The sequence below is a fragment of the Rubritalea profundi genome (assembly GCF_002954445.1).
GTDB lineage: Bacteria > Verrucomicrobiota > Verrucomicrobiia > Verrucomicrobiales > Akkermansiaceae > Rubritalea > Rubritalea profundi.
In genome coordinates this window covers 3,092,437-3,199,195 of record NZ_MQWA01000001.1, presented here as the reverse complement: position 1 = coordinate 3,199,195, position 106,759 = coordinate 3,092,437, and the positions used below count along the sequence as shown (strand labels likewise).

At 51.8% G+C, this 106,759-nt stretch carries 67 protein-coding genes and 3 pseudogenes; 52 read left to right on the top strand and 18 right to left on the bottom strand.

Going from position 1 to position 106,759, the window contains the following annotated elements:
- Positions 1–516 precede the first annotated feature (516 nt).
- Together BSZ32_RS20395 and BSZ32_RS13965 are read left to right on the top strand one after the other, a co-directional pair.
- Complete coding sequence (locus BSZ32_RS20395) at positions 517–798, top strand: GIY-YIG nuclease family protein (protein WP_105043984.1); 282 nt, start codon at positions 517–519, stop codon at positions 796–798.
- Positions 799–828: 30 nt separating this feature from the next.
- Positions 829–1,356 (top strand): tyrosine-type recombinase/integrase, encoded by a 528-nt coding sequence (locus tag BSZ32_RS13965; RefSeq protein WP_165788859.1) that lies wholly within the window; start codon positions 829–831, stop codon positions 1,354–1,356.
- Between the two features lie 503 nt (positions 1,357–1,859).
- On the opposite strand, the gene BSZ32_RS13960 is transcribed toward BSZ32_RS13965, so the two are convergent.
- The 6 genes from BSZ32_RS13960 to BSZ32_RS13935 form a co-directional block, all read right to left on the bottom strand.
- Positions 1,860–2,963, bottom strand: a complete 1,104-nt coding sequence (locus BSZ32_RS13960; protein ID WP_105043983.1) for an aminopeptidase — start codon at positions 2,961–2,963, stop codon at positions 1,860–1,862.
- A 92-nt stretch (positions 2,964–3,055) separates the two neighbouring features.
- Positions 3,056–4,516, bottom strand: coding sequence for a DUF7133 domain-containing protein (locus BSZ32_RS13955; RefSeq protein WP_206018858.1), 1,461 nt, complete (start codon positions 4,514–4,516; stop codon positions 3,056–3,058).
- 23 nt (positions 4,517–4,539) lie between these two features.
- The gene (locus tag BSZ32_RS13950; RefSeq protein WP_206018857.1) at positions 4,540–7,167 is read right to left on the bottom strand and encodes a c-type cytochrome; all 2,628 of its coding nucleotides are present in this window, start codon (positions 7,165–7,167) and stop codon (positions 4,540–4,542) included.
- Between the two features lie 131 nt (positions 7,168–7,298).
- On the bottom strand, positions 7,299–8,072 hold the full coding sequence (locus BSZ32_RS13945; protein WP_206018856.1) for a hypothetical protein: 774 nt from the start codon (positions 8,070–8,072) through the stop codon (positions 7,299–7,301).
- A 90-nt stretch (positions 8,073–8,162) separates the two neighbouring features.
- Positions 8,163–9,578: a C1 family peptidase gene (locus tag BSZ32_RS13940; protein ID WP_105043979.1), complete on the bottom strand. Its 1,416-nt coding sequence runs from the start codon at positions 9,576–9,578 to the stop codon at positions 8,163–8,165.
- Between the two features lie 136 nt (positions 9,579–9,714).
- Positions 9,715–13,059, bottom strand: coding sequence for a 3-keto-alpha-glucoside-1,2-lyase-like domain-containing protein (locus BSZ32_RS13935; RefSeq protein ID WP_105043978.1), 3,345 nt, complete (start codon positions 13,057–13,059; stop codon positions 9,715–9,717).
- Positions 13,060–13,351: 292 nt separating this feature from the next.
- On the opposite strand from BSZ32_RS13935, the gene BSZ32_RS13930 reads away from it, so the two are divergent.
- The gene (locus BSZ32_RS13930) at positions 13,352–14,092 is read left to right on the top strand and encodes a 3-keto-disaccharide hydrolase (RefSeq protein WP_105043977.1); all 741 of its coding nucleotides are present in this window, start codon (positions 13,352–13,354) and stop codon (positions 14,090–14,092) included.
- Between the two features lie 374 nt (positions 14,093–14,466).
- On the opposite strand, the pseudogene BSZ32_RS13920 reads toward BSZ32_RS13930, so the two are convergent.
- Together BSZ32_RS13920 and BSZ32_RS13915 are read right to left on the bottom strand one after the other, a co-directional pair.
- Positions 14,467–15,965, bottom strand: a pseudogene (locus BSZ32_RS13920) (FAD-dependent oxidoreductase).
- A gap of 161 nt (positions 15,966–16,126) precedes the next feature.
- Entirely contained in the window at positions 16,127–17,794 is a 1,668-nt protein-coding gene (locus BSZ32_RS13915) for a sialate O-acetylesterase (RefSeq protein ID WP_105043974.1), read from the bottom strand.
- A gap of 509 nt (positions 17,795–18,303) precedes the next feature.
- On the opposite strand from BSZ32_RS13915, the gene BSZ32_RS13910 reads away from it, so the two are divergent.
- Complete coding sequence (locus BSZ32_RS13910) at positions 18,304–19,296, top strand: sialate O-acetylesterase (protein ID WP_165788858.1); 993 nt, start codon at positions 18,304–18,306, stop codon at positions 19,294–19,296.
- Between the two features lie 993 nt (positions 19,297–20,289).
- On the opposite strand, the gene BSZ32_RS13905 is transcribed toward BSZ32_RS13910, so the two are convergent.
- Together BSZ32_RS13905 and BSZ32_RS13900 are read right to left on the bottom strand one after the other, a co-directional pair.
- Positions 20,290–23,493, bottom strand: a complete 3,204-nt coding sequence (locus tag BSZ32_RS13905; RefSeq protein ID WP_206018855.1) for a DUF6288 domain-containing protein — start codon at positions 23,491–23,493, stop codon at positions 20,290–20,292.
- 277 nt (positions 23,494–23,770) lie between these two features.
- Complete coding sequence (locus tag BSZ32_RS13900; protein WP_105043971.1) at positions 23,771–24,463, bottom strand: 3-keto-disaccharide hydrolase; 693 nt, start codon at positions 24,461–24,463, stop codon at positions 23,771–23,773.
- Between the two features lie 245 nt (positions 24,464–24,708).
- Here BSZ32_RS13900 and BSZ32_RS13895 point away from each other — a divergent pair, with 245 nt between their 5' ends.
- The 22 genes from BSZ32_RS13895 (at position 24,709) to BSZ32_RS13795 (ending at position 58,815) form a co-directional block, all read left to right on the top strand.
- Entirely contained in the window at positions 24,709–26,034 is a 1,326-nt protein-coding gene (locus tag BSZ32_RS13895) for a sialate O-acetylesterase (RefSeq protein WP_105043970.1), read from the top strand.
- A gap of 17 nt (positions 26,035–26,051) precedes the next feature.
- On the top strand, positions 26,052–27,914 hold the full coding sequence (locus BSZ32_RS13890) for a right-handed parallel beta-helix repeat-containing protein (protein ID WP_105043969.1): 1,863 nt from the start codon (positions 26,052–26,054) through the stop codon (positions 27,912–27,914).
- Between the two features lie 178 nt (positions 27,915–28,092).
- On the top strand, positions 28,093–28,881 hold the full coding sequence (locus BSZ32_RS13885) for a YdjY domain-containing protein (protein ID WP_105043968.1): 789 nt from the start codon (positions 28,093–28,095) through the stop codon (positions 28,879–28,881).
- A 74-nt stretch (positions 28,882–28,955) separates the two neighbouring features.
- Entirely contained in the window at positions 28,956–29,696 is a 741-nt protein-coding gene (locus BSZ32_RS13880; protein WP_129589769.1) for a HEAT repeat domain-containing protein, read from the top strand.
- Positions 29,696–30,715 carry a hypothetical protein gene (locus BSZ32_RS13875; protein ID WP_105043966.1) on the top strand — a complete coding sequence of 340 codons (1,020 nt, stop codon included), beginning with the start codon at positions 29,696–29,698 and terminating at the stop codon, positions 30,713–30,715. The genes BSZ32_RS13880 and BSZ32_RS13875 overlap by 1 nt, the downstream gene beginning before the upstream one ends.
- 48 nt (positions 30,716–30,763) lie before the next feature.
- Positions 30,764–31,303 carry a hypothetical protein gene (locus BSZ32_RS13870; protein WP_105043965.1) on the top strand — a complete coding sequence of 180 codons (540 nt, stop codon included), beginning with the start codon at positions 30,764–30,766 and terminating at the stop codon, positions 31,301–31,303.
- A gap of 27 nt (positions 31,304–31,330) precedes the next feature.
- A complete protein-coding gene (locus tag BSZ32_RS18960; RefSeq protein WP_165788857.1) occupies positions 31,331–31,759 on the top strand; it encodes a spermidine synthase family protein in 429 nt (142 codons plus the stop codon).
- Positions 31,678–33,996: a spermidine synthase gene (locus BSZ32_RS13865; RefSeq protein ID WP_338066243.1), complete on the top strand. Its 2,319-nt coding sequence runs from the start codon at positions 31,678–31,680 to the stop codon at positions 33,994–33,996. Before BSZ32_RS18960 ends, BSZ32_RS13865 begins: the two co-directional genes overlap by 82 nt.
- A 139-nt stretch (positions 33,997–34,135) precedes the next feature.
- Entirely contained in the window at positions 34,136–36,910 is a 2,775-nt protein-coding gene (locus tag BSZ32_RS13860; protein WP_105043963.1) for a DUF1588 domain-containing protein, read from the top strand.
- A 35-nt stretch (positions 36,911–36,945) separates the two neighbouring features.
- Entirely contained in the window at positions 36,946–38,346 is a 1,401-nt protein-coding gene (locus BSZ32_RS13855; RefSeq protein WP_105043962.1) for a DUF1552 domain-containing protein, read from the top strand.
- Between the two features lie 437 nt (positions 38,347–38,783).
- Positions 38,784–40,295 carry a sulfatase family protein gene (locus BSZ32_RS13850; RefSeq protein WP_105043961.1) on the top strand — a complete coding sequence of 504 codons (1,512 nt, stop codon included), beginning with the start codon at positions 38,784–38,786 and terminating at the stop codon, positions 40,293–40,295.
- Positions 40,296–40,374: 79 nt separating this feature from the next.
- Positions 40,375–41,244, top strand: a complete 870-nt coding sequence (locus tag BSZ32_RS13845; RefSeq protein ID WP_105043960.1) for an alpha/beta hydrolase — start codon at positions 40,375–40,377, stop codon at positions 41,242–41,244.
- A gap of 33 nt (positions 41,245–41,277) precedes the next feature.
- A complete protein-coding gene (locus tag BSZ32_RS13840) occupies positions 41,278–42,879 on the top strand; it encodes an alkaline phosphatase D family protein (protein WP_105043959.1) in 1,602 nt (533 codons plus the stop codon).
- A gap of 91 nt (positions 42,880–42,970) precedes the next feature.
- Entirely contained in the window at positions 42,971–44,398 is a 1,428-nt protein-coding gene (locus tag BSZ32_RS13835) for a sulfatase (protein ID WP_105043958.1), read from the top strand.
- Between the two features lie 8 nt (positions 44,399–44,406).
- Complete coding sequence (locus tag BSZ32_RS13830; protein ID WP_105043957.1) at positions 44,407–45,909, top strand: sulfatase family protein; 1,503 nt, start codon at positions 44,407–44,409, stop codon at positions 45,907–45,909.
- A 185-nt stretch (positions 45,910–46,094) separates the two neighbouring features.
- A complete protein-coding gene (locus BSZ32_RS13825; RefSeq protein ID WP_105043956.1) occupies positions 46,095–46,952 on the top strand; it encodes a metallophosphoesterase in 858 nt (285 codons plus the stop codon).
- 163 nt (positions 46,953–47,115) lie between these two features.
- On the top strand, positions 47,116–50,067 hold the full coding sequence (locus BSZ32_RS13820; RefSeq protein WP_105043955.1) for a hypothetical protein: 2,952 nt from the start codon (positions 47,116–47,118) through the stop codon (positions 50,065–50,067).
- A 32-nt stretch (positions 50,068–50,099) separates the two neighbouring features.
- Positions 50,100–52,799, top strand: coding sequence for a c-type cytochrome (locus tag BSZ32_RS13815; protein ID WP_105043954.1), 2,700 nt, complete (start codon positions 50,100–50,102; stop codon positions 52,797–52,799).
- Between the two features lie 31 nt (positions 52,800–52,830).
- Entirely contained in the window at positions 52,831–54,309 is a 1,479-nt protein-coding gene (locus BSZ32_RS13810; RefSeq protein WP_105043953.1) for a sialate O-acetylesterase, read from the top strand.
- A gap of 300 nt (positions 54,310–54,609) precedes the next feature.
- Positions 54,610–55,491: a sialate O-acetylesterase gene (locus tag BSZ32_RS13805; RefSeq protein ID WP_105043952.1), complete on the top strand. Its 882-nt coding sequence runs from the start codon at positions 54,610–54,612 to the stop codon at positions 55,489–55,491.
- 670 nt (positions 55,492–56,161) lie between these two features.
- Positions 56,162–56,779 carry an RNA polymerase sigma factor gene (locus BSZ32_RS13800; protein ID WP_105043951.1) on the top strand — a complete coding sequence of 206 codons (618 nt, stop codon included), beginning with the start codon at positions 56,162–56,164 and terminating at the stop codon, positions 56,777–56,779.
- Positions 56,776–58,815: a serine/threonine protein kinase gene (locus BSZ32_RS13795; protein ID WP_105043950.1), complete on the top strand. Its 2,040-nt coding sequence runs from the start codon at positions 56,776–56,778 to the stop codon at positions 58,813–58,815. The genes BSZ32_RS13800 and BSZ32_RS13795 overlap by 4 nt, the downstream gene beginning before the upstream one ends.
- Before the next feature lie 442 nt (positions 58,816–59,257).
- Here the strand turns inward: BSZ32_RS13795 and BSZ32_RS13785 are convergent, their stop codons facing one another.
- Complete coding sequence (locus BSZ32_RS13785) at positions 59,258–59,521, bottom strand: HigA family addiction module antitoxin (protein ID WP_165788855.1); 264 nt, start codon at positions 59,519–59,521, stop codon at positions 59,258–59,260.
- A 25-nt stretch (positions 59,522–59,546) separates the two neighbouring features.
- Positions 59,547–59,855, bottom strand: coding sequence for a type II toxin-antitoxin system RelE/ParE family toxin (locus tag BSZ32_RS13780; RefSeq protein WP_105043947.1), 309 nt, complete (start codon positions 59,853–59,855; stop codon positions 59,547–59,549).
- Positions 59,856–60,299: 444 nt separating this feature from the next.
- Between BSZ32_RS13780 and BSZ32_RS13775 the strand changes: the two genes are divergently transcribed.
- The 13 genes from BSZ32_RS13775 (at position 60,300) to BSZ32_RS13715 (ending at position 82,497) form a co-directional block, all read left to right on the top strand.
- A complete protein-coding gene (locus BSZ32_RS13775; protein WP_105043946.1) occupies positions 60,300–61,517 on the top strand; it encodes a RimK family alpha-L-glutamate ligase in 1,218 nt (405 codons plus the stop codon).
- Complete coding sequence (locus tag BSZ32_RS13770; protein ID WP_105043945.1) at positions 61,514–62,650, top strand: succinylglutamate desuccinylase/aspartoacylase family protein; 1,137 nt, start codon at positions 61,514–61,516, stop codon at positions 62,648–62,650. The genes BSZ32_RS13775 and BSZ32_RS13770 overlap by 4 nt, the downstream gene beginning before the upstream one ends.
- Positions 62,647–63,081, top strand: coding sequence for an ATP-dependent zinc protease family protein (locus BSZ32_RS13765; protein WP_105043944.1), 435 nt, complete (start codon positions 62,647–62,649; stop codon positions 63,079–63,081). Before BSZ32_RS13770 ends, BSZ32_RS13765 begins: the two co-directional genes overlap by 4 nt.
- A gap of 609 nt (positions 63,082–63,690) precedes the next feature.
- Entirely contained in the window at positions 63,691–63,894 is a 204-nt protein-coding gene (locus BSZ32_RS13760; protein ID WP_105043943.1) for a hypothetical protein, read from the top strand.
- Positions 63,895–64,090: 196 nt separating this feature from the next.
- Positions 64,091–65,098, top strand: a complete 1,008-nt coding sequence (locus BSZ32_RS13755; RefSeq protein ID WP_105044859.1) for an AAA family ATPase — start codon at positions 64,091–64,093, stop codon at positions 65,096–65,098.
- A gap of 48 nt (positions 65,099–65,146) precedes the next feature.
- Complete coding sequence (locus tag BSZ32_RS13750) at positions 65,147–66,073, top strand: DUF58 domain-containing protein (RefSeq protein ID WP_105043942.1); 927 nt, start codon at positions 65,147–65,149, stop codon at positions 66,071–66,073.
- Position 66,074: 1 nt separating this feature from the next.
- Positions 66,075–70,628 carry a BatA domain-containing protein gene (locus tag BSZ32_RS13745; protein WP_105043941.1) on the top strand — a complete coding sequence of 1,518 codons (4,554 nt, stop codon included), beginning with the start codon at positions 66,075–66,077 and terminating at the stop codon, positions 70,626–70,628.
- Entirely contained in the window at positions 70,625–75,127 is a 4,503-nt protein-coding gene (locus BSZ32_RS13740; RefSeq protein ID WP_105043940.1) for a hypothetical protein, read from the top strand. The genes BSZ32_RS13745 and BSZ32_RS13740 overlap by 4 nt, the downstream gene beginning before the upstream one ends.
- Position 75,128: 1 nt before the next feature.
- A complete protein-coding gene (locus BSZ32_RS13735; protein ID WP_105043939.1) occupies positions 75,129–76,229 on the top strand; it encodes a prenyltransferase/squalene oxidase repeat-containing protein in 1,101 nt (366 codons plus the stop codon).
- A gap of 17 nt (positions 76,230–76,246) precedes the next feature.
- Positions 76,247–76,993: a sialate O-acetylesterase gene (locus BSZ32_RS13730; RefSeq protein WP_105043938.1), complete on the top strand. Its 747-nt coding sequence runs from the start codon at positions 76,247–76,249 to the stop codon at positions 76,991–76,993.
- A gap of 41 nt (positions 76,994–77,034) precedes the next feature.
- A complete protein-coding gene (locus tag BSZ32_RS13725) occupies positions 77,035–79,668 on the top strand; it encodes a TlpA family protein disulfide reductase (protein WP_105043937.1) in 2,634 nt (877 codons plus the stop codon).
- 166 nt (positions 79,669–79,834) lie between these two features.
- Entirely contained in the window at positions 79,835–80,968 is a 1,134-nt protein-coding gene (locus BSZ32_RS13720) for a TlpA family protein disulfide reductase (RefSeq protein WP_105043936.1), read from the top strand.
- On the top strand, positions 80,893–82,497 hold the full coding sequence (locus BSZ32_RS13715; RefSeq protein WP_129589767.1) for a hypothetical protein: 1,605 nt from the start codon (positions 80,893–80,895) through the stop codon (positions 82,495–82,497). The genes BSZ32_RS13720 and BSZ32_RS13715 overlap by 76 nt, the downstream gene beginning before the upstream one ends.
- A 32-nt stretch (positions 82,498–82,529) precedes the next feature.
- On the opposite strand, the pseudogene BSZ32_RS13710 reads toward BSZ32_RS13715, so the two are convergent.
- A pseudogene (locus tag BSZ32_RS13710) lies at positions 82,530–83,771 on the bottom strand (DUF1501 domain-containing protein); the annotation flags it as partial.
- Between the two features lie 27 nt (positions 83,772–83,798).
- On the opposite strand from BSZ32_RS13710, the gene BSZ32_RS13705 reads away from it, so the two are divergent.
- Together BSZ32_RS13705 and BSZ32_RS13700 are read left to right on the top strand one after the other, a co-directional pair.
- A complete protein-coding gene (locus BSZ32_RS13705; protein WP_105043933.1) occupies positions 83,799–84,164 on the top strand; it encodes a substrate-binding domain-containing protein in 366 nt (121 codons plus the stop codon).
- Positions 84,165–84,905: 741 nt separating this feature from the next.
- Positions 84,906–85,292: a GntR family transcriptional regulator gene (locus BSZ32_RS13700; protein WP_105043932.1), complete on the top strand. Its 387-nt coding sequence runs from the start codon at positions 84,906–84,908 to the stop codon at positions 85,290–85,292.
- Between the two features lie 352 nt (positions 85,293–85,644).
- Here BSZ32_RS13700 and BSZ32_RS13690 read toward each other — a convergent pair whose 3' ends face one another.
- Positions 85,645–86,334, bottom strand: a complete 690-nt coding sequence (locus BSZ32_RS13690; protein ID WP_105043930.1) for a hypothetical protein — start codon at positions 86,332–86,334, stop codon at positions 85,645–85,647.
- Positions 86,335–86,358: 24 nt separating this feature from the next.
- On the bottom strand, positions 86,359–90,030 hold the full coding sequence (locus BSZ32_RS13685) for a hypothetical protein (protein ID WP_129589765.1): 3,672 nt from the start codon (positions 90,028–90,030) through the stop codon (positions 86,359–86,361).
- A 1,092-nt stretch (positions 90,031–91,122) separates the two neighbouring features.
- Here BSZ32_RS13685 and BSZ32_RS13675 point away from each other — a divergent pair.
- Positions 91,123–93,546, top strand: a complete 2,424-nt coding sequence (locus tag BSZ32_RS13675) for a glycoside hydrolase family 2 TIM barrel-domain containing protein (RefSeq protein WP_105043927.1) — start codon at positions 91,123–91,125, stop codon at positions 93,544–93,546.
- Positions 93,547–94,045: 499 nt separating this feature from the next.
- Here the strand turns inward: BSZ32_RS13675 and BSZ32_RS13670 are convergent, their stop codons facing one another.
- Positions 94,046–95,230 carry a substrate-binding domain-containing protein gene (locus BSZ32_RS13670; RefSeq protein ID WP_105043926.1) on the bottom strand — a complete coding sequence of 395 codons (1,185 nt, stop codon included), beginning with the start codon at positions 95,228–95,230 and terminating at the stop codon, positions 94,046–94,048.
- A gap of 211 nt (positions 95,231–95,441) precedes the next feature.
- Here BSZ32_RS13670 and BSZ32_RS13665 point away from each other — a divergent pair, with 211 nt between their 5' ends.
- From BSZ32_RS13665 to BSZ32_RS13625, 10 genes and pseudogenes are all read left to right on the top strand, one after another.
- Positions 95,442–96,623 carry a sialate O-acetylesterase gene (locus BSZ32_RS13665; protein WP_206018854.1) on the top strand — a complete coding sequence of 394 codons (1,182 nt, stop codon included), beginning with the start codon at positions 95,442–95,444 and terminating at the stop codon, positions 96,621–96,623.
- A 210-nt stretch (positions 96,624–96,833) separates the two neighbouring features.
- Positions 96,834–97,178: a DUF6288 domain-containing protein gene (locus BSZ32_RS13660; RefSeq protein ID WP_105043925.1), complete on the top strand. Its 345-nt coding sequence runs from the start codon at positions 96,834–96,836 to the stop codon at positions 97,176–97,178.
- A gap of 164 nt (positions 97,179–97,342) precedes the next feature.
- A pseudogene (locus tag BSZ32_RS20390) lies at positions 97,343–98,051 on the top strand (sulfatase-like hydrolase/transferase); the annotation flags it as partial.
- A 26-nt stretch (positions 98,052–98,077) separates the two neighbouring features.
- Positions 98,078–98,200 carry a hypothetical protein gene (locus BSZ32_RS20160; protein WP_276308440.1) on the top strand — a complete coding sequence of 41 codons (123 nt, stop codon included), beginning with the start codon at positions 98,078–98,080 and terminating at the stop codon, positions 98,198–98,200.
- 1,029 nt (positions 98,201–99,229) lie between these two features.
- Complete coding sequence (locus BSZ32_RS13650) at positions 99,230–100,093, top strand: alpha/beta hydrolase (RefSeq protein ID WP_105043924.1); 864 nt, start codon at positions 99,230–99,232, stop codon at positions 100,091–100,093.
- A 196-nt stretch (positions 100,094–100,289) separates the two neighbouring features.
- Positions 100,290–101,288 carry a sialate O-acetylesterase gene (locus BSZ32_RS13645; RefSeq protein WP_206018853.1) on the top strand — a complete coding sequence of 333 codons (999 nt, stop codon included), beginning with the start codon at positions 100,290–100,292 and terminating at the stop codon, positions 101,286–101,288.
- A gap of 467 nt (positions 101,289–101,755) precedes the next feature.
- Complete coding sequence (locus BSZ32_RS13640; RefSeq protein ID WP_105043923.1) at positions 101,756–102,292, top strand: sigma-70 family RNA polymerase sigma factor; 537 nt, start codon at positions 101,756–101,758, stop codon at positions 102,290–102,292.
- Complete coding sequence (locus BSZ32_RS13635) at positions 102,289–104,280, top strand: Ig-like domain-containing protein (protein WP_105043922.1); 1,992 nt, start codon at positions 102,289–102,291, stop codon at positions 104,278–104,280. The genes BSZ32_RS13640 and BSZ32_RS13635 overlap by 4 nt, the downstream gene beginning before the upstream one ends.
- Entirely contained in the window at positions 104,210–104,659 is a 450-nt protein-coding gene (locus tag BSZ32_RS13630) for a hypothetical protein (RefSeq protein ID WP_425500430.1), read from the top strand. The genes BSZ32_RS13635 and BSZ32_RS13630 overlap by 71 nt, the downstream gene beginning before the upstream one ends.
- Positions 104,660–105,019: 360 nt before the next feature.
- A complete protein-coding gene (locus tag BSZ32_RS13625; protein ID WP_165788854.1) occupies positions 105,020–105,706 on the top strand; it encodes a PEP-CTERM sorting domain-containing protein in 687 nt (228 codons plus the stop codon).
- On the opposite strand, the gene BSZ32_RS18480 is transcribed toward BSZ32_RS13625, so the two are convergent.
- Both BSZ32_RS18480 and BSZ32_RS18475 read right to left on the bottom strand, forming a co-directional pair.
- Positions 105,684–106,094 carry a hypothetical protein gene (locus BSZ32_RS18480; protein WP_206018852.1) on the bottom strand — a complete coding sequence of 137 codons (411 nt, stop codon included), beginning with the start codon at positions 106,092–106,094 and terminating at the stop codon, positions 105,684–105,686. The genes BSZ32_RS13625 and BSZ32_RS18480 overlap by 23 nt on opposite strands.
- A gap of 110 nt (positions 106,095–106,204) precedes the next feature.
- Positions 106,205–106,489 (bottom strand): hypothetical protein, encoded by a 285-nt coding sequence (locus BSZ32_RS18475; RefSeq protein WP_129589761.1) that lies wholly within the window; start codon positions 106,487–106,489, stop codon positions 106,205–106,207.
- Between the last annotated feature and the right edge of the window lie 270 nt (positions 106,490–106,759).

Sequence of the window (106,759 nt, the reverse complement as noted above, 5' to 3'; positions counted from 1 at the left end):
GATATCAGCAGTTTGATCATTTCGGAATTTAGTCGGCAAAGCATTGAACTGTCTAGGATTTTTTTAGAATGAGTGTGTATATCAGAAATTTTTGAGCAGGTTCTGATGGGATGAGTCCCCTTGCTGATATCATGTGTTCAAATCAGCACTAAAAAGAGAGATGAATAGGAGAAGCTTCCGAGATGTGTTCACCAGAACACTCTATGATTGACATTCTGACTTGATGTGGTTTATATGTTTTATGAGTGCTATTAAATCGCGCTGTTGTTGGCGAAAGGATCTCTCGGAGTTCCGTGGGCTTACGGATCGAGAACGGACTGGATTTTTACTGGTTCTGGAATGGTTTGAGAATTTTCGCCTGCGCAATGAACTAGAAGCGGGGCGGGATGCGGCGAAGGTGTTCTGGAGATCTGAGGTGGTGCGGGAAGATCGCCCTAGGGAACCATGGTCGCGTATAACGGCTTTGCCGCACGCGATCTAGATTTTAAAATTTAACGATTTCATGAGATTTTTATAATGTGTTATGTTTATGTTTTGCAGTCAGAAAAGGATAGAGGCTTGTATATAGGTTTTACTGCTAATTTAAGAAGGCGTCTGGCTGAACATCAGCAGGGTGTATCCATCTCAACAAAATCGAGGCGTCCATGGAGGTTGATTTATTATGAAGCTTATTTAGAGAAGTTGGATGCTGAGGGAAGGGAGAAATTTCTGAAGAGTGGAGCTGGTCGGACTTTCCTAAAGAAGCAATTAAGGAATCACTTTGAACTATTTCCTCTAACACCACGTGACCTCACGTAAAACAGCGATGCTGTACGTGGAGGTTTTTACGTGGTTGATGTGGATCGCGGTATGCTAACGGTGAGGGTGGGCAAGGGCGATAAGGATAGATGCACGGTACTTCCCAAAAGCTTGTGTAAAGAGATCGCGGAGCAGATAGAACGCGCGCGTGAAGTCTGGACGAGTGACCGAGAGGCGCAGCTGGCTGGTGTTTATATGCCGGGCGCACTGGCGCGAAAATTCCGTAAAGCCGCAGAAACGTTCGAGTGGTTTTGGTTGTTTCCGGCGCGTCAGACGTCGGTGGATCCTGAGAGTGACATACGCAGAAGGCATCATCTGCATGGTCAAGTTTATAATAAGGCGATCAAACGTGCAGCTGTGGCGGCGAACATTGAAAAGCGAGTGACTAGCCATGCTTTACGGCATTCGTTTGCTACGCATTTATTGGAAAACGGAGCTGATTTACGAACGATCCAAGTAATCCTAGGACATGAGGACATCACGACGACTGAGATTTATCTGCATGTCGCGATAGGCTCAAATGGGCTGGGGGTGGTGAGTCCGCTGGATGGGCTTTAGGGGCTGGTGAATGGTGAATTAGGAGGTTTAGCTTTCATTCGTCTTTTTCGCGGTAGAGAACGCTTCATCTGATAGGCCTGGGAGAAAGAGGCTGGAAGCGCTCTTCTACGTGACTGATGCTGACCTATGAGACAGACCAAATGAGACTATAAGCACTGTGATTCAGCAGCTTCGATGGATTATTTTGAGCGACCGAGACGGTCGCGCTACGTGCAGAGACCGTCACACTTCAGCCTTATCATTCGTGCGATTAGTGTGATTGGTGGTAGAGCAGTTTCATTGTGCTGGCCCTTTAGCGCCTTTCGTCTTTTTCGCGGTAGAGATCGCTTCATCGTGCTGGCTATTCGTATGGAGCCCCACCGCCCTCGTCAAGCCGAGCCAGCCACAGAGCGGTGTCGAGCCACACGCAGTCCAGAGGGGTGTCGCGGTGGTCCAATTAAGAATTTCAGCTAGGTGGGAGGATGTGCTGCCGAGCTGGGGCTTGGCGCTCCCAGGTGGGTGAGTTATTTGTAATTCAACTTTGCGAGTGATTTTGGTAGGAAAATTCCATCTTTGCGGATCAATTTACCATCAAAGTAGATTTCCCCACCACCGTAGTCCTTGCGTTGAATGCTGACCAGATCCCAGTGAACTTGGGAGCGGTTACCGTTGTCGGCGTCTTCATAGGCTTGGCCTGGGGTAAAGTGAAATGAGCCTGCAATTTTTTCGTCAAACAGGATATCGCGCATCGGTTCCATGATTTCCGGATGAAATCCGAGGGCAAACTCGCCGATGTAGCGAGCACCAGGATCCGCATCTAGGATGCTGTTCAGTTCCTTAGTCATGGCTCCGGCGTCTGCTTTGACGATTTTACCTTTTTTAAACTCTAGTCGAACGTTGTCGAAGGGAATTCCTTGGTAGAGGCTGGGCACGTTGTAGGTGATATAGCCCTCGGCGCTGTCCTTGACGGGTGAGGTGAACACCTCGCCGTCGGGGACGTTATAGTTGCCGCCGGAAGTGAGAGCTGGAATTCCTTTCATTGAAAATCGAAGATCCGTGCCGGGCCCTTTGATATGCACCTGGTCAGTTTTATTCATCAAGCGGCTGAGCGCGTTCATCGCTGGGATCAGGCTCTTATAGTCCAGCAGGCAGGCGCGGAAATAGAAATCCTCGAATGCCTCAGTGCTCATTCCGGCTTGTTGAGCCATGGACGGATGCGGCCAGCGCAGCACGCACCACTTGGTTTTTTTCACTCGGTGATCCAGCACCCCGCGCATGTGAGTCATGAGGGTCTTCATCTTGGAGGTCGGCACATCACTGTTTTCACAGATATTACTTGAGCCACGGATGGCTATGTAGGCGTCCATGTCCTTCATTTCGGCGAGCTGATGCTTGGCAACCATCTTGTATTGCTCATCGGTGCTGCCCATAGCGAGCTCACGACCAATCTGGCCGTGCTCGATCCTGACCACGGGGATGGCTTTTTTGGCGCGGATCTCACGGATCAAGGCGATGCCTATTTCATCCGGCACATCGAAGAGGTGAAGCATCACCTTCTCACCTTTTTTAACTGCGGTGGAATAATGAACTAGCTGACGGGCGAGCTGGGCGATTCTTGGATCTTGCATGCCGCAAAACTTACGGGTACGGAGCCAATAGTCAAGAGCCCGCACTCGCCAAATGGCATCAAGCTATTCAATCAGCGGATAGCCGTTCTAACCTATTTTTTCGGAATCTCATTGACGGTATAATATGCTTTGGTGTGCAGTAGTGGTTTTCCGTCCTTGGATTTCAGTGAATCGAGATTGAAATCGTGGATATGACCTTCGATGATTTCATCGAGCTGCAGCATGACTGAAAGGCCGTCTGCGGAAGGTTCTGCTTTGGTGACCTTACGCGTTGTTTGATCTACTTCCGGACTACCGTAACCACCACGGAAAATGTGGGTGTAGGTGGTAATATTATAAACGTCCGGGTTAGCTGCGACTACTTTATCAATCGGTTTGGTAAAGGTGAATAGGAAGCCTGTCTTCTTGATATTGATTTCCTTGACCTCGAAGGGAACCTTGCCATTCCAATCGATACGCTGGATAGCATAGGGTTCCGTGCCGCGGACTGGCCACTGCCTACTGGTGGTAAAACCACCGGCCATCAGCTGACCTTTGGGAGTGAATTCGACATTCATGATGCCGGTGGAGAGTCCCTCACGGAAAGGATAGCATGCACCCTGCCAGACACCGTTTATCTTTTCGGTGGTTGCCCGCATGATGAGGCTCAAGGTGTAGTCGCCGAGGAATATCTGATTTTCGAAGGGGCCGAATTTGCCGCCGGTCTGGTTTAAGTTGAAGCCAGATATCGAGCGTCCCATTTTGATGTATGGAAAACGAATCGCCGGAGGCACGAGTTCCTTGATCCTGTTTTTTTCCAGCTGAAATCGCGAAGGTGAGTCAGGCGTTACCTTGGGTGTGTCCATGCCGGGGACAAACGGGTACCAGTTGTAGCTTGCCGGATGCCCAAGAAAGCCGCCCGGCTTGAGGTGTTTCAGCGAGCAACAACCATTCCATGGCCCCTGGCTCTCGATGCAGAACATCGCGCCCTCGGCATTCGGGCCAACGCCTCCAGGGCTACGCAAACCACTGCAAACGGGTATCATTTTGCCATCGGGTGTAATCTTGACCGCCCAACCGCGGAATAGGTTGTGGGAATTGTAGGAACCGCTCAAGCCGAGAGCCACCCAGATGTTTCCATCTGGATCGTGTTTTGAGCCAAAGGCGAACTCGTGACCTTCCGCGTATCCCCAGTTATTACTCAGGGTATCGTAGCGGTCCGCCACGCCGTCGCCATCGGAGTCGGAAATTTTGGTAACTTCGCCAAACTGGGTGGTGGTCATGGCATTATCCTTCCATGAAAGACCGAAGATTTCATCCTGCCCAGTGGCGAACAGCTTATACTCCGGCGCCGGCGGGGAATCAAAAGCACCTTTGACTAAATAGATATCGCCCTTGCGGGTACCCACTGCCAAGCGCCCATCTGGGAGCATGTCAAAGCTGCCGGGTCTCATGGGAATATTCTGTGGGATCGGTATGTTGACGATGGGATAATATTTTGCCTCCTCCTCGGCGGTGCCCCACATTTTGCCGAGCTCCTCGGCGGACAGGAAGGACGTGAGAGCAACAGACAACAGTGTCAGTCTAGTGAGTGAATTTACCATTGGTATTCGAGAGTGAGAGTTAATTTCCCTTTGGATACTTTGAGAGGAATCAGCACATCTCCAGCATCTCCCTTACGGACAATTGCTTTTTGTCCACTGGTGATGCGAACCTGTAACTTGCCCATTGTGAAGTCACTTTCCGACTGCGCTGTGATCCCCTTGCCTGCTAGGATGCGGAAATAGAACGGTTCTTGGTCATCTGAAGATTCGAAGTTTAGCGTGCGCTTGAACCGCGCTTTTCCTTTTTCCTCTTCGACGGCTTCAAAGAAATCCTCCACCATAATGTCCCCATACTCATACAGGAAAGTCGGCCTCCGCAGTTTATCTAAACGGTATCCACGGTACTGGTAGCCATGGTCTTGAGGGAACAGGTAGTTTGTCTTCGCCTTGTATGGCCAATGCGCATCCAGCGACTTGAGACGGTGAAACGGAATCCCCTTGGGGAAGGTAATCTGCTCCTTACCGCTAACCTTGAAAGAACCGAGGCTCACATTCGCGAAGGTCCCCTTCCAAAGAAGCCGCAAAGCCATTTCCTCGGAATCGAACGCCAGATTGAGTCGCTCGGGATAGCCTACACCAATCGCACGGAAGCCTGCTTCTGTCCCGCGTCCACGCACCATCTCAGCCTTATCGAATACACGCAGCTGATCAGATTGACGTGAAAGCCCCTCGGGCTTTTTCGCCCGTGGACCATCTTCTAGATATTTCCAAAGTGCTTCGATTTGCTGAGCAGAATCGCCTTTAAGTACATCGGGACGGATCGACTTCCCACCTGGCCAGAAGCTGGGCATAATGCCCGTGGTGTGGAAACGTGACGGGTTTCTCATGAAAATATGAAACCAATTTTTTTGCACCCGATCGGTGACATTAACAAGATCAAGCGCCCCCGCACCTAGCGGGTTTTTGCCATTGAAGTCGTGGCAGGCTATGCAGCTGAAACCTTTGGTTCCAATCATGTTGTAGCCAGCATTTTTTGATTCTTGGATGTTAGTAATTTTCGGGAAAGTGACATTTTCCAAGGTATCGACTTTGCCGAAGAGCTCGATTAAGTGCTCTACGTTTTCAGCTCCATACTGAGGCATTTTGGTATGGATATAATCCCGTTGGGTTTTCCCGTGGAGCATGACTTCCCGCATCCATTCTGGAGTGATTTTCGCTCCAACATGTGACAGGTTAGGAGGAAGGCGTCCCTGTTCACCAAGCTCAGGGTGCGTTCCGGTGAAGTAGGGATTTCGCTTTGTATCGATCCCGCCAAGCCCATCTCTGTCGTGACAAGCGATACAATTGAAAGTGGTGAGAGTCTTGTTTATCTTTTCCCGGTCGTTGAGTTTTCTTTTCTCAGCGACAGGTAAAAACTTGTTCATCAGCTCGAGTTGCTTGGTGCCAAGTCCGTAGTGAGGGTGTTTCCCAACCGAGTCGCTGATGCAACCTTTCCCTGCCGAAAGCTGGGCAAAGGGTGTGCTATATATTGGCTGAATTTTAAGGTCGGTATGGCAGCTCGCACATCCCAAATTGGCAAAATATTCACGTCCACGCTTGGCTAGCACGGCATCTACTTTGGGTGCTACAAACTCTGGAATCGGTTGCTTTGAAACAGACAACATCGACGAAGCAATCGGAGTGCGCTTCCTACCGGGACCCTCCAATTCTAGGGAAAACTTTTTATCGTCTCCAGTGTGGTAATACGACACCTTGAGCTTCTGCCAGCCTTGTTTCAGATCCAGAGTGGTTTTCAACTCCGTGGGAGCACGCAGTTGGCTAGGTTCCAAAGAGAGCAGTTGCTTACCATTGATCGCTAGAGTGCCGCCATTGAGCGTTAGATAAAAAGTATAACTTCCGGCTTTGGGGATTTTTAACCAGCCATCATACTCGACGGCATATTGGCGTTTTATTTTACCAAGGGTTTTTAGGTTAAAGTCATCGACATGACCCGCTCTGATCGCCTTGACGCCGTCGGTTCCGATACCTTCCCAAATACTTCCCTGATAGAGGGTGTAATTAAGGTGACCCGGCATCTGGGTGTCACGCAACAAGTAGTTGGAAATGGCCTCGAGTTCCTTTGCTGGCAACTTGAGATCGGGCATCCGTCCGGATGGACGGACGGCATGTGGATTCATTAGAAATTTGACTAAACTCTTGCCGCTATATTTCTTGTGCAGCGCACCGAGCGGGACGGACGTATCCTGCATCAGCTCCACCCCTTCCGCATCGCGAGGCGAATGACAAGCGATACAACCACGCATATGGAATAGCCGTTCCCCTTCTGTGGCAGCTACTACATCCGGGAGTTGGGGTGCAAAATCGTTTTTCTCCAACGACAGCAAGAAATGGGTGATAGATTTGGCAATCTCAGATTTTTCATTCTGGTCCTTACTAGCGAGGACATCCGGCATGGTGGTTCCGGGCTTGATTTTGTGTGGATTGCGGATGAATTCCTCCAAGTAGTTTGGATGAATGCGCGAGCCAACTCCTGTGAGCCGCGGTGCTTTTTTTGATCGGCCGGCAAATACCGCATCACTCTGGTGGCATGCCACGCAGTTGAGTTCCTCCACCATGACCATGGCTTTGAGCTCCGGATTGAGCTTGCTCGAAGAGAGTCCAGAAACAATGGGTTCTGCCATTGCAGCAGGTGCCATTACTAAGGCCAAAAAGACTCCAATATTTTGTTTTAAAGATTGCCTCACAGAATGTTAGGTTACGTTAGATTCGCTGTATTGCCAAAGCGGAAAAAAGGTAGAAGCGAGTTTTACCTCTATTTGAGAGGACCCCATATCTGCACCATCAGATCGTGAAGCAAGGGATCGTGCAGCTGGAGCTCAGCTCTCACAAAGGGATAGAAATCGTTGCGGTAAAAGTAAGCTTCAACTCCCTCGGCAAAATATTCTTTATGATCCGTTGCGGCATAAGCGCGCACCTTTTTTCCAGTGTAGAGTAGCACCTCGTCGTAAAGCTTTGCTTTCATCGCCTTGTTGTAGGCCTCTTTGATGCGTGGCTCTTCGAAACCGAGTATCTGGTCATGATAACCATGCGCTAGCTCGTGCAGTATGACGGCTGGCTGCTTGATCATTTGGCTTCGACTTAAGAGATCTGAAGCATGAGCGATATGCACTTTTTTTACCAATCGAGCATCATGGCCATTATCAGTCAGCCATTTTTCACCTGGATGGTATTGCATGCCGGTAAGCTCAGGATGTGAATGTTCAACCCAGATCCCTACCTGCCGTAAGCCTTTCAGTTGCTCGCCTGTGACGAGAATCGAAATTCTTTGCAAATGATTTGCCAACATTGTTAGAGCCTTAGATCCTTCCTCAGCATATTCCCCTTCTAGCAACTTCGGTTCGATATGAACCGTCCAGCCCTCAATATTCTTTACAACAGGATCAAATTTGACGGCCTTGGTTGCTTCTTTGTTGGCAATTGTTTGTTGCTTACCACTAGTTTCATGCGCCACGGCAGAAGCCAGTGTGGCACATATGGCTACAGAACAAACAAGTAACTTGCTGGCGACGGATCTATTATTTCTCATCACTCGATGTGACTTTATGCAATTCATTGCCTAGATATAATCGCCTCCACCCACAGGTCACTAAGAAAATTCGATAACGCAGTAGAACGATCACATACTCCTCATCGACGGATACCATGCTGGCAGTTCGCGCGGAGCGTCTTCGAAACATGCTAGGGTCTCGGCTGGAACGTGACGTTTGTGCACAATGATGGTGTAAACGTGCTCATCGAACCAATCGTTGTGCAAGGTCCACGCACCCTTATCCCCCTTGTCTTCACCCCAGCTGTTTTCTACAAGCCATTTACGGGGTTCTCCATTCTTGTCCAGATCCACTCCCATCAGAGCCATAGCGTGCCCCACTATTCCGGAATGAAAACGAATTCTATCTTCCTTACTGACTGCCAAGTCGAGCTCGAACAGTGCCTCGTAATCATAGAGCTGATGCTCCATAATACCATGCTGCATCGAGTGATCAAATTTCATATCAACCGCGAACCACAACGGCTCGTTGGCGAAGATCGAAGCTGCCGCAATTTTCTTCATCGAACTTGGTGCAACGTTCACGTAATGCATGTCCCCTTTTCCGACGATGTTTTGGGTTCGGCCTAAACTGTAATGCTTATTCAGCTCGTTTTTGGCGTCGTGATAGAGGCAAACATACTCACTCAATGGAAGCCCAACGTATTTCTTGTAGAACGACTGCGGAGTGTAATGCTCTAGAGTAGTTAGATTCTGATCATCGGCCACACAAGCTTCTCCCTTAGTGTCTCCACTGCTCGCGTCTTGATTGCTTTTGCTACGCTTATAACGCCATTCAAAATCGGTAGGTGGTTCGCCGAGGTTGATGACAAGAAATCTGTAAACATCTTTGAGTGCCGTGTTCTTTTCCTCGCGCAGGGAATCCTCATCGCAACCTTGTTCGTGCTTTTCCAGAATACGTGATGCCCAAACCGTGAGTAATCGCTCGAGAATGTGATTGAAGGTCGCGGTATGCTCACTGCTGTAGGTCTCAGGCATCACTGAAACAGGAATCACCCCATATTTTTCGACAAGGCTCGCCGCAAAGTTCCACCAACCTCCATCTTCTAAGGTCATCTTGTTCACCATTTCCCAGTCGCGATCCAGGAAATCGGTATCGCGCAATTCGATGATCGACTCAAGGTAGACGTTAGCCTTTTCCAGCTTGTCCCAGAACTGTAGATAAACGGTCGAAAACTGAAACCCTTCCATGCCGTAATCACGGATCACCTGAGGTCGCATCACATTGAGTGCCGCGAACATCCAGCAACGTCCGGACTGCTGCTGGTTCATGATTCCTTTTGACTTAATCCGATGACTAAAGTGGCCGTCATCGCCTCTCATCACATTCCGATTCAGCGCTAAGGAATTAATAGCATTGTTCGTCACTGCGTTGTGACAAGCCTGGTCACTCGCGTCCATGGTGTATCCTTCACGTAATTCTGTGAGAAATCCGGACGTAAGGTTGCCGGAAGCGACCGAGGGTAATAATTGGGAGTGTGGCATTATAGTGTTGTTGTTAGGTATTAGATGTTAGCGCTTCAGAAGTAGCGTATTTTTTATCATAGGAGGTGGTGCAGCCCCCCCTAACAGGACAACTGGCATCAAGTATTTACTCTGGATGGTACTTTGATAGTGCGTCCTATTGAGTAGGGATTTTGTGCAGCGTGTAGTACGCCTTGGCGAAATACTTGCCGTGTTTTTTACCAAATGCAGTATTCACTAGATTGAGCTTATAGACACGTGAACTGTCCGAGCTCTTTTCCTTTTTAACTTGGAAATTATCCAAGGTGATAGAACAAACCGTTTTGGCATCGTTCCACGAGCTCTTCAATACCTTCTCTTCACGTACATCCTGTTTGGGTGAACCGTATTCGTTGCTGTTCATGTAATACCAAGATGCGCATCCAATATTTTCGGTTTCATCCACACCTGACTGAGGCTGTGTGAAATGAACATCAAAACCCTTGTTAGTGACTTTGACAGTCTTGATAGCATCCACTGGAACTTTAGGATCATAGACAATGCGTTGCAGGGCATACGTGTTACCACCGCGTGAGCGCCAGCCACGTCCTGTCTGGCCTATCCAAAGGCTGGAGTCTGCTGGGTTGAATCTCAGTCGCATAGCACCTGACTTCAATCCCTCGGCAAAAGGAATTGCCACTGCCTGCTCCTGACCATCAACCACTTCAGAATCGACGCGGTAAATATTCGACTGCAACTGGTCGCCCAAGAACATCTGCCCTTGGAAAGGACCGAAAGCAATCTTGTCGGTCAAAAACTCAGGTGATCCAGGCGCATTCATCACCTCACCATGAGGTAACAGAAGGATAGGTAATTCACGAGTATCCTTAACGGCATCCCACTTGACCTCAGGGCTATCCACGTTCATTCCGGGGATGTCGATCAGGCCGTTGGGGTTTCCATAAAAAAGACCCTTCTTGACCTTGAACATCTTTGAGGTACCGACGTATTCGCCTTGGTTCTCGGTATAGACGATCTCGTTTTTAGGTGACAAAGCCAGACCTGCTGGGCTACGGAAACCGCTGGCAAATATCTCAGTATTCCCCTTATCGTCAGAACTCAGCATCCATCCACGGAGGCCACCGACAGTGCCCATCCAACGGCCATTGGCCTTATACATGCCAGCAACCTCGTTACCTAGGTTCAGACTGAACAGGTATTTACCGTTCTGTTTAATCGGCCCGTGAAGGTACTCATGGTAGTCACCATTGAAGCGGAACTTGTCCGTGATGTTTTCGCGTTGCTCCGCCCAGTGATCGCCATCGCTGTCGATCAAGCGAGTAAGACCCGCCTTTTCACCGATCACGATATCTTTTTCAGAGTTCACTACTAGTCCGATGGACTCGTAAGTTCCTTCGGCGAATAGGTGCCATTTCCCATCGACAACTTTCCAAACACCGGCAGTACGGGTAGAAACGTATGCCTCGCCTTTATAAAACTCGATGCCTAGAGCCTCGAACACCAATTCGCGGTCAAAGGGGTCTGTAGGTGGCGTGCCATCTTCAACACGGTATCCTGGGGGCAGGTTCAACTTTTTCTTGGGATCCTTCCACACTGACTCTTTCCACACCAATTCCTGAGGAGCGTAGGACTCGGTGGCTTGTATATCAGAAGTGTATAGATCACCCTCTAGTTTCGGCAATGTCGCACTGAATGTGGCTGACTGATGGTCGCCAGCTGGGACAGTCCACTTTCCGCCAGAAATCTTTCCGTGCGAAACTTTCACATTTTTGAGTTTCTCTTCTGGGATGACGAAGACCTGTTCGCTTTTGAGATCGAAATTGAATTTCGCATCAAGCTGCAAGGCCTTGCTAATGTTCACCTCAAGAGCAACCTTATTGTCCCCGACCATGTATTTGAAGGTGGGAACTTTTTGCTTTGGTGTGTCCACCCCGAGGAATTTGGCTGGAAAGCCACCAACCACTGCGAGGAAGTCAGACTTATCTGCCAAAAATTCAGCTGACTGCTTTTCGTCGAACAAGCGTGCTGGTGAAGCAAACGTCAGGTCAACCAATTTACCTTTCGCATCGTAGGGTTGGAATAAGTTTTCAACACCGTAATCTCTGGACTTGTGTCCTTGATCTGCGCCACCTTTACCTCGGCCGACTTGATCATTTTTACGCATGAATGGTCCGTCCCAAATCTGAGCGACCGCCATATTGCGTGGGTCAAATGTGTAGCTAATATCACCGGGAAGACCGACTTGGTAGGCACGGGCTGACACACTCTCGCCCATATCAACACGCTCAAGTCGTGGGAAATCCTTGACCCATTTGGATATCGGGTCTTTTTCCAACTCATACTTAGGATTGGGTTTATCTATCCAAGCAACAGAAGGACCGGCATCCTTCTTCACATTTAGTGTGCGAAGGTAACTGTAGAGCGCATCCACCTCACCATCGTTCAGCAGCTTGAAGCTATACACCGGCATCACAGGTAGATGGGGTGTGCCATCAGCCTTGAGTGTCAATGCCTCCTGAGGTCTGCGTAGGGAAAATTTAAGATATTCAATATCCGCGGGAAGCGTCTTCTTGTGTCCCTCGTCAACCTCGAGCACTTTGACATCCCTGCCCTTGAGAGTGAATAAACCATGGAAAGATGGACCAGTCTTGATTTCACCTTTCACTGTGCTGTGACACACCATGCAACCTTTGTTATCGAATAACTCTTTTCCATACGCAATCGAGTTGATGAGTGGACGTCCTTTGCTGTTTAATGGTGCAGCTTCGGCCCCTTCAAGAGGTTTTTCGCCACTTGTGCTGAGTTCTAGCTTTTTCAGCTCAATTTTGCGAATCGCGATGGGGCCGTGATCGCCTTGGATGTAGAGGGCTTCAGCAGCAGCACTCTCGTCACCAAATTTTGACGAGCGAGTGGGTCCCTTGGATACCTGATTTTCTTGAACCAATTGTCCGTTGACGAGGACTTTGATAAACTTAGCATGGTGGGTCTTGCTACCATCCTTGGCAAATCGAGGCGCACGGAAAACCACTTCCATCGTCTGCCACTCACCAGGAGCTTTCGCCGCATTGACTTTCGGTGCCACACCTTCGAATCCCTTTGGATTACGATCGTCATCCCAGCGCTGGTAGAGTCCGCCCAGATCCGCCGGACCAAATTTCTTCCGACCAAAGCTATCAAGAATCTGAATCTCATAACGGCCCATGAAGTAGACACCTGAATTCGATCCCTTGGGAACCATGAATTCCAGCTTCATCTGTACATCTTGAAATTTCTCCTGTGTGCGCAAAAAATCCGCTTTCTCAGTCTTTCCAGCCTCTGACATATTGGAAATTAAGTTCTCACCTTTGCGAACCACGGTTAGATTTTTAGCCGAGTGCCTGACCTCACCAAAATGCCCCCATTTTCCCTGTGGTTCAAATTGCTGCTTCAGCTCTTTTGCGTCTAGGGCTCCAATACCGAGTATTACGGCTAGGACTGGATTAATCAATTGCTTCAATTTCATAAAAAAATTTCTCTTCGAATTTTGGGCTCGATAGCATCCACACGTATGGTTGAGGCTTCCGGATATTATGAATCCTTCGTGCGTGTGTGCGCGTAAAACATGGCTAAAACTCCTCCCGATGTCAACAGCTCTCTTCTGCGCCACCTACCCCAGTATGCAAGTAGGATATCGTGACGGAAACACTTGCAAGAAAGGAGGGTAGTGCGCAAATTACTTGGGTGCACAGTTTGTGCTGTCGCAGGGACTTCTCCGAGTTCAAATTAACCAATTTACACTAGCCCAAATTCAAATCATGACGACCACATTCCACTCCCTAGGTGAGCTCCGCCACTCAAGCCCTACTCTTCTGCTTTCTTTCGGGCTCTTCCTCCTCCCTCTTTTGTCCTCCGCGGCCGATCCTGGCGTTGGCACCACCAAAGGACTCCTCGACACCCCGCGCCCCAAGGACGCCGTTGAACTAGTCGGGAAAACCGGGCACATTCTCGTCGCCGAATCGAAATTCAAGAACCAATGGACCTTCAAAGACGGCGTTCTCACCGCCTCGCCCAAGTGGGACAGCTTGGTCACTCCGGAGAGCTACCAAGACTTTCGGATGCATGTGGAATTCAATGTCAACGAGGTCCCCAATGCCGACCCCGAGGCTAATGGTAACTCCGGAGTCTACATCCAACAACGCTATGAGTTGCAGATTCTCAATTCCCACGGAGTGTCCGCCGAAGACTACAAGGCCAGTTACGCCGGCAGTCTCTACAAACAGAAGAAGCCAGACAAGTTAGTCTCCAAACCCGCGGGCGAATGGCAGACCTACGACATCGTCTTTCGCGCAGCCCGCTTCGACGGTGATAAGAAAACGGAAAACGCCCGCATCACCGTGCGCCAGAACGGCGAACTCATCCACGACGACTACGCCTTGACCAACAAGACCGGTGCTGGAAAGAAGGAAGGCTCGCAGCCCTTGCCTATCAAATTACAGGGACACGAAAATCAGGTCCGCTTCCGCAACATCTGGATCCAACGCTTGAAGCTAGACTAGCCAGCCCTCCACAAAAAATAATTGCTAGCAGCTAATACCAATTGAACAGTCATCTTAGCGGAATGATGTTTTTCAAGGTTGAGTGAAACAGTCAGCGGAGCTGAGATAGAAGGGACGCCGAATGATTGCATTCTAGCGGCGTTACGCGTCGGTCACATAGCCCGCTATGTTCCTTCCTTGTGCCTTGCTACAATGCAATCATTGACGTCATTCAGCCAATCTGACTGTTGAAATGGTGTAAGATGCTGTTCTGTGCCGTCGATATTTTCGGCGGTCACAATAAAACCGGCCGCTTCACGCGGCTACCCAGCCACCGCTCATCTCCACGGTAGCCACAACAATCATTTAGGGCTTCGCGGCGGAAGCCACGGCCACTAAGGCAGGCGCTGGTCGTCTTTGACCAACTGGCTGCGGAGAGTTTTGTAGGGGACTGCTTGCACGCTGGAATTCGCATCGATAGCTAGACTGGCTGCAGTACTGGCGCTTTGTCCAAGTACCATAAAGACGGGTTCCATCCGGATCGATCCGAAGGCGATGTGGGTGGATGAAAGTGCCCACGGGACGAGGAGATTCACACACTCTTCCTCATCTGGCACGATGGATCGATAGGAAACACCATAGGGTTTCCCTCCAATGTGTGTCTGGATATCTCCCTCATTCCTAACCATTCCGTTGTGTACGAAGCGTTGAGTATTATGTGAGTCGAGCGTGTAAGCGCCCATACCTACTGGATCCTCCACTAGAATCTTGTTCTTGCAATGAGCCTCAGTCATCACGAGGCTAGACTTCATCCGCCGAGCCTCGCGGACGTAAAGGTTGTAGGGCCAGTGGCCGTTGTCAACGAACTCGTCCTTTGGTAACCCCCAAGATGCGTACATCTTGCGGATTTTTTCTGGAGCACGCGGATGATGCTGTAGAGTCCAGACCAGTCCGAGTTGCCAGTCGCGGTGTCTCGCGGCGAGTGCCTCGCGCTCCTTGTGATCAAGCGTAGACCAGTCCCAGCCCTTGCCATAATTCTCTCCAATGAAATCGGTAGATATGCCGCCGGTGTTGTTGGAATCCGTTTTTTTGTTAGGCATGGGAGAGGTTTTGAAAAAACCCCATTTCTGACCGGCCTCGATCGAGCGGAAAAGCAGTTCGTAATTTTTTCGTCGTATCCGTCTGGTTTTTTTATAGCCACGCGGTTGTCCTCTGTATTGGTGAGAACCATACGGTAACAGTAGGCTTGAAGATTTTTATCGCCGTCGCCTTTTGCTCCTGCCATATTCGGATTAATCCCCGGCAGCAGGCCGCTCTTGGCATCGCCCTTCACCATATAGTGATCGATCCCTTTCCGCAGCTGGTTCTGTTTTGATGGCCCCGTGATACCGTTACCAGTCTCGCCACAGAGCGCATTGGGCTCGCGGCCGATCATGAACGAAACACCAGCACCGGGGAGCAGGTCACCTTCGTAAGAAGCATCGATAAACATTTTACCTTCCACGCTTGAGCCATCCTCAAGCATAATCTTGGAAATTCGCTTGCCGGTCTTCTGCACACCATCTTTAAGATCGAGGCGACCTTGAATCACTATGACTCCAGTCTCCTTGACCATTTGGTCAAAGATAGCCTCGGCAACCTTGGGTTCGAAAACTGACGCGAGTTTCGTCGCTGAATTGAATGCTTTGGTTCCTTGTCCCTTGTCTCCAAATTCAGAACGTTTTTGCTGTTTCCAGGCAACATCGTTTTCATAATGCTTGTATATTTTGTGGTAAAACTCCCGGGATAATCCACCGAGGATCGCCGGATTGCCAATATCGGTCCACCCCAGTCCGCTGCTTGTCAGCCCACCAAGGTGTCCGTATTGCGACACAAGAATAACTTTTTTGCCCATTCGGGCAGCCTAGACGGCGGCGGTGACACCACCTGAGGCGTCGCCGTAGACAACCACGTCTGCCTGATGAGTTTCGGCCGCCGTGGCGGAAGTCACCGCGACGCACACACTAAGAATGGGAAGGGCTATCGCCCTGACAAGTTGACGACCGAGGAAGCTCATTATTTTTTGATGGCGGAATTGATAGTTGGTTCGCCGCCAGCCATCAGGTTAGCGAGGCTGCGGCCCATCGCATCACCCATCAGGATGAAGCACTTGGCGCTGCCATGATAGTGGAAGCCCTTGTTGCTGGTGGCACGGCTCCGGACCATCGCTGCTTTTTCATACTCGGGTGAGCCTTTTTCAAAGGAGCTCATCACCTGTTTCAGAAGATCAAGTTCCATAGGGAAATAGGGTGCGGTGTTCACGACATCAACAGTTCCAGCGAGCTCGGGCATTTGTGAGGCTTGGAGCATTCCCTTGTTGGCTCCTCCTGTGAATGCCTGAGCTTTAAAGCCGGCCATCCCCAGAGTGCCACAAACGACGGGCATGTTCGGAGTCTTTACTTTTTTACGGAAGTCTTTGATCAACTGAGCAAATAGCTCACCGTAGGCCGGGTTGTCTTTATCACTGTATCCTTGGAACCAGACTAGGCCGGCGACTTCGAAGCCCACTTTCGGGTCGTAGTCGGGGTAGTATTTACCAGGGTCGGCGAGAACTTTGTCGACCTGCGGCAGCACCTGGCTCCAGCACCAGGATAGTTTACCTTTTTTGGTAGGTGCCGGGCGGGGTGTGTACTCGTTGCCTGCTTTTTTCGCAATTGCGCCCATCTTTATATTCCATGCCTCGCGGCTGGCTTTTTCGATCGGAGTTTCCACGCCATCGAGCGATGGTGTCCGCCATGCGTCGGCGATGGAAGTGTTTCCCCATGAGCATTTGACCAGTAAAATGGGAGCATCGACTTGACGTTCGAGGGCGATTCCTACGCCGTACTCAGGTCCGATGGTTGTGATGTCACCGCCGTAACCTACGCTGAGTGGCCCCTGGGTGCTGCGGTCGATACCGGATGTTCCCTCCGAGCCACCGATCGCGCCGTGGCCGAAGATGCGGGTGCGTTTGGCGATCGGTAGACCTAGGTGTTTCTGCGCTAGTCCGGCGTAGATTGCGCGGTTCTTTTCAGCGTCTGGCCCTTGATCTTTCGGGTTGATTTTAGCCTCCTTTACGGCGGCGTTGAATGCGTCGAAATCTGCGTCGGTCGCACCCTTGAGATAGTTCTCGTTGGCCTGTTTGACGGCTGCGGCATTCACCTTATCGCGTAAGATCAACTCGTTGTAGGCGTCATCGCACGTAAACTTGTTCTCCTTGGAGTCGAGGATGTCTTTAATGCGTTTGTAGATCCCCTCTTCCTCGGCTTTCTGGTCGAGGAATGCATAGACATTGCTACGGCCAGGCTCGGGTTTTTCGCCCCATTCTTTTTTCCATTCGACGCCATTGGCTTCCCTGACGCGTTGGCGCCACTTCATGCGTGAGTCTCTACGCGCTTGGACTAGGTCCAGCACCTCTTGCTTTTTCGGACCTTGATAGTAGCGAGCGCCGCTCCAGTAGAAATTCCAATCGAAGTAGCGGGTTTCAAGCACGGTGGCTTCGCGCGGTGGCACGTATTGCGGCTGGGTCATGTACCAGGCGGTCGGCACGGCGGCCAAGCCAACCATATTCGACTGACCGAAACAGAAGACAATCTGGAGTTTTTCCTTTTTGATTTTCTCTGCGGCGGCGGTGGCTGTAAATGTCGTGCAGGCCGCAACTAGAGCTACGGCGGGTACGACGCGAGATAGAATGCTATTTTTCATATGGGTGATGGATTGCTTTTTAACGATGGAAAGAAGCGAAGACAAGTGAGTTTTTCTTAGATTGGGGTGAATTTTCAAGGAGTGGTCCCTCAATACAATCAATTAGGCGGAGGCGATCAACTATTCGCCTTTCTCGGCGTTATAGTGTTCAGCGAGGGCCATCAACGCTGACAATGTGGATTCCATCCATGTTTTGTCCCCGCGATGTGGGAATTCAAGTGTGCTGTCATAGTGATGTTTGAGCCCTTCCCTGTCGAGAAGCTCGTGTGTTTGCCCGGTCTGCTTGCCCCAGAGCTTCTTGCCGCCTGTTTAGGAATCAAGAGATCGGGACCGTTCTTTGCGAGTTGATCATCGGTCCCGCAAAGGTTCTCCATGCCATAGTGAAACTTGGTGGATGTCTCGAGGTTTTGAATTGCCTCATCCTCCCCAATGGAGATAGATTAATGGCGTTGGACTCAGCGCTCACGAGTCATTACCCAAAAAGTAAATTTCTAGCAGTAATTATAACGATGAAAGCACCAACCAGATTCACTCGTTCATTTGTCATTGCCACTTTGGCGCTGCTCCCTTTCGCTGCCGTTGCAAAGCCCGTTCCAGCCAACGGGAAGCTCAAAGTCTTCATCCTTTCCGGCCAGTCGAACATGGTCGGTTTCGGTCAACTCAAGGGCACTCCTGAGACAATGGAGACCTACGTGAAAAGCAAGCCCCAGGAATACGGCCATCTGGTCACCAAGGATGGAAATCCAGTCGTCCGGGACGATGTTTGGATCGTCAATATCTCGGATTTAGCCAAGCCGAAGAAGGGGCCTCTCACCGTGGGCTACGGAGCGAGTGAAGGACACATTGGCCCCGAATATGGTTTCGGATTCGCGGTAGGTGATCGTTATGAGGATCCAGTTCTGCTGATCAAATCCTCATGGGGCGGTAGATCTTTGAAACATAATTTCCTATCCCCGAGTTCGGCAGAGTATCCTAAACCGAAAAAGGATGGAGACATGGGTTTCCATTATGCAGAGGTTCTCAGACACGTGAAGGAGATCACTGGTGACGTGAAAAAGTATTATCCAGATTACTCTGGCAAGGGATTTGAGATTGTTGGCTTCGGTTGGCATCAGGGCTGGAACGATAGAATCGATCAGTCAGCGGTGGATGCCTACGAGAGCAACCTAGTGAACTTCGTCAACGATATCAGGAAGGATCTCGGCATCGAGAAACTGCCGTTCGTGATCGCTAATACAGGTATGGGTGGATGGGACATTCCAGCCCGTTATAAAGCGAAAGTTGAGAAGCTGATGGTAGCTCAACTCGCTCTGGCAGATGCCAAGAAATATCCGGACTTCAAAGGCAACGTCGCCGGGGTCGAGACACGCGATTTCCAAAGAAGCCGCGAGGAATCTCCATCCAAGCAGGACTATCACTGGATGAGAAACTGGGAGACTTACTATCTGATTGGAAAATCCATGGCCGAGGCGATGGCTGGACTCCTGTCCAGTGACAATTAATTCTACCCGCAGGGCTGGATCGGTGAAGGGCTCAGAGCCCAAAGGCACGGACTTAAGCGCTTTTCTTGTAGTGGACTCTATGTTGTGTGGATGGAGAAGCCTGCTTTTCGGGCCAACACTGCTAGAGCAGCTCGATACCTTCGGCATCGTAATTTTACGGATATGGATACCCCCAGACATCGCTGTGCGCTGACTGGGGGCTATAGAGTTCTTCACTTCCCGTGAAGTGGCTAACCCCAGCACCATAATGGTTGCTATAATGGTGCGCGCCATGTCTTGGGGTTTCTACATCATGGGGAGCATAATACTTAATACCACTTAGAGTTTGAAAAGAGACTAATGCTGGAGTGATTTCTTGAGAAATCAAGGCTCGACGAAGGAGTGGTGCGGGCACCATGACTGAGGAGAAACGCTGATTTATCAAGAAAGCGCCCAGCGCTCACTCGTTCAGCGAAGCGCATTTCCCTAAAAGCCCAAAATACAACATTTGTCTCTTTTGATTCACTAAGTGGTATAACACGTAAAACGTAACACCACGATGCGATGACAGGGATTCCTTAAACATCAGAGCTAGTTCTCAATTCCACAAATGTTGATGCGCGTCAGTGTATGTCTATCAAAGGGCGGAATGTCACTTCTAACACAAAAATCACCGCCAACACCCCCTTAAGTCCGCGACATTCGACTCAGAGTAGTTCCGACAATCTAACCGATCAAATGGTATCATTTGCGGCGACGAAGGATCAGAGGAATTCCGCCGAAACCGATAAGGGCCGCGGTGGTGATTCCAGTTGCAAGTCGAGTGACGGTGATGGATTTCATGAGACCCATCAAATGATGGGCTCTTATACCACTTCACACTCCACGATAATTTTAAGCTGTGCTCCTGCCCAGCGTACAAGAGCGCTTTAGGCGTCTCTGTGTAGTAGCCAGTAGGTGGTAGCAAGTAGCTAGCATGGAAAACCCCTACTTTCTACTTTCTACTTTCTACTCTTACTCCTTCGGCTTTGGAGCCGCAGGCAATTCTGGCAATTTCATCTGCTCGAACCAGAAGCTCTTGTAGCTTTTGATTTGTTCTGAGCGATGTCCCCAGCGCAGGAAGCCGTTGCAGGCGAGGAGAAGCTTGCCGTCCTCAAAATACTTGCGGGCGTCGTCGGTGATAGTTACTCCCCATGGTTTGCTAGAGTTGCGACCGCTACCACCAGGGATGGTTGCCCAGCCCTTTCTGGCGTTCTTCAAGTGCTCACCGTCTAGCCAGACGTCGGTGCCGCCACCGGCGTTGTAGTGGGAGCGTCCTCCGACGAGCATGCGGTAGGCATAGCCCTCGCGCAGTGGTGGTAGTTCGATCTTGGCACGCATCAAAAGAGCTTCCTTATCCCAGAAGGTATTTGGTTCGTCGTCGCAGCCGCAGAAGTAGTGATCGCCATTGCACTCGCCGAGAGAGGCGAGTTTTCCGCCATTGTTTGCGAAGGGTGCAAAGCCAGTTTTCCAGCCGGCTTTCTTTGGATCGAACTCGGGTTTAAACCAGTTTTCATTGCCAGCAGGCAGGGTGACTTCGCGGAAGCGGTGGCCACTTTCCCAGAGTTTTTTCTCCTTCGGGTCAAAGGTGTGGTACTGCCACTCGATCTTGTCGCGAGCTGGGCCGTGGAGCTTCCAGTCATAGTCGTGATTACCCGCCTTTTTGTAGAGAGCGACCAATCCATCAATGGCTCGTCCTGGTTGGCGGGTGATCAGTTCTTTGTCGAGGGCCCTTCGGTTCTTCTCGATGTATTCCGGGATCAGCTGGTCCTTGATGATAGGGACGAATGCCTGCTTGAGTTCTGGACCGAACTGCGAGCCATCGGAGCCGAGGAAGAGTTTTGGGTGTGGTAGTGAAACCTTAGGGTCACGTTTCTTGGCGATACGGTAGAGGTAGTCATAGCCACCTGGCACAGTGATCATATCCTTGGCGATCGCGCCGAGCATGAGTTCGATGTTTTTCGTCAAGTCCTGACCACCTGGCTCGGCGAGCTCGGTGGGGAAGTTGACGTAGGATTCGCCGAGTGTGGCCATGGCGAACTTGCGGACTTCTGGGTCAGCGTCCTGGAGTGTGCGGACGATGCCGGCGATCGGCTGGAGGTCACCAAGTCGCTGAGTGGACTGAACGATTTTTCCGATCTTTGGCAGGATTTGCTTGTAGAGCTTTTTGTCTGTAGCAACGGGAGTGAGTGCGTGCATGGCAGCAGCGCGCATCCACCAGTCGTCGTGGTCGAGCCATGAGATGAGGCGTGGGACATGTGGAGCTACTAGCTCGGGACGTGCGAGGCCGATTGCTTTGAATGCACTTTCGAGCACCCACCAGGCTTCGTCTTTGTCGTTGATCATTTCAGCGACGAGGGCGAACACTTCATCGGTAAGCTGATCTTTAGGTAGAGCTTTGCCTTTGCCCATGCCGATGATGCAGGTGACACCAGTGAGGCGTGCGCGGGGGTCCTTTGATTTGAGCAGCGGCACTACTAGGTGGTAGCGGCCGTGTTTGTTAATAGCGCGGGCCGATGCCGTGCGGAGGGCTTGGTCGAAGTGATAGGCGTACATCAGCAGGGTGTCATCGCTGACCTTGGGGTCGTTTAGGCGGCCTAGGATGGGCATGGATGCGTCAGTGCGCAGGCGTTCCTTTGAAGTGTCCTGACGTTTGCCGGGCTTGTATTCGCCGGGCACCATTGAGAGAAAAATCTCATCCGCTTTATTGCCCCATGGGCGATCTGGGATGGCGTAGGTGTGGGAGTACTTTGAGCGTGGAGCACCATAAAGGCGCAGGTGCTTGCGTGGTAGGGTGTAGATGAGTGGGATGAAGTTGGCGAAGCCGCGGCCTTCTAGGCCAGTCTTGTCGTAACTGACATTCCATCCGCTGACCCAGCCAAATACGCCATCGTGCGTGCGGCCTAGTTCGTACATCCAGCGGCGCTCGTCCATGAAGGACTGATACTCGGCAGGGCGCTTGTCGCGCACGACACCCATTGCGGGGCCGCGCCAGTATTCACCGATGCCTCCACCGGTGTGTCCGTGGAAGAGCCATGAGGTGGAGTAAAATGCTTTTGTGCCGCTGACGTTGCGAGCTTTGGCGTAGATTGATTTTTCGCCGTCTGGGTGGAGGTTGGCGGCTGCTTGCATGGTGAAGGCTAAGCCTTCGGTCTTACCGTTGCCGGCAAATCCTCCCTCGGGAAGGTGGTCACCGTAGGCGACGTCGCCGTGGCCGGCGAAGCGGTAGATGTGGTGGAGTGAGCTCTGTAGGGTGTGCTCGTCGACTTTGACGCCGCACTCTTTCGCCATCAGCAGAAAAGTCACTGCGTGTAGGCCGGCGGCATTGAGGTGACCGCCGCCCATGTAGGCGTAGCTGGCGCCACCGCGGCCCATCCATGAGCCATTGTAGATTGTCCGCTTGAGGTAGTCGGCGAGTTTCTCAATGGTCGGCAGGATTGATTTGTCGCCAGTACGCAGGTAGTATTCGCACAATCCGGTGCCGCTGTAACCAGCGAACCATGGGTAGCTGGAGATCTCTTCTTTGTCCTTGTATTTTTCGACGATTTTCTTGATCCAGCCGCGAACGACGTCGAGGTCTTTTTCTTCGCCAGTGGAAAGCAGGAACATCAGAGCTCCATCTACTCCGATCTTGACGGATTCTTTATTTGCAGCGAGAGCGTCGGCACAGGCACGGACGATTTTGTCAGACTTCTTGCAGTCGACCGGCCAAGTCTTGCTGTAGGCACCGAGCGCTGGAATCTTTACAACGACTTCTTTGGCAGCGGATTTGGGGTCATCTTTGACCATCATTTTCATGATGCCGCCCTTAGCTTCAGCTTCGGTGATCATGTTGCCGAGGAGCACACGTGGATCGATGTCCTTGAGAGTTTTTCCATTGATGGTTTCAATGATTTGTCCCTTCTTGAGTTTGCCACAGGCCTCGGCTGGTGAGCCCTTTTCGACGCCGGTGATGTGCATGGTGAAATTTGGTTTACGCAGCTCTAGTCCGATGCCTACTGGGCCGAAGCGCTTGATGATATAGCGCGCAGCAGCTGGGTCTGGATACATGTGAAACTGGGGTGTTTCCTTGTAGTAGTCTTCGGCAGTAGCGAGGGTGGTGGTCGCGAGCATAGCTATCACCGATGCCAGACATAATTGCCATAATTTGATTCTTTTCACTACCTTTGCCATTTTCATAATTGTTTGTGTTCGGTGGATACGTGGTGTGCACGCCCAATATTTTGAAGCTATTTCGCACCATATACCCCCCGTGTCTAGCCCAATATTTTAAGGATGGGAACTGGCGATCATACTTGGGGAGGGTTGCTGTTTCTCGAGGTTCGGTTATTACCTTTGAGCAATTGCATCATTGGTTGGGTAGGTAACCTTGAACGGCACCTTCTTTCCCACCGTCGACTTTCATGATGTTGTCTGCCGAACGACAGGGGGATTCCTCCAGCCTAGACGAGCTCGTCTAATCGAGTTCCTTGATCCGCACATTTCTGTACCAGACGCGTTTGGCTTCGTCTTGGAAGCCGATGAAGCCTTTGGCTGGGCGGTCTTTGAGGTCGGTTTTACTGATATCGAGGTCCTGGATTTGCTCGCCATTGAGGGTTACTTTGAGTCGGTTACCGTTGAGGTAAATGATGTATTCATTCCATTCGCCAGCGGGTTTGACCATATTTTTTGATGGCCCGCGAGTTTCGATGATGCCGCCGCAATCGTGGCTGCCGGGCTTTTTCAATCCATGGGTGTCGAGGATCTGCAATTCGAAGCCGGTGGTGACGGGAAGCAGAGGATTGGCAATTCTCATGAAGACTCCAGAGTTGCCTCGCTTCTCGAATTTGAAATCGAGTTTGAGGACGAAGTTGCCGTACTTGCGCTTGGTCATGATGTAGTCGGCAAAGCGTTTCCACCCATGTTCACCCTTACGGGGTTTGATAGTGACTATGTTGCCTGGTTCGACCACCCAATTGCCTGTCGTTTTCCATCCAGTCAAATCCTTGCCATTGAACAGCGGGGTGAATTCCGAGTCCTTGTGCTTGGTGTAATCTGACTGGTCGGCAGCTTTGGTCTCAACTGGCTCGGCTTGGAGTTTGGTGGCGATGCCGAAACTCGACATCAAGGTGAGACAGAGGCAATGCGATAGAATGGATTTTGTGATCATGAGTCAGGAAGTCAAAGATGGTTTGTTATTTAATCAGGGTTTGTTCAACACTATTACTAGGGCAGCGAACGGATTATTTCAGCAACTTTCGGCCGTGCGGTTGGGGGATGATCAATCAAACGGTCGGGGGTAGTTCCTTGAGTTTATTACGGCGTTTTTTCCTCGTCGTATTTGCTGGGGCGTTTCATCTTGAGCTATCTTTGACATCCCCATTTTTGAAGTTGGGTGAAGATGCTTTTTAGGCTATGGCGTTGGCCGTGAAAACGATTATTGCACTCTTCCTCATCCTCGCCCCGTATTCTCTGGCCGAAGTCGTATTGCCCAGCATCATTTCCGATCACATGATTCTGCAGAATGGTGCCGAGATCTCCATCTGGGGAACCGCGGACAAAGGCGAGCAAGTCACCGTCGAATTTGCCGGCCAACGCCAGAAAACCACCACCGACGCCAAGGGGAATTGGAATGCCAAACTCACCCCGCTGAAAGCATCGTCCAAAGCTCAAAATCTTACCGTCACCGGCAAGAACAAAATTGTCGTTGAAGACGTACTCGTTGGTGAATCCTGGTTGGCGTCCGGGCAATCGAATATGGTGACGGGAATGAAACAGTGCCCCGGCAATGAACGCGCGGTCTATCAATCCCAGAAAAATAACAATCGGGTGCGGGCCTTTGTCAACGACCGCTGGGTCCTCTGCTCCGAGCAGGTGCTTAGCTCGTCCGCTGTCGCCTTTTTCTTCGCTCTGAAACTCGAACAAAACCTGGACGTGCCGGTCGGCTATATCATCATCGCCCAACTAGGCTCACGCATCGAGCCATTCATCCCGGAAAAAGAACACAAGGCCGCCGGGATCGAACGTAAGGGATCGAGTATCCACAACGCCCGCATCGTGCCGATTGCCCCCTACGCGATCAAGGGCGTGATCTGGTATCAAGGTGAATCCAACCGTGGATCGACGGATTACTTTGAATCGATCAAAGCCCTCAGTGCCGGATGGGCCAGGGAGTTCCGTCGTACTAACATCCCGCTGCACATGGTCCAGGTCGCTCCCTTCGATTACTCGCGGAAAGGTGTCCCTAGCTCGCTTCTTTGCGAGACCGTCTGGGCCGCCCAGTACCGCGCGGCCAGGGAGGTCCTTGGCGTCAGCGTGATCTCGATTCACGATACCAACATCAACGTCAAAAAAATCCACCCGCGGCACAAACAACCGGTCGGTGAACGACTCGCTGCGATGGCGCTCAAAGCCCAATACGGAAAAGACGTCGTCACCTCCGGACCGGTTTTCGCCTCCGCCACCCGCAATCGGGACAAGGTGATGGTTGGTTTTTCCGATATCGACCAGGGGTTGACCACCAAGGACGGCAAGGCCCCGACCTGTTTCGAGCTCTCCGCCGACGGTAAGGAATTTGTCGCCGCAATCGCTACCATCCAAGGGAAACAAGTCAGTGTTCACTCCGACAAAATCCCGGCACCAAAATTCGTCCGCATGGGTTGGTTCGACACCGCGACACCCACCCTGGGCGACAAAAATGGCTGGCCTGCAGCTATTTTCTCATCGCAGGAGGTTCATTAAATTCAAACAATAGAATCATGAAATTATCATCAGTATTCGCGGGCCTTGCTACGATGGCACTGGCTACCGCATCGGTCCTTAGCTCCGACGCCCTGTATCCACCCAAGGAAAACCGTAAACCTTCGCCGGGGAACACCAGCTACTTCATTGACCCAATCAAGGGGGATGACAAGCAATCCGGGCTGAAGCAGAACCTCGCGTGGCGCAGTTTTAGTCGGATCAACCAATTGGTGTTAGCTCCGGGTGACCAGGTGAAAATTACAGCACCTGGGTCGTTTGACCAAACGTTGATGATTGTGGGAAGCGGGACCGCCGACTCACCGGTGGAAGTCAGCTTCGCGTCGGGGCGGTACGATTTTCATACAAAGAATCTATGTCGGCGGAAATTTAACATCTCAAATACCAACGCTTCGCCTGAGGCGGATAAGCTGATTGCCATTTTTCTCCAAGACACCAAACACATCAACGTTGCCGGCCCTGGGGCGGACATCATTTGTCGCGGCAAAATGATGGAGGTCTGCATCGACCGATGTGAAAACGTGACGGTCTCCGGGTTGAGTTTTGATTATCAACACCCGACGGTCACTGAGTATAAAATCGTTGTCGTGGGGGATGGCTATGTCGATCTTCAAATCCACAAGGATTCCCAATACGCGATCGATGGTGGCAAACTCACGTGGAAAGGCGAGGGGTGGAGCTTTGTGGGCGGGCTGGGTCAGGAATTGAATCTGGAAACCAACGAGGTGCGCCGTCGGCGTGACCCACTCAATGGCCTGACAATGAAGGAGCTCAAGCCCTTCCTGGTGCGCGCCAGCGGAAAACACAAGATGAAGGCGGGCCACATCTATCAGATCCGCGAACCCTTCCGTGATTACGCCGCCGTCTTCACCCGGCGCAGCAAGGATATCACTTGGAAAGACGTCCACTTCCGCTTCCTTCACGGCATGGGATTGGTGAACCAGTTTTCTGAAAACCTGACATTTGATGGCGTTAAGATCGCACCGGACCCGGCGAGTGGAAGGACGACCGCCGCCTGGGCCGATGGCATCCAGGTCTCCGGCTGTAAGGGGAAACTTCTCGTGAAAGACTGTGTTTTTTCAGGTGCCCACGATGATGCCATCAACATCCACGGCACCCACCTGCGGCTGACCGAGAAGGTGTCCGATCGGCAGATCAAGGTGAAATTTATCCACAATCAGACCTACGGGTTTATGGCATTCAACGCCGGCGACGACGTCGAGTTTATCAGGTGGGACTCGCTCAAACCCTACAGCGCAAACAAGGTGAAGGATGCCAAGTTGCTAAACCCAAAGGAAATGCTACTCACACTGGAAAAACCCTTCCCCGCCGACTTCAAGGAAAAGGATGTCTTGGAAAATGTTACCTGGACCCCGGAGGTCGAGATCCGCGGCTGCATCATCTCGCGTATCCCGACACGTGGATTCCTGATCACGACACGCCGCAAAGTTCTAGTCGAGGACAACACCTTCAACGTTACCCATATGAGCGCCATCCTGCTCGAAGACGACGCCAGAGGGTGGTTCGAGTCTGGCTGCGTGCGCGATATGACGATCCGCAATAACCGCTTTATCCGCTGCGCTGAGCCCGTCGTCAATATCAACCCGCAGAATGGTAAGCCTAACAATGCCGTCCACCAGAACATCCGGATCGAAGGAAATCATTTTGTGCTGCGTGGTAAAACAAGCGTCAAAGGCCATAGCTCCACTGGGCTGACCGTCACCGGCAATACCACTTACTCAGAACCCATCGGGGATGACGCCTCGTCCATCAAAATTATCGACTGCGAGGATGTTAAGATCAGTAACAATCGTTACCTGCCACTCCAGCAATGGACCGAGAAAACGGGGGGAGCCTATTAGTAAGTGCGATGTGTCGATCATCTCTATGGACGGAGGTAGAGTCCTAGCAGTGTACGACAAGAATATCCAAAGAAATCCTCAACCCAAAAATAGGGACTCAGGGACTCCTCTTTCCTAGGAGAAAAAAACTGAGCTGGCAGTCCGCGAATCCATCGGATACTTTCCGCCAAGAATTCTTATGCGTCATCAACTGAAACAAAACTTGCTTGGGCTAAGTCTCTGGGCTGCGGCCATCATGGTCGCATCCGGTGAACCCGCGTCACCTGCTCCTGAGAATGCTAAAAAGCCACCGTTTGAGGTCACCCCAACGGAGATCAAGATGCCCGGCGTTACCATTGATCGGGCCACACGCGAGGTCAGCATAGCAGGAGAGGTCTGCCTACAGTCGGGAATTCTGGAATACGTTGTCTGTATGCCCAACACCTTTGAACACGAGGCTATTTTCACGACCTCAGCCAAACCCGAACTAGTGCACGCAGCACTCCTACTTTCAGGGCTAAAGCCCACGCCACAGCTCCGCGGAATGACCGAGATCTGGTGGGATAAGGCGATGCAGCAGGAAGCATCACGGGTCAAAATCGAGGTGGAATGGAAACATGAAGGAGTCCTAAAGCGAGTCAACCTCACATCCATGCTCCAAGGTCGCCAGACGAGCACAGTGGCCACGCAAAAGCAGGACAGTGAACCGCAAATTAAGGATGCCTGGATTTTCGCTGGCTCGTTTCTCCATTTGAACAAGGAAAGTGGCGAGCAATTTTATGCCGCCAACCGTAGCGGCATCCTAGTGGGAATCTGGCCCGACCCCAGCACCGTCATTCAGTATGGTCTGCCAAGCGGCAACCCCCGCGATGGCGAACATGTTGGAATAGAAATCTTCGAGGAGAATGTCCCGCAAGTGGGCACCAAGGTGAAATTGGTATTTTCACGGAAAGCTGCACCAGCCAAGAAAGCAGATACCACAAAATAGAACTGCATTCAGCAGGGTGCCGCTAAAATTCCACATTCCTCAACACATATCACACAACCCGAGAAACATTTAATATGAAACGAAAATTAACAATGACAGTAGCCTGTCGGTATTTATTAGGTGCCGCGATGGCTGCCCTTGCGACTACCAGTCTGATGGCAGACAGCTATTATAAAGGGGATCCTCAGTTCCATCAGTGGCCAGATGCTAAGGCCTCGCGCTTCCAGATCAGCCGCATTGGGCCCATCGGTCTCAGCCTAGAGCTTATCCAACCCGCCTTCACCATGCGCATCAGCGCCGTCGAGCCAGGAATTCGTTCCGCAGCAGCGCGCTCGATCAACAATCAGCAACGCTACCATCTCATCATGCCACTGCTGAAGTCCCAGGACCCACGCGGCCGTCACTCTGGAGTCACCTGTCTCACCGGCATGTTCAAAGGAAAAGGCATACCCAACGACAAAATCACCGATGAAATGTTCGCAATCATCGCAAAAATGATCAACGACCCAGAAGAATCATGGTGGGTCATCGAAGGTGCTCTCAATGCTTTTGGTCGCGCTAGACCAGAATTGATCGCGCCTCACCTCAAGAAGCTATCACTTTGGCTCAAAAATGATGACTGGTGGTTGCGCAAGGCCTCCATGGTCGCACTCACCCCAGTCTCCACAGACAAGCGATTCTACAAACAGATCCTGCCGATCATTGGCAAAATGATCTCAAGCAATGAGCGCGCTGTGGCGCTTCACCCGTCGGAGGAATTGTTAAATAACTCCAATCAGCCGATCCAGAAGTACAACAATTCGCCGTCAAGGTGATGGGAGATGCCTACGTGAATTTCCCAAACAAGCTAGCCGCACCCGGTGGTCAAGATCTCTCGGACGGAGTAACATACCTCCTCGACGGCATCGCCACTAACCTATCGAACACCCCAGGTGGCTTTGATAAGCTGTTCGAGGTCGGTCAGAAGCGCTTCCCCGAAGACACCCTGCCCCACTTAGACATCTTCATGAAGGCGGACTCTAATAAGTTTGGCCCAGAAGTGAAAAAAGCATTCGTGCCACTCATCAAGAACCAATTGATCCCTGAATACACCAAGGCAAATAAAGCTAAACTCACTGCCGAGATCTCTAAGCACTCGCCGAACCGCACGGTGGATGGCCTCGTAGATCTCTACAGCCGAGCTGGTGTCGATGATTACGACTGGAAACTGTACGGCCCGAAAAGGACCGAGATCAAGTGGTCTTACCACAGCTTTGACCCGAATGACGGCAAGCTCTGGGAGAATGGATGGAGCTACCGCAAAGTCGATTGGCCAAAGGGCATGGAGAACTGGTTCACCGCCGACTTTAACCCGAAAAAGGCTGGCTGGAAAACTGGCCACGCACCTTTCGGATCTACCGCTGGAAAACTCGAATTCAAAGGCCGCTGCAGCCACAGCTACTGCGATTGTGCCTCACCGCTTAAGACTCTCTGGGAAAAGGAAGTCCTGATGATGCGCGCCGAGCTCAAGCTCCCACCGCTGAAGGACGGCCATGCTTATCGAATCTTGGTAGGCGGCCGCAGCCACGTCAAAGCCGGTGACGGATCAAACGTCTGGATCGATGGAAAGTACATGGCAAACAGACGCAAGACCGATCCCTCCATGACTGGTGTTGGCAAGCGTCAGGGTGGAAAGCCATGGGGGAGAATCATTGAAGACGATTTCCGCACCGAATTCGCCGATGGCAAAATCATCCTTTCATGCACTGGATATATGAACTTCGCCGGTGGCAGCAAAGCCAACCGCCAAAGTTTCTGGATTGAGGAAATGAAACTTCCTCCAGTCGAGAAGTAGTCGGCCAAAACAACGATCAGTTCTAAGAACACATCAAGCACAAGAATTATGACCACCGCACATCAATCAAAAAAATCTCAAAGTCCATCAGCGGACTTTCTCCGCGTCATGTCGCAGAGAACTGGGAGATTGCTGAGCGGTGCCATAAAATCTGGCACTCAGTTTTTTCGAAATTGCTCGCTAGCTGCAGCATTCACCGCCGCCGCTACGCCCAGCCTAATAGCGGCAGACTACCTCAAGAAGTCTAGCTACTACACCGAGGCGCCGCAGTTCCACACATGGCCCGACCCGGCGGCAGCCCGTTACAAAATCAGCCGCATTGGCCCCATCGGCCTCAGTCTGGAGTTGATCCAGCCGGCTTTCACCAGGCGCATCAGCGCCGTCGAACCCGGCTCACCCGCTGCCGCGACAGGCCAGCTCAAAAAGAGCCAAATCATTCAAATCATTCAAATCATCCAAAGCATCCAAAGCATCAACGGCAAGTGCGTGCTCGCCGTCTCCGGCTTCCTCAATTATGCGGGAGGTAAGAAAGCGAACCGCCAAAGCTTTTGGTTTGAGGAGATGAAACTGCCTGAATCTGTAAAATAATTCATTTTATCTTCACCACTTTAACACATGGATAATCAGTTAGAAAAAACTAACAACGGAACCAAACTCGCTCTGGCTCTCGTTTTTCTCTCCGGATTCGCAGCCTTGATCTATCAGGTACTGTGGATGAAACAGCTCGGTCTGTTGTTCGGCAATACGTCCCACGCCGCAAGCGCCACCCTAGCCTCATTTTTTGCCGGACTGGCTGCAGGTAGCTGGTATCTCGGTCGGCGTGTCTCCACCAGCAAGAACCCAATGCGGACTTACGCGTGGCTGGAATGCGGCATCGCTGTCACCGCCCTGCTTTACTTTGCTATTCTGGGTGTCTACCAAATGGTGTATCCAGCCATCTTCCAGAGTGTCGGATCCAACGGATGGCTCTTGCTCATCAAGTTCGCTCTCTCGCTACTACTCGTTTTCCCGCCCGCCTTTTGCATGGGTGGCACCATCCGGTGATGGGACAGTTCATGATTCGGGACCGGGAAGCATTCGGCAGAATCTCCGCCATGATGTACGGCATCAACACCCTCGGCGCCGCCCTCGGTGCCGCCCTCGCCGGATTCTATTTACCCCTCTGGCTCGGATTCAACGCCACCTGCGTACTGGCAATTGTGCTATCACTTGCAGTCGCCCTCGCCGCCTTCAAGTTGTCGCTCCGCCCTCTCCCAAAAACCATTCAATCCAACGCCTCACCCGAACCCAAAACTGAGATCGCCGAGGCTCCCCCTCTACCGACGACGCGTCAGGAACGACGGGCGCAGGAAAGGCTAGAAAAAAGTCGCCAAGAAAAACGCCCACAGAACGAGCCATCCTCTATCACCTCCGATTCACCACCGACCGCCGGACGCAAAGCTATTATGGCCCTGTGCTTCCTTTCTGGATTCGGCGTGCTCGCGCTCGAGGTGTTGTGGACCCGAATGTTCTCTCAGGTGTTAGAAAACTCAGTCTACACTTTCGCAACCATTCTCGTGATCGTGCTGGTCTGCCTCGCGCTGGGCGCGCTGGTCAGTTCAGGCCTCGCCCGTTTGAAGGCATCACCGCTGGTTGTTCTCACTTTGTTAGTTCTGGCTGGAGCAGGAGCACTCATTGCCACACCTCATGTCTTCATGTATCTCACCGACGAGATGCAAATCGTCACCTCCACTGGGAGTTGGTCGAGCTATATCCTGCTCATTTTCCGAACGGCGGCACTGACCATCGCTCCCTCCGCGCTCATTCTTGGCACAATCTTCCCTTACTTGATGAAGACCGAGGAAGCTCACATGAAATCACCGGGCCAGTCGCTTGGACGCCTCGCCACTATCAATACCATCGGTGCCATCCTAGGAGCTCTACTTTGCGGCTTCCTGCTGCTCGACGGGCTAGGCATTTGGCGTAGCATGCAGATAATAACCCTACTTTACCTCGTGGCCGCACTTTGCCTGCCGCTCGGCTGGAACCTCCGCAGCTTGGTTACCAAGGCTGTCTGCCTTGTCGTCCTGTTAGTAAATATGTTCGCGCTAGACCCAGCGAGCCTTCCCATTATTAGCACCGACCCCTTAGCACGTGAGGAAAAAGTAATCGAAATCTGGGAAGCCAGCGACTGCACAGTGGCTGTCACCGAGAGCCAAGTCGGCACCTCCATCAAGATTAACTCGCACTACAGCCTCGGCTCCACCGGCGCCTACATGCAAGAAAAACTCCAGGCCGATCTACCGCTGATGATTTACCCTGAGACCGAGAGCCTCTTCTTCCTGGGCGTCGGTACCGGAATATCCGCTGGAGGCGCCCTCGACCCGAGCCACAAAAACGTCAAAAAAGTCGTCGCCTGCGAGCTCGTGCCGGAGGTGATCACCGCCTCGAAAAAATACATGACCGACTTCCACGGCTTCGACTGCACTGGCGGACTCTTCAATGACCCACGGGCCACCGTATTGGTCGAGGACGGCCGTCACTACCTGATGGCCACTAACGAAAAATTCGACATCGTCAATGCCGACCTCTTCGTCCCCTTCCGCTCCGGCGCAGGCAGCCTCTATACTAAGGAACACTTCGAGAGCTCGAAAAAACGGCTCACACCAGACGGCGTCTTCGTTCAGTGGTTACCGCTCTATCAACTTACTGAAAACGAGTTCTCCATCATCGCCCGCACCATGATCGAGGTCTTCGATCAGGTGTCGATGTGGCGCCACAACTTCCAACCGGGCGATGAGATCGTCGCACTCATTGGTCACCAAAAAGGACAAACCCTGCCCGCCAGTGACATCGACAGCTGGGCCGACAAACTCTACGCTATATCTGGCAAAGACCCGAGCGACCTGATGCGTTTGAACCTCCCACTCGACCCACAGACCATCCTCTTTTTCTACGGTGGAAACCTCACCGCAGCCCGGGAACTCTTCGAGGACTACCCGCTAAACACCGATGACCGACCCGTGATCGAGTACCAGGCCCCACGATCTTACCGTAAAGGCTCATCTGATCAACCACCATGGCTAGTAGGCGCTCCCTTCGCTAACCTCGTGGACAAAATTCAAACTATTTGCCCGCCATCTGACGACCCCTTACTAGTAAACCGCAGCACAGACAATCGCCGCATGCCACTAGCTGGTAGCGCCTTCCACCGTGCCCGTATAGAATCTCTCAAAGAAAACACCGAGGCCACCCAAAAGGCATGGACCGAGTTCGTCAAAGAGTGGACCGCCACTGACTAACGACTCTCACAGCCTCTGGTAGGCTATTGGAGCATATAATATTGAAAGATCTCCCAGCCTGTCACAGTATTCAGTCAATTACACGCACCCCCATTTCATTCCTGTCATGGATGTGTGTGTGTTTTTTTAGAACTAGCCAATGACTTCCGTGCACAACGAAACAGAGACAGCAACACCCGACATCGCCCCCGTGTCACCGCGTTTCCAGACTCTTCGCAGCAGCGTTGTGAGCAGAATGATGTCGCTGCCTGCGGTGGTCATCGTTTCATTTATCGTGCTCCAGAGCTTCGCAACTGCGGAGTTCAGGGAGTGGACTGATGTCAAAGGCCGGAAGGTCTCCGCCAACTACAGGGGGATGCAAAATGGCAAAGTCAGCCTTGAACTAAAAAATGGTAGAGTTCTCCCCTTCTCACTCAATTCACTCAGCAAAGCCGACCAACAATGGGTCGAGCAAGCATCAGCCACCAGCAGTGAAACGAAAGCCAGCAGCAATCCCGACCCCAAAACCCCTTTCGAAGTCCACCCAAAGATGGACATTCTGCTCGATGTATACTGCTACTCCTGCCACGACGAAGACAAGCAGAAAGGCGACATCCGACTCGACCAACTTGGTACATTGTCCCATCGCTCCAGACTGGAGCTTCTTAACAAAATGCAGGAACAGCTCTTTTTCGCTGAAATGCCACCAAGAAAGAAAAAATCCCAACCGACCGATCCCGAACGCAAGCAAATGGTCGAATGGATCACCAGCGAGCTTGATAAATTTGACGCCTCGAACCTCGAGGACAAAATGCGCTACCCTGACTACGGCAACTACGTCGATCACGACAAGCTCTTCAGCGGTAAAATCAAAGACAGCCCGTACACCCCATCGCGACGGTGGCTTGTCAGCCCGCAGATTTTCCATCAACGGGTCGCCGATGTTTTTAAACTTCCAGCAAAGGGGCGTCCGCGCAGCTTTTACGGCGTCACCAATCCCTTCATTTTACCTGACCACGCCGGAGTTCGCTATTACGATCACTCCGCGCTGGATGGTGGTCACCTACTGATGATGCTGACCAATGCCGAGTGGATCTCTAAAAAACAAATCAGGGCCGGCCGAGTCAAGAATGGCGAAATCAAAGCTGGCGACTTCGAAAACCGCAGCGACAAATGGCTGCCTGGAAAAACCCCCGCTGCCTTTGAGGACATCATTTTGAAAAAATCAAAACCGACGGGTAAGGAAATGATCGCCGCCATCCACGCCCAGTTTGACTGCGTTCTGCAGCGCCAGGCCAGCGACAGCGAACTCAAGCGGTACCTGCCATTGCTAGAATCAACCATCGAAATCGGTGGCAATACCGAAGGACTACGTCAGATGCTCATCAGCGTTCTTTTGGAATCCGAGTTCCTCTACCGTTACGAATTTGGTGCTGGATCAGTAGATAATCACGGAAGAAAAAAACTCTCCCCTCGTGAAGCGAGTTACGCCATTGCCTACGCAGTTTCCGACCGCGGCCCCGATGAAACATTGGTAAAAGCAGCGCAAGAAGGAAAGCTCACCACCAAGGCTGATTTCCAACGAGAAGTCACACGCCTACTCAACGACAAACAAGCATTCTTTGCCGAAGGCGCACCGACCCTCAGCGGCAAAAACCTCAGATCTCACAAGGTCAGCCACCCTAAGCTCAACCGGTTCTTCCGTGAATTCTTCGGCTACGCTAACAGCGTCAAAGTATTTAAAGACACTCCACGCAGTGGTGGGTTTTACAGTAACACCGGCAGGGGGAGCTCGGGAACCGCTGGTCGGGTCACCAATGAGGCGGACAGAATCGTCGACTACATCCTCAAAGAAGACAAAAACGTCTTCGAACAGCTCCTAACGACTGAGAAAAATTTTGTCTATCACCCACACAACAATGAAGCTGGCACAAAACTCGTCGATGGATGGCGCGAGGTCTATGAGACTCTGAAAGACACCAACTGGCGTGAGCAACCCTATGAAGTTGCCAAAAAACATGAGGAACTCGTTTGGAAACACCTAAGGGTAAAGCCCGCTAAAAAAAACAAAGGTGCCAAACGCCACGACGCCACCTTGGGCAGGTACATGGAATATTTCGAAAACACCTTTGGCAAAGGCAACACCCCCTTCACCGCCCTCCATTGGGCCCACGGATTTAACTTCCGCTATGCCGAGATCTACAACCTCCCCCCCGCAGCCGGCACCCGTGGCGGATACAGTGACAAAGAAACATGGGATTACCCCGTCGTGCAGCCCTTTAAAATGCCCAACCGCAAAGGCATCCTGACACACCCCGCTTGGCTGGTGGCCAACTCACAAAACTCTGCCACGGATCCAGTCCACCGTGGCAAATGGGTCCGCGAGAAACTCTTGGCCGGTCGCGTCCCAGATGTGCCAATCACCGTCGACGCCCAAATCCCCGAGGACCACCACAAAACCCTGCGCGAACGACTCGATTCGGTCACCACCAAAAAGGAATGCTGGAAATGCCACGAGCACATGAACCCACTGGGCTTACCATTCGAGGCATTTGATGACTTCGGCCGCTTCCGTACCGAAGAAGAACTCGAGCACCCAGATAACTTGCTCACCAAAGGAAATGGTAAAAATAACGCAAATACCTACAAAACCAGACCAGTCAATCCGCGTGGCCACCTCAAAGGCACCGGCAACCCCAAACTCGATGGCGATGTCAAAGACGTGTTCGACATGATCGAGCGTTTGGCAAAATCTGAGCGCGTCCGCCAATCAATCATCCGCCACGCATTCCGCTACTTCATGGGCCGCAACGAAACCCTAGCCGACTCCAAGACGCTGATCGATGCCGATGACGCCTACGTCAGCTCCGAGGGGAGCTTTCAGGCTGTCATTATTTCCCTGCTTACCTCAGATTCCTTTATCTACCGAAAATAACCCCACTTTCCCTTCCTAACCGAAGAGCAAATACTATGAAAACACGAAGAGATTTTATCAAAAACGCCATGCTCAGCACCAGCGCCCTAGCGCTTGGGCCGAACCTCTTTGCCAGCGCCCCCACCGGCAAAGCTCCAAAGCGTTTCATCTTCATTCACAAGGGTAACGGCCTGCTTCCAAATGTACTGATCCCATCCACGTTCAGCAAGAAGGAGATGGAAATGGAAAAGAGGAAGGAAGCATTCGAAGCCGATCTAGGGAAACACGACCTTCCAGAGTGGATGAGTTCCCTCAACGAACACAAGGAGAACATGACCATCCTCCAGGGACTCTCCGGAAAAATGTGCACCACTGGCCACCACACCTGGCAATCGTCGCTCGGCGTCTATAAAGCCAACGAACGACTCAGCTCGATCAAGTGGGCGACCGTTGATTTCGAACTGGCAAAACTCTTCCCTTCACCACTCGAACACATCGAACTCGCCTGTTTCCCTATCGGCGGTGGTAATTCGCGCGGCAACATCAACGGCATCGAAAAAGGCTTCTCAGCCCGCGGTCCACAACAACCCAACTACGCATTCGGCTCCCCAAAAGTCGCCATGCAAGAACTCTTCAAATCAGTTGCCAACAGCAAGGACGACCGCATCAAATACGAACTCGAACGCAAAGTCCTCGAGTTCGCCGCCAAAAGTGAAGGAGACATCGCCAGCCACCTCGCCGGACTGGAACAATCGAAAATTCAAAACTACGCGGAATCCATCGAATCAATCCGCAAACGGAACACAAAAATCGATGGCATGGCCGATGTCATCCGCAAGCACGTCCCTAAGCTGGATGAAAAATACTTTGCCGACGAACTCTCGACCGTTGACCGACAGTTAGGCCACACTGAGATTCTACTCTCCACACTTATTTCCGGCATGACCAATGTGGTTACCTTCACCGTGGATGAACTAGGCACTCTTTATAACGGACTTGACGATATCGAAAAGGAAATCGTCAACCTGCACGACGTAGGCCACGGTAAACCCGTCGGAGACTTCAAGGCCTTGGAGGTGCGGGAAAAAGTCCGCCGTCAGCACATGGGCTTGGTCGACACCGTCGTCAAACGCCTCAAGGCCGTCCCAGAAGACGGTGGCACCATGTTCGACAACACCATGATTTTCTACTTCCCGGATAACGGCGAAACCCACCACAGTCACGGCACCGAATGGCCCTTCATCGTCATGGCCGGCAACAACTGCAAACTCGACATCTCCGGGAAATACATCCGCCTCCCTAAATACGGAGACGAAGGCCACAAAACACTAGGAAACTGGTACACCTCCGTCCTCAACGCCTACGGCAACTCGGTCCCCCACTACGGCGACTTCGACACAGGCCTGACCCAATACGGCATCAATCAATCCGGCAATATCCCACAGTTCCTCGGCTAGAGCAACACAGCGCATACCATTTTAAAAAACCTTGTCCGTGGCGTCCAGCCACGCTCAAGCCTCCGCATTTGAATAGTAAATTCCTTGCAGTTGTTTTTCTGGGCTAATAACGTAATTGGAGCAAGAACCGTCAACGCTGTTAGTTTACAAAGAAAAAATACCGACATCTAGTTTCATCGTTGAAACCGATGTTAGCTATTATGTTAGTTAGGACCAGATAATGGTGACGGATTCTATTCTCTGAGACGGAAACTCACCAAATACAAACTTCTGATCACCGAAATCATGCTCGCCATGCCGTAATCTGGAATTTACTCTAACTACCACATAGGAGCGGGTTTGACAGCAGATGCATGACAGCAGATGCATGACAGCCTTCGGACAGAGTTCGCCTCGCATCATAGCAGCAAATTACTATCTCATATAAACTAACAAACATGAACAAAAGATTCGTTCTTATACTTTCAGCTCTATCCCTGCTGCTGATTTCCCATAAGAGAGCCTGGGCTGACACTGGCAAAAAACCGAATGTCATCTTCATCCTCGCCGACGATTTTGGCTACGGTGATATGAGCTGTTACGGCGCTACCCACTTCAAGACGCCGGCCTGTGACCGTCTCGCCGACGAGGGGATGCGCTTCACCGACGCCCACTCGCCTTCGGCCGTCTGCACCCCAACCCGATATTCCATCCTTACCGGTCGATACAACTGGCGCAGCTGGCTCAAGAACTGGGTGCTTCAGGAAAACCACCCGCTACTCATCGATACGGATCGGCTGACCATGGGGAAGCTATTCCAACAGGCCGGCTACAGCACCGGATGTATCGGCAAGTGGCATCTGGGATGGGGCACGGAGCTGGGAACCGACTTCAGCGGCGAGGTGAAACCTGGTCCGTTAGAGGTTGGATTTGACTCCTTCTACGGGGTTCCATTCAGCCATAATAGCGGTAAATCGCGCCGAGTGTTCATGCGCGACCGCCGGATCGTCAACCTCAAACCGGGCCTCAAATTCAACAGCAAAGAGGCGATGAAGAACACCGTCCGTAAACTGGAAAACACAGCCATTGATCTATCCAATGAAGCCGTTGCGTTTATTGATAAAAACAAGGACAAGCCCTTCTTCCTCTATTATCCCACCACCAACATCCATTTCCCGCTCACTCCTAACAGTCGATTCAAAGGCACCACAAAGGCCGGGATCTATGGCGAGTTCGTGGTCGAGTTCGACTGGGCGGTGCAACAGGTCGTCGAGGCTCTCGAACGTAACGGCATCAGCGACAATACCATCGTCGTAGTCACCAGCGACAACGGCGCGCGCCCCCCCGGAAAACTTAAAGACCTAGAGGCATTTAACAACCACCCGTGCAACGGTCCCTGGCGCGGCACCAAACGCCATATCCATGAAGCGGGCCACCGCATCCCGCTGATCGTACGCTGGCCAGGGAAAGTGAAAGCGGGAACACTCTCGGATGAAACCGTGTGCCTGACCGATTTTTTTACCACCTTTGCCAAAATATTAAATCAGCCGATCCCGAACAATGCCGGTGAAGACAGCTACGATCTAACTAACCTTCTCACGGGGAAACCTCACAAGCACCCGCTGCGCGAAGCTACCGTCCACCACTCGGTGTCCGGACAGTTCGCCATCCGCCAAGGCGACTGGAAACTCATCGAAGGCAGCAGCAACGGCGATTACCCGAAAAATGACGAAGGCAAAATCGATGTCAAAACCTGGAACCCGGAACGTGATCCCACCACCGGAAAATGGACCAAGCTCGATTACTTCCAGCTGAAACCCGACGGGAAGTTCCAACTCTACAACCTGAAATCCGACCCTAAAGAGCAAAAAAATCTTAGCGTAAAACACCCCGAAAAAGTCCGCCAATTGCTCAAACTCCTCAATAGCTACCGCAGCAACCAACGGTCGGCTCCGATAGTTGGTAAATGAATAAGTCTTTTGTCAGTAAGGACCTGACCGCCACATCGAACTCTCAACCACCTCACTCCAAAAGTAATTTCCAAACAACATGAAGAGCCTATTTCTACTATTTTGCCTCGCTGCAAGTCACTTCTGCAGCGCTTCGCTGTCTTCTGCAGCTGAACTTTCAGAAGAGAAGTTAGAGCCCGGCGATAGAATGTTATTAAAGAGCGTCCCAGGAAAACACCAACTCTACCACCTCTGGCCTGGAGATGGACGCAGAAATGACGACCCCCTCAAGGAGTTAGAGGAAACGTTCGATAGACGCATAAGAAATGTCGTCAGCCCCAGCCTTATGGTGATGAAACCCGATCAGCCTAACGGCAAGGCTGTTCTTGTCTTCCCTGGCGGCGGCTACGGACATCTTGCTGCAAAGAAAGAGGGCAGTCTCGTTGGCCAATGGCTGAATCGACAAGGAATCACCGCTTTTATAGTCAAGTATCGAGTGCCTAAACGAAAGGGCGTCAATGCCCCTCTACAAGATGCTCAAAGGGCCATTCGTTTTGTCCGCGGCAATGCGAAACAGTTCGGAATCAACCCAGATAAAGTGGGCGTCATGGGATTCTCCGCTGGCGGGCACCTCTGTGCGACGACGCTTCAGCAGTTTGATGCTGCCACCTATACTCCGTCCGATGACTTGGACCAATTTGACTGCAAACCTAACTTCTGCCTCCTGATCTACCCTGCCTATCTCGATAAGAGTGAGCCGAAGGTCAAGGACCCAAGCATTCCTCTCTATATCGCGATCTCCAAGAAAGACGGATTCATTGACGGCGTTGAGACATACGTCGCCATTTTGAAAAAAGCCAAGCTTGACTATGATTACCATGTCTACCCCAGTGGTGGTCACGGTACCGGACTTGGTGGCTTCCCATGGATAGAGACCTGCGAAAAATGGCTCAGCTCAAAAATTAAATAGAATCCACAACGAATAACTGTACTCCAAATCTACATGAAAAAAATCATTCTCTGCGCCCTCCCACTCCTACTCCCCGCCCATATCTGGGCCCAGCACGACCCAGGGCGGAATGCAACGCGCCTGCTGGCCAACGGGGAAACCGATGCCGCTATCCAGTTGGTTGCTAAACCTCCCCGGAAAATGAACAGCCCGATCAGTGAGGCCGAACAACAATTTGTACTCACTATGGCCGCGTGCATACAGGGGGACGCCGATGTGGCTTTCAAATACGCCCAACAAGCAGTTGCCAATGGACTTCCTATCGAACGACTCCAAGCCGGCCCCCGTGATACTCTGGCGCCACTCTTCGCCAATAAAGCATTTAAAACCTGGCTGGAATCACGCAAAAAACCACTACTTCACGGCCCGTTACTCGGCTCGGTGACCGATTCCTCCGCTAGCTTCTGGCTGCGCACTTCTAAGGAAGCAGACGTCCGAGTCATCGTCCACGCGCTCGCCAAAGGTGTCCCAATCGGAAAGCCATTATCTGGAAAAATCCGCACGTCTTCCAGTGAAGATTACACCGCAACAGTCAGAATTTCAGGGCTAAAACCAATGACTCAATACCGCTATGAGGTTAGCGTCGATGAACAAAAAACTGGCAAACCCACTGATTTCCAAACCTTTCCTCAGCAAGACTCAGCCAGTCGCTTTAGTATTGCCTTCGGTGGCGGCTCCGGATTTACCCCGCAATACGAACGGATGTGGACGACCATCCATAGCCGTAAGCCTGACGCGCTACTGCTGCTCGGCGACAACGTCTACATCGACGACCCCACCCATCCGCTGAGCCAACGTTATTGTTATTACCGCCGGCAGAGCCAGCCGGAATGGCAAGAGCTTGTGGCAACCACCAGCGTGTTTACCATTTATGACGACCACGACTTCGGCATCAACGACTGTAATCCGGGTCCCGATATAGAAACCCCTGCGTGGAAACGTCCTGTGTGGGAGGTCTTCCGCCAAAACTGGAACAACCCGGCATACGGCGGCGGCTCTAAACAACCGGGGTGCTGGTACGATTTTCACATCGGCGACGTCCATTTCATCATGCTCGACGGTCGTTACTACCGCGACCTAGCTGGAGGCTCAATGCTTGGACCCGTGCAGAAAAAGTGGTTACTCGAGTCCCTTCAGTCATCCAAAGGGAAATTCAAGGTGTTGGTCTCCCCCGTCCCATGGTCGCCAGGGGTAAAACCAAGAAGCAAAGACACCTGGGATGGATTCCCCGATGAAAGAGAGGAAATCTTCTCCTTTATCGAAAACCAGAAGATCGATGGCGTCATCCTCATGGCTGCCGACCGCCACAGATCCGACCTCCGCAAAATCAAACGACCTAACGGCTACGACCTCTACGAGGTAATGAGCTCCAAACTCACCAACGTCCATACCCACGGGCTTATGGAAAATGCCAAGGGGTCCGAGTGGATCATGGGATACAACAAAGAATGCTCATTCGGCCTGCTAGATTTCGACACCACTCAGAAAGACCCTCAAGTGAAATTCAGTATCATCGATATCGATAATCAAGAAATCGATTCACGCACATTGAAACTAAACCAACTTATGTCACGTAACCAAACGAAGAATAAATAAATCGAGGTTTGAAACTACAAAGACCCAGTAAGAAAAGGGAGCGTGAGCGTGAGCGTCCCCAACAAAAAGCAATTTCCAATCCAAAATAAACATGAACAAACTGACCGCCTTGTGCTCGCTGATCGTGGCACCCCTAATGATGTGGAACCCCGCTGCCGCGAAGGAGCAACGACCCAACGTGCTTCTCATTGCGGTGGATGACCTGAATGATTGGATTGGCTGCATGGGCGGACACCCACAGGCAAAGACACCTAACATGGATCGTCTTGCCGCGCGCGGAGTCCTGTTTACCAATGCTCATTGCCAATCGCCGGTCTGCAATCCATCACGCGCCAGCATGATGACCTCGCTCTATCCGAGCACTTCCGGGATTTATTTCTTAAACCCGGATCTTGAGCAATCACCGGTCTCGCAGAAAAACACGCTATTGCCCCTAAGATTTCAGCAAGATGGATATTATGTCACGGGAGCGGGCAAACTCTTTCACGGTCAACAGAACAAAAAGTATCTCCCTAACTATGGTGGATCATTTGGTGGATTTGGACCACTGCCGAAAAAGAAGCTCACCTCTTACCCTGGTCACCCGTTGTGGGACTGGGGCGTTTTCCCCGAGCGCGACGACCAAACGCCGGACCACAAAATTGCCGCCTGGGGAGTTGCTGAATTACAAAAAAAGCACGACAAACCACTATTTCTTGCCACCGGATTCTACCGCCCGCACGTTCCCCAATACGCCCCCCAAAAATGGTTTGACCTCTACCCAATGGAAACCCTCCAACTCCCCAAGGTTGCGAGTGATGACCTCAAAGGAATCCCACAATACGGTATCAACCTCACCCGACTCAAACACGTCTCCCCCACCTTCAAATGGGTGCAGGAAAACAAGCAATGGAAACCGCTGGTGCAGTCCTACCTCGCCTGCGTCAGTTTTGTTGACCACCAGGTTGGCAAGGTTTTGGACGCACTTGACGCAAGTCCTAACAAAGACAACACCTACATCGTACTCTACACCGACCATGGATTCCACCTCGGTGAGAAAGAGCGATTCGCAAAACGCAGCCTCTGGCGCGACGGCACACGGACGCCGATGATTATTGTTGGTCCAGGAATTGCCAAAGGGAAAAAGTGCAGCAAACCCGCCCAACTGCTGGACATCTACCCGACCTTGCTCGAACTAACGGGTCTCAAAGCCGATCCAAAACTCGAGGGTAACTCACTGGTACCACTGCTGAAAAACCCCGAGGCCGACTGGCCGCATTTCGCCCGAACTAGCTTCGGCCCCGGCAACTACGCCATTGTCTCCGAACGCTTCAGGTTTATCCAATACAACGACGGGTCCGAGGAACTCTACGACCTCAACAAAGACAGCCACGAATGGAATAATGTTGTCAAAAATCCTGAATACGCAGAGGCCGTCAAACAACACCGTCTCCAGATCCCGCAAGATCGCCACCCGATACTCGGAAAAAGATCAACCGGTCACCAATCCTATTCAGCATCCGAGGCACTGAAAAAATAGTCATCATAATGAAACAAATCTTACTTCTTATTCTCCTAGCCTGTAGCGTCCAAGCTGCAGAAAAGAACATCATCTTTTTTATCACCGATGACCAAAGCCCAACACTGGGTTGCTATGGTGATAAAATTGCCGTCACTCCTGCGATCGACTCACTTGCCGCAGATGGAACTGTATTTCTGAATGCCTATGCTACAACCGCCAGCTGTGCCGCCAGTCGTTCAGTTGTCATGTCTGGGGTGCACAACCATAAAAATGGCATGTATGGCCATTCCCATCATTTTCATAAATTCTCCTCATTTCACGACGTTGTTAGCCTCTCGCTTCCTAGAGTGTTAGCTAACGAAAACTACAGGACGGCCCAAATCGGCAAATACCACGTCGCCCCGGAAGAGGTCTACCAATTCCAAACCTACCTAAAAGGGAATGCACGCAATGCTCTGCAAATGGCCAATAAATGTGAATCGTTCATCAAAGAAAAAAGCGACAAACCATTCTTCCTCTACTTTGCGACTGAAGACCCACACCGAAGCGGTGGCGAAAACGAAAACTTCGAGGGTAAACTCAAACCAAATCTTTTTGGCAACAAGCCAAACAAAGCGTCACACACCGGCGTCAAAGAAGTCTTCTATAAACCTGAAGATGTCATTGTCCCGCCATTTTTACCAGACACTAAAGAATCGCGCTCGGAACTGTCTGAGTATTATCAATCTATCTCAAGAATCGATACTGGACTTGCACGACTGGTGAAAATACTCAAAGAAGCTGGGATCTACGACAAAACCCTCATCGTCTTTACTGCGGATCACGGCATGGCTTTCCCCGGTGGAAAAACAACAGTATTCGAAGGTGGTCTAAAAGTTCCTTTCATTGTTAGAAACCCCTATGAGAAAAATCGTGGTGTTGTCTCCAAAGCTCTTCTCTCACATGTCGACATCACTCCATCACTACTCGATTTCGCCGGAGGATTAGATTCCAAAATCAATGGTCCAAAAAAATGGGTCAACCCGAGAGACTATTGGAAAGGCAAAGAATATGCCGCCAAAGAAAATAGAAATGGCCGCAAAAAATTCCGCAGCTACCAAGGTAAATCTTGGCTCCCGCTACTAGGCAACAAAGACGCCGAGCACCACACTGCCGTCCACGGATCACACACCTTCCATGAGATTCAGATGTACTACCCGATGCGCTCACTGCGCGATAAGAAATATAAAATCATCTGGAACATTGCCCATCAACTTCCCTACCCATTTGCTTCAGACCTCTGGGCCGCGTCGACCTGGCAAGCGCAGTTAGCCAAAGGAAAAGACGCCATGTATGGACTCAAAACTGTCGACCAATACGTCAATCGCCCAGCATTTGAATTATACGAGATGGTCAAAGACCCGGATGAAGCCAAGAACCTAGCAGCAAGCCCAGAATACGCAGCAGTTCTCAAAGAATACCAAGCGAAACTAAAAGCATTCCAAAAAGAAATGGAAGACCCTTGGATCATGAAGTGGTCCTACGAATAAAGCTCCAATTGGCCTTTCATGTCCCCCCGATCAGTCTAGGTATTCATCCTAAATCATTTTACGCAAACGATATAGGCGACCCACAGGACAAGCATCATTTTCATATAGAAGAGACTTCCAAAAAAATCTACCGCGCACATTTAGGGCGTGTGAGTCGGTCACTGGGGTGATAGCAATTGTGCAGAATGAATTGCCAATCACTCCGCCGCTTTCTATCAGCCCTAGCTTCTGCTGCCCTGCTCCTTGTGTGCTCCCCCAGTACCTTAGTCGCTGAACCCGACAAACCTGCCAAGCTGTCTGAGCCTCTCTTGTTTTCTTTCGCCCAGATGTGCGACACACAACTCGGCATGGGTGGCTATGAACACGACGTAAAAACCTTTGGGCTAGCCGTCGACCAGATCAATAGGATGAAACCCGATTTCGTGGTCATCTGTGGCGATCTCGTCGGTAAGGCGAACGAAAAATCATGGGCCGACTTCAAACGCATCAAAGCCGGCTTCAAAATCCCCTGCCACTGCGCGGCGGGTAACCACGACGTCGGCAACAAACCAACAGCCGAATCCCTGCGCCTCTATCGCGAAACAATCGGCAAGGACTACTACAGCATCGAGCACAAGGGCTACACCTTCGTGATCGCTAACACCCAACTATGGAAGGCGCCGTTAGCAGGCGAGTCGGAGAAGCACGATGCCTGGTTCAAAGCAGCCCTCGTGGCAGCCAAGAAAAAGGCTAGCCCAGTCGTGGTCGTGGTGCACTACCCGCTCTTTGTGAAGACTCCGGACGAAAAGGAAAATTACTACAACATCGCGCCCGAAAAACGGATGGAACTCCTGAAGCTCTGCGAAGAAAATGGCGTGGTGGCCTTCCTCGCCGGACACACCCACAAGTTAATAATCAACCAATACAAAGGAATTCAGCTCGTCAATGGCGAAACAACCAGCAAAAACGTCGACAAGCGCCCGATGGGGTTTCGATGGTGGGATGTGGCTCCAAAGGGCAAAATGGTCCACCGCTTTGTCGAGCTCGAAGGAATGGATAAATAGCGCAACTCTGCCACCTATGACGCCCACTTCATACAAATCCATAGCAAACTGAGCTCACCACACACATTCCCACCACACACATTCCCACCACACACATTCCCACCACAGTATTTTGCCTAGCTCTAACGCTTGACCTAAACCTCAAATCATCTAAAAACCCACCATGAAACACATCATTACCAGAGCAGCCACAGCGGCCGTCCTGATTTGCACGACCCTAACAATTCAAGCAGCAGCCCCCAAGCCCGCAGCTGAAGGTCCCCGCACTCTTTCTATCGAACTAGGTACCCCCTTCCGCGACCACGCCGTACTCCAACGCGGGATGGCCGTTCCAGTCTGGGGATGGAGCAAGCCGGGGACCAAGGTCACCGTCGAGTTCGCCGGCCAGAAAACTTCCGCCACCGCCGGCAAGGACGGCAAGTGGATGGCTCAACTGAAAGACCTGAAAGCCAGTTTCAAACCAGCCGAGCTCGTCATCAGCGAGCAAGGCGGCAAAAAGGAAACCCTCACCGACATCCTCGTAGGGGAAGTGTGGATGGCGTCTGGTCAGTCGAATATGCAATGGAAGATCGGCAAATGCTATAGCGTCAAACCACTGGCGAACGAGCTTACCGCTGAAACTGAGGGCAAAGTGGCTCCCATCCGCGAGTTTACGGTGACTTCGGTAACAGCCCAGCTGTTTCCTATCAAGAAGGCGACCGGCTCCTGGAACAATGGCAACTACAATGACTACAGCGCGATTGCTTTTGCCTTTGCCCACAAACTCTACAAGGAACTCAACGTCCCGATCGGTATTCTCAACTGCTCGTGGAGCTCGACCCAGATCGAAGCCTGGGTGCCCCGCGAAGGCTGGGCGACAGCCAAGGATGATTACAGCAAGGCGATCCACCAGAAGTGCCGGATCACCGACCCGAGCACCCCTGAGCACAAAAAAGCCTGGGCTGCCTTCTACAAGTCTCTCGAAGACCAGATCGCGAAGAGCGAGGTCCTCATCAAAAACGGAGGCAAGGCGAAAAAAATCAGCGCAGACATCCCCGGCAACATGAAAGGCAACCGCGATGCCAGCTGGTTGTTCAATGGCCGCATGAGCCCGGTCGTCCCCTACGCCATCCGTGGAGCCATCTGGAACCAAGGTTGGCATAACAGAAACCAAGGCTTAAGCTACTATAACAACCTACACAGCCTGACTCGCGGCTGGCGCATTGTCTGGGACAAACCTGAACTCCCAGTTTACTTTCACCAGTTCTACTGCCCGGACAAGACCGACAAACCCTCCATCAACACCACCTCCGAGATGCGTCTGGGCACCACGATGGCACGTGATATTCCCAACACTGGAATGGCCAGCCAGATCGATATTGGTGGAGCGATCCACTACAATGCCAAGACCGTTCCCGGTCGGCGCCTCGCACTGCATGCGCTCAAAAACCAGTATGGCAAAAAAGTAGTTGCCGATGGTCCGATGTTCAATTCCTACAAAATCGAGGGCGACAAAGTAGTCGTTACCTTTGATTCCGCCGACGGCGGACTGGTGGTTGGAGACACAGAGTATAACCGGGCAGGTAGTAAGAAAAACAAGGACGCCACCGGATTCGCCGACCCCAAAGCGATCGAGAATGGCGTGGACAAGATGAAACTTTTCTGGCTCGCCGGTGAAGACCGAGTCTGGCACCGCGCCACATTCAAAATCAACGGCAACCAAGTCGTGGTGCAATCTGACGCCGTCAAAAAACCCCGTGGTATCTCCTACGGATCCGGTGGTATCGGATTCCAGCCATGCCTCTATAACAAAGCCATGCTGCCGATGACTCCGTTCATTCAGTTCGATAACAAAATGGTCACCACCAAGACCTGGCCAGACAAGGAGCTCAAAATCGTTGATAAAGACGCCGATCCCAACGCCGCCAAACCCACTCCAAAAGGCAAAGTCTACGACTTCCGCAAGATGCCACTGCTCAGCACCCAGTTCCGCGACAACGCTGTCCTCCAAGCTGACAAGCCAGTCACCATCTGGGGATCTACTCGCAACTTCGGTGAATGGCAGGCTGAAGATGAAGAAGGCGACTGCAAGGTCCACTTCGAATTCGGCGACATCAAGAAAACCATCGCCGTGACACCCGAGATGGACGAGTGGCAGGTCACCCTGCCCGTAATGAAGGCCGGGCCGAAACCTCACACGCTGAAAGTGAGCTTCACCATCAATGGTGAAAAAGTTCACGAGCGGATCGCCAAGGGCATCGTCTTCGGCGACGTCTGGTATGTCGCCGCCCCGGCACTGGGCAAAAAAATGGAGTTTAAAATGCCTGAGGTGAAACCCTCCGGTCAAATCGTTCGCATGATGGAGAACCAGTCGAAAACCGATGTCAAAAACGGCCCGAGCCGTTTCAGTGTCTGTGTCTCGAGAGCTCCAAGGGTCAAGGCCGCCAACGGCAAATGGAGCAACCGCTACGCCTCCTACTGGAAGGACGCCACCGGCATCGCTGCCGCAATCGGTAACCAGATTTCTGCGAAGTCAGGCCGCCCGGTCGGGATCATCTTCATGCAAAACAAGAAGGATTCGCTTCTTAAGAACTGGATCTCAGCTGACTTCCTCAAAGAGACACCAAGCCTGATGCCAGACTACAAAACAGTCGGTAGCGTGTATCGCGACAACCCGTATTACCTCGCCAATTTCAAACGCTACATTGCGGAATGGAAAACGCTCTGGTCCGACAATGTCCCAGCCATGATCAAAACCAAGGCCGTGCCAGATGGAAGCAGTTGGGGCAAGATCCCCTCGCCGAAACCACTAGTCGGGGACAGCCGGGCAACCTGGACCTATAACGTGTTTGTGCACAGTTTCGGACCGCTCGCTCATAGTGGTGTGATTTTCCTCTCGGGTGAGTCCTTGGTCAAAGCCGACCAGGGTGCGAACTTCGGACCTGAAATGTCCGTGCTGGCCAACTCTTGGAAAACCAAGTTCGGAGCCGCCGACGTGCCGTTTATCTACACGGTCCCCGCCAAGTCACTGGCACCCAAAATTACCCAGCCGAAAGCGATCAAAGGTAACAGCAAAGCGGTCGAACTCAACGACTGGTTAGACGTCAGCGACGTGATCAAAACCGTGACCCAATAGCACCCCCTACAAAAAGCAATTTTCTAGCAACCATGAAACCGCACATCTTCCTCTCACTTCTCGCACTCGGACTCCCCGCCACTGGACAAGAAAAATTCAACGCTGTAACCCACGGCAAAGAAGTATTTTCCGCCATGGGCTGCGTCGAATGCCACGCCACTGAGAAAGGCGACAACTCGATGAAGACTGGACCGAATTTATTTGGCCTCTTTCTCACTCAGCCACGCACCCGCGAGATCGGACCTGAAGGTGAGCGGAAGAAAATCATAGCGGACAAAAAATACTTCGTAAACTCGGTGCGCCATTCCTGGGACGAACTTGCCGTCGCAGAAACCGGTCCAGTAAAAGGCAAAACCTATATGAAAATCATGCCTCAGTACAGTGAGGCCATGCTCCCCAATGACGACCTCGAAGCACTCTGGCATTACCTGCGCACTCTGGCCGACAAAGAGCAGTCTGGTCCAGCCACCGTTATGATGACAAAGAAAAAAGAAGCTGTCATCGCCAACTTAATCGATGTCCCCGGTGAAATCCCTGTGACCAGCCGGGCACGCGTCTTCAGAGCACCCTTGGCCGGCTCCAGCGCCCGTGCCCTGCATGTGGGACTCACCAATGGCATGAGCTACACCTTTGATGCACGCATGCTCTCCGTCCGCAGAATCTGGGGCGGCGGCTATCTAAACCTAAAAGAAGAACGCGCAGGCCGCGGCAAGCGCCCCTCTAAAGTCGGTCGCAACGCCCTCATCTTCCTAGAAAACGAACCCATCCTCGCCCCCCTCACCCCAGCTGGTGAAGTGGTCGACTTCGAATTTAAAGAACCCGATGTCCAAGACCACGCAACCATCGAGAAACACCTCTGGGATCCCACGGATTTCAGTGAGAAAATGGCCCAACTCGATGCCGAGTTTCTTGGCCACCGTCTCGACCACAAAACCGGAATCCCCAGCTTCCAATTCCGGGTTGGCAAAAATACTCTTTCAGAAACCATCAAGGTCACCGACGACGGCCAGATCCAGATCACACTCGAAGGAGCACTCCACCAAGCCCAAAAGTTCCAACTCCGCTCCAGCGGTCTGACCAACGTACAGGTCAAAGGCGGTTCCTTCGCAAACGGTACTTGGACGCTCGCTCAGAAAAAGTCCTCTAGCACCTACACGCTAAAAGCGAAACTACCCGGTGCTCTACAGATCAAACCAAAAGTCGAGCGCCAAGAAAATTGGGAACCTCAGCCAGTCGTTTCCACCCCCACAGTAATGCTCCAGCCGGATCTCACCCGACGCAGGAAACCAGGCAAACCTCTCGCCACCCAAGCAGGCTACAGCACATTCAACTGGCAATCACCACTCGACCTCTACGGACGCAAACAACTCTTCGCTGCCACCGGAATCGCTGTCGCCAAGGACGGCACCATTGTGCTGGCTACTCGCGCCTCCGGCATATGGCGCATCCGCGACGGCAAATGGTCGCTCTTTGCAGAAGGCACTTTCGAGTCACTCGGCGTCTGTATCGAGGATGACAAAGGCGACCGAATCGTCATCACCCAGAAGCCAGAGTTGACCCGCATCAGCGACACCAATGGCGATGGACGCGCCGACACCTTCGAAACCGTCTGCGATGATTTTGGAATCCATGGCAACTACCACGAGTACACCCACGGACCCGTTCGCGATAAGCAAGGCAACTACTACTTCAACCTCAACCTCGCTGACGCTTCGAAACAAGAACGCGCCTCATTCCGCGCGGGAGGTAAGTTCATGGGATCTATGGGCGGTTACCGTGGTTGGTGCTGCCGGGTCACTCCGGACGGCACTTTCGAGCCCTTCGCCAACGGACTGCGCAGTCCCGCAGGTTTCGGCATGGCGCCAGATGGCCGTCTTTGGTATGCTGATAACCAAGGCGAATACGTCGGCTCCTCAAAGTTTGTACCTCTCGAGCAAGGGAAGTTCTACGGCCACCCATCCGGCCTCGTCAATCTACCCGGCGTCAACCCCGACACCGAACTCGACTATGATGCTTGGGCCGCCAAACTGCGCAAGGGTGCTGTCTGGCTTCCCCACAACAAGATCGCCAACTCCCCCGGCAACCCAGCCTGGGACATAACGGAAGGAAAATTCGGCGTCTATAAAGGTCAAGTCTTCATGGGCGACCAAACACTCTCTCAGCTGTTCCGCATCGTGACCGAAAAAGTCAATGGGATCGATCAAGGTTGTGTCATCCCATTCGTAGAAGGCCTAGTATCCGGCGTCATGCGCCCCTGCTTCCTTGCCGACGGCAGCATGCTCATCGGCCAAACCGGTCGGGGCTGGTACGCCACTGGTGGTTTCCAGGATGGCCTGCAGCAAATTGTTTGGGATGGAAAATCGATCCCAGCCGACATCCACAAAGTCACCTCCAGCTCCAGCGGATTCGACATCCACTTCACCCTTCCTTTGGATAAAGAAGTCACCGCCGAACAACTCAAAGAATCTGTCCTAGTGAAATCCTGGTTCTACACCAACACCTTTGAATACGGATCGCCAGAACACGACATCCGCGAGGACGCCCTGGCGGAGGTTGTCATTTCCGCTGACCGAAAGACGCTGCAATTGAAGATCTCAGATTTCGGCAAGGGCTCAAAATGGCTCGACCGCATCTACCACCTCAATATTCCAAACACCAAAGGACTCTTCACCAACGGCGCTTCTTGGGACACCTTGGAAAGCTACTTCACCCTGCGCGCTATTCCTAAATAAGCCAAATTGCACTACCACCCTTTTTCCATCCATGCACAAACAAACTATCATCGCCGTTGTCGGTATCGTATCGGCACTTTTCGTTGGAACTGCCGTTGCCAAAGCCGCAGTAGCAACACCAGATCAAGCACCACCGACCCCGACACTCCTGGCCCAATGCGCCGCACCCTTCCGGGATAACGCGGTTTTGCAGCAAAAAATCAAACTGCCCGTTTGGGGCACCTCGCTGCCAGGTGCCAAGGTCACCGTCCGGTTCGATGGCCAGAGCCAATCCTCCCCAGCTGGCCCCGACGGCAAGTGGCGGGTGGAGCTGAAGCCGATGGATGCAGTCAAACTGAAATCAGTCAACGACAGCCCAGCGGGTAAAACCATGACCATCATCTGCGAAAAAGACGGTGAAAAAGCAGTCAAAAAAATCAACAACCTCGTGATGGGTGACGTATGGCTCTGCGCTGGACAGTCGAACATGGCGGGCAGAATGAAACGAGCCGGACACCCCAAAAACTATCCTCCAACCAGCGTTAACGATGCAAAGTATCCGGCTCTTCGTTTCCTCAATTTCTCTGAAAACAAATGGCAGGTCTGCAGTCCGGAAACAGCAGTTTCGATTTCAAGAGTTTCCTTTTTCTTTGCTCGTCGAGTGCAGCGCGATGCACTGGTCCCCATGGGGCTCATGGTGACCGCAGTGGGCGGTTCAAATATCGAAAGTTGGTTAAACCAGCCTCCATATCCTACTGGTGGCAACTACACCAAGCTACTGAGACCATGGGTCGGTTACGGCATCCGCGGTGCCATATGGTATCAGGGTGAGAGTAATGAAGGCGATCGCCGCGGCTATCAGCCGAAACTGGAATCACTCATCACCGGCTGGCGAAAGGCTTGGAACCAGGGCGACTTTCCTGTGCACTTTGTCCAGCTTCCAGGGATTGGCAAATCAACCACCGACAATCCTGCAGGTGGTGAGGGAAGAGCCGAGATCCGCCAAGCCTATTTTGAAACCCTCAAGACTCCTAACACTGGTATGGCTGTGACCATCGACGTCGGTGCGCCCGGTGAACACCCACCCAACAAATACGATACCGGCGTTCGCTTGGCACGCTCTGTACTGCAAAAGGTCTATGGTTTTAAAGACCTTATTTCCTGCCCGCTCTACACCAAACATGTCATCGAAGGTAACGCTGTTCGCATCTTTTTCGATAATGCCCAAAACGGCCTAATGATTGCCCACAAAGAAGGATTCACGCCACCCAAACTGACTCCCAATGCCAAACTACAATGGCTTTCAATCCAAGCAAAAGACGGCAGCTGGCACTGGGCCGACGGAAAAATCAGCGGCTCCGAGCTACTGGTTTCAAGCAAGCAAGTCAAACAACCGATCGCCGTCCGCTACGCCTACACCCAGCACCCCTGCGGCCACCTGCTCTACAACAAAGCCGGCCAGCCCGCCGGCCCGTTCAGCACCATCGGCTACGGACCGGCCGCCGAGCCCACCAAGAAGAAGGGCAAATAAGCACGGCCGATTCTCAGTTATAAAGAAAACTCCGTGATCAGGCCCCAGTGTCGGCAACTGGTAACTCCCCATCTGGCTAGCACTCATCCCTTTAAGTCCTGGTAGCTGGAGGGTTTTACTGGACAATGGTAATTGATCTTAAATTCTAATACATTTACGTCTTACTAGGAGTGACGGGCACGGACAAGTTCCCATTCAATCCGCGGCCTAACCGGCCCACTTCAGAATCGATCAAGGTAAATAACACTCCCTCTCACTGCCTCGATTTGTTGAGCCATCCAACCCACCTAACAATCCATTATGAACCGTAGAGACTTTATCATACGCACCGCAGCTGGCACCGCCTGCGCAGGACTTCCAATCCAGATGCTAGCCAAAGGCACCCGCGGCGGTGCCGCACAGCCACCGCTACACACCGCCGATTTTTCCAGCTTTGCAGAGCAGGACACACTGGATCTCTTCCTGCTGGTCGGCCAGTCGAACATAAAAGGCCGCGGTGCCATCGAGATGAAACCTGTGGAGAATATGAACATCTTGTTTTTCCACTCGAAACAGCAGCAATGGAATGTCGCGCGTGACCCACTGCACGCACAAGGCACACCAGATAGAATCGACGGCAGTGACAATTCCGGTACCGGCCCGGGCATGAGCTTTGCACATACTCTGGCACAACAGGATGCCAAACTGAAAATTGGCCTGATTCCCGCCGCCGTCGGCGGTGCCCCCATTGGTTCCTACGGAAAAGACAAAAAACTCTACCAACGATCACTCGAACTCACCCGGCAAGCCGTCGAAGAAGTGGCGAAACACTCCAAAATAAAAACCAGAATCAAAGCGATACTCTGGCTCCAAGGCGAGTCCGACTCGACCAAGCCGCTTTACGAATCCTATGAAGGTAAGTTGCTGGATATGATCGACCGCTACCGCAGTGACCTCAAAAACCCAAGCCTGCCATTCGTAGCATGCACCCTCGGCTCCTACATAAACAAAGGACCATTCCAGTATGTGAAGGAGACAAATAAGGTATTGTTAGGTCTACCCGAAAAACGAAAACACACCGCCTGCATCGACGCCCGGGATTTAAAAGGTCACATCGGCGATAAGCTCCACTACGATACTGAATCCCAGATAGAGATCGGCAAACGCTTCGCCGCCTTCTATCTGAGATTGACAAAAAAATAATGTTAGGGCAGTCATCAGTGATTGGCCATGTCAGCAATGCTTGAATCCACAGCCCAAGCGCTTCCATATATTTCGCGGTTAATATTGAAAAACTGAAAAAAACATGAAGATGCTCTCGTTTAACGATGGGATGCCAAAATCGAACCAGCTAAATAAGATCCCGTCAACGGCAAGAAAGCTGTCCTTTGGTCGGATAAATCCATATTAGGCGTCACACTACACTAAACCTACCCCTAAATTGGTCAGGTGTTAGAACAAGAATGTCTCGATAACTAAGAATAAAACCGCAGTATCCGCTCCATCTCAGATAAAAGCAATTGAGTGAAAGAAGTCCGAGCTGCATCTCGTTTTGAAGAAGAGCGAAAGACTCGCATGAAAATCACACGTGATGCTCACCTCTGGAAACAAAACCAACACCCTGCATTTTTAGAACTAAGTGAAAATCAACATTATGAGTAATGCAACTGATGACGTAAAAGCCGCGGAACAACTCGGTATCGCAAGAGGTGGTGTGGTCAAAGAGCTACATATTCGCTGATAACTGACACACCCACGCCCACCTGCTAGAATGCTCCCGCGTGTTCACCCCCCGAATTTAGCGATTGCGTCCTAGATTTGTAGCGGATTAAGGTACACGATTAAGTACGGTGATTAATTACGGACTGAAGACATGGACCAGCAGCATAAGATAAACTTATCGGAAGATCCGTGGAAGACACGACTGACCTTGATTGACCGGGCGCGCGATCCCAACGACAGCCAAGCCTGGGACGAATTCACCGACTATTATTCGGGCTTTATTCGCATGGTACTGATAAAGCTGCAGGTGACACGGGATGACCTCGAGGATTTCAGCCAGGACGTATTGCTGAAGTTATGGCAGGGCCTGCCAAAGATGGAAATGGGCCGCGACGACGCCAGATTTCGCGCCTGGATGGGAACAGTCATCCGCAATGCTGTCTATAACCACTGTAGCCAGGCTACTACGCGAAAACGCCGTGAGACCAACGCCGCCGTCGCCGATGTCGCGCCACCGGATATTGAGGACATCATTGAAAGCGAGTGGCGGAAACACATCATTGCGCTGGTCATTGAGCGCTTGAATGCTAGTTTCTCCGGCAAGGCCATGGACGTTTTCACGATGACTCTCGATGGTAAGTCCGTTGACGATATCGCCTCGGCGATGGAGCTGACCAAGGCCTCCGTCTACGTCCTGCGTAACCGCGTCCGCACGCGCTTCCTCGATGAAGCAAAGCAGTTGCGCAGTCAGCTGGAATTTCGCGAATGATGACAGAATCAAACATTCAAACCCAAGCCTTGAACCAGCTGTTCGACCAGGCCTTCGACGAGCGTGACCCGGCAGAGCAGTCGCCCCTCTACGTCGATCTGCGGTCGCTCGAGGAGCGCTACGTTCAAGCTGAACTGATTGCGGTTGGCGGCATGAAACGCATACTCAAGGTCCTCGATCGACACAGTAATCGTCACGTCGCCATGGCTCGGTTGCATGAAGACGCAAGCGATTTACTCTTTGACCCATTTATTCGCGAGGCACGGCTGACAGCGCTGCTCGAGCACCCTAACGTCATCTCCGTTCACGATGTCGGCGTCGACAAAGAGGAGAAACCGTATTTTACCATGGATCTAAAAGTCGGTGATGGGCTTGATGTGGTATTGCAGAAGGCCCTTGCGGATGGCGGGTATCCGCTATCGGATCGACTCGATATCTTCCTCAAGGTTTGCGATGCGATCACCTTCGCGCATTCGCGCGACGTCATTCATCTCGACTTGAAGCCGGCCAACATTCAGGTCGGTGATTATGGTGAAGTGTTGGTCTGTGACTGGGGCTTGGGAAAACTGATCGGCAGCAATGATGAGATCGATGATGACGAGTTGCTCAATCCCGATCTGTTGAGCGGAATGACGGTGTACGGTCAGGTGAAGGGAACTCCCGGCTATATGGCACCAGAGCAGATTCGCGGCGAAGACCGGGACAAGCGCACCGACATCTACGCATTGGGCGGCCTACTTTACGCCGTGCTGACCTGTCGACCGCCACTCGCGGGTGACACCGACACCATGCAGCAGGCGGCACTGTCCGGCGATATTGTACCGCCAACCGAGCGCGGTAGCGGAGTTCCCGAGAGCTTGAGTGCCGTGGTCATGAAGGCTATGGCACTAAAGCCGGCCGATCGCTATGCGTCGGTGAGTGACTTGATCACAGATATCCGCGCGTTTCTTGGCGGTTTCTCTCCCGTAGCCTATGAAAGTGGGCTGTCGACTGAGTTTTTGTTGTTCTATCGTCGACATCGCGTCAGCTGCAATCTGGCCGCTGCATTCGTGGCGATGGTGGTGCTGGTGACAGCCTTGTTCGTTGACCGCCTGAGCGCCAAGCGTGTAGAGGCCGAGATGTTAGCGGCGCGTTTGCATGTGGAAAAGCAGGAGACCGAGACACTGGCGGCACGGTTGCGAGTGGAAAAGGAGGAGACCGAGACACTAGCGGCGCGTTTGCGGGTGGAAAAGGAAGACTCAGAGGCGTTGCTTCGGGAAGTAGGGCTACTGACCACGGTGCTTCCCGTCGATTTGGTCGCCACTGGCGATCAGTTTAGCCATGACTTCTTTTATCAACTACCATTGGTTTCTTATGAACTGTCGATGCGTTCTGTGAACGACATGATTCGTACCGAACCGGGCCGGGCCGATCAGGCACGCGAACAGCTTGCGTATCTCTACTTCATGAGCACAGAGTTTGCTAAGGCGAAGCCGCATTTTGAGATCAACCCCGAGCGCATGCGCGGACTTGCGAGGGTCAATGAGGCATTGGCTGAATCCTTTGATCCAGATAAGCATAAGACCTCGGCAACCCAGCTGGCCGGGATCATCAAAACGCTGATATCGATGAACCGAAAAGTGCAGGCAGGAAAGTTCCTCGCCTACGACTACGCATCATTGGGATATCGGGAAGGATACGGACTGGCTGTCACGGCAATGTTTGGAGATCATGCGCACTGTTTCAACTACGAGGCAGAGACGCATACACTGACTATCAATGGCGGCGGCGAGTCTTTCTCTCTGCAAACGCAACAGAAGCAGTACCCGCTGCGATTTCTGCCGATAAAGCGCTTGATTCTTGTTGATACGGTGATTTCGGACAGCTCAGAAATCACCGACCTGAAGATTCTTGAGGTGGCGGATTTGCGCGGCAGTCAAATCACCTCAATGGGGGATTTAAACATGTTCCCGCAACTAAAAACGCTGATTGTTCGCCCTGACCAACTGTCTCAAGAAGAAGAAATCAGACTACGTCCGCAGGTGCGCATTGAATAAAGCCACTTAGTGATTCAAACGGGATGCGCAAATTAATCCCTTCCTTAAAAAGAGAACATTCATCTCTTTTGAAATGCTAAGTGGTATAACGAGGTTCGGTTAGGCCGTCGACGGCCTCCATGCGACAGTGCAGGAATGCCCTTGCTTCCAGCGAATCCCCCAATCACTACCTCATCTTCGCCCTCCCCATCGTCCCGGCCTCGATGAACTCGCCCTCATCCTCCGTCGCCGCAAGTAATCCGGCCTCGGAAAACCAAGCATCAATCCAACCCCACTCCCGATCACCGGGGCGTGGGGTTTTTTCTGTGGCCGGGGCTTCCAGCCCCGTAGCCCGGCCGAACGTAAAAGAGCTTTCTAACCTCTTCCCTGGAAACACAAAGAGCTTACAAAACTCTTCTACGTAAGAACTCATGCCATCCGCTAGGCTCCTAAGTGGTTATTTTCATGCTGACTTTAGACATTGTCTGGCTTGGTGAATCTCGTAGTTGAGCTGAGCTTCTAGCCAGATATTGGCTCTTATGCCTAGGAATGCTTCTAGTTTTAGAGCCATCTCTACGGAGATACGTTTCCTATCATGGACTATATCTGAGATCATTCCTTTTGATACTGAACATTCAGCGGCAAGTTTGGTTTGGCTGATGATTCTGTGTTTGAGCTCGTCCTTGAGTAGTTGGACAGCAGGGTTGATTCTTGGTATGGTTTTCATCTTGTTTTGCTGTGTGTTGGACATTCTAGTTTGAGTGAGTGTCTTCAATTTTTACCAGGGCTACGTCTTGGAGCTCGTCATCATGCCATTGAAAGGTGATTCTCCATTTGGATTTTCTAGATTCGGCATCGATTGAATATCTGTCATTGTGGAGGGTGTGGTAGTGATATGAGGGAGTGAGTAGAAGGTCTTTTTCTGAGGAGAGGTTTAGAATATCAAGTCTGGCGAGCGTTTTTTGTAAATTGAGGCTGCCAAACTTGCGGAGTTCTTTCTTAGTGAGTGGCTGATTACGAAAGATTTTTTCAGTGGTGGTATCTGAGAAACTTTTAATCACAGGTCAAAAGTATGCTAAAAGGTGAACTTCAGCAAGTGGGAAAGTACACTAAAAGGTAAACTTTATAGTTTTCAGACAAAAAAACAGACTAATAAAAATGACAAAAATAAATGACAACAAAGACAGACTAATAAAAAGGGATGCTCTCTATTAGTATTAGTGTGTCTTTTTATTAGTGTTTATTTACGGCTGAAGCATTTCCCTCTCTATTAGTGTGTCTTTTTATTTACGGCTCCATTTATTCCCTAATTCTTGATTTTATAGGGAAGCCTTAAAGTCCTTGTATGCTCTTTTTTATCAGGGCCTAGTCGTCTATCGCGCTGCATTTTCTGGCATTAAGTCACATTACTTGATTTTTGCTAAAATAGCTTGTGACCCAATATTGTTGGATCCATCTTGATGCAGTTAAGAAATTTTATATAAATCTTTGTCACATACGATCACATGAAATTAACTATTCTTTCAAGAGCTCCAGGTTGCTACTCAACACGCCGTCTAGTCGAAGCTGCCAAAAACAGAGGGCACAAAGTGCTCGTTCAAGACCCGCTACGTTTTGCGATCGACATGGAAGAAGGTGAGCCAGACCTCTACTACAGAGGTAAAGCGATCCAAGTTCCCGATGCTATCTTGCCTCGGATAGGAACATCTATCACGCGTTATGGAACGACAGTGGTGCGTCAGTTTGAGCAAATGGATGTTTACACGCCTAACACAGCGAGCGGCATCGGAAACTCGCGGGATAAATTGAGAAGTCTACAGATATTGTCGCGTCACAATATTGGTATACCTCGCACAGCTTATGTGAGTCATAAGACTGATGTTGCGGATGCGATCGAACGCGTTGGCGGAACACCAGTGATTATTAAATTAATCGAGGGGACTCAGGGAGTGGGAGTTATTTTAGCGGATAAACCTGAAATTGCTAAAGCAATTATCGAAACATTACACAGCGCAAACCAAAATGTTTTGATCCAGAAATTTGTCGCCGAGAGTAAGGGAAAGGATGTGCGAGCATTCGTAATCAATGATCGCGTCGTCGGGGCTATTCGCCGAACAGCGCAGGGACAAGAGTTTCGCAGTAATGTACACCGTGGCGGTGTGGCGACGGCGATTACTTTGGATCCAGCTTACGAAAAGGCAGCTGTGCGAGCAGCGCAAATTATGGGCTTGAAAGTTTGCGGTGTCGATATGCTGGAAGGTGTAAACGGTCCTCAAATCATGGAGATCAACTCATCACCAGGCCTTGAAGGCATTGAAGGCGCTACAGGTCTTGATATTGCTGGCGAAGTGATTGACTTTATTTGTGGTCAAGCAAACATGCCACAAATCGATTTGAGACAACGTCTTACGGTGAGTAAAGGTTATGGTGTGACAGACATTACCATTCCTGAAGGAAGTATTTTCGTGGGCCAAACAGTATCGCAAACTGGTCTCAGGGAGAAAGATGTCGTGGTTTTAACACTTAAGCGCGGCGATTCTGTGATTTCTAATCCCAAATCATCTCGTGAGCTTCAAGCCAATGACACATTACTTTGTTATGGAAAGGTAGAGAGCATGAAATCTATGATCGGTGACAAGCCAAAGCGTCGTCGTAAGCTGAAGCCTCTGCCTTCGACTCCAGTGACTGACGGAACTACTCACGACGAAAACACAAATTCATGAGTGTAAAACCCCGCAAGAAGCGATCTATCGAAACTTGGGATAGGAAAAAAATCAAAGCCGGAGAGAGAAAACGTCTACTGCTGAAGGCTGGAGAAAGCTTTACTGGGACGGGAGTGCATCTCCCTCTAATGGTATGGCGAGGCCTAGAAGAGGGCCCAGTATTAGGTATTACCGCCGCGGTCCATGGTGATGAAGTGAATGGGACCGGAGCAATTCTGAAACTTATCCAAGACCCTCCTTTTGAGCTAAAACGAGGAGCATTAGTTCTAGTGCCTGTGGTTAATATCATGGGATTTGAACGTCACAGTCGCTACACCCCTGATCGACGGGATTTAAATCGCACCTTTCCTGGTAGTGAAAGTGGCAGTCTTACAGGGCGCCTTGCGCGGGTGATGATGAAGGAAGTCGTTGGACGCTGTGATTACATTGTTGATTTACACACCGCTGCCGTACGCCGAACCAACTTTCCCAATGTCCGCGCAGACATGGCTGACGTAGACTGTGCAAGATTGGCTAAGGCATTCGGTGCTGAAGTGATCGTCAATAATGCTGGGCCTGACGGCTCTTTTCGACGTGAAGCATGTAAATCTGGCTGCCCAACAATTATTCTCGAAGCTGGAGAGGTTTTAAAGGTCGAGTCTTCGGTGCAGGAGATGACTCAACGTGGACTCACTCACATTATGGCAGAGTTAGATATGATCGATGTGACTGACGATCTTCGCCCGGATACAGCACCTCATCAGATGATAGTGCAAAGTTCTAGCTGGGTACGAGCGGGGAGTGGAGGTTTTTTGACATTCCATGTAGCTCCAGGCGATACGGTCGAAAAGGGGCAACCAGTTGCTACCAATACAGGCTTACTAGGAAAGGTGCTTGAGACAATTGTTAGTCCCCACCACGGTATTGTACTAGGGATGACGACTATGCCTGCAGTTTCACCTGGCGATCCAATTGTACATATTGCTTTACCTGACACACAAAAGCAGTTCCGATCCCTTGAAAAAAGCGTTGATAAAATAGAAGACGACGCCTTAGAGAATCAAGTTCGAAATCATCTTGCCACTAGTATTACTGTAGTAGAACACAGCGTAGAAGAAGATGGCATTGAGGTAAATGATACCGACGATATATGAAACCACTAACTACTATAGGATGGAGAGAATGGGCTAGTCTTCCAGAATGGGATATAGAGATTAGAGCAAAAGCTGACACAGGCGCTCGCAGTAGTGCGGTTGACTGTTCTAGTATTGAAGAGCTTCCTGACAACCGGGTCCGCTTTACAATGCGTCTTTCTCGAAAAACGAACCTTAACATGACCCTCGAAGCGCCTATTGCGATGCGCAAACATGTGCGTAGTAGTACCGGCCACGGGCGTGATCGTTTATTTGTAGAAACCACTCTGCGACTTGGGGGTAGAGAGAAAAAAATTCTTATAAGTCTCACTTGTCGCAAGCGAATGATTCACCGAATGCTACTTGGCCGCGAAGCGCTCTCCGGCGATTTTGTAGTCGATAGCAGTGTCGATCATTGGGCAACACCTCGAAAAAGAAAAAAGAGTAAGTAGAATTAGGCGATCGGCGCGTCGTCACCGTCTACTGATGAATGGGATTTCAGCCTCTAATTTTGCTCAGTCATGGGTATCCAAAACTACGGGATTGCGCACTTCCATGCGTCGGCTAATTCGACCAGAGAATCGCTGTAGGTAAGCCGATGAAACAGACTTACCCTCAGCCACCGAATATAGCGGAACGTCCTCTGTGAGGCTCGTGCGAAGAAGCCATTTACAAAGGAAATGGGTAATTTTTTCGCCATCCTATATTTTTTGACTTTTCGCGGGTTTTGTTTTTCTTTGGCTCAACTGAGTCCTTCATGCCCTCCACCGTGCGGAGGTGATTTTCCAATAGAAGCATCAGATTGTGAGTCAGGCACTCGAAGAGCGCGTGGGCTTCTTTCGCCTCCTTCGAGCTTGCCCAGAAACGCTTTTCTTCGAGTTTTTTTTAGCTCTTCGAATACTTTTTCGATATCCCGTCGATGCTTGTAAAGCGGGACGATAGTCCATGTTGAAATGGGCAAATCAACCCCCTTATCACCCCATGACAGCCCCTCCGACCACCTCACTCAAAAAGCAAATTCCTAGCAGTCAGTATCCGCTGCGTTTCTGCCGATAAAGTGGTTGATTCTTATTGATACTGTGATTTCGAACAGCTCGGAAATCGCCGAACTAAAGATGCTTGAGGTGGCGGATTTGCGCGGCAGTCAAATCAGCTCAATGGGGGATTTAAACATGTTCCCACAACTAAAAACGCTGATTGTTCGGCCTGACCAACTGCCTCAAGAAGAGAAGAACAGACTGCATCCGCAGGTTCAAATTAAATAGCGAGGTTCGGTCGAGGGGGAAGATTTTTTGTATTCTGTTAAAAAAATACAAGTGGCTGTTTAGAATACAGAATCGTCTCTGTTTTGTAGGGTAAGTGGCAGTTTGCAAGAAGGCAGCTGGATCGAACCAAGCGATCGTGGTTGCTATGGCCGCGATTGATCACTCTCTTAACAAATATAGAAATAGAAACACCGAAATGAGTAACGAAACTGATGACGTAAAAGCCGTGGAACAACTCGGTGTCGCAAGAGATGGAGTAGTCAAAGAACTACGTAAAGTAATCGTCGGCATGGAAGATGTCATCGAAGAAATGATGATTGCGGTATTCGCGCAAGGTCACTGCCTACTGGTAGGTGTGCCGGGTCTAGCGAAGACACTGCTGGTCAGCTCGCTGGCTGAAGCGCTGTCGCTCTCGTTCAAGCGAATCCAGTTCACTCCCGACTTGATGCCATCCGACATCACCGGAACCGAGCTTCTCCAGGAAGACCCTGAGACCCACGCTCGCCAATTCAAATTCATGGAAGGTCCGGTATTCACCAACCTTCTCCTTGCTGACGAGATCAACCGTACTCCTCCGAAAACTCAGGCAGCGTTGCTTGAGGCGATGCAGGAAAAACGCGTTTCCTCCGGCGGTGTTGACTACAAGCTCGACAAGCCGTTCTTCGTGCTCGCCACCCAGAACCCAATCGAGCAAGAAGGTACTTACCCGCTTCCCGAAGCTCAGCTTGACCGTTTCCTCTTTAACGTCGTTGTTAAATACCCGAGCCGCGACGAAGAGCTCGGTATCATGCGCAACGTCACCAGCGACAGTCAGCCAAAAATCGAGAAAGTCCTCGATGCTGCTGCGATCCTTGAGTTCCAGCACCTTGTGCGCCGCATCCCAGTAGCTGATCACATTTTTGAATACGCAGCATCCCTCATCCGCGCCACGCGCCCCGAGGAAGCTGAAGCTCCTGAGTGGGTGAAGCAATACATGTCTTGGGGAGCCGGTCCACGTGCCTCACTGAACCTTATTCTCGCTGGTAAATCCCGCGCTGCCCTCCGTGGCCGTTGCCACGTTGCCATCGAGGACATCCAGGCGGTAGCACTGCCAATCCTTCGTCACCGTATCATCCCGAACTTCGCCGCAAGGTCTGAAGGAATGACATCTGACACCTTGGTCGAGCGCCTCCTCAAAGAGGTCCCGACTGGCGACAAAAAGTAACGCCCGATAAAAGGCTACTCACAGCCGCTCAATCCAAAGACCTGAAACATGTCCCAGCACTTACCCAATCTCCAATACCTAGACCCAGAGCTTCTACAGAAACTCGGTGATCTAGAACTGATCGCTCGCGAAGTCGTTGAAGGCTTACGGGCGGGCTCTCACCGCAGCCCGCTCAAGGGCTTCAGTACAGAGTTTGCGCATCACCGACAGTATGTCCCTGGTGATCCGATCCGTGATCTGGACTGGCGTGTTTTTGGTCGGACTGAGCGGTATTACACCAAACTCTACGAAGCCGAGACCAACTTCGACTGTTACATCTTGATGGATGCAAGTTCATCGATGAGCTACGGCTCGGGGAAAGTCAGTAAGCTCGAGTACTCGAAGTATCTTGCCTCGGCACTGAGCTATCTCATTCTTAACCAGCGGGATTCGGTTGGCCTCAGTGTGTTTGACTCAGAGGTTCGGGCGCACCTGCCTCCGCGCTCGACGATGAGTATCATCCTGCAGATTGAAAAAATCCTGCGCGAGATCAAGCCGACACCAAAAACAAGTGTCGCCAAACAGCTCAACGACATTGCCATGCAGATCAAAAGGAGATCGTTTGTGATTCTGATCTCCGACCTCTTGTCGGATGCCGATGATGTCATCAGTGGCTTACAGCGTCTGCGTTACAGCGGTCACAACGTCGTGGTCTTCCACACGCTCGACGAGTATGAACTCAATTTCCCCTTCAAGGGAACCTATCAATTCAACGCACTGGAAAGTGATGATGAACTCATCACCCAACCAGAAAAAATCAGGAAAGAATACATGGAGAACCTGAATAAATACCTCGAATCACTTCAAGACGGCTGTGTCAGAAGTGGTGTGGATTACACCCTAGTAAATACCTCCACCCCACTGGACTTACTGCTCAGTGAATACCTTGAAAACCGCTCATTGAACATGATGGGACCATCAGTCGGAGCACGCTAACATGAACTTTCTCAATCCACTGCTCCTGCTAGGAGCCCTGGGCATCTCATTGCCCATCCTCGCCCACCTGCTCAACCAGCAGAAGGTCAAGAAGACCGAATGGGCTGCTATGCAGTTTCTCAACCGCAACGTGCGGGTGCGCTCTAGCCAAATCAAACTGCGCGACCTCCTGTTACTTTTACTGCGCTGTTTCGCTCTACTCTTGTTGGTACTGGCCTTCGCCCGACCAGCTTGGGAAAACACGGCACCTAGCTGGATCCCCGGCGAACCGCGGGCCGGAGTCGTCATCGGAATCGATGCCTCCTTCAGTATGGATCACGGCGGCGAGGGCACAAGCCGCTTCGACCGCGCCATCGAGCAAGTCGAAACGATCAGCGAGCAGATCCAAGCTGGTGACCCAGTCTCCGTCATCCTTCTGGGCGGCGAAGACAAGGTGCTCATCAACAACATGGCTTTCAACCGCGAGCGCTTCACCGACATCATCCAGAAAGCAAAGCCTGTACCAGCGCTGCTCGATCTCGATCGCGTCCCTAAACGACTCAAGGAATTGGTAGATGACATGGAAGCTCCGCAAAAGGAAGTCTACTTCATCTCCGACGTCCAGCAACGTGACTGGAGACGCACCTCGGCAAGTTTCCAACAGGCGCTCGGCGACCTGCGCAACGATGCTTCGGTATTCTTAATTCCCGTCCCCGGTGACCCAGCAAACCTCGCCGTTACCGAACTCGACCTCGTGTCCGGTATGCTGCGCAAAGGAACCACCGCCCGCTACCAAGCCACTGTCAAAAACTGCGGTTCATCCCCAGTTGCCAACGTTGAGATCCAGTGCCGCGTCGAAGGCGTGCAGATCGACAGCAAGATTATTCCCAGCATCGCCGCGGGAGCTTCTGAGACGGTTTCCTTATTTGTCCCATTCTACAATGCGGGCGCCACCCGCATCACCGCCGAGATCAGCGGCGACCTTCTCCCTACCGACAACGTGCGGCGGGTAGTTGCCGTCGTCCGCGACCGCGTCTCAGTGCTCTGCGTGGATGGATCTAATGGCGATGCAGGACGCCTCATCGTTTCCGCCTTGCTGGCCCGCAACGACGGGGCTCAGGATGAAGACTACATCGTCCGCGCCGTGCCGTGGCTATCTCTGCCTACCGAGCCGCTGGAGGAAGTCGATGTGATCATACTAGCCGACGTCCCAGAAATCACCCCACAACAGGTCGAGCAGCTCTCGCGCTTCGTCCGCCAGGGAAATGGCCTTGTTTGGTTCGCCGGAAAAAATGTCAAAGCAGCAGTATGGAACGAACGCACAGCGAGCGGCCCCAACCCCTTGCTACCAGCCAAGCTCGGATCACCAGTTGATGCCAACACTAAGCTTGGCGCCGGCCAGCCGCTGGATCCTTCCATGCCTGACCACAGCGTCTGTCTGCCGCTACTCTCTCTTCCCGAAGACTTGTTTAGCGAAACACGTTTCCTCACAAGATTGAGCGTGGAGCCCACAGCCTCCAGCTTCCCGATCCTTAGCCTAGCCGGCAGCGGCGCACCAATCCTGTTGGAGCACTCGCTCGGCCGCGGCCACGTCTTCCAGTTCACCACCTCCGCAGATACGAGCTGGAATAATATGGCGCTGACACCAGTCTTCCCGATGCTCATGCAGCAAATCGTGACCTACCTCTCAGGACGTGAGTTCGAGCAGCCACGCGTCGTCGGCGACTCGCTCTCGCTAACCTACGTTGAACAACCAGACGCCAGCAATGCAGTCTTCGACACCCCTTCCGGAGAATCCATCACTGTCCCAGTCCGCGAACACCGCAACCAGTTTGTTGCTATGTTAGAAGGCGCCACAGAGGCAGGGTTCTACGAAACAAAGGTCAGCGTGCAGGCTGCTGGAGTGCCAGTAGCAGTCAACGTCGACCCGAGTGAATCGACCGTCACCTCGCTCGCCGCTGCAGATTTGAATGCGAACCTCGAGGGGCTCGACATCACTATAATCAATTCTGGTGCAGAGCTCACCTCAGCGATCAAAAGCTCCCGCACTGGCCGCTCGTCGTGGCGCCAGTTCATGCTAGCGGGCATAGTTCTACTATTGCTCGAAAGTCTCCTCGCCGACCGCTACGCGGCCGCAAACAAAAGAAAAATAAGCAAGCAGCTATGCCTGAATCCCTTTCCGAAGTATAAGATGTCTGAACCGATTCCCATAATTAACCAAGTGGAGCAGTTCTTCTTGGCTCGCCCACTACCCACCGGAACCCTCGTTGTCATTTTCGCAGCGATCGTTCTACTGAGCATTTACCTCTACCGTCGCCCGTGGGGCTTACCTATGTGGCTGCGTGCATCGCTAGTCATTGTTAGGGTGCTCGTTCTCGCTTTGATCGTACTCACACTTTTAGAGCCGACCAGAGTTGTCACCGAGACCCACACACGGGTGCGTAGTTTACCAGTATTGCTCGATGTTTCTGAGAGTATGTCGATGAAAGATCAGCGCAAAAGCTCTGAAGACCTCGTCGATGCAGCAACCGCGCTGGGTATGGTTTCTCTAGAAGAAAAAGCCGAAGCCGACAACGCAGTCATGGCGCTCGACACCAAACAACGCCTGGCGATTTCCTCTGCCTCGCGCTTGGATCTCGGCGCAGCGATCCTCAGTCAATCTGGCCGACCAGTCTTCGAATCACTTAGCGAATCGCTCGACCTCAGCTACCACGCATTCGGTGAGACCTCGCGTCTGATCAGTGATGGTAAAGTGGTCACCTCTAAGGATCTAGCAGGACTGAAGGCGGACGGGTCAAGCACCTCGATTGCCGCCTCGCTCGAGGCCGCAGCAAATGCTGGAGGAATCCCACCCGCTGGCATCATCTTGCTCTCCGACGGTATCGACAACACCAGCTCGCAGCGATCAGAAGCAGTCCTCCAGGATCTTGGAGCACGCGGCATCCCGGTCTACACCGTGCCGCTTGGTCTGCCCAATCCCGACGACGTCGCAATCCGCAACATCGTCATGCAAGAAGTCGCCTTTTCAGGAGACAGCGTGCCGGTCCGTGTCCACCTCGAATCCCAGGGTTATGAGCAACGGACAGCACGGCTATCAGTCCTGTTGAATGATCGGCGCGTCTCCTCCCGCGTTGTGCGCTTTGAGGGCGGGCTGCAGTTTGAAGAAGTCGACTTCAGCGTTGATATTTATGAAAAAGGTGCTGCTCAGATCGATGTGATCATTGAGCCATTTGAAGACGAAGTCTCCACCGTAAATAACCGCGTAACTAGAAGTATCCGCGTGGTGAATGAAAAGGTCAACGTGCTCTATATCGAAGGCAACGCACGCTGGGAATTCCGCTACCTCCGCGCTATTCTCAAACGTGATCCGCGGATCGACACCACCTTTATCGCATCCAATGCCGGCCCAGAAGTCGCGCGAAACTCTCCAGAACACATCGAGCGCTTTCCGAGTAATCGCGAAGAAGCATTCAAGTATGACTTAGTGATTCTCGGTGACGTCGACGCCTCCTTCTTCTCCGATGAAGAGTTCGGACTGCTAGAAGAACTTATCCGCGACCGTGGCGCATCCTTGCTAATGCTCTGTGGCCCGATGCACTCACCCGGTTCCTACGCTGGAACTCCAGTGCAGACCATGCTCCCAGTTCGCTTTGATTCCGAAGCTGGATGGGATAAAGTCGCAGAATCGGTTTACCCAGTACTCACGCCAGAAGGCCGTAACAGCCTGGTGATGACACTGGAAAATGACATGGACCTCAACGATCGTATCTGGAGCCGCATGGCGCCGATGGATCAACTACCTCCACTGCTCTCAGCGAAACCAGCCGCGACGGTTCTCGCCATGCTCTCCGACAGCACATCGCGCGATCAGGGTTACCCCTTGGTCGCTTGGCAACGCTACGGATCTGGCAAGTGTATGACTATCGCCTCAGACAGACTCTGGCGCCTACGTTACAAGACCGGCGACAAATACCACTGGCGCGTTTGGTCACAGTGCATCCAGTTCATGACCCTCTCGCGTCTAATGGGTGAACACAAACGCATCCGCTTGGAAACCGATCGCTCAGTCTACCCAGTCGATGGCCAGTGCCGCGTCTATGCGCACGTTCTGGACAAAGAATATGAGCCGATCTCCCAGCCAGCATTTGAAGTTTACGTCAGCAATCTAGCTGGCGGGCAGGCAAAGCAACTCATCAGCCTCAGACCAGACAGCACTCAGCCAGGGCTCTACGAAGGTTACTTTACCCCATCAGAAGCAGGTCGATACAGGCTCGAAGCCAACGAAAACGACAAACAGATCTCCAGCACCACGGAGTTCCAGGTCAGCGACATCCAGCAGGAGCTACTAGACACCGGTATGCGCTCAGATCACTTACAACGAATTGCCGACCTTACTGGCGGTTCTAAGCTCGGCGTCCGCGAGCTCAACAAACTCACCGACCTCATCAACGGCGATCCGGTCACCATAACCCTGCGCTCAGAGCGCCCATTATGGGACAACATGCTAGTAGTATTGTTGCTCGTCGGCCTACTAGGGGCCGAGTGGATACTAAGAAGAAAGAACGACCTACCATGAGCCAAGAAAACTCACAAACCAACCTCGAACCACGCCTGCGCGCGGTATGGAAACGCACTCAACGCAAGCACCTCAGCGCCGGATTTCTGGCGGTTTTCCGCTGGGCAATCCCACTCTTTTTGCTTGGGATACTCATCGACCGCATGGCCTACATGCCATCAGCTGGGCGAACTATCATTCTAGCGATTATCCTAGGGGTATCTCTCTACAAAGCATGGCAAAATGGCTGGCGCTCACTGCGCCCGTTCAACGCCACCCGCACCGCATTTGAAGTCGAGGAACAGCACGGCGGACTGGAAAGTCTGCTCGTCACCGCAGTCCAGTTCCGCGAGTCCAAGATGGCAGGTGGAGCATCCGCATCCCTGATGGAAGCTACCTGCATCAAGGCCGAAGGCACCGCTGAGGACCTGAAACCAGCCAAGATCGTAAACTTTGGAAGCTTGAAGAAGCCGCTCTACCTGGCTTCTGCCTGCGCAGCAATAGTTCTCATATTCTCAGTGATCAACGCCCCATTCCTCGCCGCAGGTTTGGCACGCATTTTCACCCCTTGGACACAGATTGCCTACCCGACTAAAACCAAGCTCGACCTTAAAACAAAGGATCTAGTCGTTAAAGAAGGCGACAGCGCCAAAATTGTCATCGGCGTCTCCGGCGTCGTCCCCGATACAGCAAAGTTCTATCTCCGCACCGATGACGGAGACCCACGCGAAATTGAGCTCGAGGTCACTGAGGGCAACTGCGAATACACCCTCGCATCTGCATCACGTAACTTCAGCTACCGCATCAAGGCTGGAGACACCCGCAGCGACTGGCACCAGGTCCGCGTGATCCCCGCTCCACGCATCGAGAACGTAAAGGTCGACCTAGAATTTCCTAGCTACCTCGAACGCGAGCAAGAAACCGTGGAGGCTCTGACTCTGACAGTGCCGCAGGCCACCAAGCTTCACTGGAAAATCACCCTCGACCGCCCCATCCTCGAGGCGGTTCTCAACCGTGACGGCGCAGAACCACTGCCGCTTCAGGTAACTAACGGCGGCCGTCAGGTTGTCATCGCAGAGGAAGTGAACGCCTCACGTGGCTACAGTTTCTCTTGGATTGAAAAAGAACATGGTTTCGACTTCACCAGCCCGCGTTATTACCTCCAGGTCGCTACTGACCAAGCGCCACGGATCGAGTTGACTGAGCCTAAATCAAACATCGTAGCGATGATCGGTCGGCCACTGAACCTTTCAGCCCGCGTCCAAGACGACCACGGCATTGGTTCCACAGTTATCGCCTACCGTGTCAATCAGCTCGATGAAGTAAGTGTTAAAATCAACCTCCCGTCAGAGAAGAATCAAGGCGAACAAGCTATCGACTGGGACTACCGCAAGGCACTGCCAGATCTGAAAGTCGGCGACACGCTCTCCTTCACCATGGAGGTCAGCGACCGCTACCCAGGTGAAAAGGGCCCACATGTCGTCCGCTCTGACACACGCCGCATGACATTCCTCTCAAAAAGAGCGTACCTCAGACAAATCCGTAAAAAGAAAGACAGCCTACTCTCGCGCGTCCAGACCATTTACCGACAGCAGCGCGCGGCATTTGATAGCGTCCGTATGCTAGAACCAGGGACCGATACCTACATGCAGACCTGCCAGGTCGAGGCAATCCGCCAAGCTATGGTGCGTGACCAGCTCACAGAAATTGCTTCACAGGTGAAACTCTTGATCGATGACATGGCTGCAAACAAGGTCGCAGACGCGCTCGAAGGCGAGTCGCTTGAGCTCGTTCGCACCGCCCTGCTCGACATCGCAGACACACACCTAGCTGACGCAGCATCACGCCTGCGGCATCAGTCAGGCGTCGCAGCTGGAAACACCCAGGAATTGCCAGACCCATCATCCGCAGCACATGCGGTAAATACCGCCGCCCGTGAACTGGGTAGCATCGTATTGCTCAGATCCATTGATATGGCTCAGGAAGTCTATGCCCGGGAAGCCCGGATGCTAGCTCAGATCCAAGCAGACCTCCGCTGGCGCACCGTCCAGTCCAAATCCGCTGAAGCTGCAACCGCTCTCTCCAAAGAACAAGAGCAAGTCGCGCAGTGGACTCACCGCCTGATCGCCGACCTGCAAAATGGAATGCGCTACGAGAAGCGACCACTGGCCGTTCTCCGACTGGCTCAAAGCCTCAAAAATTTGCAGAAAATCAAGACCGAAGAACGCATGCGTCAAGCGGCTAGCTTGATCACCCAAGGCCAGCCAAAGCAGGCTGAACTACTGCAAGCAGAATTGGTCACCAACTTGCTCGATGCCGAGTTCAGTGTGCGCCTGACTGGTGCTTACTCCACACTGATCAAAACCCGCGATCAGATGCGTATCATTGCCAAAGTCCAAGCAATGCTCATCCAGCAATGTGCTGACATGTCAGCTCCAGACTTTAAGGATCGTTCTTCTGAAGCCGCGCAAGCCCAGAACAAACTGCGTGAACGCTTACTGACCTTGCTACTTCCTACTGTTCCTGCACCACGCAGCGAGCTGTTTGACGAAACATTCCCACAAGCACCGCCAGTCCGTGCCCTGTTGAAAGACGCAGACCTTGCAATGGCACAAGCGCTGAAACAATTCGCCGCTGGCCAACAGGACGCCGCCATAGCTGAACAACGCAAAGCGGAACAGTCATTGACAGATCTGACCAAACTCGTTGAGCGATGGTCCGTAGAACTCGGAATCCAGACGCTTGGACTCAGCACGATAGTAGCCAACTCAGCCGAGCGCCTTTCCCTCATTGAGGAATACGAAGCCAAGCTCGTCGCCCTACTTGAAAAAACTGATACTGCTGCAGCCGACGATCAAAAAGTCGATACCCTCGTTGAGGATCAACTCCTACTCGAACAAGAGCTCGCAACATTCAATAGCGACCTCGTGAAGCTCAACCAGTCCACCCCAGACCTAGACATCCCACCGCTACTCAGCCGCACGGTAAGAGCGCAAAAGGCGATGGAAATGGCTGTGGCTGCGCTGAAGGCGAACAATGCCGACCAAGCAATCACTCACCAAGAGCAGGCTGCCGACATCCTCGCCGAGGCTTATGCCATCGTCACCACCCAAAACGACCAACTCGGTCTGCTCCAGAGCTTGCTGATGTTTCAGCGATCTGTCGGCTACGCCAATGGCTATATGGGCGACATCGTCGCAGAACTATGGGACCAGATCGCAGCCACCAAGGCTCTGAAATCAGACGACGCCTCAGCCATTCTTCCCTTGTTTGCCCACCTCAGACGCTGCATGGATGATGTTGCACCGCTGCTGGACTTAGTCGCCCAGAGAGTGGATGCCGGCACGCCGTTGACCTTTGCTGTCGCTGACTTGGAAGACGCGGTACTTTCTCTAGAAGACGGTGACAAGGTCGATGCTCTTGACGCGCAAGACGTCTCAGCCGAATCGCTTGGTAAAGTGCACTCATTGGTCAAGGCGATGAAATCTCAGACCGGTTATGTCGCTGAAATCGTGGAATTCCTCCACGCCTCAGTCGCAGATACCGCCACCCTGGAATACCAACAAGATGAGCTCATGCGTAAAGCTCAGTCAGCCAAACCAGATCAACTGAAAGCCCTAGCTGAGGAGCAACGCAAGCTTCTTGCCAAGGCAGAAAAAAATGGCCAAATCCTCGAGTCGGTCACCGGGGGAATCCCATCGTATAGCGTGTTCGTCAAGAGAGCGAAAGATAAGCACAAAGGTACCCGAGAGCTCGTTTTGCCTAAGGAAATGCCCGCCTATGCCGAACCCGCCAAATTGATGCGTGAGGCTTTGACCCGACTGGAATCGAAAGACCCAGCGGCGACCACGCAGATGGAGCTCGCAGTAGCAGCGCTGAAAGAGAATAGCGAATCCCTATTTACCGTGATCAGCATGCTTCACGGCCTGCCAGATATCGAGATCGTGACCCACACCGATCCAGATGTTGCGCGCTTGGTTGATGTGCTGGCTCTAGCCAGTGCCCACAAGGTATTGTTCCGCGATACTAACGCTACCGCGCAACCAGAGCTCAAAGCGATGGCTCCGCGCCAGCGCGAGCTCGTAGCACTAAGCCAGAAACTTGCCCAAGTCGGTGAGCCCCACCCGATGCTCAAAAACGCCTCAACTCAGCTCGCTGCGGCCGCCACAGCCATCGAGTCGTCCGATAAGGAAACCATCAAACGCACTCAAGCACTGGCGATGCAAACACTGCGTCATTTCATCATCGAACAGGCACTACTCCTAGAGACTGCCACACCACCATCATCTGCCTCACCAGCCGACCCAGACGCTGGAGGCGAAGGCAGTGACGGCGATCCAGAATTTAAAGCAGGATTTATCAACGAGTTTGTCAGCGGTGAAGCTCCTAAAGACAAACGAGCGGGCTGGAATGTACGGGCCGACCGTAACCGAGCCGCTCTCAATCAAAACTTTGCCCGCGAATTACCTTTGGAATACCGCGGCTTATTGAAAAATTATTACGAGAGGGTTGCAGAATAATATGATTAATTACAGAAAACAACGGTACATAACAACGGCCCTGTCCTTTCTTTTGGCAGGTGCCACAGTGGCACCACTTGCCGCGCAGGAAACCCCCGCCAATGCGCCTTTAGTAGCCGCAGCCTCCGCCAGCGCGGAAGCTGAGGCTCCAGAAATGAGCGAGCAGGCTGAAAAGGCCATCGAACGCGGACTTAAATTCCTTATTTCCAGCCAGAATAAAGACGGCTCATGGTCCTCTAAAGATCCGAAGAAGGCAGGCGATGGAGGTTACTCGATCGCTGGCACCAGCCTCGCGCTCATGGCTTTCATGGTCGAGGGACACTTCCCAGGATTCGGCCCCTACGGCAATGCCCTAGATCGCGCTAAGGACTACCTTCTCAAAAGATCCAAGGACTCAGCCACTGGCGCCATGGGCGTGAAGATGTATGAAATCGGCCTCTACACAATTGCCATGTCAGAGCTCTGGGGAATGACCAGTGACCCCGACGACAACAAGGAAATCCAAGTCGCTCTGGAGCGAGTCGTAGAAGTCATCCTAAGATCGCAGAGCCCACTCGGCGGCTGGCGCTATGCTCCCCGCCCCGACGCAGGCCAAGACACATCGGTCACCGCCATGGTTTTTGTCTCGCTCGCCTCTGCACGTGAGGCTGGTGTGTTGGTTCCCACAGAAACCATCGAAAGACTCACCGGCTACCTCCGGGATCAGGCCTTTGACGAGCAACGCGGCGGCTTCGGCTACCAAGGTAAAGGCTACACCATCGCCTGTACAGCCGGTGGCGTCTATGCTGCGCAACTCGCTGGTAACCGCGATGCAGAATGGGTCCAGCAGGCGCTCACCACCCTAGAAAATGAACCTAAAATGTTCTCCAGAAAAGAAAATGGCCACTTCTACTACTCGCACTACTATGCCATGCAGGCGATGGTCCAAGCTGGCGAAGAACACTACGCCAGATGGTATCCAAAAATCAGCGAGGCCCTCATCTCACTCCAGCAGCCCAACGGCTCTTGGCAGGAAAAGGAACTAGACTACCCGCATAAGACTCCCATGTCGATCATCATCCTCGGTACCCCGAACCGATACATCCCAGTTTACCAGCGCTAAAACTCACCTCAGGTCTAATGTTCCACTCACGCACTAATAACTCTAGGCCTCAGCGCCTATTGCAGCTCGGCATAGCCCTAGCATTAGCCTTCATAGCCCCGGCAAACGCAAGCGAACAAAAGACCGGCAAGCACCTCTTTATCCTCTCTGGTCAATCAAACATGACCGGCACACTCAAGGCTGCCTTCGAGGCGCGTGTGGCCGAACGTTTTGGCAAGGACAATACCGTCGTCGTCATGCGCCAGAAATCAGGCCGCGGCATCCGATTCTGGGTCGCCGACTACGGCCAACCCACCGATCGCGGTCTCACCGAAAAGAAGATGAGTTCCAATGGTATGGAATACAAACCGCTGATCGAAACCGCATTGGCTGCCGCAAAAGGACAATCCTTCGACACAGTCGGCTTCATCTGGATGCAGGGCGAATCAGACGCCAACAACCGCCTCTCAGAGGTCTACGAAGAGAGCTTTTTAAAGTTAGTCACACGCCTCAAAAAGGATCTGCAACGCGATGACCTCTACTTTGTCATCGCCCGCATCAACGACTACGCCCGCAGCAGGCAACCCAACCAACACTGGGTCAATGTCAGAGACACCCAAGTCAAGCTAGGCAAAACCAAGGGCAACGCCTGGATCAACACCGATGACCTCAACGGTGGCGATGAAAAACAACCCGACGGCGACATCCATTTCCCAAAACATGGATCCGTCATCGTCGGCCAGCGACTCGCTGACAAAGCCGCCGATCTGATCACCCAAAAATAGACACCAGCCCAAACTGGTCTTATAATACCTCTCATTCATCTATGAACACATTTTCTAGAACCTCTATCAGCTTACTCGTCCTTGCCTGCGCGAACATTGCCGCATTGCCAGCAATGGGCCAAGACCAGCCAGCCTCCAACGACCAGATCGTCGAGCTCAACGCCAAACTGGAAAAAGCCAACTCATCCGCCTCCGCAGCCAGAAAAAAACTAGCACTCCGGCGGGTGATCCGTGAAATAGAAACTTTGCTCGAAAAGAATGCGACGTCTCCAAGCCGTTTCGAGATCCTCCACGTGCTCTTCCGCTCTCAGCAAATGCTCGTCAGCGTAGATAACTCCGCCGCTAACCGGAAATCTTTCCTAGCGACTTGTGAAATGCTCGCCGCCGCACCCAACGAATACGCGGCCCTACGCCTCGATGCTGACCTCTTGCTCACCCAGGCCAAGTCCGCGCGAAAGGGCGCTGACTCCCACGCCCGCTCGGATGCGCTCCGCCCCTTAGTCAAGCGTTACCAGGACACAGCGGTCGAAGCAAAAGTCGTCCGAATCGCCATGATCATGGCACTAGAGTTCGGCAATACAAAGCTGGTCAATGACCTGCGAAAAATCGTCGCGGAGCGTTTCCCTGGCGACATGGACCTGATCAACTTTCAGCGTGAGAAGCTTGCGGGCCAGGTATTTGGCGCCCCATTCATCGGCACCTTTCAGCGCGTAAATGGCAAGTCAATGCGCTTTCCAATGGACTTTCTTGGCACCACCACCGTGCTCTACTTCTGGTCGAAAGAAGACAAAGGCCTAGAAGACCTCAAGGCTCTAGCCACCGACTGGAAGAAGGCCAAAGTTGAGCACAAGGCCGCCGGCCGATTCCAGTTCATCAGTATGAACATGGACGACCTGCCCGATGCCGGCGAAGCAATCTTGCGCAAACACGGACTCGACTGGCAGGCGCTCAAAATGCCCAAAGGCCAAGACAACCCGATTTATCAAACCTATGTCAAACGCGACACCCCAACGCTCCTAACCATCAGCCCAACAGGCTATTCCGCCATCTACCAGTCCGGCGGCCGTAGCAATAGAACCTATGAGCGCCGACTGCAGTCGATGTTAGCCAGCCAGTGGGCCAAAGCTCGCTACACCAGCCAGCTCCAGTCAATCTTCTCCGGCGAGTTCTTAATCATGTCGTCCAATGGCGATTTTGACCCAAGCGCGCCACCTGAGTACAAATCTATCAGCTCGGAAACCGTCACTCCACTCCCCCGCACCGCAGCCTCAGTCCCCGAGGACACACTCCGCGCAATCCAGGCATGCTTCACCGCAGCCCCTGAGCGTTATAATACACCGTATGACCAAGTCATTGCGGGCTACAAAAAAGCCGACGCACTTTGCTTAGAAGCCATCGCAGCACACCCAAAGGCCCCAGATCTATGGATCGTGCGCAACCGTCGCATCACAGCTCTGATGGGCTTGTGGAAAGTGGATTCTGACCAAAATGCCTTTGACTCCGCCGTGGCTGAATCCAAGTCAGCAATCGAGGGCAGCTTCCCACCGGGCACCGATGTGGTCGCCAGACTCTGCCTCGCTAGGCAAGATCTCCGCGCACCTGAAGCCGACCCAAAGGTGATCATCCAGAACTTCGTCAAAGCAGCAGGTGGTCAGCAGGCATCAGGCCCCGCACTCACTGCAGCCTCTCTCCTCGCGCTGGATACTGGCGACCGCTTACTGTACGATCAGTACCGCAGAACCTTCCTAGACAAGCACGCCGACAACCCGACGATGTGGACAGCGACTGCCTTCCTACTGGACCGCTACCATCGCTACCGCCAGTACCACCCACCCTACGGCGCTGGTTGGACCTACGGCCGACGCCAAGGGTACTTCATGTCAATCGGCACACCTGAAGACGCCAAGCGCAGCTTCAGCACAGAGTTCAAAACGCTCGATGGAACAACTGTCAAAATCCCAGAATCATCCAATGGCAAGTGGACCGTGATCTCCTTTATCCCCACTGCTGCGGGCAACGGCTACTTTCAGCGTTATGCCAGCTTTAGCGCGAGCCGGGCGCTGAAAGATGTCAACCTGATCAATGCAGTTTTGGATGATGATGCCGATACAGCACGCAAACTACTCGAAGAGAAAAAGGTAAAAGAGAAGAATAAACCTGACACTACCCCTACTCTGCTCGTGCCAAACGGCATGCAAAACCCTCTGGTGCAAAAGCTCGGCATCGTCCCTGGCGTCAACATCCTCATCCTCCGCCCCGACGGAACTATTGCCGCCGCACTGAATGGTTTAGCGATGAGCTACCAAAAGGGAACCATCATTCAAAATATCATCGAGGCAGAAGATGAGAAAATTGTCGACGAAGCGATAGCCAAAGGTGATCTCAAAGAAGCCAAGCGCTTGGCCTTCATCCATGCTCCTCTGAAACAGGTGAAACCAGAAAACGCCCCCCGAAACTGGAAACCTATAAAGATCGCAGTCCCACACCTCCGCAGCCGAGCAAAGGTCTACCTAGCGTTGGGCAAGCTAGAGGCTGCCTTTGCCGATGCCGAAAAGGCCTACTTGGCCGTCAATATCAAAGCCGGTCATATTAGTATGCGGACGGAAGATCTCGAAGAAACCGAAGCTCTCAAAGACACCATTTCCGCCGCCCTGAAACAGCCAGAGTCAGAGTAGTATTCGGCCGTTTGAGCGTCGGGCTAATCCATTGAAATGAAAACCAAGATGGCCGCACTGGCCAATCTTGATGATCGGCGCCACGACATGCGGGGTGACGCCGATTCTTCGAAGCTGGTAAAACTATAAACCATTTCCCGACGTAACATTGAAAGAACTTGCTACCATGAACAGATTTTCTAGGGTTTTTATCACCTTACTTGTGCTTGCCTGCGCAAACCTAGGGGCACTACCAGTGATGGGCCAGGATCAAGCGGTCTCCAATGATCAGATCGTCGCGCTTAATGCCAAACTGGCCAAAGCCAGTGAATCCAAGTCTTCAGCCAGAAAAAAGCTCGCACTCCGGCGGGTGATCCGTGAAATAGAAACTCTGCTCAATGAAAATGCGACTTCTCCAAGCCGTTTTGAGATCCTCCACGTCCTCTTCCGCTCTCAGCAAATGCTCGTCAGCCTAGATGACTCGGCAGCCAACCGGAAATCCTTTCTCGCGACTTGTGCAACGCTCGCCACCGCGCCAAACGAATACGCAGCCCTGCGACTCGATGCCGACATCTTGCTCACCCAGGCCAAATCCGCGCGAAAAGGCGCTGACTCCCACGCCCGCTCCGATGCGCTCCGCCCCTTGGTCAAGCGTTACCAGGACACCGAAGTCGAAGCGAGGGTGATCCGCATCGCCATGATCATGGCGCTAGAGTTCGGTAATACCAAGCTGGTCAATGACCTGCGCAAGATCGTCGCCGAGCGTTTCCCTGGCGACATGGGCTTGATTAATTTTCAACGAGAGAAACTGGCTGGGCAGGTCTTTGGAGCACCGTTCATCGGCACCTTTGAAGACAGCAAAGGGAAAACTGTGCGGTTCCCGATGGACTTTCTAGGCACCACCACGGCGATCTATTTCTGGTCGAAAGAGGATAGTATGGAAGATTTTAAGGTGCTGGCCGAAGACTGGAAAAAGGCCCAGGTGGAGTTAAATATGCCCGGACGTTACCAGCTCGTCAGTATGAATATGGACGATCTTCCCGATGCCGGTGAATCCATTGTGCGTGAGTTGGGGCTCGACTGGCCGGTGCTCAAAATGCCCAAAGGCAAAGACAACCCGATCTATCAAACTTATGTCAACAGAAGCTTGCCAACGATGACGGTGCTGACGCCTCCGGTTATGCTGCGCTGTATCAGTCGTCCGGAGGAGGGCCGCGTAAGAGTTATGAGCGCTGGTTCCAATCAGTGCTCGCTAGGGAATGGGCGCAAGCTCGCAACTCCAGCCAACTCCAGTCGGTTTTCGCTGGCGAGTTCCTGGTGATCGATGCCCAAACAGATTTCGATCCCGCCGCGCCGCCAGAGTACAAGGCGATTGCTTCGGGGAATACCGCCAAGCAAGCGAACTTACCCCGCACCGCCGCGTCTGTCCCAGAGGAAAAGCTGCGCGCGATCCAGGCGTGCTTCATCAAGCCGCCGCTTCGTTACCGCACACCGCACGTTGAGATACTTGCCAACTTCGAAAAAGCCGATGCACTCTGCCGTGCCGCGATCGCGGAACATCCACAGGCTCCCGACTTGTGGATCGTGCGCAACCGACGCATCACCGCCCTGATGGGCTTGTGGAAGGGCCGCGCCGACGCCACTGCATTCACCGACGCTGTAGCCGAGGCCAAGCTTGCGCTTATGGGCAAGTATCCGGCAGGCACCGATGTGGTGGCTAGACTTTGTTTGGCAAGGCAGGCGCTTCTCGCGCCCGACGGCGATACCAAAGCTACCATCAAGGACTTCATCAAGGAAGCAGGCGGGAAAAAAGCCTCCGGCCCATCGCTGGTAGCGGCCTCGTTGCTGGCACTGGATACCGGCGACCGCCTCCTGCACAAACAATACCGGAGGAACTTCTTGGACAAGCACGCCGATGACCCAAGCCTGTGGACAGCCACCGCCTTCCTACTGAATCGCTACCATCGCTACTGGATGTACCAACCGCCCTATACGGCCGGTTGGACCTACGGCCGACGCCAAGGGTATTTTCTTACCACTGGCACAGCGGAAGACGCGCAAAGAACTTTCCAGGCAGAGTTCAAAACTCTTGATGGCGAGACAGTCAAAATCCCCGAATCCTCCGAGGGCAAGTGGACCGTTATCTCGTTTATCCCCACCGCAACAGGCAATGGGTATTTAAAGGGTTCTTCCGCTTTCGTTGCAGTTCGGCCCTTTGACGATGTTAAACTAATTGCCGCCGTCTTGGATGATGATGCCGATGCAGCACGCAAGCTGCTCGAAGAAAAGAAGAAGGACAAAAGGTGGAAACCCGCCAGCTTCCCAACACTGCTCGTGCCAGGCGGCATACAGAACCCGATCGTCCGCCAACTCGGCCTCCTCGGGGTGGATATCCCCCCTGGCACACGCCCGAAAATGAATGTGCTCATCCTACGGCCCGATGGTAGTATCGCCACAGTAATCTCAGGCATAGCGATGAGCTTCGGCTATGGCCCCGTCGTCCAGAACGTCATCGAATGGCAAGACGAGAAAAACGTCGACGTCGCGCTCGCTCGCGGCGACCTCAAAGAAGCCAAGCGCCTAGCCTTCGCCTATGCTCCAGCTAAGCAGGAACGCCCGGAGGACGCACCCCGGAACTGGAAGCCCAAAAAGATCGGGGTCCCGCACCTGCGAAGCCGCGCAAAGGTCTACCTAGCGATGGGCAGGCTAGAGGCAGCCCAAGCGGACATTCAGGCGGTCTACCTAACGGTCAACAGCAAAGCCGGCCATATCAGCATGCGGACCGATGAACTAGAAGAAACCGAAGCCCTCAAAGCTACCATTTCCGCCGCCCTGAAACAACAGAGATAAAAACCCAAGTAGCGCGCTTGCTCCGAGTTGTATTACTTTAAAATATTTTTGACTAAACGTCCGTGAATCACGCCGGTGGGCTTGAGGTCTACTCCGCTCATGCGCTTACTCAGGTGGTCTGAGTCGACACCGAGGCAGTGGCATGCTGTGGCGATAAGATCCCGGGGGTGGACTTTGTCCTCTTCGTTTTGGACGTTGAAGGCGAAGTCATCTGTCTGCCCGTGTCTTGTGCCACCTTTGACCCCACCACCAGCCATCCAGGAGGTGAAACACTTGGCATGGTGATCTCGCCCAGAACCTTGAGAGTAGGTGGTTCTCCCAAATTCTCCACCCCACATCACTAGAGTATGGTCCAGCAGCCCACGCTGCTTTAAGTCGGTAATCAAGGCGTACGTGGCACGGTCTGTGGCGCCGCAGAGCTTGTTCATGTCCCTATCGAGCTGGCCATGGAAATCCCAACCTCGTTGGTAGACCTGAGTGAATCTCACTCCTCGCTCAGCGAGTCTACGAGCCATAAGGCAATTGTAGGCAAAGCTTCCAGGTATTTTAGCATCCGGCCCGTAGAGGTCCCAAGTGCTTTGAGGTTCATTGGAGAAGTCTGATAACTCTGGGACGCTCATCTGCATTTTGAATGCCATCTCATATTGTTCGATTCGTGAGTGCGTTTCCGCATCGGCAAGTTCTTTATAGATGCGTTGGTTACTTTCCTCTATCCCATCCAAAATACTGCGTCGCAGTGAGCGACTCATACCGTCTGGGTCACGTAGAAAGAGCACCGGATCACGTCCAGCACGGAGAGGAACTCCAGCGTGCTTGGCGCCCAAAAAGGATGCCGACCACAGCCGAGGAGTCACAGGCTGCCCCGACGTTCCCGGCATCATGTTGGAATTTAGCACCACATAGGATGGTAAATTCTCGTTCAGGCTGCCAAGTCCATAGGACATCCAAGAACCTAATGCTGGACGGCCAGGAAGCATGTTAGCGGTATTCATGAGCATGATCGCAGGCTCATGGTTGATCGCATCCGAATACATCGAGTGCACCATCGCTAACTCATCGGCTACTTTTGCAGTCCAGGGTAGAGCGCTGCTGAGATAGTGACCAGATTCACCGTATTTTTTAAAGCTAAAGGAACTAGCCTTCACCATGAATCTTGATTGGCCAGCAGTCATTCCACTGGGCTTGAAGTCTTCTCCTAAAATATCTTTCGGAATGTCCTTACCATTATATTGCGCGAGTTCCGGCTTGTAGTCGAACATGTCTTGGTGAGGTGGCCCACCCGTGCATGATTAGACACGTGCATGATTAGACACACAATATTGTTTTGCAAGGGTTTCCATCAGGCACTCGATGCGTTGTTCACGACCACGCCTCCCACCGCTCTGATCCTAGATGAGGCACCGCTGTTTTTTGCGGCACAGCAGTTCCTTCAGAGCCTGGGGCTGCGGGTGCCGCAGGACGTCTCGCTGATCTGCACGGACGGCGACCCGCATTGCTCCTGGTGCACCCCATCCATCGCCCACATCCAATGGGACAACCGCCCAGTGGTCCGCCGAGTTGTCAACTGGGCCGCCAACATCAGTCGCGGCAAAAACGACATCAGGCAGTCATTCACCCCGGCTGTGTTTGTCCAAGGTGGCACGATCGGCCCAGCGCCGAAGGAATGATACGAAGGTAGATAAAAGGGCTGATAAAAGAGCAACATCCAACATCCAACAGCCAACAAGCAATATCCAATTTCCAAGGAGCTTGGGTTGAGCGTTCAATTTTAACCACGAAAGACGCGAAACAAAGACTTGGGTTGATGCCTGCGGCGCTCGACAGAATTTACAGAATTTTTCAGAATTTCGCTTGGGTTGCTAGTGCATTAGGGAACCACAGAATACACTGAAATCACGGAAGGGTTTGGGTTGATTATTCGGATTTAGGATTTCGGGTTTCCTTGGGTGTTTGGGTCCTTGGGTATTTCGTCATTCTCCCGGCTTGGGTTGATGGTTCAATTTTAACCACGAAAGACGCGAAACAAAGACTTGGGTTGATGCCTGCGGCGCTCGACAGAATTTACAGGGTTTTTCAGAATTTCGCTTGGGTTGCTAGTGCATTAGGGAACCACAGAATACACTGAAATCACGGAAGGTGCCTGGGTTGATCATTCAACATTCAACATTCAGCATTCAACATTCAACATTCAGCATTCATCATTCACAATTCACAATTCACAATTCACAATTCACAATTCAACGGTGAGCCCCTCATTCGGTTGGATATTCCTTGTTGGACATTGGATATTCTGTTTTCCCATTAGCCCAAGGGGCTTATGTGGCTCAGCAAGCCTAGGGTTGGCAGCGCGTGGCTACCTAAGTGATTTAGTTGCATGATTAGACACACAATATTGTTTTGCAACTGTGATGACACCACTTCATATTGCCTCTGCGTCCGAGCAGGCAGCCAATTACCTGCGCGAGCAATTGATGCGCAAAGTCTGGGTGGGCACGATACCAGGAGGTCCCGTGCTCGCAAGTCAACTCGGGGTCGGCCGGATGACGATCGAAGCGGCTCTGTCGATGCTTGAGAATGAGGGATTGCTGGTGCCGCAGGGCCCGGGTCGGCGGCGCAAGATCGAGTTGCCTGAAGAATTGGCCAAGCCCCCAGGCTTGCGGGTGGCGATTTTATGTTACGAACAAAACGACCGATCTCTGGATTACATAACCGACTGCAAAAACAAGCTGGAGACGGCGGGGCACACTGTCTTTTATGCGCCGAGCCACTTAACGGAACTCAAGATGGATTGCTAGGTATTTGCTTTTTGCGTGGTGTCCCTGAGGACGTTGTTGGCGAGATCGGAGAGGGGGGGGGTGATCTGGCGGAGATGCGGAAAATGGATATGAGGAAGGCGATGCTGAGTGGCTTGCTCAGGCGACATACCAGCATGGGATTGGACTGGATATCAAGAGAGCTTCATATGGGCGTTAGAAGTAGCGTGACCCGTGCCGAAAAAATATTAAAACAGCGAATTCTTGATGAAGAGGATCTTCGGAAGTTATGGGGAAAACTAGAAATGCTACAAATCTCTTCCTGACCCCTTTTTCTCTTAATCATCAACCAGTTGTTATACTTGGCATCTGAGAAATGGTCCTTTAATGCAAGCTACCGCATGGCTTGAGGTGTGTCATCTTTAGTCTTCACTAGGCTGTCACCAATTTTTATGGCCCTAATTTTATTTCCTACTTCAGTAAATATGATAATTGATCTTTCGTTCTTTCTAATTCGCCAGTATGTAGAGTAAAATGTTTTTGTCTCGCCGTTGAAATGAGCTTTCCCGACTACGGGAACACCTTTTCCTTTTTCTGCCCTAACTTTGTAGTTTTTAACATCTTTCGGCTTAAGAATTACTGGTTTTTCGTACTGGCCTATACGGAAGCCGACCGCCTTAGAAGTGGTATTAATCATCAGCCAGTCGTTGTATCCAGCGCCCATAATACTATCGTTAATTGGATAATAGCGCAGTTTTCCCTGTGGCGTAGTCCAACAAAGAAGTAATACGCTTTTTGTGTTCTGCGGGAGTTTGACTTGTTCAGCGATGGCGTACTCAGACTTGGCATCTGGTTCTATTGCTTTTACAAATAGCGGCAATGACTCACTTCTGTATGCCTTGATTATTTCACTGGCTTGTCGATTTGAGAAAGACATTTTCTGATAACCTTCTTCGGTTAAGAGGAATCTTTCTGGCACGTTTTTTGCGATGCCCAAGGCAAGAGTTCTAACATCCATTAAGGGCTTGTTTTTTTGCCCGTGAGCGAAAGCACAGAGGGTTATAAATAGGATTAGTTGCTTCATGTGCTATCAATGTTTATTTTTTGTCTAGATTTCGTTTGCATTCAACCAGCGAAAGCGAGTTATGCGGAAAACACGCCCGTGGGGACTACTGGGTTGGGCTAGTTCTTCTAAAAACGTTTTTCCAGGATCTGGTGCCACTGGATCCGGATAACGTTGGACGACAGCTTCGCACCAGGCTTTAGCAACTATCGCCCCAGTATTCGGGTTCAGTGATTCGCCGTAAGCGCGGATCGTAAAGGTGTCTGAATGAACAGTCATGAACGGTGAAAGTGCTTGCAGGATATCTCCCTGTAAGAGTTGCCCGGGAAAACCTGCGGCCTGGTTTTCTCCTGAAGGCAGCTTTGGGTGAGTGGTCTGCTTTTCATATCCGGACATAATACCATCGTTGACGGTGTTATCGAGAGCGGCTTGAAGTGCGCCTTTTTCCCCTAGCTCTCCGCCCTCCAGCTTCCTATTAACAAATTCGCCTAGAGTCAAAAAAGGACCACGCGCAACTACTTGGTCGACGATTTCAACTGCCAATTCGCGGATTTCATCGGAGCTCAAGGCTCGGAAACCTGTCCAGTAGCCTTCGTCAGTTGGATTCGACGTTTCGAAGGATTCTCCGAATACCGTCTGAAGCCGGGGAAATCTGACGTTTTGCGGAAGTGGCTCATAGCCGACTATATTTCCGGTATCATCCATTTTCTGGTAAGGCATGCCATAAGTGCTTGATAGGAATGCTTCCCAAGCATCAACTGACGTTGAATTCACGTTGAACGCACCATCGACTAGCAGGTGGCCGGCGTTGTAGTAGAATGCGCTTTTATTAGTCGTATTAGTCGTATCGCCAACCCGTTGTAGCGTCGCCATGTCAAAAGTTGAACCGCTTGGCTCGTATGGGATAAAGCGTGGGTTTGCTAAATGCTCTTCTCCCTTCAACAGTTTTGTGAATAGATCAATATCTACTGGAGGCTCATTAAATTTATCATCGGGATCATAATTATCGGCATTTTGGGGAATCGTAGTAAAAATGTAACTGTCCCAGAGCGTTTCATTCATGAGATAAGATGCATCGTAAAGCGTGATTAGCCCTTTTGTTGCTTTAACTCCTGATCGCGTAGTACTGAATGTATCTGCAAAAGTAGTCTTCCAGTCACCCTGTGGTATACGTGGATTGGCATACGAATTGCCCACGATGTAACTGGGTTCATAACTGAAGCGACCAGCCCCGGCGTGCTGCAACTGACCCAGCGAGACGAGGTCTTTTCGGGGGATGTCAAAAAGAATGACTCTCGAATTTCCGAAAGAGTCATGATCATTACCCCAATAACCAAGGCCGCCGGTCTGATCACCGTCGGCATTGTTCGCAAACTCCATTTGAGGCGCTTGTGAATCACTGGAATCTTCTAATTTAGTCAGCTTGTAGGCTGCCGACGTATGGAGAGGTTCATCTGCCGAGATGAGTGGTGAATCCCAGCGGGGATTGAAGTAGAAGCCCCGAATGTTGGCGTCAATGAGTGCACGTATTGAGTCATTTTCATCCGTGGTTGTGCGTAGTTCCAGAGCGATGCCAGTCCTTGATTTGTCTGGGCCTAGGCCTGAGCCTGGAGCATCTATTGTTATTTCGTTGCTTCCTTCATTTAGATCTTGTTTGGATAAAGGCACCCAAATCCACTGTGAAGCGGTTTGTGGATGTCTGTCAACGGAACCGTGTCCCATAGCCTGCGTTGCATTAAATTTGGCGGTTAAATTAAATGAAGTCGGTAGCGTATCTACTAGATTGTAGTCAATGTAAATCGATTTGTCCAAGTTATCGGCGATATTCAGGGTAAAGGTTTTACTTCCCGTCGATTGTCCTGCAGCAATATCTTCTCCGAACCCGCCTATTCTGGAACGGCCAGGACCTATCATTAAGTCACCCTCGGCCTCATATCTTCTTTCATTTAACGCATGTTTATTTGCAGAGATTACCTCGTAGGGAGGCTGTGCAGTGATAGATACTCCGCTAAATCTGAAAGCACCGCCTCCACCGTTATAGTATTCATATGGAGCAAAAGGGATGGCCCCGTCGTCAAAAGCGAACTTAGCTACAGGTGTTCCCCCTGTTAGCATAAGATTCTTCTTCTGCCCGTAACAGCGCATTGTGATATTGTAGGGATTGTAGTGCGTTGAGAAAACCTGAACCCTGGTTCTTAGCGCGTCCTTTATGTCAGTGAGGTCAGCTTTGTCTCGGTAGCCTTTTGAGATCACTCCTTGATCCACCCACGCGTTCGTCTGAATCCTGGTCAGGACGAGCGAGATCGGAGAGTGTTTGTAATACTGCATAAATTCTTTCTCGTCATTAAGATTGCTTGTGTTGGGTATTGTCTGGAAATCGCCATAAGGCATGTTTTCATAAGCACCGCCTGGCCTCAGAGCGGGATCACTTGAGTCAGGGCCGATATCGTGTGGCGCTAGTTGGCCTTTGGCGTAGTACTTATACCCGCCCGAAAAGCTAGCAGGCCCTCTATATGTGATTGGGTCGAGATAGTCCATGGATTCATTCTGACCTTTTTCATTCATCCCATTCTGGCGCTTGATATGACGTTTCAGGTTATAATAATCGCGGAAAACAGCCCAATGAATGTAACCATTCTCCCCGAACTCGTTCCACCTTGATTCATCCACCGCTAAGTATTTGTCCCACTCGGAATCACTGGTTTTCTTGAATACTTCGTCAAAAACCGAATAGACTGGCCAGTTCGGGTAGTCGCCACCCAGGGGGTGAAAGGCCTGGCTAGGGTCGATCTCGTAGTTTTCAAAGGCAATGGTAAGGTCTTTTTTCAACCCTCCGTTTTTAACATCTGAGAGAACCCCGAACGACTGAGTTGTGTAACTCAAACGCTTATTTTTAGAAATTTGGGTTGCCCCACCTAGAAAAGGTAAATCGTTAACAGAATTTATTTTCAAGTAATTACCCATAGTATTGCCTGCATTACCAGACAACGCATCCATACCTTCAGCTTTAAGAACACCGAGATCATAAGAACCAGGAATAACTGTCCCTCCTGGACGCTCAGTACTTACATCTGTATTCACCACGTCAGGATGGCTAGCTGATAGTTGCGCCTTCATTCCGTTATCATCTACGAAATAAGCATACGATCCTGTTTTTGTGCCCTGACCGTCGATAATTGAAACTTTACCCGCATTTAAAGGTTCACCGCCGGTGAGAGTGAAATCAATGCTGTTCTCTCCAAACATCACGACCTCTTGCTGAAAGGGAGTTGACGATTCGATTTGTGCTTTAGATGTAGCAGAACGGTTTAATCCAGAAACTAGCCATACCACGGGCTGATTGCTAGAACCGATGGTTTCAGTGACATCGCTAGAGGCAGCCCCGACCCACCATGCCTTCGCGCTCTGGGCTTCAACAGAAGTGCTCAATAGTTCTTCATGTTTAGCTAAGGTAGCACCTCGTGCACTGATGCGCTGATCGGGACCCAAGGAGTCCTGCAACTCACCGATGGCAATCATCAGCGCCATCCGCGCATTCGCCTGGGCCTCGGCCATCGCCCTGCCATTCTGGCTGGAGCGCACCTCGACGGCGCTCAGGCTCAACATCCCCAGAGCAATCATGACGAGTAACGCCATGATCGAAATCGTCGCGATCAAGGCAAAACCGCGTGCTTCACGTAAGGAAGATGGATGGGGTAAATTAATTTTTATAATCATAGGAAAACAACCGATTCAATTTAAAATCACAATGTAACTACACCTATTTGCCTTTATCCTGTCAGCATGTCAAAATATTTAATCTGTATTTTTTTTCAACCCACCCTATAAAATGTAGGTATTTTTCAATGTGCTGAACAGCACTTTCTAAGTATTGCCGAGCAAGTGGCAGAGCACTTACGTGTGTAGATCATCCGGGGGCGTTGGAGCGGGATGATGCCGGGCAAGAACTATCTGGCTGAGGAGTTGGGTATCAACAAGAAGATGGTCGTGGTCGTAGTTGCATGATTAGACACACAATATTGTTTTGAACGGGGGCAGATAAAAGAGCAATATCCAACAGCCAACAAGCAATATCCAATTTCCAAGGAGCTTGGGTTGATGGTTCAATTTTGACCGCGAATCTCACGAATTACACGAATTTTCTTGGGTTGATGCCTGCGGCGCTCGACAGAATTTACAGAATTTTTCAGCATTTTCGCTTGGGTTGCTAGTGCATTAGGGAACCACAGAATACACTGAAATCACGGAAGGTGCCTGGGTTGATCATTCATCATTCACAATTCACAATTCTACGGTGTGCCCCTCATTCGGTTGGATATTCCTTGTTGGACATTGGATATTCTGTTTCCCATTAGCAACGGGCTTACGCAACTCAGCCAGTGTTGTGACGCAGTCGCTACGCTGGGATTAGATAATGTTTTCTGGACAACTCTGAAGGAGTTGCGGAGCTTGAACCAAGAGGATCCATCACCCCTCCACAACGCCTTCAGCGTAGGATTCAAGAATCAATCTGTATCCCTAGGTAGCCTTCTGCGTAGGAAACCTGGGGCTGAGTTGCATTAGCCCGTTGGGCTAGCGATTAGGTGAAACTCAGAAAGTAAATTTCTAGCAGTTAGTGGGTGGAGATCGACTCTCCAATTAGCTTGGGATCATGGCTTGACCCCGAGATGATTTCCTTTAAAAGACAGCCTCAACTTTCCACAATCTTATGAAGAATCCATTGCTGCCATGGCTTACGATCCTGGCCCCATTTTTTGTTGCCTTTTCAGGTATTTCTAACGCCGCCTCCAGCATGCTGAATCCCCTCGTGTGCGGGAGAATTTTGACGCCAACTGGTCGTTCGTTAAGGGCGATCCGTCGGGTGCGGACGCTGTGAAGTTCGATCACTCGGGCTGGCGCCAGCTCGACTTGCCACACGACTGGAGCATCGAAGGGCCGTTTGAAGAGAAAAATGTCAGTAAAGCACGTGGTGGTTATTTACCCAATGGCACCGGTTGGTACCGCAAGTCATTCAAATTGCCTGCTAACACGGCTGGCAAAAAAGTATTTATCGAGTTCGATGGTATCTATATGAATGGAGAGGTCTGGATCAACGGGCATCGCCTCGGTAAGAGACCGTATGGTTATATTGGAGTTGAGTACGACCTCACCCCGCATCTCAAGTTAGATGGAGAAAATGTACTAGCGGTGTGCGTGGACAATGAGCTACAACCCTCATCACGCTGGTACTCTGGCTGCGGAATCTACCGCCACGTCTGGATGACATTTACCGATAAACTGCACGTAGCGCACTGGGGCACCCAGATCAGCACGCCGAAAATCAGTGACGCAAATGCTGAAGTGCTCGTTAAGACAACCGTCAAAAACGCCCACGCTAAGACGAAAGCAGTAAGCTTGACTCAAAAAATTCTAGACGCCAGCGGCAAACAAGTCGCCACAGCCACTAAAGAACTTGAACTAGCAGCGGGTAAAGAACTGGTGATTGACCAGTCATTGCAAATCTCCAAGCCAGCGCTCTGGTCACCTAAGAGCCCTAATCTCTACACCGTACGCACCGAACTGCGTGACGGCAAAGTGCTCACCGACAGCTATGACAGCCCGCTCGGTGTGCGCACTGTGGTATTTGACTCCAAGCGTGGAATGCTGCTCAACGGCGAGAGCGTGATCATGAAAGGCGTGTGTAATCACCATGACCTAGGACCACTAGGTGCCGCCATGTGGGAACGCGCTCTCGAGCGCCGACTCATAATGCTCAAGGAAATGGGCTGTAATGCTATCCGCACTGCCCACAACCCACCAGCGCCGGAACTGCTGGATCTATGCAACCGTTTGGGATTTCTTGTCGTCAACGAAACCTTCGACGAGTGGCGCAGAGGTTGGTTCTTTGAGAAAAGCACCAAGACCCTTGTCTCCAGTAAGGATAACAAAGGAAAATCAAAATATGGCTACAACCTGCACTTTGATGAGTGGGCGAAAAAGGACCTCATTGACCACTACCGCCGCGACCGCAACCACCCCTGCGTGATCATGTGGAGTGTCGGAAACGAGGTTCCTGAAGCTCAGAAATACGGTGAGCTAGAAACAGTGAAAATGCTCCGTGACCTCAGTCACAAACACGACCCGACTCGTCTGATGACGGTCGGCTGTAACTTCATTCAGGGAGCTAACAAGAGTGGCTTCACTGAGCTGATGGACATCGTAGGATACAATGGTGGCGGAGGTTCATGCTTCGAGTATGAGGCGGATCACGCCAAGTACCCGAACCGTCTAATGTACGCCTCAGAAGTCCCCCACACCCTACAAACACGGGGAGAATACCGCACCTTCGGCAAATTCCGCGAGCGACAACACCAGCCAGCGCACATGACGAAAAAGGAAGTCTTCGCTGACACTAGTCCTTGGTATGAGTCCTCCTACGACAATGCCGGCGTGCGAATCACAGCACGTGATTCCTGGCGCCTGACCAAGAACCTGCCCTATTTTACCGGCGAATTTCGCTGGACTGGCTTCGACTACATCGGTGAGTCTGGCGGATGGCCGCGTGTGATTGGTAACTTCGGTATCATTGACATCTGTAACTTCCCCAAAGACACCTACTACTTCTACCAGAGCCAGTGGACTGAGAAGCCTATGGTTCACCTCCTCCCACACTGGAACATCCCCGCCAAAGAAGGCACCGTCGTTCCGGTTTGGTGTTACACTAGCGGTGACAGCGTGGAGCTCTTCCTCAACGGAAAATCACTCGGCGTCAAAAAATTCACCAAGGAAATGGATATGCACCTCGAGTGGATGGTTCCTTATGCTCCGGGTGAGTTGAAAGCCGTTGCCTCTAAAAATGGTAAAGTGGTGGCCACCACATTCAGACGCACTGCTGGCCCCGTCGCCAAATTCACAGCCGAGGCCGACCAAACAAAACTCAACCTCCAGCAGCGTGATCTCTCATTCATCACTGTAAACATGGTGGATGAAAAAGGTAATTTCTGCCCTAAAGCGGACCGTTGGGTTTCGTTCGAAGTTACTGGACCCGGTCGCGTGTTAGCTACTGGCAACGGTGACCCAATCAGCCACGAAAGCTTCCAAGCCGTCTCCGTAAAAGCCTTCAACGGCAAAGCTCTCGCCATCATCCAGCCCACTGGTGAAGAAGGTGAGATCGTGGTGAAAGCCTTCTGGACTACCCGCAGATGGGGAAAGCCAATGGCTGAGATTAAGCTCACTGTGGAAAGTGACCGTTAGACCTCAATGCCACTTAGTTAAGCCGATTTACCGTGATCTCCAACGGAGATAATCATACCAGCCTAGGGAAGAAGTGGAGCGAAATCCCTAGGTTTATCGCAAACAAACGTCAGTTGGCTGAAGGCCAACTTCATACGCCTGCAACCTTTATGCCAGCATGAGTCTGACCTTCAGCCAGAAAAACATTCCCCTTCCCTATCCTAGGGTTACGTTCCTGCGTCACTCACCCCAGGCTGGTATGAAAATGGCCTTCAGCCAATTGTGATCATGACGAGTATTCAGAAAATCACGCTACACGACAATTTTCAGTTCAAGAACCTGCCTACCATTGAGGTCGTAGCCACGGTACTTGTCGAGTAGCTAGTAGGCTGTAGCGAGTAGCTAGCATTTGAATAATGACTGCGTATTTGTGAATCAGCACTCGAGGTGTTTTCATGCTGGCTACTGGCTACTACATAGTGACGCCGAAAGCGCTCCGCTTTCCTCAATGGCCGGCTGGCTAGCGTTGGCTGTCTTTTGTGAAAAGTTGCTGATGGGTCTCACGATATTGGCTCGGGGGAATTCCTTCGATGCGGTTGAAGACCTTGTAAAAATGGTCGGCATCGCGGAAACCTGCCGCCGCTGCCACTTCTTTGATGGTGGAATTGGTCTGCGCCAGATGGTGCTTGGCTCGTTCGAGCCGGAGACGTGCGATTTCACCGGATATACTTTTCCCGAGTGCCTGCTTGAATCTTCTCTCAAGCCCCCGCCGGTTGGTGGTGACGCCGCGCACCACATCAGACACATTAATGTTGCGCTGACAGTTCTCTGCGATGAAGTGCAGGGCCTGGGAAACAATGGGGTCATTGCAGGCGTAGAGATCAGTGGATTGCCGCGGAACGATGTCTGAGGGCGAAATCAATATCGTGCTTTCAGCTAAACTTTCGCCGTTCATCAGTCGCTCAAGTCTAGCGGCGGCCTGGTAGCCGACTTGGGCAAATCCCATATCGATGCTCGTCAGCGTAGAGGGAGGCGACTCGCAGATGCTAGTCTCGTTGCCCGTACCAATCACGGCAACATCCTCAGACACCTTGAGATTGTTGGAGCGACAGATATCCACTAAATAGCGTGCGTGGAGGTCGCTACTCACCAAGATTCCAATGGGCAGTTGCCAGTTTTTCATCCAATCCTTGATGCTGGAAACAAACTCTTCCCATCCCGGCGCCGTGCCAGTCAGCCTCGATCTTGAATACAGCTGCGCACTGCAGCGGTATCCATGCTCTGCCAGCGTTGCTCTGAATCCATCGTATTGCTGCCGAGCGTTGATGTCAGTTTGGCAACCCATATAGCCAAAATTGGAGAACCCTCGGCTCAAGAGATGCTCCGCTCCCATTTCACCGGATCGGTTATAGTCGGGGAAAACTCCCGGCAAATTCTTCACCTGCGAGTTGAGCCAGACGTTCATCAGTGGAGTTTTGGTTTTCTCGGCATACTCGGCGATGGCTGGGGTGGCGCGGGCGATGATCCCGTCGAAGCTGGTTCCACTTTCTGAGATCGGTGTTCGATCCACCGCTGGATGGATTTGGCAATTCCAGCCCATCTCATCGGCGTACTTCTGGCATCCCGCGAATACTTCGAGGTGTTGCTTGTAGGCCCACTCCATTTCTAGAGAGATGGCGACATGTCGCGCTGGATTCTTGTTCATTGGTTCTGTATCTTCGACTTATTCTAAAGCTGTCGCAAATCAACGAACATTATCCGCAAATAAAAGTCAACTCTATGCGTAATTCATTGAAACTTCTACGTAATTCCATAGAGTTCATCGACCTAGCGCGATGTGGGATGCTTCCTACGACGCCACTGTGTGCTATATAACCTTATTGTTCGCAAATTAATCAACCAACCAAAAACAAATAATGAAACCCTATCTACTCTCCCTCATCCTCGGTGTCGGTTTATGTCTTCCCGCCGCTAATGGCCGCACATGGACCAGCTCTGACGGCTCTAAAGCCTTTGAAGCCGAGCTCACATCTTACGATCCTGAGAGCGGAAAAGTTGTGATGAAAAGGAGCGACGGAAAAACGCTCAGTTTCAAGCAATCCATTTTATCTGAAGAGGATCTCGAATTTCTCAAGGCTGAAGGTGTGAAGTTGGTTGTGAAAAAAAGCGGCGGCTCAAAAACAGCTGTCAAGGCAGTGCCTGATGTGCTTCCCGCTCCCGATGGTAAAGAAGCCGACATGAGCAAGCCGGTGCAGGTATTCATTATGATGGGTCAATCCAATATGCTTGGCTTTGGCGATGCTGGCGTACTTAAGGGAATCGCTGCAGATAAATACCCGTACCTTGTGGATGATGGAGGTGCCTGGAACGTGCGGAAGGACGTTCGCAATGTTTTCTTCAATAATGGCACGCAGAGTATCAATGAGTGGATGACCGCTGAGAATGGTAGTGGAAGAGAAAGGATTGGTCCGGAAATCGGCATTGGGAATTATCTGGGTGAGGTTATTGACGCGCCTGTGATGATATTGAAATCATGCGTGGGCAATCGTGCTCTGGGCTGGGACTTGCTGCCACCAAGTGCGGTAGGCACTGGAAGAGACGGTCTATCCTATCAAGGCGACTCGGAAAGTTCGAATCGGAAAGTAAAAGCAGATAAACAGGGCTGGTATGCAGGCCTCCAGTATGACCTAGACGTAGGTGTTGCTCAAGATGCTCTTAAAAAATTATCTACCTATTATCCAGACGCTAAGGATTACCAAGTTGCAGGGTTTTTCTGGTGGCAGGGAAATGCTGAGCCTGGCAAGGGGAACGTCGAGAATTACGACAAGAACCTGGCTTTTCTGTTCAATGATCTGAAAAAAGATTTTAACGCACCAAATGCCAAGTTTGTATGTGCCACATTGGGTGAACATGATAAGAGCGCCACTCTTTCTCAAAAGATGTTTACCTTCGCCAAGCAGGAAAAAGATGCCGAGGTTTTCTATTCGAAACCTGTCTCCTCGGGAGGTAGCGGTGGTCACTACAGCAAAAACCCTGAGACCTACATGAACGTCGGTGAGGGCATGGGTAAGGCAATGGTCGAACTCTTGAGCAAATAGCTTTCCCGCTCTCACTTGATCGACCTAGCGGCCAAAACGTACAATAGCAGCGTGAAATTCCAGCAATGTTGATCAGCAATGTGCTTCAACTCCACAACCACTTCCCATGCCGGGAAGTGGTTTTTTTGTGCCGTTAGCGGAGATTATAGCTACAAATTGAAACATCTGAAATAAAACCGTTCAGATAAAGGTATCGATAGACCTCGATAAATGATGACCATTCCCATGAAATCACACCAGCTCCACCGCGCCGTTTTTGTTGCCCTTCCCATTCTTTTGTTTGCCTTGCCAGCTTGGTCGGCTCCACGGCAATCGGTCGAGACCGTGCCTGATCTGACCCGCGAGATCGATTTCGAACGCAAGGCCGAATTCCATCTCGGCCCAACCGGTGCCAAAGGATGGATCTACAACCCAAAGAACTACATGACCACCCAGGCTCGGCAGATCCTGATCACCCATGTCGAAGCCGGATCGGCTGCCGATGGTGTGCTGGAAGTCGGAGATGTCATTGTTGGAGTAGAGGGCAAGCATTTCATGAAAAAAGGGGTCAGGTGATAATTCTTGCAACTCTCCCCCACAGAAGCCTTCGAACATGTGTGGCCCGTCATTTTCGATTTGACATACTACTTGATTTCAACGGCGGATGCGCCTAAACCATCTATATGCTCATAAAGAACATCCAGCGGATACGTCTTTACTTGACCGCCAGCGTATCAGTCATGATTTTTTCCCAGCCGCTACTGGCGACCACACGTCCTAATGTGGTGGTGATTCTTTCAGACGACCAAGGGTGAGGCGACCTCAGCCTAAATGGAAATACAAACCTGAGCACGCCTAACATCGACAAACTGGCGGCGGAAGTGCCCGCTTTGACCGGTTCTACGTCTGTCCCGTCTGCTCGCCCACTCGCGCTGAATTCCTCACGGTCGATACCATGTCCGCAGCCACGTCTACTCCACCTCGGCCGGGGGCGAAAGAATGGACTTGGAGGAGGTGACCATAGCCGACACATTTAAGGCCACCGGCTATGCCACCGCCGCATTTGGAAAATGGCACAACGGGATGCAGTACCCCTACCATCCTAACGGTCGGGGGTTTGATGAATATTACGGGTTTTGTTCCGGCCACTGGGGCAACTACTTTAGCCCATCACTGGAGCACAACGGAAAGCTCGTGCAGGGCGATGGCTTTGTTGCCGATGACTTCACCAACAAGGCAATGCAGTTTATCGAGCAACACAAAGACCAACCGTTCTTCGTCTATCTTCCCTTAAATACGCCACATTCCCCGATGCAGGTGCCGGACCAGTGGTGGAACAAGTTCAAGGATAAGGATTTAAAAATGCTCCACCGGGATCCTCAAAAAGAAAAACCAGTCCACACCCGCGCGGCGCTGGCCATGTGTGAGAACATCGATTGGAACGTCGGATCGAATCTTATGTCAAAAATTTCAAAATGATGAAGCTCGGCGTGTTAGACCTAAAAAAAGGAAGCGGCGCACTCAGTCTGAAAGCTCTCAGCAAACCGGGAAAATCCGTCATGGAGTTTCGCCTCATTCTACTCACACGCTTGGAATAACTAGTGAGAGAGCTCAAAGGGTTAGTAAATAATGTTAGTTCTCGAGTTATTTTGTTTAATCTTGAACACACTACACGACAAAAATTTAAGCACTGGATTCTCCAATCAATGTGATCGCTCAGTGTGACAAAACCTCGGAGTGCTGAGGCTTGACGCAGCTCTGGTGAGGCTGTGGCTTGACACATGGGGTAGGAGGTTCAAGTGTGCAGTTTTCAGTGTTCAGACTGATAGGATGAAGCCTGTTGTTTATAGCGTGGTAGTTGAGTTGGGGTGATTGGGTCGGTTGTGGCTGGCTTACCCCCACACGCGTCGAGCCGCGCCCGCCGCAGAGCGGTGTCGAGCCACACGCACTCCAGATCATCAGAAACCCATTTTTACAATTTTGAGAAATTTTGTACGAAAAATTGTCGTGTAGTGTGAAAGCAAATATCCAACAGCCAACAAGGAATATCCAACCGAACAAGGGACTCGTGAATCAACGCGCCAAGGAAGGAATGCTGGTCAAAAAACAAACTCCGTCATGACGCCAACATCCTTGGAAATTGGATATTCCTTGTTGGCTGTTGGATATTCCCATTTCACCTATCTCTCGATGCACGACAAAAATTTAAGCACTGGATTCTCCAATCAATGTGATCGCTCAGTGTGACAAAACCTCGGAGTGCTGAGGCTTGACGCAGCTCTGGTGAGGCTGTGGCTTGACACATGGGGGCGGGAGTTTCAAGTGTGCCGTTTTCAGTGTTCAGACCGATAGGATGAAGCCTGTTGTTTATCGCGTGGTAGTTGAGTTGGGGTGATTGGGTCGGTTGTGGCTGGCTTGCCCCCACACGCGTCGAACCGCGCCCGCCGCAGAGCGGTGTCGAGCCACACGCACTCCGAGAGAGAGAGAGTGTGTGTGTGTGTGGTTATTGACTCTGGTATGATGAGCTTTGATGCATCAAAAACCAATTTTTAGAAATTCTGGTAATTCTGTATGAACAAGATTGTAGTTTAGTGTGAATCTTGAATAATGCGGCAAAAAAAATGCCCATGACCCTCTTCAAATATTTTTATATTACCTTGCTGCTAAGTCTATTCGCCCCATCGGCGTATTCGCTCGAGGTGAAGGGCATTACTCCCGACAAATCCCCCGTCTACAAGACGGTCGGAAAAGCTGAACTCAAGCTTCATATCTTTGAACCCAAAGGGCACAAACCATCCGACAAACGCCCTTCCATCGTATTTTTCTTTGGCGGAGGCTGGAGTAGTGGCTCGCCAAGTCAGTTCTATCCGCATTGCAAATATTTGGCCTCGCGTGGAATGGTAGCAATGTCTGCCGAGTATCGAGTCAAATCACGCAACAAGACAACTCCGCTCGAGTGTGTAAAAGACGGAAAATCCGCCATCAGATGGATGCGTCAGCATGCAAAGGAACTCGGTATTGATCCAACGAGGATTGCAGCGGGCGGAGGATCAGCTGGCGGACATGTAGCGGCCGCTACAGGAACCACCCAGGGAATTGAAGAAAAGGGTGAGGATCTGAGTATCAGTTCTCGTCCTGCTGCGTTGGTCCTCTTCAATCCAGTTTTCGACAACGGGCCAACAGGCTATGGTCATTCCAGAGTCAAAAAATACTGGAAAGAGATCTCCCCCATGCATAATATCAGCGAGAATACCCCTCCAACGATTGTTTTTCTTGGAACCAAGGACGACCTCATCCCAGTAAAGACGGCTGAGAAATACAAAAAGCTAATGGCCGACAGCGGTCGTCGCTGCGACCTGAAACTCTACAAAGACCAAGGCCATGGGTTCTTTAACTTCAGGTCCAAAGATAATTATTACAAGACGATTGTAGCAATGGATCAATTTCTCGAATCGCTGGGATACTTAAAAGCTAAGCCCATCACCCCCTAACCCCGCCATAACAGCCCCTCCTAAAACACCCTTTAAAAAAAGAAGATTCGCCGTAAGACCGCATTGAGGCTATACGTATCAGACTATGCCTCATCTCATGGATTGATCCGTGGGTCAGGTAAACATCCTCGACCTCGGATCTATTTTTTCAGGACGCGAGACTACAGAACCAACGACAGACAACATCAGTCAAGTAATGAAATCGAATAAAGTAATCAAAACGTCCTGCCTGCTGGCAGCGATGACCCTCGGAATGGCCGGAATGGCATCCGCTGACAGTAAACCCGCCGACATGAGCACGCCTGTTCAGGTCTTCCTGATCATGGGCCAGTCCAACACCCTGGAAATGGGAAAGGTCACTCCCGAACTCGGCAAGAAATACACCTTCCTCGCAGATGATGCGGGTGCCTGGACCACCCGCAAAGACGTGCGCAACGTATCCGTAATGGTGGGTAAGCACGGCATCTACCGCAACGACTGGATGACCATTAGCGGCAAAAAGATCGGCATCGAAATCGGTATCGGACACCAACTCGGTAACGCCATTGACGCCCCCGTGATGGTGCTCAAGAGTTCTATTGGTAACCGCGCCCTGGGCTGGGATCTCCTGCCTCCAGGAACTCCTCGCTACTCACACGGTGGGAAAGAGCAGCCCGGCTATGGGGAAACCTACCCAAGTAAGAAGGACAAGAGTAAAATCGTAGCCTACGAAAAGGGTGGAGATATGCTGCAGTGGTATGCTGGAAAGCAGTACGATGATGACGTCGCCAACGCCAAAAAGATCCTCGCTGATATAGGTACATATTATCCTGGTGCCAAGAGCTACGAAGTCGCTGGCATCATCTGGTGGCAGGGCGACAAGGACATGCGCAACGCCGCACACGCCGCCGAGTATGAGAAAAACCTTGGTCGTCTTCTCAAGGCGCTGCGCAAGGACTTCAACGCACCGAAAGCAGCCTTCGTTTGCGCTTCACTGGGTCAGACCGATGAAAGCGACACTGCGTCCGGTCATGGCAAACTCATGACAGCGATGAAGAGCTTCGCCACTAGCAGCGACGACATCGGCTTTGTATACAGCAAACCGCTACTCGGCGGTCCCGGTAGCTCAAGTAGCCACTACAGCGGTAATGCTCAAACCTACATGAACGTAGGCCTTGCCCTGGGTGATGAAATGGTCAAGCAACTCAAGAAGTAGTCCCCCAAAACGACTCAACGAATCCTCTTGGATTCAGATCAATCATGGGCTGGTGCACTCGTTGCATCAGCCCATTTTGTTGCTTGTTAGAAGTCCTAGGGTCACCACACTCGGGAATTTTTAGACAGAATTAACAAAATGAACAGAATGAACAGAATTTCTCAAAAGGGTGGGCTAAAAAAAGGACGAAACCTTTCATTCTTTCTGAAATATCGCAATTGCATCGGCCATCATTGGTTCATTCTGAAAAATTCTGTTAATTCTGTTCATTCTGTCGAGCGCCGCAGGCATCAACCTAGATAGTCTCCGTAGATAGTCTCCCTAGTGTAGGAGCCCTGGTAGAAGTCCCAGAATTTGTTTTGATTGTTGCCCGCGAAATACTTAGCTTGGTCGCTTCGGGCTTGCCCTCGAAATAAATGACAAATTCGCGTAACGTTTTGCTCATTCACATGATTGATTAAATAAGGATGGAAAGTGAGTCTACAAAACCTGAGGAATCTCAGCCCTACGTCGCACAGCTGATCGCACATCAGGAAGACCTGCGTGCCTTTATTCACTCGTTGTTGCCCAACAGCCCGTCCGCCGATTATGTGCTCCAGAATACCAACCTAGTGCTCTGGAAAAAACAAAAGTCCTTCAAACAGGGAACCAATTTCCACGCCTGGGCCTTTAAAATCGCACGCATCCAGGTCCAACACCAGTATGACAGAGCCAAGCGCGAGACGCGTCTTGTCTTTTCCGAATCCCTCATCAACCATATCGCCAACGCCGCAACCGTAAACATCCCACACGAGCGGACGCTGAACATTCTCGAAAGTTGCATGAACAAACTCAATGACAAGCAACGCCACATTGTCGACGCCCGCTACACCCCCGGCGAATCGCTCGAGCTGCACGGAAAACAAACCAACACCAGCCCGGGAAGTCTGAGGATCTCGCTCTTCCGCATCCGCGCCATCCTGAGACGCTGCGTCGAAACCACCCTCGCCGGAACACCGTCATGAATTTACCCGATCTCGAAATACGCATCCAACAACTGCTGGATGACGAGCTGACAGCCGAGCAGTTTGCCAAACTCGAATCCGAGCTTCTGCAAAACCCCAAGGCGATGGATCTCTACCTCAGCTACACCAGGCTGGATAGTGGCCTGCAACGCCATGGCTCGTTCCTAGCAGCCGTGGAAAAAATGCCGGTCGTCCCCATGGAATGGATCCTCGCCCAACAACGCAAGCGCTCAATCCGGATTTCCCTGCTCTCGGCAGCAGCCCTCATCGCCATCATGGCTACGGTCATGTGGTTCACCACCGTCTCCCACACACCACATACCCTCGCCACCGTCCACGTCACCCCCGGCACAGATTTCACCCTCACCCACAACTCCGATGACACCCTCCCCGACAGAAACACCCTAGCGAAAAATTCCCGCATCGTGCTCCGTCACGGCGTCGTAGAACTCATCCTGCCACACGACGTCCGCGCCATCATCGAGGCCCCGGCAGAAATGATCCTACGCGACGACCGCACCCTCGAACTCAACCACGGCCGGGCGTATTTTAAAGTCTCATCCACCGACGGCCAGGGCTTCACCGTCGTCACACCCCACCAGCGCATCGTCGACCTCGGCACCGCCTTTGGTATCGATTGCCAAATTGGCAGCAACGAGGTGGAACTCCACGTCCTGCAAGGACGCGTGCGAGTCGACAGCAAACAAAGGGACAAAGGGGAAATCATCCATGCCAACCGCTCGGTCCTACTCACCGGCATTGATATAAAACACGACCTCGACGGCCCACCCGCCGCCTTCCTCCAAAATTTACCACCAAAGATCGACATGCTGCTCGATGAAAACTTCGAGACCGGACTCATCGCCAACCGCGACTACGTGATCCAAATGGATCCTACCGTGATCCGCGACCTCGCCGGCAACGACTTCGGCGGCATCGATGATGATACCACCTGGAACTTCAACACCTTGGCCACCACGGCGACCGTTTTGCCGACCAGCGCAACTTGGAATTACTTTCATCCACTAGATGCCGTTGACCCTGCTGTAGCCGATACTGATTTCAATACGACTTGGTACACACAAAACGATGCTGGCAATCGCTACGATGGCCCTGCATTTTCGGGTTCCGGCTCTGGCCTGTTCGGCTATGGTTCGCCTGGAGGTATCCCTACTGTAAATATCGGCACGCCAGACTCTGGGAAACGCTACACAGCCTACTTCACCACAACCTTCGACCTAGGTGCCATCAGTGCTTCAAGCGTCACTGGCTTGACGGCCAACATCATGGCCGATGATGGTGCCTTTATCTACATCAACGGACAAGCTACCGGCAACTACCATACCTCACCTGGAAACGATACCTATCTCGCAGGGATGGATGGACATGGTAATGTTGAAGTCTCTACGAACATCACACTCGATCAATCATTGCTTGCCGATGGTGTGAATTCGATTTCAGTATCAGTTCACCAAAGGAACAACGACAGTTCCGATCTCGGTTTTCAAATGGCTGTAGAGGCCACTTTTGAACCTATCTCCGAGCCCACCACCACCGCTCTTCTCGGCATCGACGACGACCCCGCGCAAGCCCCCCCGGCTTCGGGCACGCGCGATGACTCGCCGCCCGTCTTGATCGCCGCCTACCCTGCCGACGACTCGATGAACGCGACACAGGGAGGTCAGTTGAAGATGCTGTTCAACAAACCCATCAAATTCGGCACCGGCAGGGTGTTTATCCAGAACGTCACCAATTGGAGCGAAAACAAGCTTGCCGTATGGGACGCGAGCATGTCCATCGACGACAGGATGCTGACGATCAACCCTCCGATCGATCTCGAAGACGGCACACGGGAGGTGGGCTGGCTCGCAGGATGGCAAACCGACGCCAAAGTCACCTTCCTCAACCCGAGTGGCAATGGCCAATGGTATAATAACGATGGCTTGCAGGATAAAAAAACCACCCGCGCTGATCGGATCCATGCGTAGCGCAGGAATGGTCAGCATCAACCAAACCATCCGACGCGAGATCGGCACCATCACCACAGACAGCCACTACACCGTCAGTGCCACCATCGGAGTGCGGGCCAAAAACGCCAAAAACCCGTCCACCTTCCCCGGCTACACCATCCGCTTGGTCTCCGGCGACACCACGCTCGCCCAACTCACCAGCAACACCCCGCCCGGCCCAGCTAATAGCGTGAACACCGTCGGTTTTTCCTGGGATGCCACCAGCCTACCCGATGGCATCCAACCCGGCGACCCACTCACCATCGAGATCATCCCAGGAAAAGCCAACGGCCTCACCCCCGGATACCTCGACCTCAACGCCCTCCGCATCTCCGTCCTCGGACAGGACGGGAGATAGCAAAGGCTGCGTTCTTGGGTTGCCGAGGGACAGGATTGTCCCTCCTCCCCAGACCCGCGAAGCGGGTTAAAATAGGGAGTGTGGACAATCCTGTCCACAAGCAGAGGATATGTGAAGTAGCCCGTCTTGACGCGCCGTAGCCTTCGTCGGCGAAGGAGGTTGGAGTTTAAAGCTCTCTGACTACTTCAAACCGCCCGCAGGACAAATAATAGAAGATTCTTTGTAACGTTCCCCGATTCACATGATTTATGTTGTGAATGTGGACTTGCAGTGACCACTGACCTGCAAATCCAAACAAACGTAAAAACACACTAAAGAAACCACTAAATCATGAAATTGAACAAATCAATGAAAACAACCATGTCCCTCGCGGCGTTCGCTCTGGTCACCAACTTGGCCAGCTCAGCCGCAGTTACAACCGTTTTAACGGACGCCGCAACTTGGGATTACTTGCATCCACAAGATGCCCTTAACCCTGCGACCGCCGATACAGATTTCAATACGACTTGGTATACACAAAACGATGCCGGCAATAGCTACAATGGCCCTGGATTTAATGATTCCGGCTCTGGCATATTCGGCTATGGCGCGATTTCAAATGGAACAGTTACTGAAGATATCGGCACGCCTGCCAGCGGCTCTCGCTATACGGCCTACTTCGTCTCGACCTTCAACCTAGGTACCATCGCTGCGAATACGGTTACTGATTTAACAGCCAACATCCTGGCCGATGACGCTGCCTTTGTTTATATCAACGGACAACTTGCCGGCGGTATCAATATAGTCGGACTTAGCGACACCTATTTCGGTCTAGCGGCATCCTCTGGTAACGAAGCGTCCCTCACCACGATTGCACTCGATCAATCATTGCTTATCGATGGTGAGAATTCGATTTCAGTCTCAGTTCACCAAAGGAGCAACGGTAATACCGATCTCGGTTTTACAATGGATGATCTGAATGTTACGTCTACAGCAGTCCCAGAGCCCACCACCACCGCCCTTCTAGCTCTCGGTGGACTCGCCCTCATCCTCCGTCGCCGCAGGTAACGGCTATGGCGCGACAGGTCCTCCGTCGCCGTAAGTAACGATTGAGCGTGTAATACGAATCAACAAGAGCCGGCTCAGCCAAATAGGTTGAGCCGGCTTTTTTCGGTCTAAACCCCGGGTACCGGGGCACCATTGGCCCAACCCTGAACAGCAAATGCCTATCAAAAAGCCATTTCGAGCCATCCTTCTCCTTTTTCTTGTCACAGCTGCGCCTCTTGCGGGTCACGGGTTTGTGGATCAGGAGATCGCGGAGGTGACGAGACGCTTGGAGACGAAACCCGGCGATGTTGATTTGCTCATGCGCCGCGCCACCTTGCATCGGGCCCATGAGGATTATGCGGCGGCGAAGGCGGATCTCGTGGCGGTGAAGAAGGATTCCCGGCGCCATTCGGAGGCCCTGCTTCGTCTCGCTAGCCTTGAACGCGGACAGGGGAAGTTGGCCGCGGCCGATTCGGCACTCGCTCGCTACTTTTCCATGGGCGGCAAAGCACCGGAGGCCTATCGGGAGAAGGCGCGCCTCCATACCGACCAGAAACGAGCCAAGCTGCGGCAGGAGCATGGCTCAAGTACCTCAGCCTCGCCAAACAACCGACGGCCGACGAATTCATCGAAGCCGCCGAGACGATAAACACGAGTGGTGACCCGTCTGCCGCCCAGCTGACGGTTCAGCGTGGCCTGAAGCGCTATCCGGCCTCCATTCCCCTGCATCGTGAGGCAGCTTTCCATCAACTCCGCTTGGCCCGCAAGGCCGCTGTGGTGGAGCGCTTTACCGGTCTTCGCCAACGTTTTCGCCGGCGGGGGTGACCGACGTCCTGAATGGCGCCGCTAATCCGTCCGGTCCCGAGGCACGCAAGGCGTCCCTGCCAATCAGTGGTTCATCCGGGTTCCTTCGCCTCGAGGTGACGCGACCCTAACGAATCTGTTTTCTTCCCTCCGCCAGAGCTCTTTTGTTAGTTGTAGAGACTCCGCGGAGGGGAGGAATGAGATCGTGCGTTGTCCACGCTCCCTATTCACGGGCCGAAGGCATAGGGAGGAGGGACAATCCTGTCCCTC

Coding starts and splice junctions, on each gene's coding strand:
- BSZ32_RS13960 (WP_105043983.1), bottom strand. CDS start 2,963: ATGCAAGATCCAAGAATCGCCCAGCTCGCCCGTCAGCTAGTTCATTAT.
- BSZ32_RS13775 (WP_105043946.1), top strand. CDS start 60,300: ATGAAATTAACTATTCTTTCAAGAGCTCCAGGTTGCTACTCAACACGC.
- BSZ32_RS13740 (WP_105043940.1), top strand. CDS start 70,625: ATGAGCCAAGAAAACTCACAAACCAACCTCGAACCACGCCTGCGCGCG.
- BSZ32_RS13890 (WP_105043969.1), top strand. CDS start 26,052: ATGAAATTATCATCAGTATTCGCGGGCCTTGCTACGATGGCACTGGCT.
- BSZ32_RS13670 (WP_105043926.1), bottom strand. CDS start 95,230: ATGAACAAGAATCCAGCGCGACATGTCGCCATCTCTCTAGAAATGGAG.
- BSZ32_RS13785 (WP_165788855.1), bottom strand. CDS start 59,521: ATGAAAACCATACCAAGAATCAACCCTGCTGTCCAACTACTCAAGGAC.
- BSZ32_RS13730 (WP_105043938.1), top strand. CDS start 76,247: ATGTTCCACTCACGCACTAATAACTCTAGGCCTCAGCGCCTATTGCAG.
- BSZ32_RS13875 (WP_105043966.1), top strand. CDS start 29,696: ATGGGAGATGCCTACGTGAATTTCCCAAACAAGCTAGCCGCACCCGGT.
- BSZ32_RS20160 (WP_276308440.1), top strand. CDS start 98,078: ATGATGAAGCTCGGCGTGTTAGACCTAAAAAAAGGAAGCGGCGCACTC.
- BSZ32_RS13815 (WP_105043954.1), top strand. CDS start 50,100: ATGAAACCGCACATCTTCCTCTCACTTCTCGCACTCGGACTCCCCGCC.
- BSZ32_RS13630 (WP_425500430.1), top strand. CDS start 104,210: ATGGCCAATGGTATAATAACGATGGCTTGCAGGATAAAAAAACCACCC.
- BSZ32_RS13855 (WP_105043962.1), top strand. CDS start 36,946: ATGAAAACACGAAGAGATTTTATCAAAAACGCCATGCTCAGCACCAGC.
- BSZ32_RS13880 (WP_129589769.1), top strand. CDS start 28,956: ATGAAACGAAAATTAACAATGACAGTAGCCTGTCGGTATTTATTAGGT.
- BSZ32_RS13690 (WP_105043930.1), bottom strand. CDS start 86,334: ATGAAGCAACTAATCCTATTTATAACCCTCTGTGCTTTCGCTCACGGG.
- BSZ32_RS13885 (WP_105043968.1), top strand. CDS start 28,093: ATGCGTCATCAACTGAAACAAAACTTGCTTGGGCTAAGTCTCTGGGCT.
- BSZ32_RS13865 (WP_338066243.1), top strand. CDS start 31,678: ATGGCTCTTGCTCATCAAGTTCGCTCTCTCGCTACTACTCGTTTTCCC.
- BSZ32_RS13660 (WP_105043925.1), top strand. CDS start 96,834: ATGATGACCATTCCCATGAAATCACACCAGCTCCACCGCGCCGTTTTT.
- BSZ32_RS13850 (WP_105043961.1), top strand. CDS start 38,784: ATGAACAAAAGATTCGTTCTTATACTTTCAGCTCTATCCCTGCTGCTG.
- BSZ32_RS13860 (WP_105043963.1), top strand. CDS start 34,136: ATGACTTCCGTGCACAACGAAACAGAGACAGCAACACCCGACATCGCC.
- BSZ32_RS13625 (WP_165788854.1), top strand. CDS start 105,020: ATGTCCCTCGCGGCGTTCGCTCTGGTCACCAACTTGGCCAGCTCAGCC.
- BSZ32_RS13895 (WP_105043970.1), top strand. CDS start 24,709: ATGGCGTTGGCCGTGAAAACGATTATTGCACTCTTCCTCATCCTCGCC.
- BSZ32_RS13700 (WP_105043932.1), top strand. CDS start 84,906: ATGACACCACTTCATATTGCCTCTGCGTCCGAGCAGGCAGCCAATTAC.
- BSZ32_RS13705 (WP_105043933.1), top strand. CDS start 83,799: ATGATTAGACACACAATATTGTTTTGCAAGGGTTTCCATCAGGCACTC.
- BSZ32_RS13745 (WP_105043941.1), top strand. CDS start 66,075: ATGAACTTTCTCAATCCACTGCTCCTGCTAGGAGCCCTGGGCATCTCA.
- BSZ32_RS13820 (WP_105043955.1), top strand. CDS start 47,116: ATGAAACACATCATTACCAGAGCAGCCACAGCGGCCGTCCTGATTTGC.
- BSZ32_RS13950 (WP_206018857.1), bottom strand. CDS start 7,167: ATGGCAGAACCCATTGTTTCTGGACTCTCTTCGAGCAAGCTCAATCCG.
- BSZ32_RS13640 (WP_105043923.1), top strand. CDS start 101,756: ATGGAAAGTGAGTCTACAAAACCTGAGGAATCTCAGCCCTACGTCGCA.
- BSZ32_RS13800 (WP_105043951.1), top strand. CDS start 56,162: ATGGACCAGCAGCATAAGATAAACTTATCGGAAGATCCGTGGAAGACA.
- BSZ32_RS13830 (WP_105043957.1), top strand. CDS start 44,407: ATGAAACAAATCTTACTTCTTATTCTCCTAGCCTGTAGCGTCCAAGCT.
- BSZ32_RS13645 (WP_206018853.1), top strand. CDS start 100,290: ATGAAATCGAATAAAGTAATCAAAACGTCCTGCCTGCTGGCAGCGATG.
- BSZ32_RS13685 (WP_129589765.1), bottom strand. CDS start 90,030: ATGATTATAAAAATTAATTTACCCCATCCATCTTCCTTACGTGAAGCA.
- BSZ32_RS13805 (WP_105043952.1), top strand. CDS start 54,610: ATGAACCGTAGAGACTTTATCATACGCACCGCAGCTGGCACCGCCTGC.
- BSZ32_RS13835 (WP_105043958.1), top strand. CDS start 42,971: ATGAACAAACTGACCGCCTTGTGCTCGCTGATCGTGGCACCCCTAATG.
- BSZ32_RS18960 (WP_165788857.1), top strand. CDS start 31,331: ATGGATAATCAGTTAGAAAAAACTAACAACGGAACCAAACTCGCTCTG.
- BSZ32_RS13900 (WP_105043971.1), bottom strand. CDS start 24,463: ATGATCACAAAATCCATTCTATCGCATTGCCTCTGTCTCACCTTGATG.
- BSZ32_RS13720 (WP_105043936.1), top strand. CDS start 79,835: ATGAACAGATTTTCTAGGGTTTTTATCACCTTACTTGTGCTTGCCTGC.
- BSZ32_RS13935 (WP_105043978.1), bottom strand. CDS start 13,059: ATGAAATTGAAGCAATTGATTAATCCAGTCCTAGCCGTAATACTCGGT.
- BSZ32_RS13650 (WP_105043924.1), top strand. CDS start 99,230: ATGACCCTCTTCAAATATTTTTATATTACCTTGCTGCTAAGTCTATTC.
- BSZ32_RS13755 (WP_105044859.1), top strand. CDS start 64,091: ATGAGTAACGAAACTGATGACGTAAAAGCCGTGGAACAACTCGGTGTC.
- BSZ32_RS20395 (WP_105043984.1), top strand. CDS start 517: ATGTGTTATGTTTATGTTTTGCAGTCAGAAAAGGATAGAGGCTTGTAT.
- BSZ32_RS13810 (WP_105043953.1), top strand. CDS start 52,831: ATGCACAAACAAACTATCATCGCCGTTGTCGGTATCGTATCGGCACTT.
- BSZ32_RS18480 (WP_206018852.1), bottom strand. CDS start 106,094: ATGGCGCCGGGAATCCTTCTTCACCGCCACGAGATCCGCCTTCGCCGC.
- BSZ32_RS13930 (WP_105043977.1), top strand. CDS start 13,352: ATGACGACCACATTCCACTCCCTAGGTGAGCTCCGCCACTCAAGCCCT.
- BSZ32_RS13770 (WP_105043945.1), top strand. CDS start 61,514: ATGAGTGTAAAACCCCGCAAGAAGCGATCTATCGAAACTTGGGATAGG.
- BSZ32_RS13940 (WP_105043979.1), bottom strand. CDS start 9,578: ATGCCACACTCCCAATTATTACCCTCGGTCGCTTCCGGCAACCTTACG.
- BSZ32_RS13825 (WP_105043956.1), top strand. CDS start 46,095: ATGAATTGCCAATCACTCCGCCGCTTTCTATCAGCCCTAGCTTCTGCT.
- BSZ32_RS13725 (WP_105043937.1), top strand. CDS start 77,035: ATGAACACATTTTCTAGAACCTCTATCAGCTTACTCGTCCTTGCCTGC.
- BSZ32_RS13665 (WP_206018854.1), top strand. CDS start 95,442: ATGAAACCCTATCTACTCTCCCTCATCCTCGGTGTCGGTTTATGTCTT.
- BSZ32_RS13945 (WP_206018856.1), bottom strand. CDS start 8,072: ATGAGAAATAATAGATCCGTCGCCAGCAAGTTACTTGTTTGTTCTGTA.
- BSZ32_RS13765 (WP_105043944.1), top strand. CDS start 62,647: ATGAAACCACTAACTACTATAGGATGGAGAGAATGGGCTAGTCTTCCA.
- BSZ32_RS13870 (WP_105043965.1), top strand. CDS start 30,764: ATGACCACCGCACATCAATCAAAAAAATCTCAAAGTCCATCAGCGGAC.
- BSZ32_RS13840 (WP_105043959.1), top strand. CDS start 41,278: ATGAAAAAAATCATTCTCTGCGCCCTCCCACTCCTACTCCCCGCCCAT.
- BSZ32_RS13635 (WP_105043922.1), top strand. CDS start 102,289: ATGAATTTACCCGATCTCGAAATACGCATCCAACAACTGCTGGATGAC.
- BSZ32_RS13845 (WP_105043960.1), top strand. CDS start 40,375: ATGAAGAGCCTATTTCTACTATTTTGCCTCGCTGCAAGTCACTTCTGC.
- BSZ32_RS13750 (WP_105043942.1), top strand. CDS start 65,147: ATGTCCCAGCACTTACCCAATCTCCAATACCTAGACCCAGAGCTTCTA.
- BSZ32_RS13795 (WP_105043950.1), top strand. CDS start 56,776: ATGATGACAGAATCAAACATTCAAACCCAAGCCTTGAACCAGCTGTTC.
- BSZ32_RS13915 (WP_105043974.1), bottom strand. CDS start 17,794: ATGAAAAATAGCATTCTATCTCGCGTCGTACCCGCCGTAGCTCTAGTT.
- BSZ32_RS13910 (WP_165788858.1), top strand. CDS start 18,304: ATGAAAGCACCAACCAGATTCACTCGTTCATTTGTCATTGCCACTTTG.
- BSZ32_RS13905 (WP_206018855.1), bottom strand. CDS start 23,493: ATGAAAATGGCAAAGGTAGTGAAAAGAATCAAATTATGGCAATTATGT.
- BSZ32_RS13735 (WP_105043939.1), top strand. CDS start 75,129: ATGATTAATTACAGAAAACAACGGTACATAACAACGGCCCTGTCCTTT.